80 protein-coding genes and 1 tRNA gene (1 of these 81 running past the window's edge) are annotated in these 115343 nt (G+C 38.5%); 45 read left to right on the forward strand and 36 right to left on the reverse strand.

Going from position 1 to position 115343, the window contains the following annotated elements:
* From ccmA to V5N67_RS00705, 4 genes are all read left to right on the forward strand, one after another.
* Positions 1–544: the 3' portion of a heme ABC exporter ATP-binding protein CcmA gene (gene ccmA / locus V5N67_RS00690; protein ID WP_332059827.1), read on the forward strand. It extends 77 nt beyond the left edge of the window; 544 of the gene's 621 nt are visible here — the last part of the coding sequence; its start codon lies off the left edge, out of view; its stop codon occupies positions 542–544.
* Position 545: 1 nt separating this feature from the next.
* A complete protein-coding gene (ccmB, locus tag V5N67_RS00695; RefSeq protein WP_332059828.1) occupies positions 546–1211 on the forward strand; it encodes a heme exporter protein CcmB in 666 nt (221 codons plus the stop codon).
* A gap of 45 nt (positions 1212–1256) precedes the next feature.
* On the forward strand, positions 1257–2036 hold the full coding sequence (locus V5N67_RS00700; RefSeq protein ID WP_332059830.1) for a heme ABC transporter permease: 780 nt from the start codon (positions 1257–1259) through the stop codon (positions 2034–2036).
* A gap of 212 nt (positions 2037–2248) precedes the next feature.
* On the forward strand, positions 2249–2911 hold the full coding sequence (locus V5N67_RS00705) for a DsbE family thiol:disulfide interchange protein (RefSeq protein WP_332060286.1): 663 nt from the start codon (positions 2249–2251) through the stop codon (positions 2909–2911).
* Positions 2912–3021: 110 nt separating this feature from the next.
* Here the strand turns inward: V5N67_RS00705 and V5N67_RS00710 are convergent, their stop codons facing one another.
* Complete coding sequence (locus V5N67_RS00710) at positions 3022–3555, reverse strand: GcrA family cell cycle regulator (protein ID WP_332059831.1); 534 nt, start codon at positions 3553–3555, stop codon at positions 3022–3024.
* A 459-nt stretch (positions 3556–4014) separates the two neighbouring features.
* On the opposite strand from V5N67_RS00710, the gene V5N67_RS00715 reads away from it, so the two are divergent.
* A complete protein-coding gene (locus V5N67_RS00715) occupies positions 4015–5214 on the forward strand; it encodes an aspartate aminotransferase family protein (RefSeq protein ID WP_332060287.1) in 1200 nt (399 codons plus the stop codon).
* Positions 5215–6134: 920 nt separating this feature from the next.
* Positions 6135–7148 (forward strand): Hsp33 family molecular chaperone, encoded by a 1014-nt coding sequence (locus V5N67_RS00720; protein ID WP_332059832.1) that lies wholly within the window; start codon positions 6135–6137, stop codon positions 7146–7148.
* A 715-nt stretch (positions 7149–7863) separates the two neighbouring features.
* Here the strand turns inward: V5N67_RS00720 and V5N67_RS00725 are convergent.
* Entirely contained in the window at positions 7864–8445 is a 582-nt protein-coding gene (locus tag V5N67_RS00725) for a Smr/MutS family protein (protein WP_332059833.1), read from the reverse strand.
* A gap of 57 nt (positions 8446–8502) precedes the next feature.
* Positions 8503–9195 (reverse strand): Tim44/TimA family putative adaptor protein, encoded by a 693-nt coding sequence (locus V5N67_RS00730; RefSeq protein WP_332060288.1) that lies wholly within the window; start codon positions 9193–9195, stop codon positions 8503–8505.
* Between the two features lie 183 nt (positions 9196–9378).
* On the opposite strand from V5N67_RS00730, the gene V5N67_RS00735 reads away from it, so the two are divergent.
* Positions 9379–9885, forward strand: coding sequence for an FxsA family protein (locus V5N67_RS00735; protein WP_332059835.1), 507 nt, complete (start codon positions 9379–9381; stop codon positions 9883–9885).
* A 141-nt stretch (positions 9886–10026) separates the two neighbouring features.
* Positions 10027–10503: a protein-export chaperone SecB gene (gene secB, locus V5N67_RS00740; protein WP_332059836.1), complete on the forward strand. Its 477-nt coding sequence runs from the start codon at positions 10027–10029 to the stop codon at positions 10501–10503.
* 53 nt (positions 10504–10556) lie between these two features.
* Here the strand turns inward: secB and V5N67_RS00745 are convergent, their stop codons facing one another.
* Positions 10557–12854 (reverse strand): NADP-dependent malic enzyme, encoded by a 2298-nt coding sequence (locus V5N67_RS00745; protein WP_332059838.1) that lies wholly within the window; start codon positions 12852–12854, stop codon positions 10557–10559.
* A gap of 208 nt (positions 12855–13062) precedes the next feature.
* Between V5N67_RS00745 and mutS the strand changes: the two genes are divergently transcribed.
* A complete protein-coding gene (gene mutS, locus V5N67_RS00750; RefSeq protein WP_332059840.1) occupies positions 13063–15807 on the forward strand; it encodes a DNA mismatch repair protein MutS in 2745 nt (914 codons plus the stop codon).
* A 313-nt stretch (positions 15808–16120) separates the two neighbouring features.
* Here mutS and ilvD read toward each other — a convergent pair whose 3' ends face one another.
* From ilvD to V5N67_RS00765, 3 genes are all read right to left on the reverse strand, one after another.
* Positions 16121–17962: a dihydroxy-acid dehydratase gene (ilvD, locus tag V5N67_RS00755; RefSeq protein ID WP_332059841.1), complete on the reverse strand. Its 1842-nt coding sequence runs from the start codon at positions 17960–17962 to the stop codon at positions 16121–16123.
* A gap of 467 nt (positions 17963–18429) precedes the next feature.
* Positions 18430–18505 (reverse strand) — tRNA-Ala (locus V5N67_RS00760).
* A gap of 120 nt (positions 18506–18625) precedes the next feature.
* Complete coding sequence (locus V5N67_RS00765) at positions 18626–19009, reverse strand: TIGR02300 family protein (protein WP_332059842.1); 384 nt, start codon at positions 19007–19009, stop codon at positions 18626–18628.
* A 177-nt stretch (positions 19010–19186) separates the two neighbouring features.
* Here V5N67_RS00765 and aroA point away from each other — a divergent pair, with 177 nt between their 5' ends.
* The 5 genes from aroA to pncB all read left to right on the forward strand — a co-directional run bounded on the left by aroA (position 19187) and on the right by pncB (position 33194).
* Complete coding sequence (gene aroA / locus V5N67_RS00770; RefSeq protein ID WP_332059844.1) at positions 19187–20515, forward strand: 3-phosphoshikimate 1-carboxyvinyltransferase; 1329 nt, start codon at positions 19187–19189, stop codon at positions 20513–20515.
* Entirely contained in the window at positions 20512–21156 is a 645-nt protein-coding gene (cmk, locus tag V5N67_RS00775) for a (d)CMP kinase (protein ID WP_332059846.1), read from the forward strand. The genes aroA and cmk overlap by 4 nt, the downstream gene beginning before the upstream one ends.
* Positions 21157–21291: 135 nt before the next feature.
* A complete protein-coding gene (gene rpsA, locus V5N67_RS00780) occupies positions 21292–22992 on the forward strand; it encodes a 30S ribosomal protein S1 (RefSeq protein ID WP_332059847.1) in 1701 nt (566 codons plus the stop codon).
* A gap of 195 nt (positions 22993–23187) precedes the next feature.
* A complete protein-coding gene (locus tag V5N67_RS00785) occupies positions 23188–31758 on the forward strand; it encodes a glycoside hydrolase family 94 protein (RefSeq protein WP_332059849.1) in 8571 nt (2856 codons plus the stop codon).
* A 131-nt stretch (positions 31759–31889) separates the two neighbouring features.
* Positions 31890–33194, forward strand: a complete 1305-nt coding sequence (gene pncB / locus V5N67_RS00790; RefSeq protein ID WP_332059850.1) for a nicotinate phosphoribosyltransferase — start codon at positions 31890–31892, stop codon at positions 33192–33194.
* A gap of 377 nt (positions 33195–33571) precedes the next feature.
* On the opposite strand, the gene V5N67_RS00795 is transcribed toward pncB, so the two are convergent.
* The 10 genes from V5N67_RS00795 to nth all read right to left on the reverse strand — a co-directional run bounded on the left by V5N67_RS00795 (position 33572) and on the right by nth (position 43266).
* Positions 33572–33958, reverse strand: coding sequence for a YbaN family protein (locus tag V5N67_RS00795; RefSeq protein WP_332059851.1), 387 nt, complete (start codon positions 33956–33958; stop codon positions 33572–33574).
* Between the two features lie 395 nt (positions 33959–34353).
* Positions 34354–35259 carry a metal ABC transporter permease gene (locus V5N67_RS00800; RefSeq protein ID WP_332059853.1) on the reverse strand — a complete coding sequence of 302 codons (906 nt, stop codon included), beginning with the start codon at positions 35257–35259 and terminating at the stop codon, positions 34354–34356.
* Positions 35260–35266: 7 nt separating this feature from the next.
* Positions 35267–36121 carry a metal ABC transporter permease gene (locus tag V5N67_RS00805; RefSeq protein ID WP_332059855.1) on the reverse strand — a complete coding sequence of 285 codons (855 nt, stop codon included), beginning with the start codon at positions 36119–36121 and terminating at the stop codon, positions 35267–35269.
* Positions 36118–36948, reverse strand: a complete 831-nt coding sequence (locus V5N67_RS00810; protein ID WP_332059856.1) for a manganese/iron ABC transporter ATP-binding protein — start codon at positions 36946–36948, stop codon at positions 36118–36120. The genes V5N67_RS00805 and V5N67_RS00810 overlap by 4 nt, the downstream gene beginning before the upstream one ends.
* Entirely contained in the window at positions 36945–37853 is a 909-nt protein-coding gene (locus V5N67_RS00815) for a metal ABC transporter substrate-binding protein (protein ID WP_332059857.1), read from the reverse strand. The genes V5N67_RS00810 and V5N67_RS00815 overlap by 4 nt, the downstream gene beginning before the upstream one ends.
* Before the next feature lie 272 nt (positions 37854–38125).
* Complete coding sequence (gene pheT, locus V5N67_RS00820) at positions 38126–40540, reverse strand: phenylalanine--tRNA ligase subunit beta (RefSeq protein WP_332059858.1); 2415 nt, start codon at positions 40538–40540, stop codon at positions 38126–38128.
* Between the two features lie 31 nt (positions 40541–40571).
* Positions 40572–41657, reverse strand: coding sequence for a phenylalanine--tRNA ligase subunit alpha (pheS, locus tag V5N67_RS00825; RefSeq protein WP_332059859.1), 1086 nt, complete (start codon positions 41655–41657; stop codon positions 40572–40574).
* A 94-nt stretch (positions 41658–41751) separates the two neighbouring features.
* Entirely contained in the window at positions 41752–42153 is a 402-nt protein-coding gene (gene rplT, locus V5N67_RS00830) for a 50S ribosomal protein L20 (RefSeq protein WP_332059860.1), read from the reverse strand.
* 33 nt (positions 42154–42186) lie between these two features.
* Positions 42187–42390 carry a 50S ribosomal protein L35 gene (gene rpmI / locus V5N67_RS00835; RefSeq protein ID WP_332059862.1) on the reverse strand — a complete coding sequence of 68 codons (204 nt, stop codon included), beginning with the start codon at positions 42388–42390 and terminating at the stop codon, positions 42187–42189.
* Between the two features lie 135 nt (positions 42391–42525).
* The gene (nth, locus tag V5N67_RS00840; protein WP_332059863.1) at positions 42526–43266 is read right to left on the reverse strand and encodes an endonuclease III; all 741 of its coding nucleotides are present in this window, start codon (positions 43264–43266) and stop codon (positions 42526–42528) included.
* A gap of 574 nt (positions 43267–43840) precedes the next feature.
* Here nth and V5N67_RS00845 point away from each other — a divergent pair.
* The gene (locus tag V5N67_RS00845; RefSeq protein ID WP_332059864.1) at positions 43841–44092 is read left to right on the forward strand and encodes a BQ00720 family protein; all 252 of its coding nucleotides are present in this window, start codon (positions 43841–43843) and stop codon (positions 44090–44092) included.
* Between the two features lie 498 nt (positions 44093–44590).
* Here the strand turns inward: V5N67_RS00845 and V5N67_RS00850 are convergent, their stop codons facing one another.
* Positions 44591–45178: a transglycosylase SLT domain-containing protein gene (locus V5N67_RS00850; RefSeq protein WP_332059866.1), complete on the reverse strand. Its 588-nt coding sequence runs from the start codon at positions 45176–45178 to the stop codon at positions 44591–44593.
* A 99-nt stretch (positions 45179–45277) separates the two neighbouring features.
* A complete protein-coding gene (locus tag V5N67_RS00855) occupies positions 45278–46456 on the reverse strand; it encodes a DNA recombination protein RmuC (RefSeq protein ID WP_332059868.1) in 1179 nt (392 codons plus the stop codon).
* A 90-nt stretch (positions 46457–46546) separates the two neighbouring features.
* Between V5N67_RS00855 and def the strand changes: the two genes are divergently transcribed.
* The 3 genes from def to truA are packed head-to-tail and all read left to right on the forward strand — an operon-like array spanning position 46547 to position 48751.
* Positions 46547–47077, forward strand: a complete 531-nt coding sequence (gene def / locus V5N67_RS00860; protein ID WP_332059869.1) for a peptide deformylase — start codon at positions 46547–46549, stop codon at positions 47075–47077.
* Positions 47077–48006: a methionyl-tRNA formyltransferase gene (gene fmt, locus V5N67_RS00865; protein ID WP_332059871.1), complete on the forward strand. Its 930-nt coding sequence runs from the start codon at positions 47077–47079 to the stop codon at positions 48004–48006. Before def ends, fmt begins: the two co-directional genes overlap by 1 nt.
* Position 48007: 1 nt before the next feature.
* Positions 48008–48751, forward strand: coding sequence for a tRNA pseudouridine(38-40) synthase TruA (truA, locus tag V5N67_RS00870; protein WP_332059873.1), 744 nt, complete (start codon positions 48008–48010; stop codon positions 48749–48751).
* A gap of 31 nt (positions 48752–48782) precedes the next feature.
* Here the strand turns inward: truA and V5N67_RS00875 are convergent, their stop codons facing one another.
* The gene (locus V5N67_RS00875) at positions 48783–49583 is read right to left on the reverse strand and encodes an LOG family protein (protein ID WP_332059874.1); all 801 of its coding nucleotides are present in this window, start codon (positions 49581–49583) and stop codon (positions 48783–48785) included.
* A gap of 172 nt (positions 49584–49755) precedes the next feature.
* Between V5N67_RS00875 and dapD the strand changes: the two genes are divergently transcribed.
* Positions 49756–50592 (forward strand): 2,3,4,5-tetrahydropyridine-2,6-dicarboxylate N-succinyltransferase, encoded by an 837-nt coding sequence (gene dapD / locus V5N67_RS00880; RefSeq protein ID WP_332060289.1) that lies wholly within the window; start codon positions 49756–49758, stop codon positions 50590–50592.
* 84 nt (positions 50593–50676) lie between these two features.
* Here the strand turns inward: dapD and lepA are convergent, their stop codons facing one another.
* The 5 genes from lepA to dnaK form a co-directional block, all read right to left on the reverse strand.
* On the reverse strand, positions 50677–52482 hold the full coding sequence (gene lepA / locus V5N67_RS00885) for a translation elongation factor 4 (RefSeq protein WP_332059876.1): 1806 nt from the start codon (positions 52480–52482) through the stop codon (positions 50677–50679).
* A 565-nt stretch (positions 52483–53047) separates the two neighbouring features.
* Entirely contained in the window at positions 53048–53944 is an 897-nt protein-coding gene (locus V5N67_RS00890; protein WP_332059877.1) for a DMT family transporter, read from the reverse strand.
* Between the two features lie 34 nt (positions 53945–53978).
* Positions 53979–54884: an acetylglutamate kinase gene (gene argB, locus V5N67_RS00895; RefSeq protein WP_332060290.1), complete on the reverse strand. Its 906-nt coding sequence runs from the start codon at positions 54882–54884 to the stop codon at positions 53979–53981.
* An 824-nt stretch (positions 54885–55708) separates the two neighbouring features.
* Positions 55709–56851 (reverse strand): molecular chaperone DnaJ, encoded by a 1143-nt coding sequence (dnaJ, locus tag V5N67_RS00900; RefSeq protein ID WP_332060291.1) that lies wholly within the window; start codon positions 56849–56851, stop codon positions 55709–55711.
* 158 nt (positions 56852–57009) lie between these two features.
* The gene (dnaK, locus tag V5N67_RS00905; protein ID WP_332059879.1) at positions 57010–58899 is read right to left on the reverse strand and encodes a molecular chaperone DnaK; all 1890 of its coding nucleotides are present in this window, start codon (positions 58897–58899) and stop codon (positions 57010–57012) included.
* A 770-nt stretch (positions 58900–59669) separates the two neighbouring features.
* Between dnaK and V5N67_RS00910 the strand changes: the two genes are divergently transcribed.
* Positions 59670–60146, forward strand: coding sequence for a copper chaperone PCu(A)C (locus V5N67_RS00910; protein WP_332059880.1), 477 nt, complete (start codon positions 59670–59672; stop codon positions 60144–60146).
* Between the two features lie 153 nt (positions 60147–60299).
* Here the strand turns inward: V5N67_RS00910 and lysM are convergent, their stop codons facing one another.
* On the reverse strand, positions 60300–60749 hold the full coding sequence (gene lysM / locus V5N67_RS00915; protein WP_332059882.1) for a peptidoglycan-binding protein LysM: 450 nt from the start codon (positions 60747–60749) through the stop codon (positions 60300–60302).
* 391 nt (positions 60750–61140) lie between these two features.
* Here lysM and V5N67_RS00920 point away from each other — a divergent pair, with 391 nt between their 5' ends.
* The 6 genes from V5N67_RS00920 (at position 61141) to thpR (ending at position 66176) form a co-directional block, all read left to right on the forward strand.
* A complete protein-coding gene (locus V5N67_RS00920) occupies positions 61141–61863 on the forward strand; it encodes a response regulator transcription factor (protein ID WP_332059883.1) in 723 nt (240 codons plus the stop codon).
* Positions 61864–61901: 38 nt separating this feature from the next.
* Positions 61902–63686 (forward strand): sensor histidine kinase, encoded by a 1785-nt coding sequence (locus V5N67_RS00925; RefSeq protein ID WP_332059884.1) that lies wholly within the window; start codon positions 61902–61904, stop codon positions 63684–63686.
* Between the two features lie 23 nt (positions 63687–63709).
* Positions 63710–64174 carry an HPr kinase/phosphatase C-terminal domain-containing protein gene (locus V5N67_RS00930; protein ID WP_332059885.1) on the forward strand — a complete coding sequence of 155 codons (465 nt, stop codon included), beginning with the start codon at positions 63710–63712 and terminating at the stop codon, positions 64172–64174.
* A 128-nt stretch (positions 64175–64302) separates the two neighbouring features.
* On the forward strand, positions 64303–64698 hold the full coding sequence (locus tag V5N67_RS00935) for a PTS sugar transporter subunit IIA (protein WP_332059886.1): 396 nt from the start codon (positions 64303–64305) through the stop codon (positions 64696–64698).
* A 17-nt stretch (positions 64699–64715) separates the two neighbouring features.
* Positions 64716–65015: an HPr family phosphocarrier protein gene (locus V5N67_RS00940; protein ID WP_332059887.1), complete on the forward strand. Its 300-nt coding sequence runs from the start codon at positions 64716–64718 to the stop codon at positions 65013–65015.
* A 621-nt stretch (positions 65016–65636) separates the two neighbouring features.
* Positions 65637–66176 (forward strand): RNA 2',3'-cyclic phosphodiesterase, encoded by a 540-nt coding sequence (gene thpR / locus V5N67_RS00945; protein WP_332059888.1) that lies wholly within the window; start codon positions 65637–65639, stop codon positions 66174–66176.
* Positions 66177–66283: 107 nt separating this feature from the next.
* On the opposite strand, the gene grpE is transcribed toward thpR, so the two are convergent.
* Positions 66284–66964: a nucleotide exchange factor GrpE gene (gene grpE, locus V5N67_RS00950; protein ID WP_332059889.1), complete on the reverse strand. Its 681-nt coding sequence runs from the start codon at positions 66962–66964 to the stop codon at positions 66284–66286.
* 123 nt (positions 66965–67087) lie between these two features.
* The gene (hrcA, locus tag V5N67_RS00955) at positions 67088–68158 is read right to left on the reverse strand and encodes a heat-inducible transcriptional repressor HrcA (protein WP_332060292.1); all 1071 of its coding nucleotides are present in this window, start codon (positions 68156–68158) and stop codon (positions 67088–67090) included.
* 319 nt (positions 68159–68477) lie between these two features.
* On the opposite strand from hrcA, the gene rdgB reads away from it, so the two are divergent.
* Together rdgB and hemW are read left to right on the forward strand one after the other, a co-directional pair.
* Positions 68478–69125, forward strand: coding sequence for an RdgB/HAM1 family non-canonical purine NTP pyrophosphatase (gene rdgB / locus V5N67_RS00960; protein WP_332059891.1), 648 nt, complete (start codon positions 68478–68480; stop codon positions 69123–69125).
* Positions 69122–70321, forward strand: a complete 1200-nt coding sequence (hemW, locus tag V5N67_RS00965) for a radical SAM family heme chaperone HemW (RefSeq protein WP_332059893.1) — start codon at positions 69122–69124, stop codon at positions 70319–70321. Before rdgB ends, hemW begins: the two co-directional genes overlap by 4 nt.
* A 41-nt stretch (positions 70322–70362) precedes the next feature.
* On the opposite strand, the gene dapE is transcribed toward hemW, so the two are convergent.
* The 3 genes from dapE to V5N67_RS00980 form a co-directional block, all read right to left on the reverse strand.
* Positions 70363–71535, reverse strand: coding sequence for a succinyl-diaminopimelate desuccinylase (gene dapE, locus V5N67_RS00970; protein ID WP_332059894.1), 1173 nt, complete (start codon positions 71533–71535; stop codon positions 70363–70365).
* A gap of 195 nt (positions 71536–71730) precedes the next feature.
* Positions 71731–72477 carry a M48 family metallopeptidase gene (locus tag V5N67_RS00975; protein WP_332059895.1) on the reverse strand — a complete coding sequence of 249 codons (747 nt, stop codon included), beginning with the start codon at positions 72475–72477 and terminating at the stop codon, positions 71731–71733.
* A 36-nt stretch (positions 72478–72513) separates the two neighbouring features.
* On the reverse strand, positions 72514–73302 hold the full coding sequence (locus tag V5N67_RS00980) for an alpha/beta hydrolase (RefSeq protein ID WP_332059896.1): 789 nt from the start codon (positions 73300–73302) through the stop codon (positions 72514–72516).
* A 192-nt stretch (positions 73303–73494) separates the two neighbouring features.
* On the opposite strand from V5N67_RS00980, the gene infC reads away from it, so the two are divergent.
* Together infC and V5N67_RS00990 are read left to right on the forward strand one after the other, a co-directional pair.
* Entirely contained in the window at positions 73495–74013 is a 519-nt protein-coding gene (gene infC / locus V5N67_RS00985) for a translation initiation factor IF-3 (RefSeq protein WP_332059898.1), read from the forward strand.
* A gap of 234 nt (positions 74014–74247) precedes the next feature.
* Positions 74248–76014, forward strand: a complete 1767-nt coding sequence (locus V5N67_RS00990; RefSeq protein WP_332059900.1) for an ABC transporter ATP-binding protein — start codon at positions 74248–74250, stop codon at positions 76012–76014.
* 27 nt (positions 76015–76041) lie between these two features.
* Here the strand turns inward: V5N67_RS00990 and V5N67_RS00995 are convergent, their stop codons facing one another.
* Both V5N67_RS00995 and V5N67_RS01000 read right to left on the reverse strand, forming a co-directional pair.
* A complete protein-coding gene (locus V5N67_RS00995; RefSeq protein ID WP_332059901.1) occupies positions 76042–80718 on the reverse strand; it encodes a translocation/assembly module TamB domain-containing protein in 4677 nt (1558 codons plus the stop codon).
* The gene (locus V5N67_RS01000) at positions 80718–82682 is read right to left on the reverse strand and encodes an autotransporter assembly complex protein TamA (protein WP_332059903.1); all 1965 of its coding nucleotides are present in this window, start codon (positions 82680–82682) and stop codon (positions 80718–80720) included. The genes V5N67_RS00995 and V5N67_RS01000 overlap by 1 nt, the downstream gene beginning before the upstream one ends.
* A gap of 403 nt (positions 82683–83085) precedes the next feature.
* On the opposite strand from V5N67_RS01000, the gene V5N67_RS01005 reads away from it, so the two are divergent.
* Positions 83086–84618 (forward strand): YifB family Mg chelatase-like AAA ATPase, encoded by a 1533-nt coding sequence (locus V5N67_RS01005; RefSeq protein ID WP_332059905.1) that lies wholly within the window; start codon positions 83086–83088, stop codon positions 84616–84618.
* 14 nt (positions 84619–84632) lie between these two features.
* Here the strand turns inward: V5N67_RS01005 and V5N67_RS01010 are convergent, their stop codons facing one another.
* Positions 84633–85496: an ABC transporter substrate-binding protein gene (locus V5N67_RS01010; protein WP_332059906.1), complete on the reverse strand. Its 864-nt coding sequence runs from the start codon at positions 85494–85496 to the stop codon at positions 84633–84635.
* An 850-nt stretch (positions 85497–86346) separates the two neighbouring features.
* Here V5N67_RS01010 and gyrB point away from each other — a divergent pair.
* The 14 genes from gyrB to trxA all read left to right on the forward strand — a co-directional run bounded on the left by gyrB (position 86347) and on the right by trxA (position 111124).
* A complete protein-coding gene (gyrB, locus tag V5N67_RS01015) occupies positions 86347–88779 on the forward strand; it encodes a DNA topoisomerase (ATP-hydrolyzing) subunit B (RefSeq protein ID WP_332059907.1) in 2433 nt (810 codons plus the stop codon).
* Between the two features lie 118 nt (positions 88780–88897).
* Complete coding sequence (gene ubiE, locus V5N67_RS01020) at positions 88898–89680, forward strand: bifunctional demethylmenaquinone methyltransferase/2-methoxy-6-polyprenyl-1,4-benzoquinol methylase UbiE (RefSeq protein ID WP_332059909.1); 783 nt, start codon at positions 88898–88900, stop codon at positions 89678–89680.
* Between the two features lie 2 nt (positions 89681–89682).
* The gene (gene ubiB, locus V5N67_RS01025; protein WP_332059910.1) at positions 89683–91269 is read left to right on the forward strand and encodes a 2-polyprenylphenol 6-hydroxylase; all 1587 of its coding nucleotides are present in this window, start codon (positions 89683–89685) and stop codon (positions 91267–91269) included.
* Between the two features lie 69 nt (positions 91270–91338).
* Positions 91339–92745, forward strand: a complete 1407-nt coding sequence (gene coaBC, locus V5N67_RS01030; RefSeq protein ID WP_332059911.1) for a bifunctional phosphopantothenoylcysteine decarboxylase/phosphopantothenate--cysteine ligase CoaBC — start codon at positions 91339–91341, stop codon at positions 92743–92745.
* A gap of 604 nt (positions 92746–93349) precedes the next feature.
* Positions 93350–94069: a sulfate transporter family protein gene (locus tag V5N67_RS01035; RefSeq protein WP_332059912.1), complete on the forward strand. Its 720-nt coding sequence runs from the start codon at positions 93350–93352 to the stop codon at positions 94067–94069.
* A gap of 488 nt (positions 94070–94557) precedes the next feature.
* Complete coding sequence (gene accD / locus V5N67_RS01040; protein ID WP_332059913.1) at positions 94558–95478, forward strand: acetyl-CoA carboxylase, carboxyltransferase subunit beta; 921 nt, start codon at positions 94558–94560, stop codon at positions 95476–95478.
* A gap of 3 nt (positions 95479–95481) precedes the next feature.
* On the forward strand, positions 95482–96801 hold the full coding sequence (locus V5N67_RS01045) for a bifunctional folylpolyglutamate synthase/dihydrofolate synthase (protein ID WP_332059914.1): 1320 nt from the start codon (positions 95482–95484) through the stop codon (positions 96799–96801).
* Positions 96802–96844: 43 nt separating this feature from the next.
* Positions 96845–97843 carry a complex I NDUFA9 subunit family protein gene (locus V5N67_RS01050; RefSeq protein WP_332059915.1) on the forward strand — a complete coding sequence of 333 codons (999 nt, stop codon included), beginning with the start codon at positions 96845–96847 and terminating at the stop codon, positions 97841–97843.
* Positions 97844–98359: 516 nt separating this feature from the next.
* Entirely contained in the window at positions 98360–99757 is a 1398-nt protein-coding gene (gene ahcY, locus V5N67_RS01055; RefSeq protein WP_332059917.1) for an adenosylhomocysteinase, read from the forward strand.
* 39 nt (positions 99758–99796) lie between these two features.
* Entirely contained in the window at positions 99797–102262 is a 2466-nt protein-coding gene (locus V5N67_RS01060) for a sensor histidine kinase (protein WP_332059919.1), read from the forward strand.
* A gap of 52 nt (positions 102263–102314) precedes the next feature.
* A complete protein-coding gene (gene tsaE / locus V5N67_RS01065; RefSeq protein WP_332059920.1) occupies positions 102315–103808 on the forward strand; it encodes a tRNA (adenosine(37)-N6)-threonylcarbamoyltransferase complex ATPase subunit type 1 TsaE in 1494 nt (497 codons plus the stop codon).
* A gap of 266 nt (positions 103809–104074) precedes the next feature.
* A complete protein-coding gene (addB, locus tag V5N67_RS01070) occupies positions 104075–107212 on the forward strand; it encodes a double-strand break repair protein AddB (RefSeq protein ID WP_332059922.1) in 3138 nt (1045 codons plus the stop codon).
* 2 nt (positions 107213–107214) lie between these two features.
* Positions 107215–110691: a double-strand break repair helicase AddA gene (gene addA / locus V5N67_RS01075; protein ID WP_332059924.1), complete on the forward strand. Its 3477-nt coding sequence runs from the start codon at positions 107215–107217 to the stop codon at positions 110689–110691.
* 109 nt (positions 110692–110800) lie between these two features.
* Positions 110801–111124: a thioredoxin gene (gene trxA / locus V5N67_RS01080; RefSeq protein ID WP_332059926.1), complete on the forward strand. Its 324-nt coding sequence runs from the start codon at positions 110801–110803 to the stop codon at positions 111122–111124.
* 120 nt (positions 111125–111244) lie between these two features.
* On the opposite strand, the gene V5N67_RS01085 is transcribed toward trxA, so the two are convergent.
* Together V5N67_RS01085 and V5N67_RS01090 are read right to left on the reverse strand one after the other, a co-directional pair.
* Positions 111245–112807, reverse strand: coding sequence for a peptide chain release factor 3 (locus V5N67_RS01085; protein WP_332059927.1), 1563 nt, complete (start codon positions 112805–112807; stop codon positions 111245–111247).
* Complete coding sequence (locus tag V5N67_RS01090) at positions 112807–114468, reverse strand: lysine--tRNA ligase (RefSeq protein ID WP_332060293.1); 1662 nt, start codon at positions 114466–114468, stop codon at positions 112807–112809. Before V5N67_RS01090 ends, V5N67_RS01085 begins: the two co-directional genes overlap by 1 nt.
* Between the last annotated feature and the right edge of the window lie 875 nt (positions 114469–115343).

The following is a 115343-nucleotide window of genomic DNA, read 5'->3' on the forward strand; positions in this document are numbered from 1 at the left end:
TCCCCAACAACTTATGACAATCACGGGCTCAAATGGTATTGGAAAATCTACCTTACTTCGAATCATTGCTGGCTTTCTTGAAGCTGCTGAAGGTTATGTAATACTGAAAGACCACGAACACACGTACCCCGTGGCAACTGCATGTCATTATTTAGGACACCAAAATGCCATGAAATCTCCCTTATCAGTCATTGATAATCTACAGTTTTGGTCAGCATTTTATGGGCAACATATGCGTCATCCCCATGAAGCCCTTGCAGATATTGGTCTTTCTGATCTTGGACATTTACCCTTTAAAGCTCTATCAACTGGACAAAAAAGACGTGTTGCCATTGCTCGACTTTTGCTATCTTACCGCCCTATTTGGATTTTAGATGAACCGATAGCTGGACTCGATAGTCAAGCTCAAACTATTCTTGCCAATCTTTTCCAGCACCATTTAAACCAAGGTGGCATGATTATCGCTACAACCCACATACCACTCACCACTCCAGAAAACCATGAGATTATTTTAGAAAATTTTCTACCTCTTGAAAGAGAATAAAATGAAAGTGCTATTTTGGCGTGACCTCAGATTAACCTTATCACCACAAGCTTCCTCGTTAACAGGACTTTTATTTTTCATTGCGATTATTGCCATAACCCCCTTCGCCATTGGACCAGACCCAAAAGTCCTCGCACAAATAGGTCCAGGCATGTTGTGGTTTGGAGCACTTCTTGCTGGACTCCTTAATTTAAATAAACTTTTTCAAACCGATCACGATGATGGAAATCTTGATCAATTTATTCTCTCTGGACAAAGACAAAGTCTAACGTTGATTGTATTTACCAAGTGTCTTGCCCATTGGGTAGGAACTATGCTGCCCCTTATTTTTGTTACGCCTATTTTAGCACTGATGCTTCATTTAGATACAGTGACAACTTTTACAACAATACTCACCCTTTTATGCGGAACACCAGCTATCACTTTTATTGGAGCTATTGGAGCAGCATTAGCTACATCATTATTGCACAGCACTCTTCTCATTTTTATCATCATCCTACCATGGGTAATTCCAATCATGATTTTTGGTATTGTGGCTGCTGCAGCTCCAACAAATCCAAATGTCTCTTTTCTTACTGCCTTAGCTTTTCTCGCCGCTTTTTCGCTCATTTTGAGTCTTCTTAGCTCTTTTGTTGCAGCTATAACGCTCAGATATTTATCAGAATAGTAAAAGAAATTTGCTGTACAGCTAAAGTCTACTTATTATAAACATATGAATAAAATATCTCGCACATATAAAATAGAATCACCTCCTGCAAGTTTAACCCGTTTCATGGAAATAAGCGGTATTGTTTTGCCTTGGTTAACCGCTATAATATTGTGTTTTCTTCTCTTAGGACTTGCTCTTATTATGCACTCCCCTGATGACTATCAACAGGGTATGACCGTTAAGATTATGTATCTTCATGTACCATTTGCATGGTTATCTACGTTTTGTTATGTGGTGATGTGCGCTGCCGCACTAGGAACTCTAATTTGGAAACATCCTCTCGCTGATATAGCACTTAAATGTGGTGCGCCTATCGGCACAATTTTCACAGCCTTAGCTCTAATGACAGGGGCACTTTGGGGGCGCCCTACATGGGGAACATGGTGGGTGTGGGATGCACGACTAACATCGGTTTTTATCCTATTTTTTATCTACCTCGCCATTGTTATGCTTGCTCGCGCTTTTGATAACCCAAAAAAATCTGCGCGTGCTACAGCAATTTTGATATTGGTGGGATTCGTGAATATTCCCATTATCAAATTTTCCGTTAACTGGTGGAATACACTCCATCAATCAGCATCACTTTTACGTTCAGGAGGCACAACAATCGACAGTGCTATGTTATGGCCACTCATAACAATGTTATTTTGTTTTACCTTTACATTTATTTTGTTATATTTGATGGCTATGCGAAACGAAATTGTCAATCGTCATATCCAAGCACTTCAAATCAAAGAAGCACGTCGCGCACGACATCAGGATTCTTCATCATGTTCAACCTAAATGGTACCCAGAATGGGTTTTTAGGGAATCTGTCTCAGCAAATTGATTTTTTCCTTGGCACTCTTCGTCATGAGCAAATTGTTATTTTGAGCTACATGCTCTCTGCAATTTCTCTTCTTTGTCTTATTGGGCATATTCTTCGTAAAAGTGCACACCAAAAAAAAATTCTGAAACAGTTGAAAGCAAAAGAGTTGTTTCAAAAAGAAAATACAATGGAAAGCACTCCTCAAACACCGAAAAAACGCGTATCTTTTCCTATCTTTTTCAGCTTTTTTGGACCATTTTTACTTTTTCTCTTGCTCATGATTTTTTTCTTCAGTTTTATGAACAGCAAATATTTCAACAACACTTCTCTTATCCCAAATACACTCACTGAAAAACCCGCTCCCAAAACCAACCTTCCCTTACTTAACAATGAAAGTTATTTAGATTCAGAACAGTTTAAAGGGCGTGTAACATTGATCAATTTTTGGGGTTCTTGGTGCCTACCCTGCCGCGAAGAGCACCATCTTCTTATGAAAATTGCGCAAGATAAACGTTTTGATCTTATTGGAATTAACTACAAGGATAACAAAGAAAATGCCCAACGTTTTCTAAAAAACTTTGGGAACCCTTTCAAATTTATTGGCTTTGATATTTCGGGACGTACAGCTATAAACTGGGGTGTGTATGGACCACCTGAAACCTTTCTTTTGAATAAAGACAGTATCATCATTGCTAAACACGCTGGCCCTTTAACATGGCAAATTTACCAAAAAGAAATCTTACCGAAAATCGAAAAAGCTATAATAACAAACGAAATATCCAACAACACATCATCATACAATAACACCAAGAGACAAAATTTGAATAAAAAGCCCCTTAAGCGAGAATAATTTCTAAGCTCACTAACGACACATATCCTCGTAAAATTCCCCTCTCATAGCGGATATATATTTAAACTTGAAACTTAAATGATGAAGTATAAAAACTACAGCAATAAGTATTACACTCTTATCCGCCGTCTTTCAGATATTGGCTGAAATGCTATTTTTGCATGAAAAGCACAATAAGAACTATTTTCACCAGAATCCGCACCACAAAAATGAAAATCTGGTGACAAAGGATCTCCGACTGGCCATCTACATGTATTTTCGCTTAACTGCAAAAGACTAAGATGGCGAGACATAGGTACAACCACGTCTGATTTTGCAGATGCATCAATTTCTGTTACTTCCTCAGCGACAAATTCCATCTTTAAAGCTGTCGCTCCAACACTGCAAGAGGCAGCATTTGCTGGTAATACCGTCGATGCAGCGCGATGCATCCGTGAAACCGATGGGCTAACACTCGCAGATGCCTTTTGTGCACGCGAAACCACTGGCGCTGTTTTACCACGTCCTGGTAGTTTTAGTCGATGCACTTTACCGATCACTGCATTCCTACTCACTCCACCCAACTGAGCTGCAATCTGACTTGCACTTAAACCTTCACTCCAAAACTTCTTAAGAAGTTCAACGCGTTCACATGTCCAACTCATACCAGCACTCCATTCCAGTCATCTCATCGAGATGCGCTCCATTGCACCTTTCAAATATTTCAACCATATTCTCAAATAAGCTGAATGAAAAATTCTTACACCCTATCCGAGCACAAAAAACTTCACCCAACCTGTGGAATTTATGAACCAAAATACAATTTCGTTTGCCGATTTAAACTACAATATGCACTGACTCAATGACAAGTGCCTTTCCCTTTTAAAAGGTCTATTTAGGATGTTTTCCCCAACTTGCGAATCAATCATAGATAAAACTGTCCTTTTTATTCAAGATTTTTTCATACAAATATACCCTTTCAGAACTTTTATTGACTTTTTGCCAATCAATGCAATCATTTATATCGATAATTTATCGTAATAAAATACCGCTGTACTGTATTGAGAGATGCAGCACAGTTTTATTTGTGGCATCGCAAAGCTCACAACATAAAGGAAATAATGATGAATACCATTGCTACACATCCACTTTACCAGTGTTTTGCTCGGCGTCATTTGCATTTCAAGCAAGGTGACGGTGTATGGCTTATTTCCGATAAAGGAGAACGTTATCTTGACTGTACATCTGGTATTGCCGTCAATGCATTAGGATACGCGCACCCAAAATTGGTTGACACGCTTAAAACACAAGCTGAAAAGCTGTGGCATGTTTCCAATCTTTTTCAATCACCTGAACAAGAAACTCTTGCTGCACGACTTTGTGCAAACAGCTTTGCTGATAAGGTCTTTTTCTGCAACTCTGGTGCCGAAGCACTGGAATGTGCATTTAAAACTGCTCGTCACTATCATCATGCATCTGGTCATCCAACACGCGTTGAAATCATTACTTTTGAAGGAGCATTTCACGGACGCACACTTGCAACGCTTGCTGCTACGGGGCAAAAAGAATATCTTGAAGGCTTTGGACCTAAAGCTGGTGGGTTTATTCAAATCCCTTTTTGTGATGAAATTGCTTTACGTAACGCTATCAATAAAAATACCGCAGCCATCCTTATTGAACCTATTCAAGGAGAAGGAGGAATACGAACGGTATCTTATGAAAATTTAAGGCTTTTACGCAAAATATGTGATGATAATGATCTTTTGTTGATTTTGGATGAAGTCCAAACTGGCATTGGACGGACAGGAAAGTTTTTCGCTTATGAATGGAGCGATATCATACCTGACATTCTTACCCTCGCAAAGGGATTGGGTGGTGGATTTCCATTAGGAGCCTGTCTTGCAACAAATAAAGCTGCAAAAAGTATGACACGAGGAACTCACGGATCAACCTTTGGAGGGAACCTCCTCGGTATGGCTGTAGGTAACAGTGTTCTTGATATCATATTAGAACCAAACTTTCTCCACCATGTTCAGCATATGGGGAATAAGCTAAAAAGTGGACTTTTGACGATTCTAAATACTTACCCCGACATTATCTGTGCAATTCAGGGCATAGGTCTTATGGTAGGGATTCAATGTGTCATCCCCTCTCATGTTGTCATTAACGCGTTGGAAAATGAATATATTCTAAGTGTTGGTGCCAGCAATAACGTAGTGCGTTTATTACCTCCCCTTATCATCACTGAAGAAGAAATAGATGAAAGCTTATATCGTATTGAAAAAGCAATTTCCTATCTTTCACAAACAAACAAACAGCGATAAGTGTAATATCATGATAAATAACTCCTCATCACTTCATTCATTTATCTATTTGCTCGTAAAGCGCGCACTCCTCATTATGCGAAATGCTTCAAAACAAACTTCAAAGCAAAAAATGCATAATACTTTGTTAGAGAAACATTAACAATGATTCTAGGAAAATTATCTACACGCACGCGGTTCATTTGATATAGAATATAGATATGTACCGTTTGGTGAAGATACTACTCATTCATTGCTTCAGAAAAACAGTCCGTCACTGTAAAGTCTCCCAAATATTGCACAAATATTATCACTTTTTGAAGTACATTATTCCACGAGCGTCAAACATCACAAACTATTCAAATGAGCGCGGTATATTCAAAATTTTAGCTATTAACAATCTTACAGATCATATATATTTTTACCAAACTTTAGTATCTATAAAGAACATTGCAAGACACACTGTTAAAAAATAGCAATAATGTCATCCACCCCTTGATCAACGCAGCAAACTTTCCTTAACTTTCATCTGCGCCTTGACTACACTAAAAATCATGAATCACAGACAAAATGCTAATCTAACAGCACGCACACAAAGTAAATATTGCACGCACAAATAATCCCTAAAAAACTGCCGAAGATATCGATTACACCATAATAAACACGTACAATTTCTAAGATAAACGCTTTGTGACCACATCACTCATACCTTAAGCCTTATCAAACCAATGAATCCGTGATAAATACGCCAAATCCAACATCTTCTTCATGCACTGTCTCACTCATCGTAATCAAGAAGTTATAGATTTTGCGTTCAATAAACCGCATTTTAATATAAAAATCCTCTTCATGCCTAAAAAGTAGTTCCTTCATGATGTTTACAAGATGCATTTTTCTCTTCACAATAACCTGCCAAGACAAATAACATAAAAGGCGAAAATATGGGCAACAAGCACGAACAAGCCAAAAATAAAACTTCTCTCCATAACATCTACATGAATGAAGATGATACTGTTGTTCCCTTTCAAGTCGAAGAACTTGATATACGTGGGCGCGCCGTACAACTTGGGGAAACTTTAAATTCCATTCTTACAAAGCATCAATATCCTGAACCTGTCTCTTACCTTTTAGCAGAAGCTTTAGTTTTAACTGTTCTTCTTGGCACTTCCCTAAAACTTAAAGGAAAGTTCATTTTACAAACTCACTCCAATGGACCAGTTAATATGTTGGTTTGCGACTTTTCTCCTCCTTCCAGCCTACGTGGTTACGCTCGTTTTGATGAAGAAAACCTAAAACAAGCAATAGCCAATGGTCAGACATCCTCAGAAACACTTCTTGGCAAAGGAACTTTAGCCTTCACCATCGATCAAGGCACTTATACGCAGCGCTATCAGGGAATTGTTGAATTAGATGGGTCAAATTTACAAGAAGTTTCCCGTGCTTATTTTGACCAATCAGAACAAATCCCAACCGATATTCGTTTAGCAGTTGCTATCTTGATTAACCGCGACCAACAAGGAAAACCGCAAAAAAGTTGGAGAGCAGGAGGTATTTTAATCCAACTTTTACCTCAAACATCACCAGCTCATCATAAAATATGTGAATCCAATAAAAAATTAGCAGAAACCAAAACTCGTGCCCAACTTGAAAATCAATGGCAAGAAGCCAAAGCGCTTACTGCAACCATTGAAAATACAGAACTGACTGACCCCCAAGTTGGCAGCAAGCGACTATTGTTTCGCCTTTTCCATGAACAAGGCGTCAGAGTTTTTACGTCTCTTTCTCTTGTGAATCAATGTTCCTGTTCGCGCAAAAAAATTAAAGAAATACTAGAAGGATTTCCCCCTGAGGAACGTATCCAAATGATTAAAGACGAATATATTTCAGTGACATGTGAATTTTGCTCAACAATTTATCATTTTAAGCCACAAGAACTTTCTCAAGAAAAAACATGATAAATATTTCTCATAACAAAGAAAATGCTATAATATCTCAATTTCATTTTATATACCATTGCATCTCAGCATCAATGGTTCAGCAGTTTGTTTATCTTAATCCCCTTCAACTTGCTCACTCCTTTACACCTATAACGTTCCTGTTAAAATCAGTAACAAATTCCATTGCAATTTATCAGCACAGCTTTCTTTTTAAAAATTTCATCTTCTTTTAAAATATCTCCGCCATATTTGACATATCAGAAATTGACCGCTTACAAATCAAACCAACTCCTTCGAGTTCTTTTTAATGATAGTGATAAGCCTCAATGACAGCACATCCCCCGATTAAAAAAGCGAAGACAAAAAACTATATGATTTTGATAACGCAATTGCCAACACATTACAAAACATGTGATTATGTAACAAATCATCAAATATAAAGCTGCAAACAAGCGTTTAATTACTGAAAAACCAGAACTTACCCAAATTTCCGCGATGCTCTAAGTGCTACTGTACAGATCATGATTGCACACCTGTTCTGTTTTGCAATAACAGAAACTCTTTTATAAAATCGCAACAGTAGAGATCACTGCCCGCAAAAATTGGAAATGATAATGCAAATATTAAAAAAACCATTTGCTTTCACATCTCTTACAAGAAAATAAGATTCACGGAATATTGTTCTTGATGAAACCAATACTCAATCTAAAATAAACCCAGACAGCACCACACCTTACCTTAACACAGAGCGGCGCAGCCGGACATACAATGCACCACCACCCCCATGCTGACGAGCAGCTTGCCCAAATTCATGCACGTAATATCGAAAAGCTGGTGTCGACAACCAATGAGGAACAAAGTGATACAGAACGCCATCACTCCCATGTGATCGCCCTTTTCCTGTAATCACGAGCACATAGCGCAACCCATTTTGCTGCGATAATTTTAGAAAATTTTTTAAGAAAAAGTAAGCCTCCTCCTGCGTATAACCATGAAGATCAAGATGCGCATCAATAGGATAACGGCCTTTGGAAATTTTACGATGTGCGACACGATCGAAGGAATGATCTGCATATGCCCGTGCAACACATCCCTTTTCTTTTTTAACTGTTATTGATCTTTGTTGATTTTCCTGAGAAAATGAAGAAACTTGTGTTACACGTTGGTTCTCATGATCAATATTTGCAACATCTTCTGGAAGAGCAGAGTGAAGCTGATCATGAAGCGGTATTATAGTACGACATACCATTTCCCATAAAAGACGGTCTTTTAAAACTAATGGATCCCCTTTTCGTCCCCGTTTACCCGTAGCCATTTCAATTTTCAATCTCTCATAAATCTTATCTATACGATTTTATAGATGAAAAACATTTTAATTTTCATCTTCTGTTGCAAAAAGCTTCCAGTTGGGATCTGATGATAGACTATTGCGAACAAAAGTCCAAACATCTCTAACTTCTACAATAGTTTCAGGATCACCATCTATACATTCTTCCTGCTCATTGTAAGTTACAGAAATCATTTCACTGACAATACGCACAGTTAAAAACTCTTCCTTTTCTTGCATTGCTGCCGCAACAAATTCTATCTTATTAATTCCAACAAAAGTAAACTGGACTTTTTCACTATTTCTTTCGCGTTGCTCAATAGCGGCGCAAAAACTTTCAAAGACATCTTGAGAAAGCAATTTTTTAAGCTGGTCGCGATCACCTTTGGCAAAAGCTGTGACAATCATTTCATAAGCAACTTGAGCACCCTTGATAAAAAATTGAGGAGAAAAATGAGGATCACTTTGACGAATAGCCCGCAAGCCTTCATTCAGCACACTTCCTTCAGGTGCGATTGCATCAATTTCACTAAAATCGCCCTTTTGCGAATTGACTTGATGAGGGAACGAAGCAACATTATCAGCCGTTTCTGTCTCAACCTTTTTTTTAGAACAATTTGAATAAGGATCAAAGGGAGGCTTTTCAAAACCAATCCGTTTTCCTAAAACATTACGCAGCTGCACAAAAACGACAACCATAATAACAAGAGCTACGACAAGTACGATGTCAAATTCCATGGACACTGTCAATCTCCAAATTTCAGATGATCTGTAATAAACATTGCAGTCAATATCATTTATCCATAAACATGTAAAATAGGGAATCTATCATTTAAATATTTTTTATAGTTCCCAATTTAAGTTCAAAAAGGATAACTCTTAATAATTTTTTGCCTCAAATTTTGAAAAGGGAATTTTCATGTGATCAAATCTTATCCTATAAATCCTCGCTTTTTTGTCATTGTCATTCTCGGCGCTCTCTTAATTGAAATCGCTAGTTTTATCTTTGTTGGCAAAAAAATTGGAATTTTGGCAACTTTGAGTTTGATCATTCTAACGACAATTGTTGGCAGTATTTTATTGCGAATTCAAGGTATTAGCCTTTTTAAAAACATACAGCGTGAACTTATTCAAGGGCGCACATTAGAGAATTATATAATCAATGATGCCTTCATCATCATTGGTGCAATTTTGCTTATTATCCCTGGATTTGTAAGCGATATTTTGGGAATACTACTCCTTATTAAACCAGCCCGTAAAATTATCTGGTATTTGTTTTTATCATTTAATAACAACACCAGCAGCTACTATAAGAACAATGACAGTACCAAAAATAAATTTGAAAAAATAATTGAGCTTAAAGAAGAAGAATATCAAATTCACAGTGTCAAAGAATCACCATGGCGAAAAAATGATGATAATCATTGAAATGCCTAAAAAATCTGTCACGGACATAAAAATAATAAATACAAGGAGAGCGTTTCTTGCAACCGTTTGTAAGGCGTGGTAACCAGCTTAATCTTTAGATATAAAATAGAAATACACACATTATGATGAGAGGTTCGTAGTATGGCTGAAGGTGAAATTAATAACAATGGTGGAGAACCAGTTTTTGCTGTATTGACTCAATATTTAAAAGATTTTTCATTCGAAAATCCAAGTGCCCCTCGCTCGCTGCGTCCACGTGAGAAGGCACCGCAAATCGACATCAATATTAATGTTAACGCCAACCCAATTGGTGATGATAATTATGATGTCGTTTTATCCCTCTCAGTCAAAGCCGATGATGATACTGAAACGTTATTTCATGTAGAATTAATTTATGGTGGTGTTTTCCATATTAAAAATATTTCACAAGAACATGTTATGCCACTTGTTTTCATTGAATGTCCTCGTCTTTTATTTCCATTTGCGCGGCAAATTATATCTGATGCTACTCAAAATGGTGGTTTCCCACCTTTGTGGATTGATCCGATTGATTTTGCAGCTCTGTTTCAAAAACGTATTGCTGAAGAACAAAAAAACAGCCAGACAAAACCATCTTAAAAAAATTTGTTTTTTTATGATCAAAAAGGTCCTGAAATATCAGAGACCTTTTTTTATAATTTTTTTGCATGGTAAGCAGCTAAAGTTGCAATATTGACAACATCCGTATCGTTTCCACTAAACGGCACAATTTGGACAGATCTTTCCAATCCAATCAAAATAGGACCAATAATAGTTGCTTCACCAAGCTCTTGTAACATTTTACTAGCAATGGAAGATGCATGATATCCAGGCATCACCAAAATATTAGCAGGCTCCGTTAATCCCAGAAAGGGATACTGCTGCATCAATTTTGAATTGAGTGCCACATCAGCACTTATTTCTCCATCACATTCAAAGCTAACCTTGCGTTCATGCAAAATATTAATAGCATCCTGAATATGCTGCGTAACCTGTCCTTTTACATAACTAAAAGTAGAAAATGCTACAAATGCTACCCGCGGTTGATATCCTAAATCACAAACAAAAGAAGCTGCCTGTTCTGCTATATCAGCAAGTTCTTCAGCGTTAGGGTTCTCGTAAACAGCTGTATCTGCAATAAACACAGTCCGCCCACGGCAAATGGCCATCGAGATACCAATCAACCGTTCTTTTGGTTTCTCATTAATTACGCGACGTATATCAATCAACGCTGTCTCATAATTGCGCGTCACCCCTGTAACCATTGCATCACCATCCCCTAACGCTACCATACAAGCAGCAAAATAATTGCGATCATTATTGATGCGACGATGACAATCACGCAATAGCCAACCTTGGCGCTGCATCTTTTTATAAAGATAATTTGCATAAACATCGGTACGACAGGAGAGCTTAGCGTTCATAACAGAAATGCCTTCACGCTCAAGATCAATCCCAGCAACAGCAGCAGTCTTCTTAATTTTTTCTTCACAACCAATCAAAACCGCTTGCCCCAGTTTTTGATGAACATAGGACACAGCTGCCCGCATTACCTGTTCTTCTTCACCTTCTGCAAAAACAATTTGTTTTGGTGCTTGACGAACATGGTTATAAACGCCACGCATAATGGAAGAAATGGGATCACGTCTCGCATTTAAATCACGCTCATAAGCCTCTAAATCATCAATGTGCTTTTGTGCAACACCGCTTTCCATTGCTGCTTTTGCCACTGCAATTGAAACGACCGTGAACAAACGCGGATCAAAAGGGACAGGAATGATATAATTTCGACCAAATTTCAATCGCTTTCCACGATAAGCTTCCGCAACGCTCTCAGGCACTTCCTCATGAGCTAAATCTGCCAGAGCTCTTGCTGCAGCAATTTTCATCTCTTCATTAATGACTGTTGCGCGTACATCAAGTGCACCACGAAACATATAAGGAAAACAAAGAACATTATTTATCTGATTTGGATAATCCGAGCGACCTGTCGCTATAATAGCATCATCACGCACTTGCATAACCTCTTCTGGCGTAATTTCTGGATCGGGATTAGCCATAGCAAAAATGATTGGCTGAGGCGCCATCGACTTTACCATCTCAGGGGTAATTGCGCCTTTAGCAGAAACACCAAAAAACATGTCAGCACCTTCCATCGCCTCAGCAAGAGTGCGTTTATCCGTTCGGATAGCATGAGCAGATTTCCACTGATTCATCCCCTCTTCACGACCCTCATAGACAACACCTTTCGTATCACATAATATGATATTTTCAGACCGAAACCCCATTGCCTTAATGAGTTCAATACAAGCAATTCCCGCAGAACCGGCGCCATTACAAACCAACTTTGTATTTTCCATATCACGCCCAGTTAAATACAAGGCATTCAGCACACCCGCAGCTACAATGATTGCCGTACCGTGTTGATCGTCGTGAAAAACAGGAATATTCATTATTTCACGTAAGCGACTTTCGATTATAAAACACTCAGGTGCTTTAATATCCTCAAGATTTATCCCACCAAAAGAAGGTTCTAAATGGCGCACCAGATTGATAAAACTTTCCGTATCATTTGTATCAACTTCCAGATCAATTGAATCAATATCTGCAAAGCGCTTAAAAAGTACTGCTTTGCCTTCCATTACTGGCTTAGATGCCAATGCCCCTAAATTGCCTAAACCCAAAATAGCCGTCCCATTTGATATAACAGCAACAAGATTGCCTTTTGCCGTATAATCATAAACCAGCGCTGGATTTTGAGCAATTGCTTTAACTGGAACAGCAACACCTGGTGAATAAGCAAGTGCTAAATCATGCTGCGTTGCCATAGATTTTGTCGCAACAATTTCAAGCTTTCCAGGTCGACCACGACTATGAAAATCAAGAGCTTCTCGCTCACTGACACTATAAACCGTTTGATAGGCTCTTTGATCCTGTTCATTTTTTTTCATCTTACTTAATTTCTCCAAAAACAGTGCAAATTCCTGTTCGATAATGCGTTAATTATCTGATTTTAAAATTTGATTCATATGCCAGAAATCGCTATGCTCGCTTTAACAGATATGATCATGCGTTTCAATTTAGAGATAATGAAGACAAGCATTGAAGTAAACAAAAAAGGGTATCAAAGCCTCTATTGAAGGGATCAAGCGCGTAAAAATGAATAATAAAACTGAGCATAAAAATGATTTAATTTCACAACCCGCGCCTTTATCTGCCCCGCATCAAGAACGCCTCACACCTATGATGGAGCAATATATAGAAATCAAAGCAGTCAATAGCGATTCCCTTCTTTTTTACCGTATGGGCGATTTCTATGAATTATTTTTTAATGATGCAATTGAAGCTGCTCAGGCTTTAGGAATTACACTCACAACACGCGGCAAACATTTGGGTGAAGATATCCCTATGTGTGGTGTCCCAGTTCATGCTGCGGATGATTATTTGCAAAAGCTGATTTCGTGTGGTTATCGCGTTGCTGTTTGTGAACAAACAGAAAATCCAGCAGAAGCTAAAAAACGCGGATCAAAATCAGTTGTTCGACGCGATGTTGTTCGTCTTGTTACACCTGGAACCATAACAGAAGAAAAGCTTCTTGATCCAACGCGTGCAAATTATCTGATGACACTGACCCGCATTAAAACCAGCGATGGAGAAGAATTTGCCCTTTCTTGGATTGATATCTCAACAGGTATCTTTCGTGTAGCAGAAAGCCGCCATGAAAAACTTTTAGCAGACATTATGCGTGTGGATCCACAAGAAATCATCGTAGCTGACTCCTTGTTCTATGATAAATCTCACAAATCGCTTTTTAATGTTCTCGATCGTATCATTTCACCTCAACCAGCTAGTCTTTTTGATGTAATCACTGCTGAACGCGACATTTGCAGCTATTTTAAACTCTCAACCCTTGAAGGTGTTGCCGATTATTCTCGCCCTGAACTTTCTGCAATCGCTGCTGCTATTCGTTATATCGAAAAAACGCAAATCTCTCACCGCCCTCCTCTCATGCGTCCTGAGCGCCAAAATGAAAGCGCTACCCTTTTTATTGATGCAGCAACTAGACAGAGTCTTGAACTTGTTCGAACCACATCAGGTCAACGTGATGGAAGTTTACTAAAAGCCATTGATCGCACTGTAACAGGAGGGGGATCACGCCTTCTCGTTGATCGCTTAATTGCTCCTCTAACCACGCCTTCAGCTATTGATAAACGCCTAGATTCAATTGCTTTTTTTCTACGCAATACTTCTCTTGCAGAAGCTATACGGCTTATTTTAAAGGGGGGACCAGATATGCCCCGCGCAGTTTCACGCTTAGCTCTTGGTCGAGGAGGACCACGTGATATAGCGACAATTCAGCGTGGTTTTGATATTATTCGTGAACTTAATCAGCTTCTTAATAATGAATTGCCTCCTCAAGAAATAAACGATGTGCAACATATTTTTTCAGATTTACCCACGGCTTTGCATCTTCATTTAGAGCAAGCATTAGCCGATGATCTCCCACTGCTTAAACGCGATGGTGGTTTTATTCGTCCTCATTATCATAAAGAGCTAGATGAAATGCGTACTCTGCGCGATGAATCCCGCCGTATCATTGCTGAACTTCAAGCACAATATGCTAAAGAAACAGATATTAAAACACTCAAGATAAAGCATAATAATATTTTAGGCTATTTCATTGAAGTAACCAATTTACAAGCACCTGCTCTCACCGATACTCCACAAGCAAAAGCGCGTTTTATTCACCGACAAACAATGGCAAACGCTATGCGTTTTACCACAACAGAACTTGCCGAACTTGAAACGCGTATTGCCCATGCAGCCAACCATGCTATGACTCTCGAATTGGAAATTTTCGATACTCTTGTTAATGAAATTACCGAACAGGCTGATTTCATTCGTAAAGCAGCTGAAGCACTTGCTGTTTTAGATGTATCTGTTGCTTTAGCGTGTTTAGCTGAGGAACAAGGATATTGTCGTCCGAAAATTGACCAATCACTTACCTTTCATATCACCGCTGGACGCCATCCTGTTGTAGAGCAAGCACTACGAAAACAAGCTACAGAACCATTTGTTGCGAACAATTGTGACCTTTCTGTGCAGAAAAATCATCAATATGCAGCAATTTGGCTTTTAACAGGTCCCAATATGGGAGGAAAATCAACTTTTTTACGACAAAATGCTCTTATAGCTATTATGGCGCAAATGGGCTCTTTTGTGCCAGCCACTTCAGCGCATATTGGCGTTGTCGATCGCTTATTTAGTCGTGTTGGTGCTTCTGATGATCTTGCACGTGGACGCTCAACCTTTATGATGGAAATGGTCGAAACAGCAACAATTCTTAATCATGCCAGTAGCCATTCTCTTGTTATCCTTGACGAAATCGGACGGGGAACATCAACTTTTGATGGACTTTCAATTGCTTGGGCAGCAGTTGAATATCTTCATGAAGTTAATCACTGTCGTGCCATTCTTGCCACGCACTTTCATGAAATGACTGCACTCACCGAAAAACTTAACCGCCTTCATAATGTAACAATGAAAGTCAAAAATTGGGATGGTGATGTAGTTTTTCTTCATGAGGTTACACAAGGCGCTGCGGATCGATCTTATGGAGTACAAGTTGCGAAACTTGCTGGACTTCCCGCAGCGGTTATTACACGTGCTACAGATGTTCTGCATCAATTAGAACAAGGCGAAATGGCTGGGAAAGGACATAAATTAATTGATGATTTACCGCTATTTTCTCTTAAAGCAACATCTCCCATTAATGAAAAAACAAACAAACGTTGCGTACTCCATGAAGCTTTAAAAAATATTCATCCTGACGAACTCTCTCCTAAAGATGCTTTAGAAGCACTTTATCATCTTAAACAACTTGAAAAAAACAACCCCCTATAAGGTAAATTAAAAAAAACGCTTTTTCTCGATGATTCTTAGTTCACACTGACATGCCTACCATATTGTTATTGCTTTTTACTCAATGTATCTTGATAATGTAGCGTATAGAGAAAAAGATTTGCGCATAATATTTTCCAAGATCAAATTATAAGATCTCATACAAAAAGGGATGAAACCTACAACAACCCTTAAATCTTATGTTCACAATGATTCGCAACCTTCTACGAAGCTAAGAAAACAGTCTGCTTAAAATATAATGCAAAGCACTACAATCTCTAAAAGCTTTATCTCCCACCTAAGATGAACTCTTCATCTATAAAACATTACGAACCGCACCTTTTGCCGCAGAAGTTGTCATAGCTGCATATGCTTTGAGAGCCTTTGAAATTTTACGTTTACGCTCTTCAACTGGTTGCCAAGCTGCTTTTCCTTTTTTTTCCATTTTAGCACGACGTTGTATCATCTCAGCATCATCAACCAACATATGAATGGCACGATTAGGGATATCAATTTCTATTATATCACCCTCTTCTACCAGAGCAATTATCCCTCCCTCAGCAGCCTCTGGTGAAATATGCCCAATAGAAAGCCCTGAAGTCCCTCCTGAAAAGCGACCATCCGTTATAAGTGCACAAACCTTTCCTAATCCCTTGGACTTCAGATAGCTCGTTGGATAAAGCATTTCTTGCATTCCAGGTCCACCGCGCGGACCTTCATAACGGATTAAAACGACATCACCTGATTTAATTTGATCGGTCAAAATCGCAGAAACAGCTGAATCTTGGCTTTCAAAAATCCTTGCTGGACCTTTAAAAGTTAAAATTGATGGATCAACACCTGCTGTTTTTACAATACAACCATCCTTTGCAAGATTCCCATAAAGAACCGCCAATCCTCCATCTTGTGAATAAGCATGCTTAATATCACGGATTACCCCTTTTTCACCATCAAGATCAAGGGTACCATAGCGACAAGACTGACTAAAAGCTGTCTGTGTTGGAACACCACCTGGTGCTGCACGATAGAATTCATGAATTATTGATTCATGAGTTTGTTTCACATCCCAGCGACAAAGAGCTTCTTTCATCGTTTTTGCATGAACCGTATAAACCGATGTATCAATGAGTCTGGCCGCATCCAATTCTCCTAAAAGTCTCATAATGCCACCAGCGCGGTGAACATCTTCCATATGCACATTAGCAATAGCAGGCGCAACCTTGCATAAAACAGGAACTTGACGTGAAAGACGATCAATATCCGTCATGGTAAAGTCTACTTCACCTTCTTGCGCTGCTGCTAAAAGATGCAAAACAGTATTGGTTGATCCCCCCATGGAAATATCAACGGTCATTGCATTTTCAAAAGCCTTGCGCGAAGCAATAGAACGCGGCAAAACCGTCTCATCCCCTTTTTCATAATAACGCTTCACCAATGTAACAATCTGTCGTCCAGCTTCTTCAAAAAGCATCCGACGATCTGCATGTGTTGCTAACATTGATCCATTTCCAGGAAGAGAAAGCCCCAATGCTTCAGTAAGACAATTCATAGAATTCGCAGTAAACATTCCTGAACAAGAACCACATGTAGGACAAGCAGCACGCTCCATTTCAGCAACTTCTTCGTCTGAATTATGTTCTGAAGCCGCAGCAATCATTGCATCAACTAAATCAACATTCAGATCTTGATCTTTCCATTTAATCTTACCCGCTTCCATAGGACCGCCTGAAACAAAAATTGTTGGAATATTCAATCTTAAAGAAGCCATTAACATACCAGGCGTAATTTTATCACAATTGGAAATACACACGAGTGCATCAGCACAATGAGCATTAACCATATATTCAACAGAATCAGCAATGATTTCACGCGAAGGCAAAGAATAAAGCATTCCGTCGTGCCCCATAGCAATTCCATCATCTACAGCAATCGTGTTAAACTCCTTCGCGACACCGCCAGCAGCAGCTATTTCTTGTGCAACAAGTTGCCCAAGATCTTTTAAATGTACGTGCCCTGGTACAAACTGCGTAAAAGAATTCGCAACCGCAATAATGGGCTTACCAAAATCAATGTCTTTCATCCCTGTTGCACGCCAAAGACCACGAGCCCCTGCCATATTGCGTCCATGAGTCGATGTTCTTGAACGGTAAGAAGGCATTATTTTTTCCCCTCAAATAATTCCATTTTTCTGTTGTGCTGCAACACAATCCTAAAAACAAGAACTCTAACACTAGAAATAAAAAATGTCTCTTATTGAGACATTTAAATCACAAAATTTCTAGCTATGTACAAACCCTACTCAACAGCCATTTTTCATAACCCAATAAAACTGTTCAGTAAAATCTTCTTATGTTACTTTAATTATTATGATGTATAAGTTATAAATAGTTTGTTTTCTTTTTTATACATACTACAAAATATCCACTAACTTGCTTTTTCACTTTCATTACAATAAATCCCCATAAATATCGTAAGCCAAATAAAAAGCGCATAGTGAATGAGCGCATTATGGAATCCATCGAAAAATGCAGGGGAAAATTATTATAAACACCAAACCGCTTCTCAATAAGCAGAGAAACTTTTCTTCAAAATTGATGCCCTATATTAGAAAGCATTCTAGTTTTTTGGTGGAGCTAAGCGGGATCGAACCGCTGACCTCTTGCATGCCATGCAAGCGCTCTCCCAGCTGAGCTATAGCCCCACGAAAATAAATCCCCTCTCTCAAAGGATCGTAAAAAATCTCAAAAAAATTTTTTAAAACGAGAGAAACCGAAGATCAAGAAGAATTTATATTAAATGATTAAGAATAACTTCTCACTTTTTAACCATCATCATCACTAGAAACACCACCGCCTCCGAAAATCTCGGTAACGTCATCATCCTCATCATCTTCATCATGGGACAAAAACGTATCATCGTCATCACCAAGATCCACATCACTGTCTCCCAAATCAGGAAGATCATCGTCTTTAGAATCATCAACATCTTCTTCAAGAAGCATAAAAGCAGATTTTTCAAGCGCTGTATCCAATTCCTCAGCATCAACTTCTTCTTCACTACTCGCTTCAGCTGCTGCAACCTCAAAATAAGAACGAGGATAAGAAATCCCTGTATAAGGCGACACAATAGGGTCGCGATTAAGATCATAAAACTTCTTTCCCGTTTCTGGATCAACGCGTTTAGTTCCAAGTTCTTGTTTTGCCATGAACCGTCCCTCTTTAGTTAACTATCATTCCACTAAAAAACGAATTTTATGGTGCTTAATCGAAAGACAATAGCTTTGTCAAAGATAAATATATCATTCCCTATGGATTTCCTCATGACGCCTTTCAAAGCATATGCTAAAGGATGTTTTATTTAATTGGGATTAAATAGAACTTCTATGCAAAAAGCAATACCCATAACTGCCTACCAATCTACCAATCTCTCTGGCAAAATTAAGATACCAGGAGACAAATCAATCTCCCATCGATCTCTTATATTGGGAGGATTAGCAAATGGTGAAACATATATTCATGGACTACTTGAAAGCGATGATGTCCTCAATACAGCTGCAGCTATGCGTGCTATGGGAGCCTGTATTCATAAAAAAAACAACCTCTGGGTCATCCGTGGAACTGGTAATGGCTGTCTTTTGCAAGCACAACAACCTTTAAACTTTGGTAATGCTGGAACAGGTGCCCGACTGATTATGGGAATGGTTGGTCCTTACCATATGAAAACAACCTTTATCGGCGATGCCTCTCTTTCTAAACGCCCAATGGGACGTATTCTTGACCCATTGCGTTTAATAGGTGTTGAAATTGAAGCGACACATGGCGACCGTCTCCCTTTAACGCTTTATGGCCCGAGAATGGCTAACCCGATTCGCTATCGTATTCCAATAGCTTCTGCCCAAGTTAAATCAGCAATACTTCTTGCCGGACTCAATATCGCTGGCACCACAACCGTTATTGAACCGATTCTCACTCGAGATCATACGGAAAAAATGTTAAAAGCGTTTGGTGCTGAGCTTGAGATAGAAATAAATGCAGAAGGCACACGTTTTATTCATCTCAATGGGCAACCACATCTTACTGGACAAACTATTGATATTCCAGGTGACCCTTCTTCTGCAGCTTTTCCACTTATCGCAGCCCTTCTTGTCAAAGATTCTGATATTACCATTGAAAATGTTCTTATAAATAACTCTCGAATCGGTCTTATTGAAACATTGTGGGAAATGGGAGCAAATATTGAATTTTTGAATCAACGCCAAACAGGTGGAGAAGATATTGCCGACCTTCGGGTTCAATCATCAGTGCTAAAAGGTGTAACTGTACCCAAAGAACGCGCTCCATCAATGATTGATGAATATCCCGCCTTAGCAGTAGCAGCAGCCTTTGCTGAAGGCAAAACCACTATGCTAGGAATCGAAGAGTTGCGTGTTAAAGAATCAGATCGACTCTCCGCTGTTGCACAAGGATTAATAATCAATCATATAAAGTGTGAAGAAGGTAAAGATTTTCTCATCGTACATGGGAAAAATTCTGCCAAAGGATTGGGTGGTGGACACGTCATAACGCATCTTGATCACCGAATTGCTATGTGCTTTCTTGTCTTTGGATTAGCATCAGAAAAACCTGTTACCATTGATGATAAACAGATGATTGCCACAAGCTTTCCAGAATTTATCCCTTTTATGCGACAACTCGGGGGAAAAATTTATTGAAACCTTTTATTATTGCAATTGATGGACCAGCAGCCTCAGGTAAAGGGACATTGGCACGCAGACTTGCCACCCATTATCGCCTGCGCTATTTAGATACTGGGCTCACTTATCGTGCTGTTGCTCATACACTTTTACAACAAAAAATTGCTCTCGATAATGAAAAAAGTGCTGTTGCTTATGCTAAAGAACTTGATTTTGATACTCTAAATCCGACTCTTCTTTCTTCTCACGCGCTTGGTGAAGCAGCTTCAAAAATAGCGCTTATACCAGCTGTACGCGAAACTCTTGTTGCAAAACAAAGTAATTTTGCCAAAGTTTTGCCCGGCAGTGTGCTTGATGGTCGCGATATTGGGACTGTCGTCTGCCCCAATGCAGATATTAAGCTTTATATTTTAGCAGATGTTCAAATACGTGCAAAACGTCGCTATCAAGAAATTTTAAAAAAAGGATATCAAGCAGATTATAATGAGATTCTTGCCGATCTTGAACAACGTGATAGTCGCGATATAACCCGCAAACAAAGCCCACTCAAACCAGCAAAAAACGCCCTCTTGCTTGATACATCAGAATTGAGTATAGAAGCAGCATTCATAACTGCATGTACCTTTATTGATCCTGTCATAAAAACCCATGGAGTTTAAATAAAATCGTCAAGGTAATTTCTAGTCTAGCGCTAATTTTTCCTGTATTAAGAAATAAAGATTGGAAATTACTTTATATCAACACTAACCCAGCGCTTATACCTTTTACTATAAAGGTCTGTATCAGGAGTTCTTATGTCACAATACAATCCTACAACAGCGGATTTTGAAACCCTTTTAATGGAATCTTTCCAAACCAATGACCTCAATGAAGGAGCCGTTGTTAAAGGCCGTGTCATTGCAATCGAAAAAGACATGGCTATTATTGATGCTGGTCTTAAAGTTGAAGGGCGTATTCCACTCAAGGAATTTGGAGCTAAAGGAAAAGACGGTTCTTTACAAGTTGGTGATGAGGTTGAAGTTTACATTGAACGCATCGAAAATGCGATGGGTGAAGCCGTGCTATCTCGTGAAAAAGCACGACGTGAAGAAAGTTGGATTCGTTTGGAAGAAAAATTCAACGCTGGCGCACGCGTCAACGGAGTTATTTTTAGCCAAGTAAAAGGTGGCTTTACCGTCGATCTTGATGGTGCTGTTGCCTTCTTGCCTCGCAGCCAAGTTGATATTCGCCCCATCCGTGATGTTTCACCATTAATGCACAATTCACAATCCTTTGAAATTTTGAAAATGGATCGTCGTCGTGGCAATATTGTTGTCTCACGTCGTACTGTATTAGAGGAAAGCCGCGCCGAACAGCGTTCAGAAATTGTTCAAAATCTTGAAGAAAACCAAATCGTTGAAGGTGTCGTTAAAAATATTACCGATTATGGTGCCTTTGTTGACCTTGGTGGAATTGACGGTCTTTTACATGTCACAGATATGGCATGGCGGCGTGTTAATCATCCATCTGAAATTCTTACAATTGGTCAAACTATTAAAGTTCAAATTATTCGCATCAATCAAGATACGCACCGCATCTCACTTGGAATGAAACAGCTCGAAAGTGATCCTTGGGAAAGCATTAGTGCCAGATATCCGATTGGTAAAAAAATTACTGGAGCTGTTACTAATATTACCGACTATGGTGGTTTTGTTGAAATTGAACCAGGAATTGAAGGATTGATTCACGTTTCTGAAATGAGTTGGACAAAGAAAAACGTCCACCCTGGAAAAATTTTGTCTACATCACAAGAAGTGGAAGTAGTTGTCCTTGAAATTGATCCTTCTAAACGCCGTATTTCTCTCGGTTTAAAACAAACATTTGAAAATCCATGGGTAGCTTTTGCTAATAAATTCCCTGTGAATTCGCAAATCGAAGGAGAAGTTAAAAACAAAACAGAATTCGGTCTCTTCATTGGACTTGAAGGCGATGTCGACGGTATGGTTCATCTTTCTGATCTGGATTGGAATCGTCCTGGTGAACAAGTTATCGATACTTATAATAAAGGCGATGTCGTTAAAGCTGTTGTACTTGATGTTGACGTTGAAAAAGAGCGTATTTCCCTTGGAATCAAGCAACTTTCCAGCGATAAAGTTGGAGAAGCAGCTGCTGCTGGCGAGCTCCGCAAAGGCGCTGTCGTGACCTGTGAAGTTACTGGAGTCAACGACAATGACATCGACGTAAAGTTGATTGACCATAATCTTGAAACAACTATCCGCCGCGCGGACTTAGCACGTGATCGTGATGAACAACGCTCAGAACGTTTCTCTATTGGTCAGAGAGTCGATGCTCGTATCACTGCATTCGACAAAAAGACACGGAAACTTTCAGTATCTATCAAAGCCCTAGAAATTGCAGAAGAAAAAGAAGCTGTTGCACAGTATGGTTCTACAGACTCAGGCGCTTCTCTTGGCGATATTCTCGGTGCCGCCTTGAAAAAACAAGAACAAGATTAATGATTAAATAGGTTAAACTAATAAGGTCGCTCGTTTCTCTAGCGACCTTTTTTATTCTTCAATGAAACTGCCGTAAAGATTTTTCGATTATTTGATTAAAAAATTGTAAATACTTCCAAATACAAATCTTATTATTGAGATAAAAATGCCAATAGCCTAAAATAAAAGAAACCACATAAGTGATGGCAATGAAATATGACGGTGCTTAAAATATCTTTCATGAAGTATTTTTTTTCTCACCAAACAGAAAATTATTGTCTCACTGAAACCAATTTTCCTATTCGCTCACCTTATAAATCGCAAGACGAACTCTATAAGTTAGGTCATGATATCGCTTCAGAAAAAGAGGTCTTATTTCCTGCATATGAAGGAGGAAAGAACTTTCACAAGCGTTTGAGCGAAAATGCTAAATTTATTCTCCACGCCTTTCATACTAGCGATATTGCTGCTCGAAATGATGAAACCATTATACCGTCTGCTCAATGGCTTATTGATAATCATTATACTATCGATAAAACCATACAACAGCTACGCCGCAGCTTACCAAAATCCTTTATTAAACAACTTCCCCTTTATCAACAAAAGGTGGAAATGCCACGTATCTTTGCTTTAGCTTGGCTTTATATTGCTCATACAGACAGCAAATTTTCACAAGAAACCCTCACAGCTACGATCAATGGATTTCAAAAAATTTGCGCCCTTAAAATTGGTGAGTTATGGGCACTTCCTTCTGTCATACAGATGCTCTTAATTGAAAATGTTCGTCGCCTTTCATTGTGTATTGAACAAGCGCGGCATATGCGCCATCTCGCTCATAAAGCAGCTGATCAAATTTTTCTTGCCGAAAATGAAACAAAATTACACACTCTTTTTACTCTGTATGAAGCGTTCACCGCTCATTCGACCTTTTCAGCTCACTTATTTTATCGCCTGCGAAGTACATCTTTCGATTCAACAACAGCATTAACTTGGCTTGAAAAGCAATTGCATAACCAAGGCAGCAGCCTAAAAATTGTAACAACCGAAGAACATACCCGTCAAGCAGCAGATGGTGTAACCATGGGCAACGTTGTTCGTTCCCTAAAAACTATTGATGACATTGATTGGACAGTATGGTTTGAAACAGTTAGTTCTGTGGATTCTATTTTACGTGAAAATAGTGATTTCTCCGAAATTGATTCTCATTCACGCAATATCTATCGACAAGTAATTGAAAAGATTGCACGCTTTTCACCTTTTAGTGAGCTAGAAGTTGCACGCAAAGCTATAGAAATGACACATTTTTCCTCTGAAGATGCCCCTCATCATAACATTTCCTCTGTTGGGTGGTATCTCGTCGATGAAGGGCGTTATATATTTGAAAAGGTTTGTAAATATACTCCACCTTTTTTCAAAAAATGGCTACGAACTTACCGTTTCTCAAAGATAGAAATAATTGCAGTTCCCGTCTCGTTTTTGACGCTTGCTCTTTTGCTCACAATCTATACTCTATTACGAACATCTGACATAACACCATGGATAAGCTTTCTTTTTACCGCATTAGCGCTTTTTCCCGCTATGGAAGCTGCTTTTGCCTTCTTCAACACTGTCGTTTCATGGTTTATCCCACCAAGACAGCTTATTGGTTATGAATATAAAAATGGTATTCCCAAACACGCACGTACAATGGTTGTCGTGCCGACATTAATCACATCACGCGATTATATTGATGAACAAGTACGCAATCTTGAAGTACACTACCTTTCCAACCCCAAAGGTGCAATTCATTTTGCACTCATCACGGATTGGAGTGATGCTCCATTAGAAGAAACACAAGAAGATCTTGATCTTTTTCACTATGCGCAAAAAAGTATCGATAAACTAAATCACCGTTATCATCGTGATGACATCCCTCTCTTTTTCCTTTTACATCGTCGACGTCTTTATAATACGAGCGAAAATTGCTGGATGGGATGGGAACGCAAGCGTGGTAAACTTCATGAACTCAATCTGTTATTAAGAGGAGATCAAAACACAAGCTTTTATCCTCCAAGTCCACATCTTCCTATGGATTGCCGTTTTGTTATGACTCTGGATTCAGACACACGTCTAACCCCCGAGAGTGTCACAAAACTCGTTGGCAAGCTTAATCATCCACTCAACCGCCCCATTTTCGATCCACAAAATGGGCGGGTTATAAAAGGCTACAGCATTTTGCAGCCTCGTATTACAGCTTCTCTTACAACGAATAAAAAAACATCAATTTTGCAACGAATCTTTTCTACCAATCGTGGCATTGATCCTTATGTCTTTGCTGTTTCTGATACTTACCAAGATCTTTTAGGAGAAGGGACTTTTGTTGGTAAAGGCCTTTATAATATTGATGCATTTGAACAAGCACTTGATGGAAAAATTAAAGAAAATACAGTTCTTAGTCATGATCTTTTGGAAGGAGGCTATGCACGTGCTGCATTAGTCAATAACGTAGAAGTGATCGAAGATTACCCAACAGCCTATAATGTTGATGTGACCCGTTATCACCGTTGGATTCGCGGCGATTGGCAATTATTGCCTTATCTCTTTTCTCGATCTCAAATAAGTTCCATTACACGTTGGAAAATGCAAGATAACCTGCGTCGTTCTCTCATACCGCTTATGTGGCTGATCGCAACAATCGTGGGATGGTCTTTTTTACCGTTAAAGATAGCAATCATCTGGCAAATATTCTTGCTGCTAAGCCTCTTTATTTCACCAATTTTAGGTATATTACAACTTCTCGTTTCGATCAATGTTGATCATTCTTTGCGCGGACAACTCCAATTAATTTTAAACAAAACTGCCCTTACACTGACGGATATATTTCTTAAGATTACGCTTCTTGCCCATTCAGCTTATTTTATGACTGATGCGATTATCCGCACACTTTATCGCATGAAAATTTCAAAAAAGCACCTCCTTGAATGGAAAACTTCAGCTGCAACAAAATCGATTCCCAACAATTTGGGTTTCTATATCCTTACAATGTGGCCAGCATCACTGATCGGTATTTTTGCAATAACACCACCTCTATTTTCTCATAGCCTTACAAGCTTTATTGCTTTACCCTTTGGGCTAGTATGGTTTTTTTCCCCCTTGATTGCATGGATTATCAGCCAATCTTCAACGCCTCAAGATACTCTTAATATATCTTCACAAGATAGTAAAACACTACGATGTATTGCACGACGGACATGGCTTTATTATGCAACTTTTGTCGATGCGCAAAGCAATTATTTGCCACCTGATAATTTTCAAGAAGATCCCAAACCTCTTATCGCTCAGCGCACATCCCCTACTAATATTGGAGTCTATCTTCTCTCCATCATTGCTGCTCGTGATTTTGGCTGGATTAGTTTTGAAGAAACCATTACACGTATTGAATGCACATTAAACTCTCTTGCAAAAATGGAAAAATTCCGTGGTCACCTTTATAATTGGTATGCAACGGATACACTTAAACCTCTCCTGCCAACTTATGTATCCACAGTTGACTCAGGAAATCTTGCTGGCCACTTAATCACACTCTCTTCAACCTTAAGTGAATGGGCTGAGATACCTCATGTTTTTCTGCAGAGCGATCGAATGGCTTTGCGTGATGTCAGTGCTATTCTTGAAGAAACTGTCAAAGAAATTCCAGATAATCAGCACGTTTTACGTCCCTTACATCAACAAATCAAAGAACATATTACTTATTTTCATTGCACTACCAATGCTTTTCTTAAAGAAAAATCAGATGCTCCTACTCACTGTATTCTCAACCTCTTGCGCATTGCTCATAATATCGTACATTTAATAGATAAACTCGATCAAAAAATTCAAACGACAGAATCTGCGCGTGCACTCTCTTGGGCAAAATGCCTTGTAGAAACCTGTGAAGCACATCATCACGATATAATCAGTAACTATAATACCGAAATACTCTGCAAAAAATTAAAAACTTTAGCTATAAAAACGCGGCAAATAGCCTTTGATATGAAATTTGACTTTCTAGAACAACCTGAGCGGCATCTCTTATCCATTGGATATCGTGTTCAAGAAAATAAACTTGATGAAAGTTGCTATGACCTTCTTGCTTCAGAAGCACGCCTCGCGAGCCTTTTTGCAATCGCAAAAGGAGATATCAAATTTAAACACTGGTTTCATCTTGGACGATTACTCGTTCCAATCGGTTGGAAAAGTGCCCTTCTCTCATGGTCTGGCTCCATGTTCGAATATCTTATGCCATCTCTCATTATGCATGAACCTTTGGGGTCTATACTCGATCAAACTAATCGATTAATCGTTCGTCGTCAAATACAATACGCCCATAAACGGGGATTACCGTGGGGTATCTCAGAAGCTGCATTTAATGTCCGCGATCACCTCATGAATTACCAATACACCAATTTTGGTGTTCCAAACCTTGGACTTCAACGTGGTCTCTCACGCAATGCTGTTATTGCTCCCTATGCCAGCCTTTTAGCTACACAATATGCACCCTCCCAAGCTATAAGCAATTTAAAACGATTGCGTAATCTTGGAGCGTTAGGAACATACGGTTACTATGACTCTATTGATTTCACGCCTTCACGTGTACAAATAGGAAAAAAATACGCCATTGTGCGCAATTATTATGCACATCATCATGGCATGTCTATTCTTGCTATTAACAATGTCATTTTTCAAGGACGGATGCGCGATCGCTTTCACCGTGATCCAGTCATTGAAGCAGCACAATTATTATTACAGGAGAGAGCTCCGCATCAAATTCCTATTATTCATACCAAAAATGTTAATCCTACACGCAATAGCTCTCAAGAATTTGATGATGCCCCTTCACGCATTATCACTAACCCGTTACTCAAACCACGTGCAACTTTGCTCTTATCTAATAGTTGTTACTCTACAATGCTGACAGCCAATGGTTCTGGTTATAGCCGCTGGCACGATTATACAATTACACGCTTTATTCCTGATGCTACCGAAGATCAACAAGGATTTTTATTTTTCATACGTGATACGCATAGTGGACATTGGTGGTCTGCTACTAGTGAGCCAACACGTATTGTTGAAGAAGAAACGATTAGCATTTTTACAGATGAAAAAGCTGAATATACGAAAATAGTTGATGGTATCAAATCAACACTTGAATGCCTTGTTACCGCTGAAAATAATGGCGAAGGTAGACGTATCCAACTTATAAATACAACGAATAAAGATCGCTTCATCGAAGTTACTTCTTATGGTGAACTCGCATTAGCAACAATGGAAGCAGATTGCTCTCATCCTGCTTTTTCACGTATGTTTATAGAAACAGAAATTGCTGAAGGAGGAAGAGCAATTTTTGCTAAAAGGCGCAAACGCTCCCCCTGTGATCCTGAAATTTATGTTGCTCATTTTGTCACCGATACAACTCACATTATTCAAAAAACAGAAGCTGAAACTGATCGTTACCTGTTTATTGGTCGAGGTCGATCCATTCATCATCCTGCTGCATTTGACCAAAATGCTTGCTTCAAGAACAGTCAAGGTTGTGTTCTTGATCCAATCATCTCTATCCGATGTCATATAAAAATTCCAGCACATGAAACAGCAGAACTTATTTTTTGGACCTTTGCTGCCAATGCAAAAGAAACGCTGCATAACCATATTAAACATTATCAACAATCCAATATTTTCCAACAAGAATTGTCACTGGCGTGGACACACTCGCAAGTTTCGTTGTATCAAAGTGGTATCCACCTTAAAGAAGCTATTACTTATCAAAAATACGCAACACCACTTATCTATCCAGATCAAACATGGCGTCTACCTTCTGAAATATTGGCAAAAACTCTTGGTAAGCAATCCGATCTTTGGTCAATGTCTATTTCAGGTGACTATCCTATCTGTCTTCTCAGATTAGATAATGAAGGAGATATAACTGTATTACGCGAATTGCTTAAAGCACATGAATATTGGCGTATGCGCGGTCTAATTGTTGATCTTGTTATTTTAAATGAACAAGCATTCTCCTATATACAAGATACGCAACGCGCTATTGAATGGGTCTGTGAATCTTACCATCACCATATCAACAACATCGATAATAAACACCAACATATTTTTACACTTCGGCGTGACCAAATAAACGAACAAAGTTTTAAAACGCTTCTTGCATCAGCCCGCATCATACTTCATGCTCAAAATGGTTCTTTATCTGAACAGCTCAAACGTATTGATGATAGTGATTTTGATCTGGTAACTCGTAATAGTCGTCAAGGATTTTATTATAAATTAAACGACAAAAGAAAGAAAATAACACCAGCAAAACAAAACCTCTTTGCTTCCGTTGATCCTATCAGTTCACAAAAATCATCCGCTCTCTCTGCTCACGGAGAAGATTTAAAATATTGGAATGGTTATGGCGGTTTTAACCATCATAACTATTATGTGATACGTCTTAACGGACGCACCACCACACCACATCCGTGGATTAACGTTATTGCCAACCACAATTTTGGCTTTCATGTATCTGCTGAAGGTGCACTTTTTACTTGGGTCAATAATAGTCGTGATTACCAATTAACCCCTTGGACCAATGATCCTGTTTCTAACCGCCCAGGGGAAGCACTTTATCTTGTAGATCGCCAGTCTTTAAACTGTTTTTCACCCGTTTCTGCTGTAGAATGTAATGAAAGCGTTGTATATGAAGCTTGTCATGGTTTTGGATTCTCAACCTTCAAATCCACACATTCAGAGATTGCGTTAGAACTCACCCATACACTCGATCAAGAAAAACCTGTTCGCTTTTCCCGTTTGACCCTCAAAAATAAAGGAAAAAAACCATGTAGCTTACGTCTTTACAATTATGTTGAATGGGTCTTGGGAAATGTCCGCACAAAATATGCACCTTTTATTATCCCCCATTATGATTCTAAACGTGGTGCACATTTCATTCAAAATCCCTATCACATCGAAAAGTCTCAACAAGTGACATTTTTATCAGCATCCGAAATGCCAACAAGTACCACCACCGATCGTACTGAATTTATCGGTGCACTAGGAACAATTGTACATCCACAAGCTATCCGTCAAGCTGGTGCCCTTTCAAATACGGTTGAAGCAGGACGTGATCCTTGCTCGGCATTCGCCTATGATATTGACCTGTCACCAGAGCAAACAAAAGAAATAATCTTCTATCTTGGTAGTACTGAAAATATGCAAGAAGCTGAAAAATTGCTAGACCAAGTGCGCACAAGTGATTTTGAAATTTTGTTAGCGCAACAGAAGCAACAATGGAGTAATTTCGTTTCTCCAATTCAAGTAAAAACACCTGATCCTTCCTTTGATATCATGGTCAATCATTGGCTTCCTTATCAAATCTATGCATGCCGCATGATGGCACGTGCAGCTTTTTATCAAGCCAGTGGTGCCTTTGGCTTCCGCGACCAATTGCAAGACAGCTTGTCTTTGTTATTGTTGAAACCACAACTTGCGCGTGAACAATTGTTAAACGCTGCAGCTCACCAATTTCCTGAAGGTGATGTACAGCATTGGTGGTTGCCTGATACCAATGCTGGTGTTCGCACACTCATTTCTGATGATATCGTCTGGCTTGCGTATGGAACAGCTCTTTATGTAAACACTACTGGTGATTATGCATTTCTTGATACTCCAATTGCTTTCATTGAAGGAAATTCTCTGAACACAGGGCAACACGATATTTATTTTCAACCCACAAAATCTTCAAAAACTGCAACACTTTATGAACATTGTGTTTTAGCCTTAGATCTTGCCATCAAACGCTGCGGGCAACATGGTCTTCCCCTCATTTTAGGTGGCGATTGGAATGATGGCATGAATTTGGTAGGGATTGAAGGAAAAGGTGAAAGTACTTGGTTAGGGTGGTTTCTTGGCACTACGTTACAAGCATTCATTCCTCTTGCTAAAAACCGTGGTGATAACAGTCATGTTGAAGCATGGAATACACATCTTAAACGTTTGACCAAAGCTTTAGAAAAAAACAGTTGGGATGGTGCTTGGTATAAACGTGGTTATTTTGATGATGCAACTCCCCTTGGTTCTAAAATAAATGATGAATGCAAAATCGATACGATTGCTCAATCTTGGGCTGTCATTTCTCGAATGGCATCGTCTAAACGCCAAAAACAAGCAATGGCATCAATGCTTGAACATCTATATGATGAAAAAGGTAGACTTATACGTCTTTTCTGGCCACCTTTTGACAAAAGTGCTCTCGAACCTGGTTATATAAAAGGTTATCCTCCAGGGATTCGAGAAAATGGTGGTCAATACACTCATGGTGCTATTTGGAGCATTTTAGCGCTTGCTGAAATGGGTGAAAATGATAAGGCCTATCGTTTATTTTCTATGATCAACCCAATTACCCATGGGCAAAACCCTGAAATTTATCGTGTTGAACCTTATGTAATGGCTGCAGACATCTACACCATTGAACCACGCCTTGGACAAGGTGGTTGGACATGGTATACAGGCTCAGCAGGCTGGTTCTACCGCGCTGCAACACATGCCATTCTTGGGATTCACCGTCAAGCCAATCAATTATTTTTATATCCACATTTGCCTTCCTTCTGGATAGAATATGAAGCAAAAATGAAATTTTTTGATGCTGTTTATACAATCAAAGTCAAGCAGGGACTCCAAAATATGCTCCATGTTGATGGTAAAAAATATGCCAATGTTTATGCAGGAATAAAGTTAAAAAAAATAGGTACACATGAAATTATACGCACTTTCAAATCCTAAAAACAGAAAAGATAGCAAACTTTTTTACTCTTGCTCAAAGGTACAGAGTTGTTATAGTTCCTGCGTTTCCTATGATGTTTACGTTAGTGCGTCATAATCTTAAATTTTACTTAGCTGAAAAAGAAAGAGTCATGAATCATACGGATATTGCTAAACGTGTTTACAACCATACTTGGAAACTTGATCCAATTATTCGTTCACTTCTCGACACGGATTTTTATAAGCTTCTTATGGTACAAATGATTTGGGGACTTTATCCAAATGTCAATGTCACTTTCTCCCTCATAAATCGCACCAAAACAATACGTCTTGCCGATGATATCGATGAAAATGAATTGCGTGCTCAACTTGATCATGCTCGTAGTTTGCGCTTTACGAAAAAAGAAATGATCTGGCTTGCTGGAAACACATTTTATGGACGTAAACAAATTTTCGAACCAGATTTTCTTAATTGGCTTGAAAATTTTCAACTTCCAGAATATGAGCTAACCCGCAAAGATGGACAATATATCCTTCATTTTAGTGGTTTGTGGGCTCACAGCTCCATGTGGGAAATTCCTGCTCTTGCCATTATCAGTGAATTACGTTCACGTGCTGCCATGAAAAACTTAGGCCGTTTTGCACTTGACGTGCTTTATGCTCGTGCTAAAGCAAAAATGTGGAGTAAAGTTGAACATCTTAAAAAATTATCTGATATTAAAATATCCGACTTTGGGACAAGACGTCGTCATTCTTTTTTATGGCAACGCTGGTGTGTAGAAGCATTAAAAGAGGGCATTGGAGATTCTTTGATAGGCACTTCCAATATTCTTCTCGCCATGGATACCGATTTAGAAGCTCTTGGTACAAATGCACATGAATTACCCATGGTTATCGCCGCTCTCACCAATAATGATAACGAATTGCGCAAAGCACCTTATCAAGTCTTGCAAGATTGGAATCGTTATTATGGTGGAAATCTTTTAATTGTTTTACCTGATACCTTTGGTACAGAAGCATTTTTATGCAATGCACCAGATTGGGTAGCTGATTGGACCGGTTTTAGACCTGATAGTGCTCCCCCCATTGAGGGTGGCGAACGCATTATCGAATGGTGGAAAGAAAAAGGAAAAGATCCACGCGAAAAATTATTGATCTTCTCTGATGCACTTGATGTAGATACGATTGAAAAAACTTACCACCACTTCCATGGAAAAGTGCGTATGAGTTTTGGTTGGGGAACAGATCTTACCAATGATTTTGCAGGCTGTGCACCCCAAAAAATTGCGACCCTTGATGCTCTCTCCCTTGTCTGTAAAGTCACTCATGTTAACGGCAGACCAGCCGTAAAACTTTCAGATAATCCTGAAAAAACGATCGGTGATCCGCAAAAAATACAATATTATCTTAAGTTTTTTGGTAATAAAAAACGTGTTTCTCGACCTATAAAAACCTAAATCGTAAACTCGTTTGCACACAATCAAAACAAATAATTATGAAATCAGTAACGGATCGATATCAAGTAGATAAATACTGTCTTCTCGCCCTTAACTCACAGAAATGACATTCCCATATGAAAATAGCTTATCATTGTCAATCAAGGTTGATTTGGACAGTTAATTGAGCTACTCGCATACAAACCTTTATTGATTAAAATTGCTTCACAAGCGCACCATTCTATCCAAAAAACAAACAATTTTATAACTTAACTATTTTTAAAAAATTAATCAGCTAATATATAAATTGTTATCCTAAAACCTCGAGGCAAAAGCTCTCTATTAATAGCTCAAATAAATCAGGAAAAATAAACAAACCATTTAGCTAATAAAATTTTTTATGAAGATGGACGTGTCATAATATAAATAGCAATCAAAAACAAAGTAGCTGCAACCAATAAGGTAAGCCACAAGGCAGGATGTAATATCATCAAAAATGATAAAAAGCCACACGCCATACTAACCACAACAAAAATTTTAACGAATGTTGGGATGGCTCTCTTTTCTTTCCATTTCCTAATAGGCAAACCGAAAATGCGATGATTATTCAGCCAATAGTAAAAACGTGGTGATGAACGAGCAAAGCACCATGAAGCAACTAATAAAAAGGGTACCGTTGGCATAATAGGTAACACCATGCCAATAACACCTAATATAATCATTGCCCAACCTACTATAAAATAACAAATACGCAAAGGGTAAGATGTCTTAAAATATTTTTTCATCTTCTAGTACCGCTTTCCTTTATGAGAAACATCTGTATCCTCTCTACTTTTCATACGCTTCAGGTGCATAAAATCACTTCTTAATATCACTTTTGAGTAAGTATATTTTCAAGTGACCATTCCTTTCAAAGCATAGAACAGCCTACGCAATATGATAATCATTTCGCAAATTTCAAGCAATGAGAACAAATTTTTAGGAAGAAAAATAAAAAGGCTGCAGAACAAATCAACGCAGCCTCTTAATTATGAATGCAGCGTTTAGGGGGGGGAAGGAAATACTGCATTCACTTGCTAGATATTAGGAGGAAAATAATCTAACGTTTTTTGTTTAGTTAAAATCATCACAAGAGACAATACATAAAAATGCATGACTGCCATGCACGAATTTGTGTTACTCAAATTTTTTGAATCGTGTCTTGACGAAAAAATAATGATATAAAAATAGCAATAAAAATAAGTGTTAAAATTAATACGATTGTGGCAGCAGAATCAGAGCCAATAAATAAACTTAAATAAATTCCTAAAAAACCAGAGAAAGCTGCAACAAGTACAGCAATCGCCAACATAGAAAAAAAGCGCTTAGTGATAAGATACGCAATCGCTCCTGGTGCTATCAATAAAGAGATTACCAAAACAATACCAACGGCTTTCAAAGCTGCAACGATAGTAAGAGAAATCATTGTTAAAAGAGTATAGTGAAGCACCGATATTCGTAATCCCATTGCACGACCTTGAATCGAATCAAAAATATACAGCATAAAATCGCGCCATTTCGCTCCTAAAATAAAAGTAACGATAATAGAAATTATCGCCGTCTGCGTAATATCAAGCCAGTTAACACCCAAAAGATTCCCGAAGAGAATATGGTTCAAATCTAGGTTGCTATAAATAGCCGTTGCAAGCACAAGCCCCAAACCAAACATTGACGAAAAAACAACACCCATCACTGTATCTTGTTTGATGCGGCTATTATTCCCTAAAAAACCTGTTACGATAGCACAAATCATACCTGCCACGAACGCACCGCAAGCGATCAAAGTCATAGTAACATTAGCTGAATCTACGTGCTGAAACCAAGCAAATGGTAAAGAAGTTAAAAATGCTATCACCCACGGCGTTGCCATATAACCAACAACTACGCCAGGAAAAACTGCATGGGAAATCGCATCACCTAAAAGCGCCCATCCTTTTAAAATGAGAAAACAAGAAAGCATTGCCATTGGAATAGAAAGAATCATAACAATAACTATGCCTTTAAGCATAAAAGAAAACTGAAAAGGAAGTAGCAAACAATCAATCATGATATTATTACACTTTTTTTGCCGCTTTTATACGTAAGCGGGCAGCAATAAAGCCGTGTTTAGGAGCAAAAATGAAAGCCATAATAAACAAAAATGCCTGAAACAGCACAACAAGACCACCAGTTTGCGCATTCAAAAAATAACTTACATAAACGCCAAATATACTTGTGAATGTCCCAATCACAACTGCAATAAGTAAAATATTTACAAAACGGTCACTTAAAAGGTAAGCTGTCGCTCCTGGCGTTACGACAAGACAAATAACTAAAAAAGCCCCAACTGTCTGCATAGCAGCAACAGTACAAGCAGATAGCAATGTAAAGAAAAGAATTTTTAAGAACTTTACATTTAATCCAATAGCACGCGCATGTGTCTCATCAAATAAAGCAACTAATATATCTTTCCACTTCAAAAACAGCACCAATAAAGAAAAAAATCCAATAAAAGCCAATTGTAAAATATCTGATGCACTTACTGCCAAAATATTCCCTAAAACAATCGTATCAATATTAACAGACATCGGTTTTAATGATTTGAGAAATAATCCAAAAGCAAAAAAGGAGGAAAAAATTAAACCAATAATGGTATCTTCTTTCAGCTTTGTTCGATGGTTAAAAAAGAGCATCGCTGCTGCCGCAAGCCCACCAGAAAAAAAAGCTCCAAGCGAAAAAGGTAACCCCAAAAGGTAAGCTCCCGCTACTCCAGGCACAATCGAATGGGAAAGTGCATCACCAATTAACGACCAACCTTTTAACATCAAAAAAGCAGAAAGAAAGGCACAAACACACCCAACTAGTCCTGAAACCCACATAGCATTAATCATATACTGATAGCTCAACGGTTCAAGCAACCAAGACATCACACAATACTCTCCACTTTTTGAACTTTCTCAAAACCTAACGCTTTTTTGCTTTCTATAAACACATCATTTTTTGTTGTATCTTGAAAATCAAAAATATGATGGTGCAGAGCACCATCAAAAGTTTTTTCGAGATTCTCCTGTGTAAAGACTATTTCTGTTACCCCAGAAGCCAAAACAGTTCCCTTTATTAAGATCGTATGATCACAAAATTCACGAACAGATCCTAAATTGTGGGTAGAAACCAATATCACAGCGCCTTCTTTCCGTAAATCTTGCAACAAGGCAATAATTTTATCTTCTGTTGTAACATCAACCCCTGTAAATGGTTCATCTAATAAAATAGCTTTCGCCTGCTGTGCCAGAGCGCGTGCTAGAAAAACACGCTTCTTCTGACCACCAGAAAGCTCACCAATCTGACGCTTGGCAAATGCCAACATATCGACACGCTCTAATGCAACACGGACAGCTTCATAATCTTCTTCCCGCGCATAGCGAAAGAAATTCATATGACCATATCGCCCCATTAAAACAACATCTTCAACGAGAACAGGAAAATTCCAATCAACATCCTCATTCTGAGGAACATAAGCAATGAGGTTTTGTTTTAAAGCTGCCGCAACTGGCAAATCAAACATGCGAATTTTTCCCTTTGAAGGGCGTACAAATCCCATAATAGCTTTAAATAATGTCGACTTACCTGATCCATTAACGCCAATCAATGCCGTAATAGAACCTGTTGGGCTTTCAAAATTTACTTCACGCAAAGCTGTATGCCCATTACGATAAGTTACTGTTACCCCTTGAGCAAATATTCCAGTTTTAGTCATTGCCCTTTTACTCCGTCTAATAAAGCGCGAGCAATCCGGTCACTTGTAACACGTAACAAATCAATATAGGTTGGAACCTCACCATTTGCTTCACTTAGTGAATCGACGTAAAGAACACCACCATATTTTGCTCCTGTTTCTCTTGCGACTTGCTTGGCAGGTGCTGGAGAAATAGTACTCTCAGAAAAAACTGCATGGATATTGTATTTGCGAACCATGTCAATAACATGCTTAACTTGCTGTGGCGTTCCCTGCTGATCAGCATTAATTGGCCACAGATAAAGTTCTTTCAAATCAAAGTCGCGAGCCAAATAACTAAATGCGCCCTCACTGGTTACAAGCCAGCGTTTATCCTCTGGCAGTGCTTCTAATTCAACTCTAATAGGATCAATCATTGAGCGAATCTTCTGTTTATAAGTTTCAGCATTTTCTTCATAAATAGAAGCATGCTCAGGATCGTATTTTACAAAAGCGTCGCGAATATTATCAACGTAAATCAAAGCAGCGTTCGGGGACATCCATGCATGAGGATTCGGCTTTCCACTGTAAGGCCCCTCACCAATTTTAATCGGCACAATGCCTTCTGAAACAACGACACTCGGAACATCTTTGATATTTTGAAAAAATTTTTCAAACCAAAGTTCTAACTCTAACCCATTCCATAATATAAGATTTGCCCCTTGCGCACGCATAAGATCGCGAGGTGTAGGTTGATACTCGTGAATCTCAGCCCCAGGTTTAGTGATTGATTCAACATCTGCAACATCACCTGCTACATTCCGTGCCATATCAGCAATGACAGTGAAAGTTGTAACAGCCTTAAATTTTCCAGCAGACAAAGCTAAACTGGGTGTAAAAAAAATAACACTCCCCAAAACTATAGTAAAAATCGCTTTTACGTTCATTGATTCTCTCTTTATTGCCAATGATTTGCATTACCATTCAGCTAATAACAGCTATTTTTTATCTTTGCAATAAAGAATTTTCACAAAAAAATAGACTTTTAAACTATTTAACAATATTCCCTTTCACCTTTTTAAAAGCAGATATTTCAAAAGGATATGTTTAATATGAAGACCAACTTCATGTAGCTTTATGAACCTTGAATACATAAAATTAAGGGAGCACTTAAAAGTGCTCCCACTTCATGAGACAATCCAATAGAAGAAAGTAATACTCAACAACGCAAATACGCACCCGTCATCTTAGTAACGTTCTCCACCACTTTCAAAGCAAGCTTTTCTAGATCTTCATCAGTCAAAGTTCGCTCAATAGGTTGAATAATAACTTCAATTGCAACAGATTTTTTATCTTCTCCAAGCGCTAAATCTTCAAAAATATCAAAAATTTGTACTGAATGAATGAGCTTTTTATCTACTGCACTTGCAGCGCGAACAATAAGAGAAGAAGCAACCGTTTTATCAACCACAAACGCAAAATCACGGCGCACCATTTGAAAAGGCAATAGCTTTAAAGGAGAACGGCTTTTCGTTGCCTTTTTTCTGGGTTCTGGAATTCGATCAAGAAAAATTTCAAAACCGCATAAAGAACCACTCACACCCAATTTCTCTAATGTAGCAGGATGAAAAATGCCAAAAAAACCAAGAATAACCTTTGATCCAAGCTTTATAACCCCTGAACGACCAGGATGATACCAATCGGGTGCTCCAGCTTCAATTTGAATCTTATTAACATCCATACCGCATGCTTCTAGAACAGCTAATGCATCCGCTTTAGCATCAAAAACATCAACTGCTGCTGCGTTCCCATTCCAAAAACGTCCTACTCCTTCAAATCGTTCTGTTCCACGGCGAATACCACCAGCAACATGTTGCTGCTTATCAGGTGTATCACCTTCGTAGATGCTGGAAACTTCAAACAAAGCAAGATCTAGAAAACCACGATCAGCATTTCGCTGCGCTGCCACAAGCAAACCTGGCAACAAAGAAGGGCGCATCACTGACATATCAGCAGTAATAGGATTTACTAATTTAAGCTGTGCTTGACCCCCTCCAAAAGCAAGTGCTTGACTTTCAGAAATAAAAGACCACGTTACTGCCTCCCTCATACCACGATGCACTAAAGCTAGACGTGTAACACGTGAACGAATCTGCGAGCATGTTAAAGCTTGATCTCTTCCTTCCACAAACTCTTCTAACGGAATGGGCTTAATTTTATCCAACCCATAAACCCTCATCACTTCTTCCACTAAGTCAGCTTTACCGACAATATCAGGGCGCCACGTTGGCACATTCACTGTAACCACATCTCCTTCTCCTTCAATGTGAAATCCAAGCTTTGTCAAAATAGTAATAACTTGCTCACGCTCTATTTCCAAATATGTCAAACGCTTAATTTCAGAAAACGGAAAAGTGATCTGTTTGATTTTTGGCTGCTGATAACCAACAACCTTTGTCTTTGATACTTCACCACCACAAAGACGTACAGCCAATTCTGTCGCAATTTCGAGCCCTGTTTCCATAAAAGCTGGATCAACACCCCGTTCAAATCGATAACGTGCATCACTGATAAGCCCTAATGCGCGCCCCGTCTGTGCAATACTATGTGCATCCCAAAGCGCTGACTCAATAATAACGCGACGCGTTGTTTCATCACAGCTTGTTCTTTCACCACCCATAATACCAGCAATCGAGACGACGCCTTCTTCATCTGCAATGACACAATCTTTAACGCCCAAATTATAGATTTTTCCGTCAAGCGCTTGAAACTGTTCGCCTTCACGACCACAACGTACAACTAAATTTCCTTTTATTTTATCTGCATCAAAAACATGAAGTGGACGTCCAAGATCAAAACTTATGTAATTTGTCATATCAACCAGCGCATTAATCGGTCTCAAACCAATCGCACTTAAACGCTGCTGCATCCATTGTGGTGATACACCATTTTGAACATTACACACTTCACGCCAAGCAAAGCCTAAACATAATGGTGAACCTTGCGAAAAATCTAGAGAGACATGAATCGATGTTTCAAAAGAAGCTATAAATTGCGGCAAAGACAATTCTTTTAATTGTCCAATTCCAGCAGCTGCAAGATCACGTGCAATACCGCGAACACCTGTGCAATCAGAACGATTAGGTGTCAAACCAATATCAATGATTGGATCATCTAAACCTGCATAAACTGAAAATAAACCTCCTATAGGTGCATCCTCTGGAAGCTCTATAATCCCATCATGTTCATTCGATAACTCAAGCTCCTCTTGTGAACACATCATCCCAAAGCTTTCAACACCGCGGATTTTGCCTACAGATAATGTCACGTCAAGTCCAGGCACATAAGTACCAGGTAACGCAAGAACACCAACAAGCCCAACCCGTGCATTTGGCGCCCCGCAAACAACTTGCATAGATGTACCAGAGCCCGTATCTACCGATAAAATTTGCAATTTATCTGCGTCAGGATGTTTTATTGCCGTTAAAATCTTCGCAATTACAAAACCTTTTAAAAAAGAACGATCATCAACATGTTCAACCTCAAGACCAATAGCTGTTAGCTTATCGCAAATCTCATCCAAAGATGCATCTGTTTCTAAGTGATCTTTCAACCAAGACAATGTAAATTTCATTTTAAAACCTCACATGAAAGCTATGACAAGATCACACATTTTTTAAATTAGAAAAAAAAGCAGGCATATCAAAACAGCGAAAACCATAATGGTCTAACCAACGTAGATCAGCATCAAAAAAAGCCCGCAAATCAGGCATACCGTATTTTAACATGGCAATACGATCAATACCCATTCCCCACGCAAAACCCTGATATTCATCAGGATCTAAGCCAACATTCTTCAAGACATGAGGATGCACCATTCCGCATCCTAAGATTTCTAACCAATCCTGCCCTTCCCCGAACTTTACTTCTGAACCAGAACGGTCACATTGAATATCTACCTCCATAGATGGTTCGGTAAAAGGAAAAAAAGATGGGCGAAAACGCATCTTCACAGAAGGAACTTCAAAAAAAGCTTTACAAAAAGTCTCATGAAGCCACATCATATGTGCAATAGTAGAGGTTTTATCAATCACAAGACCTTCTACTTGATGAAACATTGGAGAATGAGTCGCATCTGAATCCATACGGTAAGTTTTTCCAGGAATGATGATACGTATCGGTGGTTGTTGCTTTTCCATCGTACGAATTTGTACAGGTGATGTATGGGTGCGTAATAATTTCTGCTCTTTCGTTTTATCAACATCAAAAAAGAAGGTATCATGCATTTCGCGAGCTGGATGACCTTCAGGAAAATTTAATGCAGTAAAATTATAATAATCCGTTTCAATATCTGGCCCCTCAGCAATAGAAAAACCCATATTCGTGTAAATAGCTATAATTTCCTCAGTTACCTGTGAAATAGGATGAATACGCCCCCGCTCAACTGGAGAAGAACGAACAGGTAAAGTGATATCAACCGTTTCACGAGCAAGACGTGCATCCATTGCTTGTCTTTTAAGAAAATCACGTCTTTGCGCCCATAGCTCTAAAACGCGACTTTTTAATCCATTAAGAACTGGTCCTACTTGATGACGCTCTTCGGCATTCATCTTTCCTAACGCTTTTAACTTTTCAGAAATGCTGCCTTTTTTACCTAATGCCGCAATACGTACTGCCTCAAGTGCCTGTTCATCACTCGCTGCTTCTAAAGCTAAACAAATTTCTTGTTCCAGACGCTCAATATCGCTCATGTTTTTGCCTATTTTTTGAATAAAAAAAACCCGCACCAGCAATAACCAGTACGGGATCCCGAATAAATGAATGCTTTAACAGAATACGACTGGCTTACTTGACAGCGCCTTCAAAAGCATTAGGCGTTGTATCTTTCAGATATTCCAAAGCTTCCTTTGCAGAAGCCACTAAAGCAGAAAATGCTGCTGATTCATGGATTGCTATGTCTGAAAGAACCTTACGATCAACCTCAATACCAGCTTTTGATAAGCCATCAATAAAGCGCCCATAAGTTAAACCTTCTGCACGAACAGCAGCATTAATTCTTTGAATCCACAAAGCACGAAACGTGCGCTTTCTATTTTTACGATCACGATAAGCATATTGCTTTGAACGATCAACTGCTGCTTTAGCTGCACGAATAGTATTTTTACGTCGGCCGTAAAAACCTTCAGCCTGCTTAAGAACTTTTTTGTGCTTAGCGTGCGCTGTAACACCTCTTTTTACACGTGCCATATGATACTCTCCTAAAAATCAAAAGCGCGAAACTTAAACGCCATTTGGCAAATAACACTGGACGACCTTTTTAGCATCTGACTTACTCAGAACCATTGTTCCACGTGAATCACGAATAAACTTATTGGAACGTTTAATCATCCCATGTCGTTTTCCCGCAGCTGTTGCTTTAACGTTACCTAATGCAGTGATTTTAAACCGCTTTTTAGCGGATGATTTGGTCTTCATTTTGGGCATTTTGCTACTCCACATCTCTAAAATCGATCAAGCTGACCAAAGCTTGAACAAGCACCTGAACAGCCACGGCATGCCCTGCCGGGCGGCTCCAACAATATTTTCATAAGACAGTATACACAAAATAGCAAGATCGTATCAAAAAAAAATCGGAGCTCCATTGCCTTGAACTTCAACCAAAGGCGCTGGAATTGCATTTGTTTTTATTGTTGCTTTACATAAATCAGCAATGATGCATTGCGTACATTGTATTTTACGTGCTTGACAAATATAGCGTCCATGCAAAATGAGCCAGTGATGCGCATAACAAAGATAACGAATTGGTATAATTTTTAGCAACTTTTCTTCAACAATCTCTGGCGTTTTTCCGGGTGCTAAACCAAGACGGTTCCCAAGACGCAAAATATGCGTATCTACTGCCATAGTAGGTTGTCCAAAAGCAACATTCAAAACAACATTAGCAGTTTTACGCCCCACTCCAGGGAGCGCCATAAGCGCTTCACGGTTATCAGGCACATGACCATCATACCGATCTATTAAAAAGTGGCAAAGTGCATAAACATTGCGCGCTTTTGCACGCCAAAGACCAATACTACGAATATGGCGTGCAATTTCTTCTTCTCCTAACGCAATCATTTTTTCTGGTTGATCAGCGAGACGAAATAATTCTTTTGTTGCTTTATTAACGCTAACATCTGTCGCTTGAGCAGAAAGAATAACCGCAATCAAAAGAGTAAAAACATTGGTATAGATAAGATCACTTTTGGGATGAGGACGTTGAACCGAAAAACGGCGAAATATTTCTGCAATTTCGTCTTCTCTGTACAGTGTTTCAGCAGCTTTTCTTACCTGTAACAATTTTATTGTTTTTTGTGTCATTGAACTTTCTCATCTTTTCTCTTGAAGTTATCACTCACACTCGCCACATGAAAAGAATGCAGAAAACGCTTTTTAGAGTTTGATCAAATAGCCGCGTTGAAGAGGATACTCACAATGACATATGTGATGCTTTTCTTCGATCCCCTTCTTTCAGGATTTGAAACAGCAAAGAAAACGTTACAGCATATTGATAAAACTACAGCATATTGATAAAACTAATGAAGTTCATCTGAGCTATAATATTGAGCGTTTACACAGAATTGATAATACAAATCGCATATGTATAACTCTGGCTGCTTCTGGATTTAAAGTCAATAATCTCGGTGTTTTTCTCAACAATACTCAACTGATTATTTATAGCAAAAAACTAGACCGTAAAAATCACCGATATTTATATCACGCGATAGCTGCCGCACTTTGTTTTTACTTAAAGAAATATATATCACAAATGCTGAGTTGAAAAATGGTCTTTTATAAACTAATCTACATACACTAAACGAAAATAAATAAAACAGATTCCAATCACAGCCAGCAATGGTGAGTGAGAAAAATTAAAACGTAAAGGAACAATGAGATGGGAGAACACAAACAAAACTTGTCAGTGCAAAACATGGTTCACTCTGATGCAAGGCAGGTTGCTTATTTAAAAAAAGTTTGTACAGATGATCTCGCTACTAATTTTCCAGATCTTCCACCAATGACCCCAGGGATTACAATATGGGCTCTCTTTGGTGAAACAGGTTATCCGATCATTTTATCTGACGAACGCTCTGTAGCTCTCGCAGGAGCCAATGAACATGAACTACAAATCGTAACTTTGCACTAAACTATCTTACAAAAAATGATTGAGTTGTCCTTAAATCCTGTCAGCTCTGTCCGATAAAGTAAGAGTGATTCTGTTCCTGTCAATAAATTGGAAAAAACAATTCCAGTTTTAAGAAGTTGTAGCTATTTTCAATTTAGGAAATGTGTACGCACACTTTATTTTGAGCTATCTCTATTACGTATCATCAATCTTTTAGAATAGCAGCGTTTATTCTTTTTTTTACACAAAGAGCGCTAAAGAGCGCGATAATAAGTGTTATTTGGTATATTTCAGATTTGTAATTGAGCGCCTTGCCTCCCGATATCATATCCTTCTTTTGACAAAAGTTTTTACACAAAACCCTCTCCATCACGCATTACAAAAGCTTCTGCTGTCTAAACTTACTTAATTTGCGTAATTCGCGGACTTGTATCCACTATTCGCGTTACGAGAAACTTTGCTATCAAATCAATTTCAAGACCAACTCTATTTCCGATTCAGATATTTGTGAAATTTTTTCTAACGCAGCCCACATGCTCTTAATTGCTGTTCATAGTTTTTAGCTATTCTTTCCATACGCCGTGCTGCTTTTATAAGTGCTGCAGTTGCATACCCCCCATTGCGAGCATAAGCACCATGTCCCATATGATAATTTAAATAAAGGCTATATGCATCATCAAACCTGACACCATTACGTTGAACACTTTGGCGATGATACCAAGCAACAAAATCAGCAGCATCTGCAAAATTGTTACGTCGCGCAAACAATCTTCCTGTAGAGCGGAGATACATTGTCCACGTACCATCAATTGCTTGAGAATAACCATACGCTGTCGACCGACGCTTCCATGGAATAAAACCAAGCAATTTTTTGCGCGGAGGACGTGCATTGTGACGAAAACCCGATTCTACATTAATAGTTGCCAGAATAATAGGCATAGGAATCCCGTGATGCATTTCTGCGCTTTTAGCAGCTTTTCTCCAGTTATTAAAAAAACCACCTTTTTGAGCAAAAATAGCGCAAGCATTATTCGTATATATGGGAGGTTTTGTAGCACACCCTCCCAGCAAAAACACAAATACTCCTAAAAACACAAGATGCCGCATATTTTTATTCCTCTTCACTAAGAAATAAAATAAAAATATTAAAAAATCTTCTAATCAACAAAAGATATGATCACATTCTGTTATATTGGAAGCTTTGTTTTAATCTTCATCAACCAACCGCAATGTTTGCGACTCAACAGGAGTTTTTGCTTGCATTTGCATAGAATCACTCTCTTTTAATTCAAAAGCTTCGATACGATTAGCTCGCTTCATAATTTTAGAAGATGATATCAAAATTGCTTCAACATCCTCACCCACTTTGTAAAAATGCTTCTGTAAATCGCGAACACGCGTATCCATTCGTCCAAAATCTTTCATTAATTTTGCCACCTCCGACTGGATCAAATGCGCTTGTTCACGCATTCGTGCGTCTTTCATAATAGTTTGTACAACCTGAACAGATAACATTAATAAAGATGGAGAAACAATAATCACATGTGCTTGATTAGCCTTTTGTACCAATGACTCAAAATCTTCATAAATTGTTGCAAAAATCGATTCCGATGGCACAAAAAGAAAAGCGGTATCATGCGTTTCCCCAGGAATCAAATATTTTTGCGCAATATCACGAATATGCACTTCCATATCAGCACGAAATTGACGTTCTGCCTCCTGACGCTCTTGAGGTGATGGTGCTTTTCGCATCGCATTCCAAGCCTCTAAAGGAAATTTCGCATCAATAACAAGAGAAGGTGATTTATGAGGCATATGAATGAGGCAATCTGGTCGCTTCCCATTTGAAAGAGTCGCTTGAAAAACATAAGAATTTGCTGGCAAAGCATCAGCGACAATTGCTTCCATACGTCCCTGACCAAAAGTGCCGCGTGTCTGTTTATTACTTAAGATTGCCTGCAACTGAACTACTTGCCCCGTAAGTGACTGAATGTTATTTTGTGCAGCATCGATTACCGCTAACCGTTCTTGCAAACGCGTTAAATTTTCATAAGTAGATTTAGTTTGCACCTGTAGAGTTTGTCCCACGTTTGTTGTCATCATATTGAACTGTTCACGAATAGACTGATTTAATTCAGCCTGCTTTTGACCAAAAATTTCTACCATTGCTTGCATACGTCCTTGCATTTCAGTTTGTGTCTTCAACAATGCTTCTATCTGCATTTGCACTTCACAAGCGCGCTTGGCCATTTCACTTTCTAAAAGTACTTTTTTTCTATATGAGCGTATTAACATAAAAAATGCTGAACAAACTAATAAAAGCAGAACCATTAATCTAGAAAAAGATTCACCAAAGAGTAAAAAAGAAAAAAACGAATCAAACATGAAAAACAATATAATGCTCTTATTGTAAAAAAGCGCAAAAATTTATTATTCAATATTGACCCATAACAAACCATTGATTAGTCTATGTTGATGTTAATAAAATCTTTAGTGACTCTACCTGATCCAGTTTTACGAGAAGTGTCCAAACCTGTTGAGCATATTGATTCAACTCTCCAAAAACTTGCTGATGATATGTTGGACACCATGTATGATGCCCAAGGAATTGGTCTTGCCGCCATTCAAGTTGGGATACCATTGCGTATTTTGACCATAGATGTCTCTAGAGATGATGCTCAGAAAAATCCGCTTATTATTATCAATCCAGAAATCTTATGGCTTTCCGATGAGCGCAATATTTGCAAAGAGGGTTGTCTTTCTATCCCTGAATATTACGCAGAAGTTGAACGTCCCAAACGCCTCTGTGTTCGCTATCAAGATCGCCAAGGAAAGCAAATGGAAATTGAAGCTGATCACCTCTTAGCTACTTGCTTACAGCATGAAATTGACCATCTAAATGGCTGTCTTTTTATCGATCATATTTCGAAAATTAAACGCGATATGGCAATACGAAAATTAAAAAAACGAGCAAAAGAAAAAAATATACGGGAAACAATTTTGTAATGGCATTACGTTTAAGTTTTATGGGAACACCAAGTTTTTCTGTACCCATTTTACATGCTTTATTAGATGCTGGTCATGATATTGTAGCTGTTTACAGCCAACCTCCTCGTCCAGCGGGACGCCGTGGTCTTAAGCCAATCCCTTCACCTGTTCAAAATGCAGCAAAAGCAAAATCCATTCCTGTATTCACTCCTCAAACGTTTAAAGCAGCCGAAGAACAAGCTCAATTTGCAGCGCTCTCTGTTGATGTCGCGATCATTGTAGCTTATGGACTGCTCTTACCAAAAGCCATTCTTGAAACACCGCGTTTTGGCTGTTTTAATGTCCATGCCTCATTATTACCGCGGTGGAGAGGTGCTGCACCTATTCAGCGTGCAATTATGGCTGGTGATAAGGAAACAGGAATAATGATCATGAAAATGGATGAAGGTCTTGATACAGGGCCTATTGCTTTATCTCGATCCACCCCTATCACCGACAATATCACAACCCAAGAACTTTCAGATAAGCTTTCGCATATAGGAGCAGAACTCATTGTGGAAGCTTTGTCTGCCCTTGAAAAAGGTCAACTTAAACTCACTCCACAACCATTGGATGGAATAACCTATGCCTCCAAAATTCGAAAAGAAGAAACACAAATTGACTGGACAAAATCAGCAGAATCCATTCATAAGCATATCTGTGCTCTCTCTCCTTCTCCTGGTTGCTGGTGTGAAATGACTATAGGGGGAAAACGGCAACGGATAAAAATTCTTGGAAGCCGTTTAGCAACAGGTCACTCTCTTGAAATTGGTAAGATAGAACCAAATAACTTGATTATCCATTGTGGACAAGGGCGTCTTGAAATAACTCATCTCCAAAGATCTGGTGGAAAGGTTCTCGATAGCGCAACATTTTTGCATGGATCTCACATTTCTGCAGTTTTTTGATATGCCGCGTTTTAAGCTTACCCTTGAATATGATGGTTCAAATTATTCTGGCTGGCAACGTCAAGAGAAACTCCACACTATACAAGGAGCTCTTGAACTAGCTATTTTTCGCTTTAGTGGTCAACAACTGACCATTACAACTGCTGGGAGAACTGATGCAGGTGTACATGCTACAGGACAAGTTGCCCATATCGATTTTGAAAAAAACTGGCACGCTCACACCGTACGTGATGCGCTCAATGCCCATTTACAACAACAAAAAGAAGATATTTCGGTTTTAAGTGTACAAAATGTCTCTGAAACTTTTCATGCACGATTTTGTGCAACAAAACGCCATTATCTTTTTAAAATTCTCAATCGTCGCGCACCACCTGCACTCAATGCCAAACGCGTATGGTGGGTACCAAAACCTCTCAATGCTGACGCCATGCACGAAGCAGCCCAAAAACTTTTAGGACGACATGACTTTACCACTTTTCGCTCAGCGCACTGCCAGGCTGAAAGTCCTATTCGCACCCTTGAACGTCTTGATGTTCAAAGGGAAGGAGAGGAAATTTTTCTATATGCGCAAGCCCGCTCCTTTCTTCACCATCAAATTCGTTCATTTGCAGGAAGCCTTATGGAAATTGGCATTGGGCGCTGGACTGCAAAAGACCTTGAAGCAGCTCTTCATGCCAAAGACCGCACACGCTGTGGTATGGTGGCACCTCCTTCAGGACTCTATTTGACACAAGTTGACTATTAGCTACCTTAAAGAATCACTTCTTCAAAAGTGATTAACAAAGCTCATAAAAAGAACGAATTTCTTCAAAGGCTTCCGTCGCTGTATTAACAAATGTCACAAGATCCACATCAGAAGGAGAAATCATACCTTGTGCAGACAAATAATCAAAATTGATAACATTGCCCCAAAACTCTTTGCCAAACATTAAAATCGGAACTCGTTTCATACGCCCCGTTTGTATTAGAGTAAGCGTTTCAAATAATTCATCTAAAGTTCCAAATCCTCCAGGGAAAATAGCCAATGCCTTTGCTCGCATTAAAAAATGCATTTTGCGCATCCCAAAATACTGAAAATTAAAACACAAATGCGGCGTTACATAAGGATTTGGCTCTTGCTCATGTGGTAAAACAATATTTAACCCTATCGTTGGCGCTCCAACATCAGCAGCACCACGATTTCCTGCCTCCATTATTCCAGGACCTCCCCCTGTAACAACCACAAATTCGCGATATTTAGTCGTAGCAGAATAACGTGAACATAAACGTGCAAACTCGCGAGCTTGATCATAATAATATGACATAGCTTGTAAATTTTTCTTTTGCATTTCATTTTCTGCTGCCCATACTTCTTGGCGAGATTCAGGAATACGTGCTCCACCAAATAAAACAACCGTTGATTGAATATCATATTCCTGCAGTGTTATTTCTACTTTTAAAAACTCAAGACCAATACGCTGTGAACGCAATTCAGGGCGTTCCATAAATTTTTGATCCATATAAGCTAAACAATCAGTTAGTGAACGCACTTGTGATACATCAGATACTTCACTCATTTTTTGGTCTTTCCTCTTCATATGGAGAGATGGTATCCAGCTATTTTTGCTTATTTCATCTTTTCCCACGTATCTGTCTTATATTCTTGTTTAGTCCTTTTATTGACTACATATATGTCTTCGCATAAATTATAAATGATAAATCTTTATGCTTTCAACTTATTTAATGGCACCTTTGGGAAAGATTCATTCCATGCAATTTAAAACGATTATCGAAGAAGCGTTTAACAATCTCGATTCTATTAACACCACAACAAAAGGGGAAATCCGTTCTAGCGTTGAATATGTATTAGATCTTCTGGATAAAGGAGAAGTTCGTGTAGCCGAACGCCAAGAAAATGGGCAATGGCATGTAAACCAATGGTTGAAAAAAGCTGTTCTTTTGTCCTTTCGACTCAATCCTATGCGTATCATTTCTGGTGGAAGCAATGAATCATATTGGTGGGATAAAGTATCTTCAAAATTTTCTGGTTGGCAAGAAGATGATTTTAAAAAAACGAATTTCCGCTCAGTCCCTGGAGCAATTGTACGTCATTCCGCCTATATTGCACCTAACGTCATATTAATGCCATCCTTTGTAAATCTTGGTGCCTATGTTGATGAAGGAACAATGATTGATACATGGGCTACTGTTGGCTCCTGCGCACAAATCGGTAAACATGTTCACCTTTCTGGTGGTGCTGGTATTGGAGGTGTTTTGGAACCACTTCAAGCCAACCCAACAATTATTGAAGATCACTGTTTTATTGGCGCACGTTCTGAAGTTGTTGAAGGGTGTATTGTCCGTGAAGGTGCTGTTTTAAGTATGGGAGTCTTTATTGGGAAATCTACAAAAATTATTGACCGTACAACAGGCGAAATTTTCATAGGTGAAGTTCCCGCCTATTCCGTTGTTGTTCCAGGATCTCTACCTGGAAAACCGTTACAAAATGGAGATGCAGGACCTAACCTTTATTGTGCTGTTATTGTTAAACGCGTTGACAAAAAAACACGAGAAACAACAGCGATTAATGATCTTTTGCGCGATTAAAAAGTACTTTTCAAAAACTTTAAACCCATAAAAAACGTACAAAAGAAATAAATAAAAAGAGAAGAAAACTTCTCTTTTTGTTCATTATTTACTCATTTTAAGAGCTTGAATAAAAGCTGACTGCGGAATTTCTACTTTTCCAAACTGACGCATTCGTTTTTTTCCTTCTTTTTGCTTTTCCAAAAGTTTGCGCTTACGGGTAATATCACCGCCATAACATTTAGCTGTCACATCTTTACGCAAAGCACGAATTGTTTCACGAGCAATAACTCTACCACCAATCGCTGCTTGAATTGGAATTTGAAACATATGTTGAGGAATAAGATCTCTAAGTTTTTCACACATAGAACGTCCGCGCCTTTCTGCTATGCTGCGGTGCACAAGCATCGACAAAGCATCGATCGATTCTCCATTGACCAAAATAGACATTTTAACCAAATCACCTTCAGAATATTCACGCATCTGATAGTCGAAAGAAGCATATCCCTTTGAAATTGATTTTAAACGATCATAAAAATCGAAAACAACTTCATTTAAAGGTAAGTCATACGTCACCATAGCACGCGTCCCAACGTAAGATAAACCAACCTGTTGTCCACGCCGTTCTTGGCAAAGCTCTAAAACTGCTCCAAGATAATTATCAGGCGTCATAATTGTTGCCCGAATCCATGGCTCTTCAATGGAAAAAATCTTAACAAGATCGGGCATATCAGCTGGATTGTGCAATTCCTTAACAGAACCATCATTCATATTCATACGATAAACGACAGAAGGTGCTGTAGCGATTAAATCTAAATTAAATTCACGCTCTAAACGCTCTTGAATAATTTCAAGATGAAGAAGTCCTAAAAAACCACAACGAAAACCAAAACCTAAAGCAGCTGATGTTTCCATCTCAAAAGAAAAACTAGCATCATTTAAGCGTAATTTACCCATGGCTGCACGCAAATCTTCAAAATCGGCTGCATCAACTGGAAAAAGACCACAAAAAACAACTGGTTGAGCAGGTCTAAAACCAGGCAAAATTTCTTCACAAGGGCGGCGTTCTTCAGTAATAGTGTCGCCAACCCGTGTATCAGCAACTTCTTTAATAGAGGCTGTTATAAAACCAATTTCTCCTGGTCCTAACTCATCAACCTGTACCATTTTAGGAGTAAATACCCCAACCCGTTCAACTGGATATTTTGCCCCTGTATCCATCATGCGAATGGTTTGACCTTTTTTTAATACGCCATCAATCACTCGAACCAAAACGATAACACCAAGATAAGCATCATACCAACTATCAACCAGCATTGCCTTTAGGGGTTTGACAACATCACCTATAGGTGGAGGTGGTAATTCCATCACAATTGCTTCTAAAACATCAGCAATACCCAAGCCTGTTTTTGCCGATATTTCCACTGCCTTGGACGTATCAATACCAATAACATCTTCAATTTGTTCTTTAACACGCTCAGGCTCTGCTGCTGGCAAATCAATCTTATTAAGCACAACAACCAACTCATGAGAATTATCAATAGCTTGGTAAACATTTGCTAATGTTTGTGCTTCGACACCTTGGCTCGCATCTACCACCAACAGTGAACCCTCACAAGCTGCTAACGAACGTGAAACTTCATAAGCAAAATCAACATGACCAGGTGTATCAATAAGATTCAAAATATAAGTTTCACCATTCTTTGCTTTATAATGCAAACGTACCGTTTGTGCTTTAATGGTAATTCCACGCTCGCGCTCAATATCCATAGAATCCAGAACTTGGTCTTTCATTTCTCGTGTTTCAAGACCACCAGTCATTTGAATTAAACGATCAGCCAAAGTCGACTTTCCATGGTCGATGTGTGCTACAATGGAAAAATTACGTATATAATTGCGATCTACAGTCATACAGGGCGATTTAGCAAAGAATAACACAAAACGCAAAGACCAATTACATACCTTTGAAAATCTTTAAAACAAGAAAAAAGTGCTCTGTAAAAAACGAACCTTCCTCCTTGAAATCTACTTAACTCAATCGTAATAAAAATCTTCAAAAATATCCAAATGCTTTTTTATTTTCTCATATAAGTTTAGAGTATCATCAACACTCTTTAGCTCACATTAAAAATCTCTCTACAATTTGATCTGTTGATCAAAGCTTGTGTACTATGCTTTCTTTTGCTTGTGGATTACAGTTCACTTTGTAAACTTGGTAAAGAAAACCTAAAAAAATACCCCCCTCTCCTCCCAAAAGCAAAACCTAGAAAGCATTTTGCCTTTTAATATCTTTTTAAAATACAAAATTTTACTTTTCCCGAAAGAGCCATAAAGATGAAAAATTTTGTCCTGCTCTTTCATCTTATTTTATTTTACCGTGTATAAGCTTTTCAAAACCTCAATGAATATCCCTGTTTTAAAAGAATCATCATTCAAATTGCTGCCCTAGAAAAAGAAAGCTCATCGCTTCTTTGAATCATTTTATTTTTTTTCGCCATTGTGAGGGTTGTAATTCAGCAACAACAATTCCGATCAGAATAAACAAACCACCCAATAAAGCTAAAGGAGATAAATGTTCACCGGCCAAACGCCCAACAATGCCAGCCCAGACGGGCTCCCCCGCATAAATAAGTGTTGCACGAGTAGGGGAAATAGATTTTTGTGCCCAATTCATAGCTAATTGAATTACTGCACTCATGAGTGCCAATCCTATACCAACACTCACCCACACCCACGAAAATGCAGGAATGCTTTCTCCTACTAAAGGCATACAAGAAAATGAACAAAAACTCGCAAAAAACAACTGTACAATTGTAATACGATAGCTATTAACTTTACTGGCAAAAAAACCAATAAGAATGATTTCCACAGCAATCGCTAAAGCGCCTAGCAAAGTAAAAATTTCACCCTTTGAAAAATGAATCCCCTTTATCCCTTGCCCTGAAACAAACATAAGCCCAACAAAAGCAAAAATAATACCAATCCAACTGGTTAAACGAGGGGATTTTTTAAAAATAATCCATTGCAATATTGGAACCATCGGCACATAAAGTGCTGTAATAAAAGCTGATTGGCTACTGATAATCGTCTGAAGCCCAGATGCTTGCAAAGCATAACCAAGAAACATTGCAAAACCAACAACAATACCAGCAAAAATCTCATAAACCGTTATACCTTTCAGAGAGCGCCCAAAAATCATCCCACATATAAATGAAGCAACAATAAAACGAAATCCTATAAAAAAGAGAGGACCACTATAGCGTACCGCCGTATGTGTGACTAAAAATGTAATTCCCCACAGTATTGTTGCAGAAAATAGCACCAATTCCTGTTGACTAAATGAAGGGCGTTTTAACTGTTTTATTTCAGCCATAAAAATTCCATCCTTCGACTTATTCTTCTACATTTTAGGAAACGATAAGAGTCCCAACACCGTGTTCGGTAAACAATTCAAGCAAAACAGAATGAGGAGTTTTACCATTCAAGATAACCACCCCTTCTACCCCATTTCGAAGGGCATTAATACATGTTTCTACTTTTGGAATCATACCTCCTGAAATTGTTCCATTCTTGATAAGCTTTTCAGCTTCAGCAATTGTGAGTTCCTTTAAAATCTTACCTTCTCTATCCAATACTCCAGACACATCAGTCAAAAACAAAAGGCGCTTTGCTTCTAAAGCACCAGCAATGGCTCCCGCAAAAATGTCAGCATTAATATTATAAGTTTTGCCATCGCGACCTGGAGCAACAGGAGCAAGAACTGGAATCATTTCAGAACATGCCAAAAGATCCAGTAATCTTCGGTCAACTTCAACAGGTTCACCAACAAACCCTAAATCTAAAACACGCTCAATATGCGAATCAGGATCAATCACAGTTTTATAAGCCTTTTCGGCAAAAACCATATTACCATCCTTGCCGCATAATCCTATTGCCCACTCACCTTCAGCATTTATGAGAGCAACAATTTCTTTGTTTATAGATCCTGCCAACACCATTTCAACGACTTCAACAATTCGTTCATCGGTCACGCGTAAACCATTCTCAAATCGCGATTCAATCCCCATTTTCATTAAAATTTTAGCAATTTGAGGACCACCACCATGAACCACAATAGGGTTAATGCCTGATTGCTTCAACAAAGCAACGTCGCGCGCAAATGCCCGCCCCAAATCAGGATCCCCCATAGCATGACCGCCATACTTTACAACGACAGTTTCGTTTTCATATTTTTGCATATAAGGTAAAGAAGACGATAAAAATGCTGCCTGTTTTTCAAAAATATCTGCAGCAACTTTCCCAACATCATCCATCAAAAGAGCCTCCTCATAATTTTTCACCATCTCTTAATGAAATTTAGGAAAAGTGAAAACAAATTTTAAAATAAATCTTGCTCTCTCCATCTCCTTGAGAATCGTCAAGTTATCTTAACATTACGATCAAAGTAATAATGAAAAGTAATAATGAGATGAATTAAAATCAGCTTTCTTAGTAATGATTGCTACAAAAGAATTGAAAAAAATAGAAATACACACTGTCAATTTCTTATGACCTTATGTATGAAATCTGGCAGAAAAATTTAAAAAAATTTTAAGAAACATCGTATATTAAGGGGTTTATTGTATCTTATAATAAACCTTTTCACAAGAGTGTGAACATATACAACTGTTGATTTCTTAGTGCAAAAACAAAATCACACCAAAAAAATCTGTAATACATACGTTTCATTACTACATTCTTCTAAACTGTACATACTTCTTTGAAGCAACTTGCGAAATTGTTAAAGTGCCCATTATCTTCGTGATAATTAAAATCATCTCACTCACAACAGAAAGATACCCGAAAAAAATCTAAACACCCTTCTGCAGAGTTTATCTCACTACAAGAAGAAAGCTATTCCCTCTGTTTATACAAAAAAATACACACAACCTCTCCCTTGAGAACCGTTCACTCCCTTCAAAAGACGTAATTTTAAAATCACCATTTTATGACATCATCACAGCCTTAGAATTGCGAAACGTCTAGCATTTATCATACCCTTTCACATGCACAGAATCAGACACACCTAATCGGAGAAAAAATTCTGAAATATTTCATCAAAATGGTCCGTTAGGCATGCCTTTCTCACACTTCCTTACTAATTTTGACCAGAAATATTCTCAAAAAATTCCTTCATACGTGAAAAGAAACCGTGCGATTGCGGCGAATTTTCATGATTTGAAAGCTTCTCAAATTCTTGTAACAATTCACGTTGTTCTTTCGTCAGCTTCTGCGGTGTTTCAATAGTGATATGAATATAAAGATCACCTCTTTCTTTTTGGCGCAGCATAGGCATCCCTTTACCTTTAAGGCGGAACTGACACCCATTTTGAGTACCTTCTGGAACCTTAACACGTGCTTTAACGCCATCAAGATCAGAAACCTCAAATTCGCCTCCTAAAGCAGCTGTAATCATTGAAATTGGAACGCGACAATGAAGATCTGCCCCATCTCGCTGAAAAAATTCATGTGGTTTAATAGAAAGAAAAATATAAAGATCACCGTTGGGACCACCGCGAATACCAGCGTCACCCTCTCCAGAAAGACGAATACGTGTACCATCTTCAATACCAGCTGGAATGTTTACACTCAATGAACGGTTTTTTTCTACCCGTTTTTTCCCATGGCATTTAGGACATGGATCCGTAATGGTTTCACCGCGTCCATGGCATACATGACATGTTCGTTCAATAGAAAAAAAGCCTTGCGCAGCACGCACACGACCAGATCCATGGCAAGTCCCACAAGTTTGTGGTTTAGACCCCTTTTTCGCACCTGACCCCTCACAAGTATCACAAGTAACAGAACTGGGAATATTAATTTGTGCAGTTTTTCCTGAAAATGCCTCTTCCAAAGTCACTTCCACATTACAGCTCAGATCTGCACCACGCTCACGGCCATCACTACGCTTACGGTGCCCACCCCCCATAATTTCACCAAAAAAATCCTCAAAAATGTCGGCAAATCCGCCACCAGCGGCAAAACCACCAAATGGATTTGCTCCCTCTCGACCGTTATTTTCAAAGGCAGCATGACCGAAGCGGTCATAAGCAGCCCGCTTTTGAGGATCTTTGAGAACTTCGTAGGCTTCGCCAATTTCTTTAAATTTCCGCTCTGCCTCTTTATCCCCTGCGTTACGATCAGGATGATATTGCATTGCCAACTTACGAAAAGCGGATTTCAGCTTTTTATCATCACATTCACGGGTCACACCAAGAATTTCATAATAGTCAACCTTCATCATGTATTCCTGATAAATCATTTGTCATCTATTTTAAGATAACATTTTCTTTCAATTTATGTCTTTAGTAACAGAGTTGCAACTAATCTCAAACAATAAAGCCCCGCCTTATATTTCAAAGGCCGGGTTTATTGATTCATTAACACATTTTCTTATCACTATTTCTTCTTATCATTAATTTCTTCAAAATCAGCATCGACAACATCATCACTTTCTGTATTTGTCTCAGTGTTGGCTGCTGCTTGCGAAGCTTCATACATAGCCTGTCCGAGCTTCATACTTACCTCTGCTAATTTTTGCATCTTTGCTGTTACCTCTTCAGTATCAGTGCCATCAAGCGCAGACTTCAAATCAGATATTGCGGTTTCAATCTGCCCTTTTTCTTCAGCTGATACTTTATCGCCATATTCAGTCAGTGATTTTTCAGTTGAATGGATGAGAGCTTCCGCTTGATTTCTAACTTCAACACCTTCACGGCGCTTTTTATCTTCAGCTGCATGTTCTTCAGCATCTTTAACCATTTTTTCGATATCAGAATCACTCAAACCACCCGATGCTTGAATACGAATCTGGTGTTCTTTACCAGTTCCTTTATCTTTGGCTGAAACATTCACAATACCGTTCGCATCAATATCAAAAGTAACCTCAATCTGAGGCACACCCCGTGGTGCGGGTGGAATACCAACAAGATCAAATTGCGCCAACAATTTATTATCACTAGCCATTTCGCGTTCACCTTGAAAAACACGAATAGTCACAGCATTTTGATTATCATCTGCCGTTGAAAAAACCTGTGATTTTTTAGTTGGGATAGTTGTATTGCGCTCAATTAAACGCGTGAAGACCCCACCCAACGTTTCAATACCCAAAGACAAAGGCGTTACATCCAAAAGCAATACATCTTTTACATCGCCTTGCAATACGCCCCCTTGAATGGCAGCACCCATCGCCACAACTTCATCAGGATTAACACCTTTGTGTGGGTCTTTGCCAAAAAAGCTTTGCACCACTTCCTGAATCTTGGGCATACGAGTCATACCACCCACTAAAACAACTTCGTCAATCTCACCAGCACTCAATCCAGCATCTTTTAGTGCAGCTTTACAAGGCTCGATAGTACGTTGAACTAAATCGTCAACTAAAGATTCAAATTTTGCCCGAGTTAATTTCATCGTCAAGTGCTTTGGACCAGATTGATCCGCTGTGATAAATGGCAAATTAACTTCTGTTTGTTGTGAAGAAGAAAGTTCAATCTTCGCTTTTTCCGCCGCTTCTTTTAAGCGCTGCAACGCCAGCTTATCATTTTTCAGATCAATTCCTTGTTCCTTTTTGAATTCATCCGCAAAGTAACCAACCAAGCGCATATCAAAATCTTCACCACCTAAAAAAGTATCTCCATTGGTCGATTTAACTTCAAAAACGCCATCTCCGATTTCAAGGACAGAAATATCAAAGGTACCGCCACCAAGATCGTAAACAGCAATAGTTTTCCCGTCTTTTTTATCCAAACCATAAGCTAAAGCAGCAGCTGTTGGCTCATTGATGATCCGCAAAACCTCAAGCCCAGCAATTTTACCAGCATCTTTAGTAGCCTGACGTTGCGCATCATTAAAATAAGCAGGAACTGTAATAACTGCTTGTTCAACCTTTTCACCGAGGTAAGACTCGGCAGTTTCTTTCATCTTTTGCAAAATCATAGCTGAAATTTGCGATGGAGAATATTTTTTACCCGTTTCTTCAACCCACGCATCACCGTTGTCGCCCTTAACAATTTTATAAGGCACAAGTGCTTTATCCTTTTCAACCATGGGATCATCAAATCGGCGACCAATCAAGCGCTTAACTGCAAAAACCGTCCCTTCAGGATTTGTAACCGCTTGTCGTTTAGCAGGCTGACCAACAAGCCGTTCACCCCCATCAGTGAAAGCAACAACAGAAGGTGTCGTACGCGCTCCTTCTGAATTTTCGATGACCTTTGCATTTTTGCCATCCATAACAGCGACACAAGAGTTAGTCGTCCCCAAATCAATACCAATTACTTTTGCCATATTATAATCTCCATTCAGCAAGCTGCCTCAACCTTCATCAAGCATCTTTTTAAAACAGCTCCTTATCACATTCAAAGCCTGCATCTCATTTCAAATTACACAAAAATAATAAATTGAAAGCCACAACAAGCCCCGTTGCTTGGTATATAAGAACAAGCTCTTATCCCTACAAGAGAATAATGAAGAAACATTTCCAAAATAAAGTTTTTCCTTAAAAAGAGTATTATATTTGCTATATTTGCGTGCAAAAATCATCTTCACTGAAAATACAAGTAGGCACAACAATGGGTTCCTTCTTTGATTTTTGCAACATGCAAAATATTAACTGGTAAGAATTGAAAAAATGACAAAAGTAATGATGAACATCTTATCTGACACCCTTTATCCATATATAAATCACTGTATGTAAAAAACTTTTAAAAATATTATTCAAGCGCAATAAATTTATATCACGAATTGCAGTCTTCTTTAAAAAAACCCTCATTAACTGTAATATTATTACGCAATTTATGAACGTGGTACCTCTTGCATCTCAGCTTATAATAAGCTCATCTTGCCTATTACAAAAACAAATCTTTCATGAAAACAAACGTTTCACTATTATCTGAAATGCACGTCATTTTAAACCTTATCTCCTTCCTCCCAAAACAACAAACTCATGCATTCTTACCAAAAATAAGATGAGCAATTTTCTCTATTTATTTTGACGAAAAACTCTGCTAATGCATTCACAAATATTCAAAGGTAATTTTAATAAATGAGGGTGAATAATGGTGATACTTATTACAAGAACAGTTATCAAAAATATCTTAGGAATTCTTATTTTTTCTTTTATAACTTTGCCAGCAATCGCTCATGGATATAAACTGGGTAATTTAGAAATCGTCCACCCTTGGACACGTCCAACACTCACAGGGACAAAATCTGGTGGGGGTTATCTTAGTATCATTAATCATGGCAACACCCCAGATCGTTTAATTTCTGTTTCAACAAATGGAGTACAGACAACAGAACTTCATTCCATGACAGTCGTTAATGATATTATGAAAATGGAAAAAATTCCTAATGGCATCGAAATTCCTGGCAATGGTGAAGTTACACTTAAGCCAGGTGGTGATCATGTTATGTTCATGGGGATTTCACAACCATTCAAACTAGGCGATAAAATCAATGCAAAGCTAACATTTGAAAAAGCTGGTACAATCAACATTTACTTTTATGTAAATACACAAGCTACATATGAGTAATTCCTAATTTACTCATTTAATAAATTTTTCATTAATATTCAACTAGTTTGGCATGTGAGAAGCATAAAAAAATTTTATGCTTCTTACTTTTTATTCAGCGTTGCGGATAGAATATACCTTAAAATAAAGGATTCACCTTACATTTGGTTAAACTTAGTTAAGCTCAGGAATACGCAAAACTTGTCCAGGATAAATTTTATCAGGTGATTTGAGCATCGGCCTATTGGCTTCAAAAATGAATGCGTTCTTATCACCTTGCCCTTTTCCGTAAACTTTTTCAGCAATTTTCCAAAGACTCTCACCAGATTTCACCTCATAAAAACGAGAAACTTTTGTAGATGTAGTGTTCGCAATCTTTAATTGATCGGTATCAACAGAAGAAATCCCCTGCGCGTTACCAACAACTAAAACCGCCTTTTCAAATGTTTCCCTATCTTGAACTTCACCACTCAAAATAGCTTTACCATTTTCAACCCGAACACCTACTTTTTCTGTATTAAGCTGAAAATTATCAAATGCATCTTTGAAATCTTTTTCTTTTGGTTCATGATCCCCAATACCAAGCTTTTCTCCAACTGTTTTAACAAAATTAAATAGTCCCATTATGATCTCCTTTTTTGAAATTTAGACACATTTTGTATTTGTTTATCACCACGTTATTTTCTTTGTTTTTAAAATTTTTTTGCTTTTAAAGCAGATAGGCGGGTTTTCTAAACTTCAACTATCACAAATGAGTCTGTTCATTTATTGGACATAAATAACGGTAAATTTTGATAAAAATGCCTTAATGAAAATTTTATTCTCAAAAGATGGAACTTAATACATGCAAAAGCATTATAAAAATGCAAAGACAAAATAGCTTTTATTATGACGATAAAAGGTTTTTTTACTCTGCTACAATTTGTGTCATATTTGCTTTGCAAAAAAAGTGTGAACTCCCATATAAATAGTGTGGGCGATTTGCTACCACGGCAATAGAAAGGTCTAAGAAGCCATGAAGGATACTCCAACAATCATCCAAACGATTGTACTTGTTGATGATGACCGCAATATTTTAACATCTTTATCTTTTGCGCTTGAGACAGAAGGCTATCGAGTTGAAAGCTACACGGATGGAGCATCTGCACTCAAAGGCTTAACATTGCATCCCCCACATTTAGCTATTTTTGATATTAAAATGCCTCGCATGGATGGTATGGAGCTTTTACGCCGACTTCGTCAAAAATCTGATGTTCCAGTTATTTTTTTAACTTCTAAGGATGATGAAATTGATGAGCTGTTTGGTCTTAAAATGGGAGCAGACGATTTTATTACAAAACCTTTTTCTCAACGTCTTCTCATTGAACGAGTGAAGGCTATCTTACGTCGTTCAAGTACTCGTAATCAGCCACTTACAACAGGAATCTCACCTGCTTCTTCTCTTAAGCGTGGAGATCTTGTTATGGATCAAGAGCGCCATACCTGTACATGGAAAGATAAACCTGTTATCCTAACTGTCACAGAATTTTTGATTCTTCAAACCTTGGCACAACGCCCAGGGGTTGTAAAAAGTCGTGATGCTTTGATGGATGCTGCCTATAGTGATCAAGTATATGTAGATGATCGCACCATTGATAGTCACATTAAGCGTTTGCGTAAAAAATTTAAACAAGTGGATAATGATTTTGCAATGATTGAAACACTTTACGGTGTAGGTTATCGTTTTCACGAAGTTTAAAATATTTTGTCGCAAAAGTTTGAACGGCGATCAAATCAATGACAAAAAATGTTCAATTGGAGACTTTGCAAAAGAAAGCATCAAACAACGCTTCTTTAAAACGGTTTTCTATGCTTGCCCATTTGCGTTCTCGGGTACAACGATTGTACAAACAATTATTTTTTTCTAGTCTTACACGTCGTATTGTCATTTTAAATCTTGCTGCCCTTGGCATTCTTGTTACAAGTATTTTATACCTTAATCAATTTCGTGATGGTTTAATTGAAGCAAAAATCGACAGTTTGTGTATTCAAGGGAAAATTATCGCTGGAGCTATTGCTGCCTCTGCAACTATAGATACAAACTCTATTCTCATTGACCCCCAAAAACTTCTGGAATTACAAGTTGGAGAAAGCATCACACCAGCACCGCAATCAACTGACTCTTGGGATTTTCCTATTAATCCTGAACGCGTCGCCCCACTTTTACGACGTCTTATTACGCCAAAAATAACAAGGGCACGTATATATGATCGTGATGCCACATTGCTTCTTGACTCACGTGTTATTTATTCTAGCGGCGAAGTTTTCAGCTATGACTTACCCTCTATCAAAACTGAACACAATCTATGGAAACGCCTCTATTCATGGTTTTTAAATATTTTTTATGGCAGTGGTATTACCCTTGATAAAAAGCAAGCAAAAAGCAGTACTATTGTCTATCCAGAAGTTTACCGAGCATTGAATGGTTCTCTTGCCACCGCTAGACGGCGAAACAAACAAGGTCAATTAATAGTTTCTGTTGCTGTACCTGTTCAGCGCTATCGTGCAGTGGTGGGTGTTCTTCTTCTCTCAACCACAGGAGCAGACATCGATAACATTGTAAAAGGCGAAAGACTGGTTATTTTTAAAGTTTTTGCCGTTGTTGGTAGTGTACTCTTGGTGCTTTCCCTGTTTTTAGCTCATACGATTGCTTATCCATTAAGCAAACTGTCTGCTTCTGCCAACCGTGTACGCAACGGCAATAATAAACGTGTAGAAATTCCTGACTTTTCTGCACGCGAAGATGAAATTGGTCATCTTTCGGCTTCTATTAGAGATATGACCAATGCCCTTTATACACGAATTGAAGCTATTGAACGCTTCGCCGCCGATGTAAGCCATGAATTAAAAAATCCCCTCACCTCATTGCGCAGCGCTGTTGAAACACTCCCACTAGCTAAAAATAAAGAAGCGCAGACACAATTGTTTGAAATTATCCAACATGATGTGCGTCGTCTTGATCGTTTAATTACCGACATTTCTGATGCATCACGGCTAGATGCAGAGTTTGCTCGTGAAACCGCGCAAATTGTTGATATGGGTCTGCTTTTAGAAACTTTTGTTCATGCTACCCACGAGATACACCGTAATACACAAGCCATTGATATTAGCCTTAATATTGTTCCACGTCCTCATGGCAAAGCTTATCTTGTGTTAGGATATGAACTTCGTTTGGGTCAAGTTATTTCCAATCTCATTGAAAATGCACGCTCCTTTATTCCTAATAATGGTGGGCAGATTCGTATAACTATGAAAAGCACCGCTTCAACTCTCATCTTAACAATTGAAGACAATGGTCCCGGTATTCGCTCAGAAAATATTGAGCATATTTTTGAACGCTTCTATACCGATCGACCAAGCGAAGATTCATTTGGACAAAATTCAGGACTCGGCCTTTTTATTAGTCGACAAATTATCGAAGCACATAATGGGACAATTACAGCTGAAAATATTGTTGACCCCATAACTGAAAATAGTAAAACTGGTGCACGATTTATTATTGTACTTCCCTTTGCCAAATAAGATTCTTATCCAAAGCAAAAAGTATGACAACAAAAAATGAAATACTACATGCAAACTGTCTCCAACTTGGAGGCAAAGGGCTGTTGATTATAGGTCCATCGGGATCAGGAAAATCAGCTCTCACACTTTCCTTACTTGATCGTGCTGGATGGTCAAAACGTGAAGCAAAACTTATCAGTGATGATTATACAATGCTTTGTGTAAAAAATGGAAAACTTCACGGATATACTCCAGAAAATTTACAAGGTGGCATAGAAATTCGCGGTGCTGGTCTTTATACAATAGAATTCGAAAAACAAACAATTATTGACTGCGTTATTCTTCTCGGCTCTGAATATGAACGTTTCTACACAAATCAGACTTTTCAATTTGCGGATTTGCACATTCCTCTTTTAAAGCTTCCCAGCCTTCATGAAGCAGACTGTACAGTCATTTGCCAAGCCATTGAAGCATTCTTTTTTAGAACAATATGGCATAAATCTGTCTAATTTTTTTCAGAAGATAAAAAAATCATTATTTTTTCTCTTTTTTGAAAATTTTTCTTGGAAGTACAGCAAAGCCTTGTAAAATAATACTCTCGCGGTATGGGGTCTTTATTAACAGGAGTTTTTGTAAAATGATTGGACTCGTGCTTGTTACGCACGGCGGATTGGCTATCGAATTTTTACATGCTGTGGAACATGTTATTGGAACACAAGAAAAATTCGCAACAATATGCATATATCCTGATGATGACATTGATCAGCGCCGAAGTGATATTATAGCTGCAATTTCCTCCACAAATACAAATCATGGCGTAATCATATTAACAGATATATTCGGTGGAACACCATCAAATATGGCTGTTTCTGTTACTGAAAAAGGACAGGTTGAAATGATTGCGGGCGTTAATCTTCCCATGCTCATTAAACTAATCTCTATTCGTCAATGCCCTGATATTTCATTATCAGAAGCCTTAAAAATAGCACAAGAAGCGGGGCGCAAATATATTAATGTGCCAAGCATGATTTAGCGGATAATTAAACACTGATGCCCTCTAAAGAAACTCTTCCCAATAATATATTAAGTCGTCATCTCAATATTTGTAATAAACGTGGACTGCATGCACGTGCTTCTGCAAAATTTGTACAAACTGTTGACAATTTTAACGCCATTGTTGAAGTTGAAAAAGATGAAAAAACCGTCGGTGGCTCATCAATTATGGGACTTATGATGTTAGCAGCTTCATCTGGCTGTAACATCACTATCCACGTTTCAGGACCCGAAGCAATTGATGCTCTTGATGCTCTTGAAACACTTATCAAAAATAAATTTGGGGAAGAGAATTAAAGCTCTTCGCCTAAAAAATTATCATCACCTTAATTAAACTCATCATTATTTTAATCAGCTCCCTTTTTTCTTTTATGAATATCAGCATATAATTCCATATAGATGTGAGTGCTTTTAGCATTATAATCATCTCAAATATAAGAATTTATGTCAGTTATATGACAATATTTGTACACACCTCTCTTTAGCCAAATAGCTATCACCATGCTTAACATTTTTAGTTAAATATTTATAAAAGAGAAACATATGATTTTTTAACTAATTATGCTAAAACATCTTGGGTTTATTTTTGACAACCGTGAAGATTATTTTACAATCAAAATTTTAGCAATTTTTTTTATTTTGTATTATATTCGTAAATATTTGTAATGCTGATAATAAAAGTACAAGTAATTTTCTAACCCTATATCTGTGCGATAAATTTTACGTAAATATGGCTCTTGTTAGCATCACAACTATATTTGTAATCAACAAATCTTATAAATTCAATTTATTTACGATAGTCATTTTTTAGCCATTCTTTATCTACATTAATTCTTCTTTAGTAGCATAATAGGAGCTGCTATCAATTTATCTATCGTCATGTTTATGACGGTGTCTTTTAAGCTATAAGGAAGTATCATGCTACGTTTGTTTAGTGCTCTTCAGATTCCTCAAGAAATAACGAAAAAACTTGTATCATTACAGCATGGTTTGCCTCAAGTACAATGGATGAATCCGCAAAATTTTCACATTACTTTGTATTTTTTTGGCGAAGTTGAACGCTGCGTAGCAGATGAAATTATTTGTGCCTTTAACACAATAAAGCTTCCCCCTTTTCAATTACGCACTCATCATTCCAAGGTTTTTGATTCAGAAACTATTCCTGATTCTCTTGTTGTCCGTATTGAACCTTGTGAAACTCTCAATCTTTTGCATGAACAGATACAATGTATTCAAGAACGTTTAAAATTACCTCGTGATCAAAGAAAGTTCACTCCTCACATAACCATTGCACGATTGCTTGATGTTCAACCTGAAGATCTTTCTTCTTATGTATCTTCTAGGTGTGATTTTTCGCTTCCTCTTTTTGATATTGATCATTTTGTTTTATTTTCATCGCCCTCTGTCGATGACAACGTTCCTTATATAGTGCAAGGAAGTTGGGAACTTCAAGCATAAAAGGGCGCTAAAAACACCCTTTAGAACTTCTTTGAAAAATGCCTCAGAAATATGAAACCGCACATAATATTAATAGTTTCATTCTGAGAATATTGTTGCTGATATATTTATGCTGGATCAGGCTCAACGAAAGCTTCTTTTGCTCCACTTTTTGTGACACCAACTATCGCTGGACGTAGGACACGTTCACCGATGATATAGCCTGCTTGAACAACCTGCTGAACGGTATTATCTGGAACATCAGAATTAGGAATTTCAAACATCGCTTGGTGAAAATGGGGATCAAATTTTTGCCCCTCTGGATGAATTTTCTTCACCCCATGACGCTCTAATGCTGCCATCATTGCACGCTCAGTCATTTCAACACCCTCAGCTAATGCTTTCAAACCAGCATCATTTTCCCGTGCACCCTCTGGAATAGCCTCCAAAGCACGATTAAGATTATCAGAAACAGATAACATATCACGTGCAAAATTAGCAATTGAATAAGCTCTCGCATCAGCCACATCACGCGCAGTACGGCGCCGAAGATTTTCCATATCTGCAGCAAGACGTAAAAGTTGGTCTTTTAGTTCTTTATTTTCATCCTGCAAAACATCCAAGGAATTGGTACATTCATCGCCTTCTTTTTTAACATCTGTGCGCTCTTCAACGTCTGCGTGATTTTCTGTTTCATGCATTTTCAAAAATTCATCAGCAGCTTGTTTAAGCGTAGCGTGATCAGCTGGATTTTTCAAATCGCAATTTTCAAATGAAGCGCTAGTAAATTTGTTTTTTTCATTAGACATAAAAATTTCATTCCTTCATAAGACTTGTTATTCTCGATATCGAAACTTTACAGACAAAAATCAAGGGGTATTTACACATCTCAACACAATGAATGTCTATAATAGAATACCCAACCTAATAGTCTAACGCAACAATTGCGACACAAGTTGAGCCGTATAATCAACCATAGGAACGATCCTTGCATAATTAAGCCGTGTCGGCCCAATAATCCCCAAAGCGCCGACGACTCTTTGTTGTGAATCACAATAAGGTGCCACCACTAAGGAAGAACCAGAAAGCGAAAATAACTTATTTTCTGAACCAATAAAGATACGAACGCCCGAACCTTCATCCGTTAAATCGAGCAGTTGTGCCATACTTTCACGCGTTTCCAGATCATCAAACAGATGTCGTAATCGCTCTAAATCTTCTTCTGCTTTTACATTTTCAAGCAAATTGCTTCGCCCACGAACAATAAGATGTATTTTATGATTAGCATCTTCTCCTCCCCAAAGAGCAAGCCCAGTTTCCACAAGATGATGAGACAAATGATCGAGTGCAGCTCGTGTTTCAGAGCATAAACGCGCAATTTCCTCTTTCGCTTCACGCAATGTGCGCCCCTGAATATGTGCATTAAGAAAATTTGTTGCCTCTGTCAATTGTGCATGGGTAACCCCTTCTGGTAAATTAACAATACGATTTTCAACCTCACCTCTTTGAGTCACTAAAACTGCAAGAGCATGCTCTCTATCAAGGCGCACAAATTCAATATGCTTCAATGTTCCTTCATGTTTTGTCGCAAGAACTAGCCCCGCCCCACGTGAAAGATCTGAAAGAACTTGGCTAGCTTGAATGAGAAAATGTTCAACCGATTGTGTATGGCCAGCCTCTTTGACTTGATTTTCAATATTTTCGCGCTCCTGTGTCGGCAAATCACCTGCTTCCATAAATGCATCAACAAAAAATCGTAAGCCTGATTGTGTCGGCATTCGCCCTGCAGAAACATGAGGCGCATAAATCAAACCAAGATGTTCAAGATCACTCATGACATTACGAATCGTTGCAGGTGATAATGTCTGTTGTAAAAGCCGAGAAAGATTTCGTGATCCTACAGGTTCACCATCATTAAGGTAAGCTTCAACAATATGACGAAAAATATCACGCGAACGCTCATCAAGACATTTTAGTTCATCATCAATCGATTTGTGTCTCATCACAATTGTTTCACTACTTTAAAAATACTTGCTTCTTATATAAATCCTGCCAAGGTTTGGTCAAATAGTTTAAAGTGGTGCAAAGGTATATCGCATATTTATCATAAAAAAAATACCATCGTCAAAAAGAAAGATACTTCTCTTGGATTTCTCCCACTGCCCTCTCATCCAATACAGAAAACCTTATTTAAACTAAATATCAGCAAACATACGGAAAAATCATATCTTGTAAAATTTTATAAGACCCATATCATACGATCATTTCAGCTCGTTTTAAATACAGAAAATAGCCACTTCACTTCATTTTGGAGAAATGTATATGAGAAGCATAGCAACTCAAAATCTCGTCATTGCCACACATAACATCGATAAATTGCACGAAATTACTACATTGATCGCTCCTTTTGGTTTAACAACACTTTCAGCAAAGAAGCTCGGTTTGCTCGAACCACAAGAAACAGGAACAACATTTGAAGAAAATGCTTACATAAAAGCTTTTTCAGCTGCAAAAAATACAGGATTTCCTGCCTTATCTGATGACTCTGGCATGGAAGTGGACGCATTAAATGGTGCGCCAGGTGTTTATACAGCTGATTGGGCTCTTCAATCCGATGGTACACGTAATTATTCACAAGCTATGCAAAAAATAGAAAACGAACTTCAAAAAATTGGAGCATATGAAAAAAGCCAACGGAAAAGCCGATTTATATCGGTCATCTGTATTGCATGGCCCGATGGTTACGCAGATTATTTCCGCGGCAGCGTGGAAGGTACATTTATTTGGCCTCCGCGCGGAGATAAAGGTTTTGGCTTTGATCCTATTTTTTTACCAGATGGGTATGAAAATACTTTTGGTGAAATGTCAACGGAGCAAAAACATGGCTGGAAACTCAATGATAAAACACCTCTCTCACATCGCGCGCGCGCTTTCAAGCTTTTTGCAGAAAACCTTTTGGCACTCTCATGAATGAATCTTTTGGTATTTACATTCATTGGCCCTTTTGTACTGCCAAATGCCCCTATTGTGATTTTAATTCACATGTTCGCGTAAATGGGGTGGATCAATCACGTTTTGTAACCGCCTTTGAACGCGAAATAGAAACGCAATACCATAAAATAGGTCCACGTCATATTACGAGTATTTTTATCGGCGGAGGAACACCCTCCCTCATGACGCCTCAGACTGTATATGCCTTATTGCAAGCTATCGCAAAAAAGTGGACAGTCGATAATCAAGTTGAAATCACACTGGAGGCCAATCCATCCAGTGTAGAAGCAGAACGCTTTCGTGGATATCGCGCAGCAGGAGTTAACCGCCTTTCTCTAGGCGTACAAGCACTCAATGACAAAGCACTGCGAAAACTTGGTCGTCTTCATGATGTGAAACAAGCCCTTAACGCTATTACTTTAGCGCGGAAAATCTTTCCACGTTTATCCTTTGATTTAATCTATGCTCGCCCCGAACAAACACTCGAACAATGGAAATATGAACTTTTTCAAGCTATTGATTTGGCAGCAGACCACCTTTCTCTTTATCAATTGACTATAGAGGAAGGCACTGCTTTTAAACGACTTCATGCCGCAGGAAGACTTACCCTTCCCGCATCAGAGCTTGCAGCAGATATGTATCATCTCACCCAAGAAATAACCACTATGTGTGGACTTCCAGCCTATGAGATCTCAAATTATGCAATACCTGGTGCTGAATCAGCGCACAATCTTCTTTACTGGCGTTATCATGAATATGCGGGCTTTGGTCCAGGAGCACATGGACGCTTTATCAAGTACCTACCAAGCGATTCCTCTTCCTTTTCAAAAGCACCTTCATCTCAAATTACAAATCATGAACGTTATGTAACAATAAATGAAAAATATCCCGAACATTGGCTCGAATTAGTCGAAACTACAGGGCATGGCTGCGTCGAAACAGAACAATTGACCAAAGAACAACAAGCAAACGAAATGCTTCTTATGGGCTTGCGCCTTTCAGAAGGTTTGGATCTAACCCGTTATGAAGCTTTAAGCCCCAATGGCTTATCAATGGACAAACTTATCGCTTTACAACAACAAGGATTGGTAAAAATGGTAGGAAACCAGTGCTTAAAAGCCACAACAACAGGACGTATCCTTCTTGACTACATCATCAATCAACTGGCAAATTAAAACACATATGACTTCAACCTGCCATCAAAGTAATCGCTTTTCTACGAAAAAAAATCGACAATAAAACGTTCATAAATAGAAGTGAGGCTTTCCATTGCATCAAGAGCTACACACTCATCTACCATGTGCATAGTCTGCCCTGGTAAACCAAATTCAACCACTGGGCAATAATCCTTAATAAACCGTGCATCAGAAGTCCCACCCGAAGTTGAACACTCTGGTACACTTCCTGTCACACTTTCAATAGCATTTGATAAAGTGTTCACGAGTTTATCATTTTTGGTCACAAAAACACTCCCCAAACTTTGCACCCATTCCAGCTGATAGTAAGGTAAGTGATCATTCTTGTTCTTTGATTGCACCAAAGCAAGACGCTTTTCAATCTCTGTCACAAGCATTTCTTTTGTCCATAGATCATTGTAGCGTATATTAAAACGTATCGTCGCCTGTGCTGGAATAACATTTACCGCAGAATTCCCTGTATCAATGGTTGTTAATTCTAAATTACTGGGTTGAAAATTCTGCGTTCCTTTATCCAAAGGATTTTGTGTCAACGCTTGGATAAGTTTACTTGCTAAAGGTAATGGATTAGCTGCCCGCTCAGGAAAAGCAACATGACCTTGGCGACCTTTGACCGTAATGATACCAGAAATTGATCCTCGACGACCAATCTTGATCACATCACCAACGGTTTTTACGCTCGTTGGTTCTCCTACAAGAGCCGCAGTCCATTTTTCACCTTTTTGTTCTGCCCACTTTAGAAGCTTTACCGTACCGTTAATAGCTGGACCTTCTTCATCGCCAGTGATCAGAAAACTTACTGTTCCTTTAATGGGACGCCTCTCAAGAACCCGAGCCAGTGCTGCAATAAAGCACGCGATCGCACCCTTCATATCAACAGCGCCCCGTCCGTATAATTTCCCTTGATCTATTACACCTTCAAAAGGAGGATGTTTCCAATTTTCTAGCTCTCCTGGTGGTACCACATCAGTATGACCAGCAAACATGAGATGCGAACCCTCTTTCCCCATTTTTGCATAAAGATTTTCAACATCTTGTGTATTTTTATCTGAAAAAACAGGACGCTCAACACTAAATCCCATCTTTTTTAAAAATTGTTCTAAAGTTGATAAGGCGCCTGCTTCATGAGGTGTAACAGAAGGACAACGGATAAGGGCTTGTAATAGCTGAATAGGATTTGTGAGAACACACATAAGTACTTTTCCAATCTGAATTGAGCATTATTTAAGCTGAATTACAAAAAAGATAAAGCAAAACATTGAAGACACTCAGCAAACCAAGTAGGGGAAGACAATCGTGCTGAGGCTTCAATGGCTTCCTGACCATGCAACGAAGCACATATATAACGGAATACAAAACAAGAAGTTCCATCAAATATGTCTTATTTTTCATATCTCCAGCTTATATGAATGAAAATTAACTGCATGCAACCTATAACCATTTTTCTTTAACCAAGCACGACAAGCTTTACTATCGGGACAAAGTCTTTCACAAATATCCCAAAATTTTTTCCCATGATTCATTTCAAGAAGATGGGCTACTTCATGTGCAACGACATATTCTACAATTTCCTTTGGCGCCATAACAAGACGCCAAGAAAAAGAAAGACGCCCATCTGTTGAACAAGATCCCCAGCGACTCTTGGTATCCTTATAACAAATTGACCTTACCTGACATTCTACTTCATTTGCATAATGCTTTACCATCGGCGTTATAACAAGTGCAGCCTGCTTTTTTAAAACATCAGCAATACGCCTTGGCAAATATTCCAATTGACCATAAACAATAATTTTTGGCTCTTGTCCCGCACTACTTGCAACAATTTCGGTCACTCCGCGCCCTTTTTTATGCCGAATGGTATGTGCAATACCCAATAAAGGAATTGTTGAACCTTCTTTGAGATGAGAACTTTCGTGTAAACCTTGTACACGAGCAAGACGTGCCTCAATCCAAGATCGGTGCTTTTCAATGAAACCCTGAACCGAACTGAGACTTGTCTCTGGTGGTGTTGTTACACAAATTCCTTGAATGCCTGCATTAATACGTAATGTAAAACGGCGTGCGAATTTATGTTCCCGCACTCGCAGAGGCACAATGCGATTAGAGAAAATAAAGTGCTGTTCATAAACAGTCATACACTATGTCTTCAACACCAATGAATTTGCCCCTTCTTATTTTGCCTTAACTCGATCAACCAATAATTTCAACGCCGTTTCGATACAATCCAAATCTTGCGGACGCGAAATTGAATGGTCTGCATCACGAACAAGCGTCAATGTTACATCATTTAAAGGTAAATGATTAAGCAAATCCAATGTATGCTGATAGGGTATTTGTTCATCTTCCATTCCGTGCAGAATATGAACTGGACATCCAACATCGATGCACCCTTTCATAACAAAATTTTCTCGTCCATCTTTAATAAATACCTTTGAAACAGGCTTCGGCTCCACGTAACCAATTTTACGAATTGCAGGTACTTCAATATATCCTTTTTCTTCCAAAATTTGCCACTCTACTATACCCAACAATGGCTCTACCACTGTTCGCGTAAAATCAGGAGCAGGTGCAATTAGCATCATACCAGCAAGCATTTTGCTTTTCTTTGCTAGCATCTGAGCAAGCCTTAGAGCAATCCACCCCCCCATAGAAGAGCCAATTAAAATCTGTGGTCCTTCACAATAGGCTTCAATAACCGCTAAACTTTCCTCCACCCAACGTGAAATCGTTCCTTCAAGAAAATTGCCCTCAGACTCTCCATGACCAGAATGATCAAAACGTAAACAAGACAAACCATTTTTTTGAGCAAAAGCGTCAACCATAACCGCCTTACTAGCCAGCATATTAGCTCCATAACCAGTAATCCAAACTAAGCCAGGTGAGGAACTGCCTTTACGGTGACGTACTGCAAGAGCGGTGTCCTTAAATGAAAAAAATTGGCAAGGGAGATCTTGATCCATTATTATTTCCTCCTTAAAATACCCCCACTTATAAAAGAAAAGTTTTTATCCTGCAAATCAAACACAAAAATAATAAATCAAAGGATGAAAAAAGTAAGAATTCTAGTTGTTTTTTTGTACATAATTATATATTAAATTACCTCACAGATGAATCTAAATGAAGGAGCGTAAACCATTCGCAGACCGTTTAAAATGACACATACCCAAAAAGATGGGCCACGTTCAAATCAGGATATTCGGGTTCCCTGCGTTCAACTTATCAATGATGAGGGACAGCATCAAGGGATTGTTTCGATACAAGAAGCACTTGCTATGGCTGCAGAGGTTGGACTTGATTTAGTCGAGATTGTACCAAATGCAGAACCGCCTGTATGTAAAATCGTTGATTTGGGCAAACTGAAGTATCAGAATCAAAAAAAAGCCGCTGAGACACGCAAAAAACAAAAAATCATCGAAGTCAAAGAAATTAAGATGCGTCCGAATGTTGATGTTCATGATTATGAGGTCAAACTTAAGGCTGTTCATCGTTTCATTAATAATGGTGATAAAGTAAAAATCACTTTGCGTTTTCGTGGACGTGAGATGGCGCACCAGGATCTTGGATTAAAGCTCCTTCAGAGAGTTAAAGAAGATACAAGTGGAATCGCAAAAATTGAATCTGAGTTAAAACTTGAAGGCCGTCAGATGATGATGGTGATAGCGCCTAAATAATTTTTCATTAAGATGACATATAGCGCGTAACTGATCAAAAGTGAGCGTGAAAAGGTGATTTTAGAAGCATCACATGTTACTGTTGTGATGCTTTTTAAAATTAGCGGCTAGCATGTAGCCAACCTCTCCATAAAAGAGTACTTTTTTATCAAAAAGGCTCAATGTCTTTAACAAAGAGTCTCCCATTCTTATATAAATTCTTATATAAATAACGATAAAATATAGAAGCGCTTCATGGTCAAAAAACAAATTTCCTCTTTTGATAGACATCTTATCATTCGTCTTTTACGAGAAAATTTTCGCAAACATGCACGATGGTACGGTGCAGCTATTTTTTCAATGATCATCATTTCCTGCATGACTGCAGCCAGCGCATGGATTATACGTGACGTTGTCAATTATATTATTGATGCGCAGAATTTTAATATGGTTATTTTGACTTCTAGCATCATTGCTTTCATTTTTATTCTCAAAGGGATTTCAACTTTTGCCCAAACTTATTTTCTAAGCAAAGCTGGAAATAGTATCGTTGCTGAACAACAGCGCAAAATTTATGCACGCCTTATGGAACAGGGAGTCTCCTTTTATCAAAATAATACATCATCCGATCTTCTTGTCCGTGTAACTCACAATGCCACAGCAGCCCGTAATATCATTGATACTATTATCACAACTTTTGTACGTGATTTGCTCTCAGTAAGCGGTTTATTGCTTGTTATGTTCATTCAAAATTTTGCATTAATTGTTATTACCTTAATAGTAGGTCCATTGGCTTTTTTAGGGGTGAGAATAACTTTAAAACATGTTCGCCGTCTTATGGAAAAAGAACTTCTTTCGCTCGGTGAAATCATCAAAATTGTGCAAGAAAGTACTATTGGCATTCGGGTTATAAAGGCTTTTTCATTAGAAGAGTTAATGAAAAAGCGTATGAACAAAGCCGTTTGTGATGTTGAAAAACAAGCAAACAATATTGCAACACTTGAAGCCATTACACATCCAATGATGGAAACACTGGCTGGTATTGCCATTGCAGGGATTATCTGCTTTTCTGGTTATCTTGCAAAACAACGTGCAGGCGTCCAAGGTGAATTGATGTCTTTCATTGTCGCGCTACTTCTCGCTTATGATCCTGCGAAAAGACTAGCAAATGTGCGTGTAAAAATTGAATCTGGTTTAGTTAATATCCGCACGATGTATGAAATACTTGACCATCCTCTTACGGTTACAGAGCATGAAGAAGCTAAAGATCTGGACAAAACGCAAGGAGCTATTTGTTTCGAAAATGTTTCTTTCGCATATATGGATGATCAAATGGTGCTGAAAAACATCAATCTAGAAATAGAACCAAAAAAAACGACCGCATTAGTGGGACCTTCAGGTTCAGGAAAGTCAACTTTTATCAATCTTATTATGCGTCTTTATGATCCCACACAGGGACGTATATTAATCAATGGGCAAGACATTCGATACATCACATTTCGCTCCCTTCGAAATCTTATGACCTATGTAGGACAAGATACTTTTCTTTTTCAAGGAACTGTCAAATATAATATCGGACTTGGAAAAGAAGGTGCCAGTGACGATGATATCATTAAAGCAGCAAAAACAGCCAATGCCCATGACTTTATTATGGATTTGCCAAATGGTTATGATACACAAATAGGTGATAATGGTAATAATCTTTCAGGTGGGCAAAAACAACGACTTGCCATTGCCAGAGCAATGCTTCACGATAGCGAAATCTTAATTCTTGATGAAGCAACAAGCGCGTTGGACTCACACACCGAAGCACAAGTTAGTGAAGCTCTTCACCACCTCACCAAAGGGCGCACGACAATTATAATTGCCCACCGCCTTTCAACAATTGCTCATGCTGATAAAATTGTTGTCATAAAAAATGGGAAACTCATTGAACAAGGAACCCAAAAAGAACTGCTGGAAAAAGAAAATGGTTTTTACAAAAAGCTCCATAATATCCAATTTAAAAAGCAAAAATTTTAAGCAATTAAATTTAAAAAAGCTCTCCCCTTAATAGTCTTTTTCATAGAATAAACCAACACTCGAATTCTTTTCATTTCCTATAGCGCCTTTAGCTTTAAGGTGACGTGAAATGTCTAAATTAATTGTTCCCTTCGTCGTTCCATCAGACTCCGCTTCAAAACCCAAATAAATGTTATTGTGTATATAGCGTCCAATACGTAGACCTGTATTACCCTTTTCATTAACGATAACATCAAGATCATCAAGACCAATTTTAGTCCGTAAAGTGTTCAACAAAGATGTATTAGAAGCTCCTGCAAGATCAGCTGCAGCTGCTGCAAGCTGAGCAATCTGAAATGGTGATAACTCGCTAAGGGAACGGTTAAAAATCAAACGCGCCAAAACCTCATCCTGTGGCAAACTAGGTTGTGAAGAAAAATGAACATCAAGATTATCAATCGTTCCACTTACAGTTACAGTAACGCGAATATCGCCACTATTATTATTTGTCACAAAATAAACAGTGGGATTAAGATTACCGCTAAAACTCGCTTGTCCCTGATCGAAATCAAGACGCTGTGAAAGAATATCAAAACGTCCACGAATCATCTGAAATTCACCAACTGGATGCACGTCAGATACTGGACCCGTCAAGTTAATGCGTCCTCCTAACTCAGTATCTAGACCTCGCCCACGTACAAAAAACTGATTATGTGCAGTAATACGCATATTTAATTGCACAATAGATGAAGATTTTTGAGAAACACTGCGATTTTTATTAAAACTCTTCACATCAGCACGTTCAAGCGTTTTTTGAATCGATTTGGTTAAATTCCTATTTTTAATATCAAGAAATTTTGCATTTCGAAAATGATCGGGAACAAGAATTTCAGCTTTTTCAACTGTAACATCACCACCAATAACAAGCTCACCAAGAAAATGACCCGTCACTGTCATCTTGCCTGACAACGTTGCAAGGATCATAGAACCATCGTTATAATTGGCATGATCGAGATGAACAACCAAATCTGCCTGTAAATCATTCGTGATACGACCCGAAGCAGAAAGAGATCCCTCACCGCTCGAAGAAGCAGAAGCCTTCTCTATAAGAACATGGTCACCATTTAGTTTGCCTATAAGCGTTATATTGTTTAATCCTAAATTTGTTTGTGAATCAAAAAAACTACCATCAACTATAGAAAAATGTCCACTTAGCTGTGGATGCAATAATGTGCCATTTAGAGTCGTTTCAATTTCTGCGATGCCCGTTACATACGCACCACGCTTCGCTAACAATAAATCAACAAAATCAAGAGGCATTCTTCCTTTAATATTCAGCTTAGCCTCTGAGCCATTGAGAGAAAAAGGTCCATTTACGGAAAGATTTAGTCCTTTGTCTCCTGTTGCCATCATATTCTCAATATGAAATGTCGATTGTTTATAAGAACCAAGTGCATTCATATTTACCAACATGCTTCCCTTAGGAGTCATAATAGTCATGTCCTGACTAGAAAACTCAAAACGAGCAGATGGATCCTTCACTGTTCCACTAATATCAACCTTGCCTACCACTCTTCCGCCAAGCGCTTGCCCTTCAATAAAGCCATCAGCCAAACGCGCAGATAAATTTTGCAAATTAACATGTATATCAAGTTTGTTTTTGTCTAAAGATACATTCCCCTGTGCTTGTGCTTGTATTCCCTCACCTGTTAAATCTGCATTTAAAGTAAGGATTTGGTTTACCGTTTTCCCCGTAACAGAGAGCGCCAAAGGCATTATTTTTTTATCTTTAAGAGCAACGGTTGTTAAACCCTCACCTTTTATATCATAGGTCATATCAGGTTTTTTCAAATTACCACGAATCATAACCTGTCCTGTTAAAATACCTGCAGCTCCAAGACCAGGTTTCCATAAATTGGCTAAAGCGGCAGGAAAAGCATTCATTGTCAGATGCAGATTAAGGGTATCATAAAAATTACCCGTAAGCACAACTTTGCCTCCATTAACTGAGAACCCTAATTCGCTTACCACCATCCCATTTTTATCAAAAATAATCGTAGCTGGTTTAGGCAATGTCACGTGGAAATTGGATTGTTTTACATCCATGGCTTCAACCTGCACTTCTCGTTTTACGCCTTCTGGAAGTCCCACCGTAATCACACGACCAGAAAGCTGTGTGTTTATATTATTATGCAACATTGCCTGAACAGTAAAAACCGTTTGTTCATTCTTACAACTAGCATGAGCATTTAAATGATTGACCATCACCAAAGGTGTTTGGATATGTTCAGCATTGATCAAACCTTCAAACTGTATCATACCAAAAGGATCAAATATGTCGGCTTCTACCGCTAATTTTTGAACTCTATTCTTTGCAAAACTCAAATGATCAATATGCGCCTTCAAATTGGCTTTTTGCATGCCATTTTGTTCATCAAAAACAAAATCTCCTTTTACTTTTCCACTACCTTCCTGCAAAAATAATGCAGAAAGTACTGAAATATCATCAGCATCAATATGCAAAGCACCTTTTATAAAACCTCCCAATGTTTGGGAAAAATCACCAATTATCTTCGCACTTCCCCCTATAATATTGATATCCTGAAGCTTTCGAACCTGACCAGAATTTTTAAAAGAAGCAGATACATACAATGGTTTTTGAGCAAAAGTTCCCTCGCCTTTTACAGAGCCTGTTAAAGAAGAAGAAATCGGCGATGTATTATCCAAATGTGTATGAATAACAAATGTTGTATTCTGAAGTTCCTTTCCCATCAACAATGCTTCAGCAATATGAGCATGCGTACTAAACGTTATAAGGTTATTGCGTCCTCTCGCAGCACTTTGGATTGTAAATGCGCCGCTCATTCTTGGATCCAATATGGCAAGATCAGATATTTGAGCAGTTAAATTCATCTTAGCACTTTCACTTGAAAAATGCCCATCAGCCTTTACATTTGCATATTGATTTCTCAAATCCAAACGACGCAAAACCAAACCCGTCATATTTCGAGCAATACCACCTGAAAGAATGAGATTTCCCTTGAATAAACGATCAAAAGGTTTCATACCTATTTTTATATTGTCAGCAATCCCTGATAACTTAATATCAAAAACACCACTCATTAAACCAATAGTTCCTCTGGCTTTAATATCTGCGCGACCAGAAAATGGTCGCTTACTCAATAAGTTTAAAGGTGCTAATGTTTGTGCCTTTAAACCAAGGTCACCTTTTAAAACAAAGTGATTTACTTTTCCTTTTAACCAAGCAGAAAAACCCTGAGCTGTGACACTAAAATCATGAATCAAAACTGGTTTTTTAGAAACAATATCTGTATCTAAATGCACATGAATCGTTTGGCTTAAACCTTCTGCTAATGTCTCTTTAGTTTTTGTGATCCCTTGAAGCGTTCCATTAACCTGAATACCGACATGACGCGAAGCTACATTATCAAGATTTTCGCTCACTCCCCCCATATCAAAAATAGCATCGCGAATATAAACATTTTCATTACCCAAATTATGTATAACAAGCTGTCCCTTCCAAGACTGCTGCCCTTTACGACCATAATCAATGGTTAAAGCAAGATTATCCATACGCGTTGGATCTTCTAAATTATCTTCGTGCTTTGGTACTTCTAGCACTGGTAAATGAGAAAACTCTTTGTCCTTATCAAGGGTAAGCTTGCCATCAACAAAAAGCCTGCGTAAAAATCTGTCTGCTGTTATTTCAGCATTGGCAACAAAATTGATCGCTTTACCTTGAATAGCCATATGATCAAGATGCACCACACCTTCTCTTGTCATTCTCGCATCTGCTTTCAACATCACATCAGATTCAAAGAAGTTGCGGTATTGAGGAGGCATAAAAAGACCAAGTGTGCCTACAAAATTTGTAGAAAGACTGTGTCCTTCTGAAATACTTGCAAGAGTAACATTGCCATCCAAAATAAGATCATCATCAGCCTTTAAATAAAGCTTGACAACCAAATCATCGAAAGTACCATCACCTTTAATGGAGAGATTTAATGCAGGGCGTTTTTCAATATTAAGAATATTAGCCACAATACCGTTTTGCGGTTCATTAGCAGAAATATCAATTTTGGCTGTGCGGTTGCTATTAGATATCTTTGCCAAAACGGAAAAAGAACCTAGCTCATCTAAACGGTGAGCCATTATATCAGCATCAAGATCATCTTTAGTTAAAGTTAAATGTCCTTTTAAAGACACATCAGCAGAAAAACCAAAAAAGTTCTGTTCAAACATTACATGCTTAGCCATAAGCGTATTAATAGAAACTGCTATAGGCAATTTAGGTAAAGAAAATTCTCCCGCTTCAATGGAAGAAACAAGTGAAGAGCCTTGCGATTTGCGTAAAAACGTAATTTGTTCAGCAAAAAGCTGGTTAATCTCCACACGCCCCCTCAGTAATGCTAAACGGTTCCAATCTATTTTAGCATTGGTAATTTTAAGCCAAACACCTTTTTTATCGCTGACAGTAATAGCACCAATTGATATTTGAGAAGATATTGCTCCTTGCATATTATGCAAACGGATTTGACGATTAGGTGTTGAAAGTCTATGTTCAATAAAAGAGACGAACCATGAACTACTATACGCTGTCGCTTTGCTCAGATGTGAAGTATCTTTCTGTACAAAAAAAATAACACCCACCAGAAGAAGAAAAAGCAAAAATAAAAAGATCCATAAACGCACTATTTTTTTCATTAAAACGCTTGTCCTATTCCCACATAAAAACCAATGCGAGGATCACCTTTCTCTCGCTGAAGGGGAAAAGCTAAGTCAACACGTAAAGGACCAAGACCTGTCATGTAGCGACCTCCAATACCAGCGCCCCATTTAATGTTTTTAGAAAAATCAAATCGTGCTTTCTCCCCTATGAGACCTCCATCAATAAAACTGACAAACCCTATCTTATCATTTAAAGAAAAACGTAATTCTGCTGAACCCTCGACAAGTGCCCGCCCGCCAATAATAGCATTATTTTCGGTTTTAATGCCAATATTACGATAGGCGTAACCACGAACAGATCCACCTCCACCAGCAAAGAAGAGTGTATCCGAAGGTACTTGTTCTGTAACACTCCCAATAATTGTACCAAACTTTGCCCGCGTTGCAAAAATAAAACGTTCTTTTTCATCCAATACCCAATAAGAACGACCTTCCACAGTCATTTTTGCCACAAAATTGCCAAAACGCATTTCGTAAAAAGGTTCAAGAAGTGCTTCACCATATAAACCTTTTGTCGCATCAAACTTATTATCACGACTATCGTAAATTAAACCACTTGGTAACCCAATTGTCATGAAATTACGACTTCCAAAATAGATATCGTCTGAATAACCACGAGAAACTTCTAAAGCAATCTGCCCCGATAGATCGCCACTAAAGATATGTGTAACACCCCATTTTCCACTAATAGCTTTTGTGGTGTAATTGTCTAAGACACATTGCTGCACTTTTAGCTCTGCTCTAAAATCTGTATCAGGGGTGAGCACACCAGGCTTTATAAATGTACCTCCGAAAAGATAATCAAAATTTTTAAGATTATATGATTGCTTCTTATTACTGCCAACACCGCTTATCTTTGTCTCGATTTTAAGGCTTTCTGCATGGCCAAAAAGATTGTTATGCATCCAGTAAGTATCAAAACCTGCACCATCTAATGTTGAATAACTTCCACCAACACCGAAACGTCGTAGTTTACGTTCTTCCAGAACAAGCATAAGTGGCAAACTACCATCAGGGTTAATCGCATCAGCTTCATGTATATTCATAGCACGAAAAACACCAAGTCGTGTAAGTCGCTCATTCGTCTTAGCAAGTTCATCAGAATCATATTTCTGACCTAGCTTCAACCCTGCCATCCATGCAATATAAGCTGAATCTATACGTGGCTTTTTACTTACATTATGTATTCTTAAAGGTCCATAATATGCTTCTTGTCCAAGATCAACTGTAATCTGTGCATCAATAAGACGTGCAGCATGATCAGCAACTATCTCACGATTAATAATCTTAGCTTTAGCATAACCTTGTCGACGCCATCCCTCAATCGCCCACCTTTCTGCTTTAAGAATGACGTCAGAGTGTGCCACAGCCCCAACTTTATAACCTAACTCTTCAATTGAAGGCATTTTATTGGTTTTATATTTCGTGAATGGAGCAACTTTATTGATGTGCGCAGCACTAAAGATGTATTGTGGACCAGCATCAACCATAATAACAATGTTAGATTTTGCTGGCAATTGAGTTACAGGACTCAAATCAGCAACTTCTAAACCATTAATCTTAATACTAATAACACCACCATAACGTCCATCAGCATAAAGAGCAGAAAGAATTGCACGATAATCCGAACGGGCTTTAGCCAATAGACCAGAAGAACTAGATAATGCTTTACTTTGATCAGCAAAAAGAGAAGATACAGCCTTAACTATTTTAACACCTTCTGGTGGCGCACCTTGTGGTGCAACAACCTCAATTTTATAAATTTTCTCTGTACTGTTGACGCTATCTGGAGAGACACTTGCCTTCCTTTGACCAAAAAGAGGAATGCCGAAAAGCTCAAATGCTGCAAGCGACTGCGAAAAAGCAAAGACAAAGCATAGACCTATAAATATACTACGCATGGTTCCTGATTTTAAGAAAATTCTTGCCTGATATATCATCAAATCAGATACCTTAGTACACTTTTTACACTGCTTTATTTATCAATAATACAAAACAAGAAATATAAATACACCTGCTCAGAATATTCCACGCATTTGATGATATCAAACGACATTCTTTACTTAAACATTTCTTTTTCTATTTACAAAACCCTAAGCTCCTGTGTGACACAAATAACCCTTTTTCCTTAGCATATTCTTTTAGCTCATTATAAATATTTTGTTTAGCCGCACATTATCATGTTATCATAGTTAAATTTACGCAAATCACCATTTTTGGTGGCATTGCAAAAATCTACATAGGTATATAGGTCTCTTCACCTCAAAAGCTATATAAACGCTTCTTGATTTTTATGTACAGATATGATTGTCTCTTTACAATCAAAGGGGGGAAAATAAGCTGATGATCGCGCATGTTACAACTGTTGCTTTTCGCGGTCTAGAAGCGGTACCAGTCGACGTTCAGGTTATGATTTCCTCTGGAAAAATAGGAATGGCTATTGTTGGATTAGCCGATAAAGCGATCGCAGAGAGCCGTGAACGTGTGCAAGCAGCAATTCATGCCTGTGGGCTTTCTATGCCAAATAAGCGGATTACCGTTAATCTTGCGCCAGCTGATTTACCTAAAGAGGGATCGCATTATGATTTGCCAATTGCAGTGGGCTTAATGATTACTATGGGACTTCTGCCTCCTGAAGTAGCGCAAGACTACATCATTTTAGGTGAATTATCACTGGATGGATCTATTGCAGCAGTCAATGGTGTTTTACCAGCTGCAATAACAGCTTTATCACTCGATAAAGGACTTATTTGTCCATCTCAATGCGGATCTGAAGCAGCGTGGGCAAATGCAGAGACGAATATTCTCGCGCCTGAAACTCTTCTTACTATGGTTAATCATTTTAGAGGAACCCAAATTCAACAACGCCCGCAACCACGCGAATATAAAATCCAAACTGATCTTCCAGATCTTTCTGAAATTAAAGGACAAAAAACTGCCAAACGTGCATTAGAAGTTTGCGCAGCTGGGCGGCATAATCTTTTATTTGTAGGTCCTCCTGGTGCAGGCAAATCTATGTTAGCACAACGTTTACCTTCCATTTTGCCGCCTCTTGATAGCCGTGAACTTTTAGATGTTTCTCTGATTGCTTCTATCACGGGAGAAACAGTACATAATAATATTTCACTCCACTGTCCCTTTCGTGCTCCGCATCATTCTGCTTCCATGGCAGCAATGATCGGTGGTGGTCTTAAAGGACGACCAGGAGAAGTTTCACTTGCACATAACGGCGTTTTATTTCTTGATGAATTGCCTGAATTTTCTCCACAGGTTCTTGATTCTCTTCGTCAACCCCTAGAAAGCGGAGAATGTGTTATTGCCCGCGCTAATCATCACATAAGCTATCCTGCCCGTATCCAACTCATTGCTGCAATGAACCCTTGTCGATGTGGTATGGCAGGTGAAAAAGGTCATGTTTGTGCTAAAGGAATGCGCTGTCAAATCGACTATCAGTCCCGCATTTCTGGTCCTCTCCTTGATCGCATTGATTTACGGATTGATGTTCCAGCTTTAACAGCTATGGATCTTATGCAACCAGAACAATCAGAAAAAAGTTGCGATGTTGCAAAACGCGTCGCACAGTGTCGTGCCATTCAAATTAAACGTTTTACCGCATTGGGTCTTGACCATATTCGCACCAATGGCGATTGCCCTGCTAAAATCATTGAACAAATTGCTATTCCTGATAAAAATGCTGCCACACTCTTACGGGACGTAAGTGAAAAGATGCATCTTTCTGCACGTGCTTATCATCGCATTCTTAAAGTCGCGCGTACTATTGCCGATCTTGAAGAAGCAGATCACCTTTCACGCCATCATCTTGCCGAAGCGATTTCCTATCGGCTGGGAAATGAAAGGCTAACAGCACTTACCTAGGATTAAAGCATTCATCAATAAAAACTGACTGGAAAGTAGCGCAGATAAAGTTCTGCAAGTTTGCCATCATCTTCTAAAGATTTCAGAGCATAATTGAACATATGAACCAATTTTGCATTCTTTTTTGCAACAGCAATGCGCATTCCTTTTCCTAATAACTGTGGAGCCATATACACCCCCCCAACAAAATGACAGCAATCAGATGATTTTGGATCATTTAACCATAAAGACAAAGCAAACCCATCATCAAAAATAAGATCAATTGTATGATCTTGTAGCGCTTTGTAAAGCTCTTCCCTATTCTTAAACCCCTGCCATTTGGCTTCAGGAAAATAACTATGAAATAACTTTTCGTGCGCACTCTTGAGTAAAAATCCGCTGTTTAAATGTATAAGTTTTTCGCTTATTGGCTCATCCAGATTCACAAATTGAGAAGCAACAAACCGAGCAGGAAAACGCAAATAAGTCCGAGTAAACACAAGATCTTGCTGTGTTTTGATTGTTTCTTTTAAGCCAGCGATAACCACTTCTGCGTCACCATTTTTGACATGATCCACTAGCTCTTCCCAAGGAATAACTTCTACCTCACAAAATTTTTCAAGATTTAATTTTGAGCAAATAGCGCGTAACAAATCGATATTATAACCTGTAAGATGTCCTGTTTTATCAAGAAAATTAAAAGGGGGAAAATCAAAAGTTGTTACAAAACGCAAACGAATTATATCTGTTGTATCAGGTTGCACAAAACGCTCATGCGCACCAAAAAAAGAGGGTAACTTTCCAACCGTTTCTGCTGATGCGAAGGACGAAAAGAAAATCCCCCATGCTATAAATAAAATTCCAATAAAAGCACTTAATACGTCTATAGATTTACTCATTACCAAAATCTTTTTTCCCTCGATTTTTTATAACTAAAATGTCATTTTTCCCACTCCACTGTATTTAATGCACTTTACTCAAATGTCTGCCACGTTAAGAAATTAACATGTATCGTTGTTCTTTAAAGTTGTTAAAAATTTAACAATGTTCATATATTTTCAAAATACATTGGTGTTATCAGAATTTGTGCATAAACCTTTCCAAAAAACGCAAAAAAACTGTTTGGAAGAAAAAAAATTTTTAGCACAAACATAAAATTTTACTCTAAAAAAACATCTTCTGATTTTGCTGGAGTGTACAAGCTATACACACTTCAAGCATTATTATACAACTTCATCAAACCCTTTCATGTGCCAACAACAAATGACGTAAAAATACATTACCAATTTGTAGGATTATGCAAGAGCTAAGCAAAAACAAACAGTATATTTTTTCAAATCGATCATTGTATATCGGATAAAACTAAAGTGTTCATAAAAGCACAAAAATTGGCTTCATTAACTTTCCACATACTTTTATCAATCATCAAAAAAACAATAACATCTTACTCTTCGCATCATTGTAATGCTCAAATAACTACCCTTTTCCCCTCAAACCTTAATCATAAGAGGAAATTTCATCAAACCCATTTTAAGTGTTTTTCTATATTAAAAACGTAATATAACACAGCACAACATCATTTATGTGTGCAAAAAGCATTCTATCTATTATGTACTGACAGATGTTGAATATGAATCTGATATACGGTAAATGTGTAATGTGGTTATTCCATAAATAACTGGCCAAAACATTAAGCTTTAAAAAAAGCTAATGAAATATCGCAAATTGAACACAGAAATGGATTAACTTATGAGTGATGAAGTAACTTCACCGATTTACGATAATGACTATGATGCCGCTTCCATTAAAGTTCTCAAAGGTCTCGATGCCGTACGTAAACGCCCTGGCATGTATATCGGCGACACAGATGATGGCTCAGGCCTGCATCACATGGTTTACGAAGTTGTAGACAATGCTATTGATGAAGCCTTAGCGGGTCATGCCACTCTTGTAAACGTTACACTTCATGCTGATGGCTCCTGTTCCGTCCGCGATAATGGACGTGGCATCCCTACCGATATTCATCCAACAGAAGGTGTTTCAGCAGCTGAGGTTATCATGACCCAACTTCATGCTGGCGGAAAATTTGATCAAAACTCTTATAAAGTTTCAGGAGGACTACACGGTGTTGGAGTTTCTGTTGTTAACGCACTGTCAGTTTGGTTGCAGCTGCGAATCAAACGCAATGGTAAAATCCATGAAATATCATTCACGCATGGTGTTGCCGATTCTCCACTAAAAATTATCGGTGATTGCGATGCGGAAAGCGGAACAGAAATCAGATTTTTACCAAGTTCTGAAACTTTCACTATGGTTAAATTTGACTTTGAAACTTTAGAGCGTCGTCTACGGGAATTGGCATTTTTGAACTCTGGTGTGCATATTCTTCTTGTTGATCAACGTCATGCTGATGTTCAGTCAGTTGAATTGCACTATGAGGGTGGCTTGATTGAATTTGTCAAATATATTGACCAATCAAAAAAAGCGCTACTCGATCACCCTATTTACATTACAAATGAAAAGGATGGAATGAGCGTTGATGTTGCTCTATGGTGGAACGATTCCTATCACGAAAAAGTGTTGTGCTTTACTAATAATATCCCTCAGCGTGATGGTGGAACTCATTTGGTAGGTTTTCGCAGCGCTCTTACACGCCAAATTAATGGCTACGCCGAATCTTCAGGTATTGCAAAAAAAGAAAAAGTAAATCTCACTGGTGATGATTGCCGTGAAGGACTCACAGCTATTCTTTCAGTTAAAGTTCCCGATCCTAAATTTTCTTCACAAACAAAAGATAAACTGGTTTCCTCTGAAGTACGACCTATTGTTGAAAATTTGGTGAATGAAGGTCTCTCCGCGTGGCTAGAAGAACATCCTAGTGAAGCAAAAATTCTTACAACGAAAGTGATAGAAGCTGCAGCAGCGCGCGAAGCAGCGCGCAAAGCACGTGAACTCACACGACGCAAAGGAGCCCTTGACATCACGTCTCTTCCAGGCAAACTCTCTGATTGTCAGGAACGTGATCCAGCAAAATCAGAAATTTTTATCGTTGAAGGAGATTCGGCTGGTGGCTCAGCAAAAAGTGGACGCTCACGTCAAAACCAAGCAATTTTGCCTTTACGTGGCAAAATTCTTAATGTTGAACGAGCACGTTTTGATCGAATGCTCTCATCGGATATGATTGGAACGCTTATCACTGCTCTTGGAACTTCTATTGGTAAGGATGAATTTTCGCCAGATAAATTACGTTATCATAAAATCATCATTATGACCGATGCAGATGTTGATGGTGCGCACATCCGTACTCTTCTGCTTACTTTCTTTTTTAGGCAAATGCCTGAATTGATTGAGCGTGGACATCTTTATATTGCCCAACCACCCCTCTACAAAGTAACACGCGGAAAGTCTTTTCAATATATCAAAAATGAAACAGCATTCGAAGAATTTTTGATGGATACTGGGCTAGAAGAAACAACATTAGAATTATCGACAGGAGAAGTTTGTGCAGGTGCTGATTTACGTCAACTCGCTGAAGATGCCCGTGTATTACGCCAACTTTTAAATGGTCTTCATACCCGTTATAATCGCAATATTGTTGAACAAGCAGCAATTGTTGGCGCTTTTAATCTTGAAGCTTTTGCCACACCTGAAAAAGCTCAAAAAACAGCTAATGATGTGGCACATCGTCTTGATTTAATTGCCGATGATATGGAACGTGGTTGGACAGGTCAATATACATCAGATGGGAGTTTATCTTTCGAACGCATTTTACGCGGAGTTAAAGATGTTATCACACTCGATGCAGGACTTATAAACTCAGCTGATGCACGTCAAATTGATCATGTCTCCAAAAATCTCATAGAAATATATAATCATTCTCCCCTTCTTCATCGCAAAGATAAATCAGAACGCATTTTTGGACCTATGAGCTTACTAGAAAGCATTTTTACAAATGGTAAAAAAGGCATCACTCTACAACGTTATAAAGGCCTTGGGGAAATGAATGCTGAACAGCTTTGGGAAACAACTCTTAATCCTGATGCGCGCGCTCTTTTACAAGTTAAAATTAATGATGCAACCGATGCAGATTCACTCTTTTCCCGTTTAATGGGTGATGAAGTTGAACCTCGACGGGCTTTTATTCAAGACAATGCCTTAAGCGTTGCTAATCTTGACATCTAAAGGTACTCTTTTGTTTTTGGCTGTATAAATGTCACGGTTTTATAGTTGCTTTATTCGTATTTGAGCATGTCTTCTATATTTCATTTACGATAAAAGAAAAATAAGAAAGGTCACGCATATGACAGCTGAAACAGAGCGCGTAGGAGTCAAAGGTGGTATGGAACATTCTTTTGGCTTTACGAAAATTGATGAAGCACAAAAACAGTCCATGGTAGACGATGTGTTTCACTCTGTTGCTGAAAATTATGACAAGATGAATGATATCTTATCGCTTGGGTTACATCGTGCGTGGAAAAATTTCATGGTTGCATGGCTTTCTCCCTCAGCACTTTCCAATTGGAAGGCGCTTGATGTAGCTGGTGGCACTGGTGACATTGCCTTTCGTATTCTTAATGCTTCACGCCGACAAGCCCATGTTACAGTACTTGATATTAATGGATCAATGCTCAGCATCGGTAAAGAACGCGCACAAAAAAATGGTCTAGCTCCCTTGATGGACTTTGTAGAAGCTAATGCAGAATATTTGCCTTTTGAAGATCAAAGTTTCGATGCTTACACAATCGCCTTTGGAATTCGCAATGTACCTCATATTGACCAAGCCCTCAGAGAAGCTTTTCGTGTTTTAAAACCAGGTGGACGTTTTTTATGTTTAGAATTTTCAAATGTTGAGATGCCTTTGCTTGACAAAATTTATGACCTTTGGTCTTTCAATGTCATTCCCAAACTTGGCCAACTTATTGCAAATGATGGTGATGCTTATCGTTATTTGGTTGAATCTATTCGTAAATTTCCCAAACAAGATGATTTTGCCCATATGATCAATAATGCAGGTTTTTCACGGGTATCGTACCGTAATCTCACAGGTGCAATTGCAGCACTGCATTCAGGCTGGAAGATTTGAAAATGGTGCAAATTTCTACTTACTTTCAAGTGATGCGTGCGGGATGGGTTTTAGCACGTGAAGGTGTTTTGAGCGCTCTTCCCAGTGACGATCTTCGAGGATTTTCAGCATTTTGTCATCGTATAGCAAGAATGTTAGCGCGGCGCAAAACGAAAAAGAAGCGACGATCTGAAAATATTTCAGATGCCATCAATAAGCTTGGCCCCTCTTACATAAAACTTGGTCAATTCCTTGCTACAAGACCCGATATTGTCGGACGTGATATCGTGAAGGACTTGGTACAGCTACAAGATCGTGTTCAGACATTTTCCTGCACTGCTGCTATTGCCCAAATTGAAAGTTCACTTGGTCGTTCTATCGATGATTTATTCGTAAATTTCTATCCTCCTATTGCCGCCGCTTCTATTGCTCAAGTTCATCCCGCTGAATACTATGATGGAGCAGGTCATAAAAAAAAATGCGCTGTTAAAGTCATTCGTCCCAATATCAGAAATCGTTTTGCTAAAGATCTTAAAAGCTTCTACCTCATTGCTCACCTCCAAGAGCGCTATGTCCCTGCCTCTCGACGTCTTCGTCCTGTTTGTGTCGTTGACACTTTAGCACAAACTACACGTCTTGAAATGGATTTACGGTTAGAGGCAGCTGCTATATCAGAAATGGCTGAAAATATTCAAAATGATACAGGATTTCGAGTGCCAAAAATTGATTGGGAGCGAACAGGCCGCAATGTTCTCACAATGGAATGGATCGATGGTATAAGAATATCTGAAATCTCTGCACTTCAAAAAGCTGGCTTTGATTTGCAAATACTCGCAATTACACTTGTTCAATCTTTCCTTCGTCATACGTTGCGTGATGGTTTTTTTCATGCCGATATGCATCCTGGTAATTTATTCGTGGATCCAAATGGCTGTATTGTTGCTGTCGATTTAGGAATTACAGGACGACTTGGTAAAAAAGAAAAGCATTTCCTCGCCGAAATTCTTTACGGTTTTATTACCCGTGATTACCATAGAGTAGCACGCGCTCATTTTGAAGCAGGATACGTACCTTCGCACCACAATATTGAGAGCTTTGCTCAAGCCAATCGCGCCATTGGTGAACCGATTCACGGACAATCCGCACAAAGTATTTCTATGGCTAAGTTACTCACACTCTTGTTTGAAGTCACCGAGTTATTTGATATGCAAACGCGTCCTGAACTTTTATTATTACAAAAAACTATGGTTGTCGTGGAAGGTGTTGCACGCACATTGGACCCAAATTTTAATATGTGGAAAGCTTCTGAACCGGTTGTGAAAGAATGGATTAGTAAAAATCTAGGACCTGTAGGACTTGCAAAAGATTTTAGTGAAGGAGCGCAAGCACTCCTTTCGTTAGCACGTAAAACACCGCAAATGATACAAAACTTTCAACGTATAGAAGAAGACTTTAACCAAATGATAGAAGGAGGATTTAATCTTTCTCCCACCACCCTCAAACAACTTGCTGTCGAACAAAGTCGTGCCAATCGTTATAGCCGTTATAGCCTATTTATCATCGCACTTTGCTGTATTATATCGACTTGTTTATTTTTTTATCCTTTCTAATCTATCCAATACGCTAAAAAACATCTATAATGATATCATTGCAATCACTTCGTTTTTTGGATATATTTTATGGCCAATATTACCATACGTAACCTATTACCTGAAGCTAAGGAATCTTTGCGAATACGCGCTGCAAAAAATGGTGTTTCTATGGAAGAAGAAGCCCGTCGCCTTCTAAGCAATCCTGTAGCTCCAGCCATATGCTCATCTCAAGCAAGTGCTATTGAGGCGCAATCATTGCGATCGAAATCTATCCTTCTTGTTATTGGTGGTAGTATTGCAGCCTATAAATCACTTGATCTAATTCGCCGTTTGCAAGAGCGTGGAGCACACTTAAATATTATTATGACAAAAGCAGCGCAAAAATTCATTACCCCTTTAGCAGCTGAGGCTCTGAGCGGTAATACTGTGTATAATGATTTATTTTCACGTGAAGAAGAACATGATATTGGTCATATTCGGCTAGCACATAATGCTGATTTGATTATTATAGCACCAGCCACAGCAAATCGTATTGCAAAAATAGCTCATGGTATAGGAGATGATCTAGCCAATTGTGTACTTTTAGCAGCACGCTGTCCACTTTTGATTGCACCAGCTATGAATCCAGCTATGTGGGCACATCCAGCAACTGTTCGCAATGTCGCACAACTGCGCACAGATGGTGCACACATAGTCGGACCAGAAATCGGCAAAATGGCTGAGCGCGATGAAGCAGGTTGTGGACGCATGAGTGAACCTTTAACTATTGTAGCTGCAGCAGAAACTCTTTTGAATGTACAAGAAAAAACACTTTTTGGTCGTCATTTCATTGTAACTTCTGGTCCCACCCATGAACCAATTGATCCTGTGCGCTATCTTGCTAATCGCTCTTCAGGAAAACAAGGTCACGCCATTGCAACAGCTCTCGCGCATTTAGGTGCTAACGTAACACTTATTTGTGGACCAGTGAATCTTGCTGATCCACAAGGCGTAAAAACCATTCATGTTGAAACAGCGTATCAAATGCTACAAGCCGTTCAAGAAGCATTGCCTGCCGATGGAGCTATTTTTGCTGCTGCTGTTTGCGACTGGCGCAGCAAAACACAATCTTTGCAGAAGATTAAAAAAAGTGTCAACAAAACATCACCATCCTTGCACATAGTAGAAAATCCTGACATCTTAGCAACGATTGGACATGCCCCAAATCGTCCTCCACTCGTGGTTGGTTTTGCTGCTGAAACCTGTGACATCATTGCCAATGCGCAAAAAAAATGTATTGAAAAAGGCGCTAACTTTATCCTTGCCAATGATATTTCTCTTCATGCTGATGGTACAAGCGTTATGGGTGCCGATACAAATCAAGTTTGTCTCGTTAGCAAAGAAAATATCGAACAATGGCCATACATGAGTAAACAACAAGTTGCTCAAAAATTAGCAGATGTCATTATATCGTTTTTCTACTCTCATACTTCTACCCATTCAAATGAGCAATAAATCTATTTTACTCAATACGCAAAAGTATCTGCATCCATCAAACAATCGAACCCAATGCTAATAATCACACAAAGAAAACCTAAAATATACTCTCCTCAAAGCATTAACTGTATATAGCTATACAAACACTGCAAATATAACCACTTCCCGTATCAACAACAGCTACACCCCACTTAACTAAACAAATTGAAATAATATTTTTCTGCTAAACAGCTTTTACTTAAATCTTTTTTACATATAAAAAACAAATAAAATACATTCTACGCAAGAATATTTAAAATCGTTGCTAAAGCAGAAGCTTCTTAAAAACTTCTCCGCTTTAATTAAAGATTGAAGCTCCTATTAACCCAGCATAATTTTAACTCACTAATCTCAATGATTTCTCCTGTTGACAACTCATCTTACCCATTTCATCAATTTCACAAAAAAAAATTACTCTAAATTTCATGATACATAAAAATAAAAAATCCATCTTATTCGCAAAAAATAATACCATTATCTCTTTTTAATCAAAATAATTGAGATCTAACTTTATTATTCAAAAAATAAATATATATAATATATTTTCTAGCTCATCCCTTGTTTTCTTTCTTTTTTCTTATTTATGATTTTCATTGCTGCCTATCACGCTTTACAGCATCTTTTCACTCCACAATATCGAACTATGATGATAAAAGTACTGGGACTTACTTTCATTATTCTCGTCATCATATGGCTATGCCTACACCAACTTTTTATATCTTATTTTGGATTTTGGATTGCTTATTTTTTTCCCAAATTATCAAATTGGACAGGATGGTTAGGATTTAGCATACTTATCATTTTCCATTTTAGTTTTGCTTTATTCATAGCTTTTTTGATTGCTCCCATTACAGCTATAATTGGCGGTTTTTTCATTGATTCTGCTGCTGAAATTATTGAAAAGGAAGCTTACCCTCACGAACCTCTTGGATACGCTATACCATTTGGACGCTCACTCATTTTCTCTTTAAAATTTATGGCTTTAAGCCTTATCGGAAATGGAATCGCTTTTATTTTGTTTTTCGTGCCAGGTATCAATTTAATTGCTTTTTATAGTATTAATGGCTACTTGCTCGGCCGCGAATACTTCCTGCTTGTTGTCTATCGTTTTCGATCCAAACAAGAAGCTCATACTTTTTTAAATGCTCACTCTACTAAGGTTTTTGGCGCAGGATTATTGATAGCGTTTTTTCTTTCAATTCCTATTCTTAATTTAACAACGCCGCTTTTCGCAGCTGCCTTTATGACACACTTATACAAAATGCTTGCTCCCAAAGCTATCACATGCATTACAAAAAAATAGTACACTCATCATCCACTTAAAAATCAAAAAATCCTTGCTCTGATGCTGGCATTTCGCTAACATAACGTAGGTTGTATCCATTGTTTTTTGAACCATTGTAGCTTTAATTTATGTATGCTTAAGGTAGGGGGAGGGATTTTGCTTCAGGCGCATACTGTTTACGTTAATGATTTACTCAATGTTGATTTTCCATAAAAATAAATGAAGAGTTTTTTATAAGCACAAAGAGTAAAATTTTATCTCATAATCAAAAAGCAAAAAATGTAAATTATTAAAATCATTGACAAAATTGCAGTAATACTCTTATTCGAAATTATTGTTGTGACATTGGAAAAATAAAAAATTAAAGGATAATGGGGTGAGAGCTGTACATACAATGATAAAACTATTAAATAGACCCGTTTAATTAGCCAAAAAAACAAGCATTTGGTTTTATATTTTCTCAAATTGTACGAAAATTGTATAACATTTAAAGAGAGGTTACAAAGATGAACTGGATTACAAGTTATGTTCGTCCTAAAATCAACTCTATACTGAGACGCCGTGAAATTCCAGACAATCTGTGGATCAAAGACCCCACCAGCGGTGAAATGGTATTCCATAAAGATTTAGAAGCTAATCAATATGTGATTCCCTCTTCGGGACATCACATGCGCATCAGCGCTAAAAATCGTCTCATGCATTTTTTTGATGATGGAGTTTATACACCTCTTGAAAATCCAAAGGTTGTAACAGATCCTCTAAAATTTCGCGATGAAAAACGCTACATTGACCGATTAAAAGATTATCGTTCCAAACTTGGTGTTGATGATAATATCTTAAGTGCACGAGGTACCATTGAAGGCTTACCGATTATCGCAACCGTTCAAGACTTCGCTTTTATGGGAGGGTCACTCGGTATGGCTTCGGGAGAAGCTATCGTCAAAGCTTTTGATACTGCCATTGCCGACAAATGTCCTTTGGTTCTTTTTTCCGCTTCTGGTGGAGCACGTATGCAAGAAGGAACACTATCATTGATGCAAATGCCCCGTACAACCGTAGCAATTGAAATGATGAAAGAAGCAAAACTTCCCTATATTGTCGTTCTTACAAACCCAACTACAGGTGGTGTTACTGCTTCTTACGCCATGCTTGGTGATATTCACATTGCCGAACCTGGTGCTATGATTGGTTTTGCAGGACCGCGTGTAATTCAGCAAACCATACGCGAAACCTTACCAGAGGGTTTTCAAAGTAGTGAATACCTTCTCAAACATGGTATGATTGATATGGTTGTGTCGCGTTTAGAAATGAAAACTACCATTGCACGGCTTTTACGGCTAATGATGAAATGTCCTGCTACTGTTAATCCTTCCAATCCATCTTCAACAAGTTCTCAGGTATCATTTTCTAAAACAGAAGCTGCTTAAACTATGGAACAAAGCCAAGTGCAAAGGATGGTAAATGATGTACTGAAAAGTTATCCTAAGAAATTTGATCTTTCTTTAGAGCGTATTCTTCGCCTTTTAGAGAGTCTTGGTAATCCGCATTTAAAGCTTGCACCTATTATTCATATTGCTGGGACAAATGGCAAAGGATCTGCTTCAGCTATTTGTCGTGCTCTTTTGGAAAGTGCAGGCTACCGCGTTCATGTATACAGCTCACCTCATCTGGTCAACTGGAATGAGCGCTGTCGATTAAGTCAAACAGGAAGTGGTCAGCTTGTCACAGAAAGCCGATTAGCTGAAACACTTCATCAAGTTATCAAAGCGAATCGTCAAGAGCCGATTACTGTTTTTGAAATTTTCACAGCAGCCGCCTTTACGCTGTTTAACACACACCCAGCCGATGTTGTGATTCTAGAAGTTGGGTTAGGAGGACGTTTTGATTCTACAAATGTCATTCCAAAACCAGCAGTATCCCTTATCATGCCCATTGATTATGATCATGAGATCTTTCTTGGAAACACAATCGCACAAATTGCTTTCCAAAAAGGAGGCATTATAAAACCAGAAGTTCCAGTGGTTATTGGTAAACAAGATCATAATGAAACTGTTTCCACTTTAACTGCCCTTGCTGATACAAATAAAGCACCTTACTCCTTATTTGGTCAAGATTATCAAAGTTATACAGAGCATGGACGTATGGTATTTCAAAATAGTCAAGGTTTAATGGATCTTCCACTTCCTAACCTTATTGGAGCGCACCAAATTGCCAATGCTGGAGCTTCTCTTGAAGCAATTTATCAAGCAGGCTTTCGACTTTCAGAACAAGCAATAAGTCATGCTCTGCAAAATATTTATTGGCCAGCACGAATGCAACATCTTACCCATGGACATTTGGTTGATCAACTATCCCCTGATATTGATTTATGGTTAGATGGTGGTCATAATTCTGCTGCTGGAAAAGTTGTTGCAGCAGAGCTTGCCCAATGGAAAAAAAAGTCAAACCGCCCTATTATTATGGTCGTTGGCATGCTCAATACGAAAGATGCTGTTGGTTATTTTCGTCCTCTAGCTAATATTGTAGATAAAGTATACGCGATCTCGCTGATCGACAACGACGCAAGTATTTGTTCAACAACTTTAGCTAAATCAGCCCAGAAAGCAGGACTTCTTGCTAGCCCGCAAGCTAGCCTACAAAATGCTTTACGTACAATTAACTCAGAGCATCCAAAAGCGACTGTTCTTATCGGTGGCTCTCTTTATCTTGCAGGCGATATTTTACGTGACAATAAAACACCACCATGCTAAAAATTAGTTATTTATAGAGCTTTAGAAGACAGATCTTTTTATTATGCAACTTGATTGTAAACTTTATCAATATCCTAAGCTTATTACCGTTTTCGGCGGTTCTGGTTTTGTAGGACGGCATATTGTTGAAACTTTAACCAAACGAGGTTACCGTGTTCGTATCGCTGTCCGTTGTCCGCAAAAAGCTTATTATATGCTACAAGTAGGAGAAGTGGGACAAACCCAAATGCTCCAGACTGATATCAAGCACCGCGCCTCTGTTGCACGTGCATTGCTTGGGGCAGATGGAGCAGTATTTCTTCCTGGTAGCTTAACACAAGCAAATCAATCAAACTTTAAAAATACACAAATTGATGGTACACAAAATGTTGCCGAATTAACAGCTCAAGCTGATATTCCACTCATCTATATGTCAACACTTGTAGCCAATCAAAACGCTTCATTTCTTTATGCGCACGTCAAATATTTGTGTGAGCAAATCGTTCATAGCACGCATCCCCAAGCAGTCATTATGCGTCCATCAGTTATCTTTGGACCAGAAGATTGTTTCTTTAACACCTTAGCAAATTTTTCATGTTTTTTACCAATTATGCCTCTTTTTGGAGGTGGACAAAGTAAATTGCAGCCCGTCTATGTTGGTGATATTGCCGAATTTGTTGTGCGCGCTTTAGAAGAGCATGTCATTTTTGGAAAAAGCTATGATCTTGGTGGTCCCCAGATTATCACATTTTCAAATGTCCTTAAAAATATATTGAAAATCATTCACCGCAAAAAAACAACTCTTTCCATGCCTCTTTCTGTTGGACTCTTTCTTGGGAGTTTCTTGGGAACTATTGGGAAACTTCCTCTCATACCAACACTAGTCACAAACAATCAAATACGCTTCCTGCAAGTGGATAACATTGTCTCTCAAGAAGCTATAAAGCACGGATATACTTTAGAAGGAGTAGGAATTATCCCCAAAGCAATGGCTGCTATCTTACCGAATTATCTTTGGCGGTTCCGTCCACAGGGTCAATTCTCCAAAAATTTACCAGCATAGTGCATATTTCTTATTCTCCTTCAATCCAGCGCGTGTTTTTGTAACTGAATTAGTTCATGCTTTACCAAAGAAAGAATAGCTATATTGACGAAAATTATATATTTCATTCTTTTTCCAAAAAGCATGATCTCATAACAATTTTCCTTGCCATACTGCCCTCCTTCAAAATTAAATAATTTAAGCATCTTCCAGCAGTGTGGTTACACGCTCATTGACTATTTTTGAACAAAACAATATTTCTGCAATGTCCTAGCAAATTTGTTACGTTTTTCACCAAACATTTCCTCTTTTATTGAGAAACGAAAATTGATAAACTTATTTACTCAATAAATTTTCATGGATTCCTTTCTGTACTGCCCATAGCATTATTATTTAATATATAAATCACATAAATTTCGTAGAGATTTAAAAAAATTTTGTACATAAATTTCACATAAATAAGTCTTTCTATCCGCTTGCATTTTTTTTCAATTTCTCCTACCGTCTTAAAAAAAATTGATTTTAAAGGAATGAAAAATGGCAGCTCAAGATTATGTTGTAAAAGATATCGCGCTTGCTGCCTATGGTCGTAAAGAACTTGATATCGCTGAAACGGAAATGCCTGGTTTGATGGCTTGCCGTAAAGAATTTTCTCCCCATCAACCTCTACGTGGAGCACGCATTTCTGGCTCGTTGCATATGACCATTCAAACAGCTGTTTTGATTGAAACTTTGAAAGCAATTGGTGCTGACGTGCGATGGAGTTCTAGCAATATTTTTTCTACACAAGATCATGCAGCAGCAGCTATTGCAGCGACAGGTACCGCTGTTTTCGCATTCAAGGGCGAAACACTTGAAGAATATTGGACTTATATAGACGCAATTTTCCAATGGCCTGATGGCAATCCTTCCAACCTTATCTTGGATGATGGAGCTGATGCTACAAACTATATTTTAACAGGATGTCGTGCAGAAGAGAATAAAGATATTCTGTCTCATCCCAAAACAGAAGAAGAAGGATTTTTTTTCAAACAAATTCAAAAGCGTATGGATGCTACACCAGGATTTTTTACACGCCAGTGCGCAGCAATTAAAGGCATAAGCGAAGAAACTACGACAGGAGTAAATCGTCTTTATCAATTACAAAAGGAAGGATTTCTGCCTTTTCCTGCCATTAATGTCAATGATAGCGTTACTAAATCAAAATTTGATAATAAATATGGTTGTAGAGAATCATTAATAGACGGTATCCGACGCGGAACAGATGTGATGATAGCTGGAAAAACAGCTATTGTCTGTGGTTATGGTGATGTGGGTAAAGGCTCAGCAGCATCCCTTTCAGGTGCTGGAGCTCGTGTTAAAGTAACAGAAATCGACCCAATTTGTGCCCTTCAAGCAGCTATGGATGGCTACGAAGTGGTTACTTTGGATGATGCAGCTTCTAGCGCTGATATTATCATAACGACAACCGGCAATAAAGATGTTGTCCGCTTAGATCATATGCAGCAAGTGAAAGATATGTGTATTCTTGGAAATATTGGTCATTTTGATAATGAAATCCAAGTGTCAGCTCTTAGAAATCTGCCATGGACAAATATTAAACCGCAAGTAGATATGATTACCTTTCCCGATGGGAAACGTGTAATTTTGTTATCCGAGGGACGTTTACTAAATCTCGGTAATGCTACAGGTCATCCCTCTTTTGTTATGTCTGCTTCATTTACTAATCAAGTTTTAGCGCAAATTGAGCTTTTCACTCATGCAGATAACTACAAAAATGAAGTGACTGTTTTACCCAAACATCTTGATGAAAAAGTTGCACGTCTTCATCTTGATCGTTTAGGAGTAAAATTAAGTGTTTTATCGGAAGAACAAGCTGCCTATATTGGAGTCACACCACAAGGACCCTATAAACCAAATCATTACCGTTACTAAAACGTTTCCCTAAGCGAAAAGAAAAAAGGAAAACGCGCCGTGCTCAGCTTTGGTGACTATGCCCCCAAAGAAAAAGCTCAAAAAATGATCCGAATCTGTATCAATATTTTTTGCCTTCTTCTTCTTTTCTCTCCAACAGGTACTATTGCTCAATCATTGTCAATGCATTTGCTGCCCCCTTTCACATTTCCAGATGGTCCATGGCTTATTCTAGCACTGTGCGGAGGAATCTCTTGTGCTTCACTTCTCACGTGCATGATCGTTATTATAAGCGCAAAAAAAACTTCATGGAAGCTTTTGAAAACAACTCAAGCAGATTTTTCTGAAAAACTTAAATATTATGAACGACTCTTGGAAGAAACAGAGCAATGTCTTCTTATTTGGGAAAATCCAACATCTTTACCACGTATAGTTGGCAACATTCCCGCATTGCAGAAAACAGGCATTAGTCAGCAAAATTTTCAACGTTTTGAACTCTGGCTTGAAGAAACGTCTCTACGAGAACTTGATTATGCGTTGATTCAATTGCGTTTTCACTGTCATCCTTTTGAACTTTCTATCACTACCGCAAATAATACGCTGTTACAAGCCACAGGTATAATCGCAGGAACGGTCGCCATTGTACGTTTTCAAAACATCTCAACACAGCAGAGCGAAAATGCTCGTTTACAGAAGGATATCGAGCGAACTCTTACAGAATTAAGAATGCAGCGCAATCTTCTTGATCGGATTCAAGAACCAGTATGGATACGAAATTGTGAAGGGAAAGTTTATTTTGTCAACCGTGCCTTTAGAGAAATGACAGGCTTTCGAGAAGGATGCAATGAAGTCAATGATCTTTTCAATGAAGCAACACAACACAAAATAGACGAGGAAGAAACAATTTTTCAAGAACATGTTCATACGGTAATTGATGGAGAACGACACCATTTTTATCTCACACGTATTACAACAGTAGAAGGGATGGCAGCCTTTGCCCGTGATGATAGTGCATATGAAAATCTTGCCAATGAAATGAGACGTGTTCTTCAAAGTCATTGTGAAACACTTGACCAAATTTCAACAGCTGTAGCAGTTTTTGATACAAACCAAAAATTAAAATTCTGCAACCATGCTTTTAAAATCTTATGGCCATTGGAAAGTTCTTTTCTAGAAAGTGAACCAAGCCATACATTGCTTCTTGAACGTTTGCGTGAAAAAGGACTTATTGGCGAACATCCTGACTGGCGCGCGTGGAAAGAAGAACTTTTTAAAGCTTACCAACAAACAGAATCGAATCAACAAATTTGGAATCTTCCAGATGGGCGTACGGTACGTGTTATTTCTAGTCCTCATCCACAAGGAGGCGTCACTTGGCTTTACGAAAATCTCACAGAAAAAGTTGATCTTGAACGACGTTATAATACATTAATTAAAATACAAGGCGAAACACTTGATAAGCTTTCAGAAGGCGTGGTAGTTTTTGGTACCGATGGACGTCTTCGTTTATCGAATCCAGCCTTATCGAAATTGTGGTCTCTACCCTATAATTTATTGGTAGAAGGTACTCATATTGCACAATTACAAAGTCATTGTGCCCCCCTAACTGTCGGGAAAGAATGGGATCAGTTTACCAAATTCATTACTGGTTTTGCTGAAAAACGTGATACATACTCAGGTCGTATGGATCTCAAAAATGGAATAATCATTGATTACACATTGGTGCCACTCCCCAATGGAGAGACAATGCTCACTTTCGTAAATGTCACTGATACTGTCTATGTCGCGCGTGCTCTTCAAGAAAAAAATGAAGCCTTAGAAAGTGCTGATCGTTTGCGCAATGAATTTGTTCAACATGTTTCCTATGAATTGCGTACACCTCTCACTAATATTATTGGATTTTCCGATATTTTACGTGATCAAATTTTTGGCTCTATCAATGAACGCCAACATGAATATCTTAGACATATTCATTCAGAGTCAGGTGCGCTTTTGAATATCGTTAATGATATTCTTGACCTTGCCACCCTTGATGCAGGCATCATGGAGTTGGACATAAAACCCGTTAACATTGCTGACGCTATGGTGCAAGCAATAGCACGTGTGGAAGAGCGTCTTAACGGACGTCATATTACACTTTTACAACAAATTTCTCCTTCCTTAAATTTTATTTTTGCTGATGCAACACGTTTGCATCAAATCTTTGTTAATGTTCTCAGTAATGCCATTAATTTCGCAACAGAAGCAAGCACGATTGAATTTTGTGCTGATGAACAAGATGAGAACATCGTCTTCAGTGTCCACAATAAGGGATCTGATATTCCAAAAGATATCCTTGACCGAATTTTCAAACGTTTTTCTTCTCATCCACATCATAGTGGACGTGCAGGAGCAGGTCTTGGTCTTTCCCTTGTCAAAAGCTTTGTTGAACTCCATGGTGGGCATGTTGAAATTCTTACTGGAGCAGGGCAAGGAACAACGGTTAAATGTTTTTTTCCAGTTTCCAAAAAAGATAAAATTTTTTAATCTCGTTCTTTATATTTACAAACTTTTCCTCATCTCTTTCGTGGAAACCTTAATGAATTTTAGTTTTTTTCTTGAAAATGAAGAAGCAACAAAGCTTTTTGCGCAAGATTTAGCTCTTGCTTTAAGACTTGGCGATCTTGTGACACTCCAAGGCGATCTTGGAACAGGGAAATCAACCATCGCACGTGCACTCATCCGTACACTTGCCAACGACAATACACTGGATGTTCCAAGCCCCACTTTTACTCTTGCTCAAAACTATCAACTTCCACAATTTGAAATTATTCATGCTGACCTTTATCGCCTTTCTATGGTAGAAGAAATCGACGAGTTAGGACTTCATGAAGCACGTGAACAAAGCATTTTACTCGTTGAATGGCCAGAAAAAAGTGCAGGTCTTTTGGGATCGGTTACCTTTGCACTCACTTTGCAATATGAAGGAGATGGACGTCGTGTGACTCTTACTTCAGCAGAACATTCTGTTGAACGTTTACAGCGATCCTTTGCAATTCGTACATTTTTAACAACCCATGGACGCGGTCACGTTCATCGTAATTTTTTGGCTGGTGATGCTTCAGCGCGCACCTATGAACTTTTAAATGATGGGCATCATCAAGAAGTTCTTATGGATGCGCAAATCATGCAAATGGCACAAAACACAGATCACTCCTACGCAGCAATAACCCATCTTGCAAAAGATATTCGTCAATTTGTAGGAATTAACCAGATCATTTTAGACAATGGATTTTCTGCCCCGCATATTTTTGTCGAAGATCTTGACAAGGGTCTTTTGATTTTAGAATATCTAGGGTGTGAAGGACTTTTAGACCAAACTGGTAATCCTCTAGAAGAACGTTATATCGCTTGTAGCCAATTGCTGGCTGCCTTCCATCAAAAAATGTGGCCTTCAGAGAAGCAATTTACAACATTTTTTCTTCAAATTCCACCCTATGATTGCCAAACTATGCAAGCAGAACTCTCCTTATTGCTGGACTGGTATCTCCCTTTTCAAATGAAAAAAACCTTGGATCAACAACAACGTGAGGCTTTTTTTGCTTGCTGGCAACCCTATCTCGATAGTCTCACCCAAGGAGAAAAAACCTTTGTGATGCGTGATTATCATTCGCCCAATATTCTTTGGCGTGCGCATAAGGAAGGAACTGCTCGCATTGGTCTGATTGATTTTCAAGATGGATTAAAAGGTCCAACAGCTTATGACCTCGTCTCCTTAGCACAAGATGCACGCCTGTTTATTTCATCAACACTTGAAGCAAAAATTCTTGATGCTTATTGCAATGCACGTCATCAAGCATCACGGACTTTTGATGAGGATGAATTACGTAAGCTTTTCGCATTTGCAGGTACCCAACGGATTTCGACAATTTTAGGGATTTTTGTACGTCTCCACCAGCGAGATGGCAAATCTTCTTATCTTAAACACCTACCCCATCTACGAGAGTATCTTGCCCGTAACCTTTCACACCCAATTCTTGCGCCTTTACAAAGCTTTTATCAAGAATTAGGCCTCCTTTCAAAAACACAGTAGATATCTTGCTATGAATTTTTTAAACCACTTTAACCAAAGCCATCCGCTTTCCCTGTGAAACAATTGGATATGTGTATTTTATTTTTTTCCAAATTTTTGATAATCATTAACTGACATTATCCGCTAGATCATAGCTTAACACCAGTCAAAAATTCCGCACAAACACAGTTTTGTAGTTTTCCCTCTATGAAAACTGTATACTGTAGAAAAAATGCAAATAATCAATAATATGGAAAATGACTTCCGTACCTTCTAAACGAGATCACATGACTCATAAACCGCGTGTCTTTTCTATTTCTTCAGGAAATGCTTTTTTACCGAATTTTGTCGATGCACTGCTCTCTAATACTCTTATTGATAATTTTGCATCAAACGGAGATACTCAAACTGCTCTTGCTGACACCATCATCTACGTTCCGACACGCCGTGCTGCTCGTGCTTTACGTGCAGCCTTTGTTGAAAGAAGCGACACACGATCAACCCTCTTACCAACCATTCGCCCCTTAAGAGATGTAGACGAAGATAGCTTCCTCTTCTCTGAAAATCATACCAGTACTCTGAATCCCCCTATTGAAGAAAGTGAACGACTCCTACTTTTAGCACGCCTTATTCGTCCTTGGCGCGAAAATTTGCCCGCCCATTTGCGCACCATGTTTGGTACAGAAGATGTACTTATTCCTGCTCATACTGCTGATGCAATTTGGCTTGCGCAAGACTTAGCGCATTTGATGGATGAAGTTGAAACAGAATCAGCAGATTGGTCAAAGCTTAAAGAAATTGTACCTGATATGGTAGCTGAATGGTGGCAAATAACACTTAATTTTCTTACTATTATCACACAGAGCTGGCCACAAATTTTACAAGAAAGACAACAAAGCGACCCAGCTGTATGGCGCAATCAAATACTCAAAATGCATGCGGAAACTCTACACCGCACACAACCCAATAAACCTATTATTGCAGCTGGTGCAACAGGTTCCATCCCTGCAGTCGCACATCTTTTAAAAGTCATCTCCTGTCTGCCCAAAGGAGCTGTTGTTCTTCCAGGTCTTGATCTTCATATGGACGAAGAACAATGGGACGCATTAGGCACAATCCATAAAGAAAAAACAACTTTTGATTTTTTCGATCACGCAGCTAACACTTTTAGCCACCCCCAATATCACTTTAAAAAGCTTTTATCTCTCATGAAATGTCAACGCATTCATGTTCGCGAAATTGGCAAACAAAGCGTGATGAAGGAAAAACGCACAGCTCTTTTGTCAGAAGCATTTCGACCAGCCTCTACAACAGATCGCTGGGCACAAATTTTACGAGACGATTATGAAAGCCTTTGTGCAGATTGGTCACTCATTGAAGCCATTAATGAACGTGAAGAAGCTCTTGCCATTTCTGTTGCTTTACGCAATGCCATTGAAGACCCTACAAAAACTGCAGCTCTTATTACAAATGACCGTAATTTAGCGCGCCGTGTCGCAGCTGAATTACAGCGATTTGGAATCGAAGCAAATGATTCAGGGGGAATACCGCTCGCACAAACACTGCCTTCCACTTTGTTACGGCTTATTTTAGAGAATCTGTTTCAACCTGATGACCCAATTGCTTTTCTTTCTCTTCTCAAGCATCCGCTCACAACACTTGGACAAAATCGTCACCGCTTACGTGAAATGGCAGAAAATTTTGAACTGCTTATTCTTCGAGGAAGTACTGGTCGTATTAATCTTTGTGAATGTGATCAATTTTTTGAAAAATGGATGAAAACGCATTCTCATGATGTCTCTGACAATGATTCTTTTGACCAACAAAAAAGTGAAGAAGCGCGTCTGCTTTGTCATCTTTTAGTCAAGGCTGTTGAACCCTTAACATCTCTCATGAAACAGCAAAAAGAATGCACCATAAATGAAGCTGCAATAGCAACTGTTGAGGTTTTTGAAAATTTTGGGTATGATGAAAACAATTCCCTCGTAAATCTTTACCAAAACGAAGCAGGGCAAGCCCTATCAGTCTTTTTGCGTGAACTTGTATGTGATCAATCAGGATTAAAATTTCGTCTTTGCGAATGGCCTGCCATGTTCTCTGCTCTTATCGCACCCCGTTCCGTAACGCCTCCCCCTGGAGGACATCCACGCTTATTCATTTGGGGTGCTTTGGAATCACGTCTGCAAACAGTTGATACCATGGTCATTGGCGGACTTAATGAAGGATCATGGCCGATAACAACCCGCAATGATGCTTTTTTATCGCGACCGATGAAAATGATGTTAACTCTTGAACCGCCAGAACAGCGCATTGGTCTTTCTGCACATGACTTTCAATGGGCTATGGGAATGGACAAAGTGGTGATGAGCCGAGCTAAACGGGTTAATCATGCTCCCTCTATTCCTTCACGTTGGCTACAACGTCTAGAAACGGTTATAGGAAAACAGGTTTGGAAGCAAATCTGTGCACGAGGTGAAATATTGCTTCATTGGGCAAAAACACTTGACAATACAAACATTATTGCTTGTGCAGCACGCCCTTGCCCTGTACCACCTCTTAATATGCGTCCACGCCATTTTTCAGTTACCGAAATAGCAACGTTGCGGTATGACCCTTATGCTATTTATGCAAAAAAAATCTTACGTCTCAAACCGCTTAAAGCACTCATCCATGACCCTTGTGCTGCTGAACGCGGAACACTTTATCACGCTATTCTTGCTACTTTTTGTACACAAATAAAGGATCCCAATGCTGTAAACGCACTAGATGAACTCCTGAAGATTGGGCGCCAAGAATTCGATAAATTAAATTTAACTCCTGATATTGAAACAATCTGGTGGACTATTTTTGAAAATTTTTCTCCATTTTTCATTCAATGGGAAAGAAATCTTGGGTCTCGGGAGCGATATGCCGAAGTAGCATCTCAAAAAATTCCCATAGACACAACAGGCGTAACACTTTCAGGACGTGCAGATCGTATTGATGTTTTGCCAAACAAAACGGTTGAGATTTTTGATTTTAAAACTGGAACTCCCCCTTCATCAGAACAAGTTCGCAACTTACTATTTCCGCAATTGGCATTAGAAACAGCTTTGTTAATGCAAGGGGCCTTTACAGATTTTCAAAATTTTACCCCATCAAGTTTACTTTACATCCCTCTCAACAAAAAAGGTCAAATCAAGCCCCAGTCAATTTTTTCAAACAAAAAAGAAAAAAATAAGCAAAACACAGAGCAAGATCCAAAAGACGTAATCAACCTTGGCAAAAAAGCATGGAAACATCTTATTGCATTAATGGACTATTACAAAAATCCACAACAAGGCTATCTTTCACATGCAGTGCCCTTTAAAACAACATATGAAAGCGATTATGACCATCTGGCGCGATTATGGGAATGGTCAAGTGATTCTCACGAGGCAGATTAATCATGAATCTTTTTTCTATTCCTGAAGCAGCCCTTAATGCACAAGCAAAAGCAACGCATCCGAAAACAAACGTATGGGTTTCTGCAAATGCAGGATCTGGAAAAACGCACGTTTTAAGCGAGCGCGTCATCCGTTTGCTTTTAAACGGCACCCCTCCAGCACGTATTTTATGCCTTACTTATACAAACGCAGCCGCTGCAGTTATGCAATCGCGAGTTTTTAATACACTTTCTGGTTGGAATGAACTTGATGATGCGCAACTCAAAACAGTCCTCTCGCGTCTTGAAAATAAACCTGTCAGCGCGCAAAAATTAATTTCTGCACGCCAACTTTTTGCTCGTGCTCTCGAAACACCTGGGGGCTTAAAAATCCAAACTATTCATGCATTTTGCGAATCTTTATTGCATCAATTTATGTTAGAAGCCAATATTGCTGGGCATTTCGAACTTCTTGATGATATTAATCGAAAAAAATTGTTACAAGAAGCGCGCCGCAAACTTTTAGCGCACAAAGATGCACAATCAGCTCTGAAACAGTTACTTCAAATTATTAGTGAAAACACTTTTGATAAATTGCTGGATGAAGCAGCCCAAAAGCAACATAAACTGTCTCATTTTTTAACTTTTATTCTCTCTGAAAATGGAGAAAAACAGCTGCGTGCACTTTTTGATTTAACGCCTAATGAAACAAATCAACTGCTACTGAAAAAAATTCAACAGACCGCTTTACTGTCCTCTCATACTCTCCAATATCTTCAAATTTATGGCAATAAAAACGCCCAAAAGATGCTCGATAAATTTTCTCAATTAGCCATTGCTTCTGATGAAACAAACATTATCAATATTATTTCAAATATTTACTTTACAACCGAAGGTAAACCCCGCATCCTTTCACGTTTATCTTCTAAAAAGTCAGATAAAATTTGGCCTTTTATTCAAAAAGAAATTGAAGATAAACAAAACCAACTTTCTATTCTTTTAGACAAATATCAATGTGTCAAAGTCGTTACATTTAATATTGCTGCTTTTCAGCTTTGTGCCATTTATCTTAAAATTTATGCAAATTTAAAAAAGACTAATGGGTTATTAGATTTTGATGACCTCATTGAACGTACACTCCATTTGTTGCAGCGTAAAGGTGCAAGTCAATGGGTCCAATATAAACTTGATCGTGGTCTTGACCATATTCTGCTTGATGAGGCACAAGATACCAACCCTGAGCAATGGCAAATTATTCAACTTTTAACCGAAGAATTTTTCACAGGTCACAGTCAACGAACAAATATACGCACTCTTTTTGCTGTTGGAGATGAAAAGCAATCCATTTATTCTTTTCAGGGTGCTGTCCCAGAAAATTTTGCTGCTAATGGACGCATCATTCAAAAAAAAGCGCAACAAGCAGAACAAAAATTTGAAAAAATACAACTGAATTATTCTTTTCGCTCTACAGCTGATGTGCTTAAAAGTGTTGACCTTGTCTTTGAGACACCAGAAAATTATAAAGGTCTTTCAGCAGACAATATAAAAACAGTGCATGAGGCTATTCGTGTTCATAGCCCTGGTGATGTTATTTTATGGGATGCCATTTCCAAAGAAACAAATGAACTGCCTGATGATTGGCATGCAACTGTTGATCATTTAGACACACCTGAAGTGCGTTTGGCAGAAAAAATTGCTGAAACTATTGCAAACTGGTTACATAAAGGGGAAATGCTTCCAGCAAAAGGGCGCTTACTGCGTGCCAGTGACATCATGGTTTTAGTTCGTAATCGTGGTCAATTTGTTTCTGCACTTTCCCGTGCACTTAAACTGCGTAGCATTCCCGTAGCTGGTGCTGACCGTTTACAGCTTACCAAACATATTAGTGTACGTGATTTAATGGCGCTTGCGCGTTTTGTTTTGCAACCACAAGATGACCTTTCTCTTGCCTGTGTTTTAAAAAGTCCACTTTTTGCACTTACCGAAGATGAACTTTACCAACTTGCAGCACAACGTACAGGCTCACTTTGGCAAAGTCTTTCTCTGCATGCACAGTCGCAAAAATCTTTTAAAAATGCCTTTGAAAGTCTAAGCAATTATCGCACTTTAGTGGATAAAATACCTGTTTTTGAATTCTATAGCCATATTCTTAATAATGATAAAGGACGACAAAAAATTCTGGCTCGCTTAGGATCTGAAGCAAATGACGTGCTTGATGCTTTCATGGATTACACGCTTGCTATTCAAAAAACTGGCTTACCAGGGTTGCAAGCTTTTTTGGAAATATTAAGCACAAGCGAACCAGAAATTAAACGTGAGTTTGATCAAAACCACGAAGAAGTCCGTATCATGACTGTTCATGCTGCTAAAGGGCTGGAAGCTGCTGTCGTTTTTCTAGTCGATACTGGTAGTGCAATCTGGCATTCTCAGCATGCACCCCACTTGCTTAAAGTTCCCATGTGCAATGCACAAATAAACGATCAACAAGGTTTTATCTGGCATCCCAATGCAGAATTTAAAACAAAACTTTCTGAAAAAGCACTTTCGCATTTAAAAGAGCGTGCTGAAGAAGAGTATAGACGTCTTCTTTATGTAGGAATGACCCGTGCTGAAGACCGGCTGTTTGTTTGCGGATACAGCAGTACGAAAACTCCTACTCAGACATGGTTGCAATTGGTAAAGAAAGCTCTCAAACCACACGCAGTTCCTATAGAAGGTCCTGCCAAAGATATTGCAGCTTTGCGCTATTGTATCACACCTTCTCCTTCTTCACCAATAAACCAAGAAATGTCTTGTGCAGAAAGCCAAACACTTCCACCTTTACCCGATTTTTTTGACTATAAAGTACCAACACAACCAGCCTTACCAAAACCGTTAAAGCCCTCTATTGCTAGTCTTTCTATTGAATCTGATATTGAGCTTTTTTCTAATCCAAAGCAGCTTAATATTTCACCTGTTTTAGGAGAAACAAATACCAACAGAGCTTTTTCTATCGAATATGGTAACCTTATTCACCGATTGTTGCAATATTTGCCCAATTGCGCCCCCCAAAAACGCCGAAATTACGCCCAACACTATCTTAACACCAAAGCCTCTCACTGGCATGAAGCTCAACGAGAAGATGCACTTCGTCATGTTTGGAAAATTTTAGACAATTCGTCTCTCAAACCCCTTTTTTCTGATCTTTCACGTGCTGAAGTCTCCTTGATGGGTATTATAAAAATTCGTGGGAAAGAACAAGCAATTTCCGGACAAATCGACCGTCTATACATCACGCAAAATAACATTATCTTTGCTGATTTTAAAACTGGAACACCACCCGAAAACGAATCAGCTATTGCACCACGCTATTTGTTACAAATGGCTCTTTATCGCAAATTGTTGCAAGCTATTCATCCCGATAAAAACATTCAAGCTCTTCTTATTTATAGCAAAGAAGCAAAAATTTTTAACCTTACCCCTGAAAAACTCGATGCGCTTCTTGAAGAAATTGCCTTGTAAACCAATAAAACTCTTTCCCTTAAAGCTCTCTATCATTTATTATTTGCAATAATCACTTGATATGAGTTGCTATCGTATCGATATAGAAATAAAGATGAAGGATAAATTAATGACATGTATAAAAATTGATAAGAGCAATTTTGAAAGTGAAGTGCTCGCTTCTTCCACCCCTGTTGTAGTTGATTTTTGGGCTGAATGGTGTGGCCCCTGCAAAATGATTGCTCCGATTTTAGATGAAATTTCAACAGAAATGCAAAACCAAGTCAAAATTGCCAAAGTAAATATTGATGAAAATCCCGAACTGGCTACTCAATATGGAGTGCGCTCAATTCCTACCTTATTAATGTTCAAAAATGGAAATGTCTCATCAAATATGGTTGGTGCAGCCTCTAAAGGACGCGTTTCCGAATGGATTAAAGATGGTCTTCGTTAAATTCACTCATGGTGATTTTTTTTATAAAGGAGAGAGGTTTCCTCTCCCTTTTGTTTGACTTTTTTAAGAATAATCTTGTTTTTGCAGAAAAGACATCTTGTCTGTTTATTCAGAACGTATTTAATAATCTTTAAAAGCTGTAAATTTTATTTTTGGTGCCCGCTCTGCTTCATAATTCAATGAAAAATGATTTTCTGCTAAAAAAACTGGATCACCCTCTAGATCATGAGCAATAGCAGATCGATGATTGGTGAGAAATTTTTGCAACTCATCTTTACTTTCTGCAGAAATCCAACGACATATACTAAAGCGCGCTGTTTCAAAGCTTACTGGTAAACAATATTCCATCTTCAGTCGCTCCATTAAAACATCAATTTGCAAAGCACCAATAACACCAATGAGAGCAGGCGATCCATCATCAGGAATAAATAATTGTACGACTCCTTCTTCAGCCATTTGTTGTAAAGCTTCTTTAAGTTTTTTTGCTTTCATCGGATCACCCAAACAAACACGACGCAAAATTTCTGGCGCAAAGCTAGGCATGCCTTTAAAGAAAATATCTTCTCCCTCTGTCAGTACATCACCAATACGCAAAGTTCCATGATTGGGAATACCGACTATATCACCAGCATAAGCTTGATCAGCAATTTGACGTGAACGAGCAAAGAAAAATTGCGGTGTTGAAAGTGTCATCGGCTTACCCGTTCTCACCAATTTTGTCTTCATGCCACGTTCAAGTGTCCCCGAACATACTCGAAAGAATGCAATCCGATCGCGATGATTGGGATCCATATTGGCTTGAATTTTAAAAATAAATCCTGTCATTTTAGGTTCAGTAGCTATGACATTGCGTTGATCTGCCACTTGATCGCGGGGACTGGGACCAAAATCAACTAGTGCATTAATCAAATCACGAACACCAAAGTTTCGCAAAGCCGAACCAAAATAAACTGGTGTCATATGTCCTTCACGGAAAGTTTGAAGATCAAAATTTTTGCAAGCATTGCGAGCAAGATTTACTCCTTCAATAAAAGATGCTCGTCGACTTTGGGGAAGTAAATTTGCAACCTCATCAGGTCCAGAAACTGCCTGTTGAATTACTTCATCGTCTTTTTGACGAAAACGATCATGGTGAATATCAAAAGTTCCCATAAAGTCCTTGCCAGCACCAATAGGCCATGTAATTGGTGCGGTATCAAGCGCGAGTTTTTCTTCAATTTCATCTAAAATTTCTAAAGGATCACACGCTTCACGATCCATTTTATTCACGAAAGTGACAATAGGGATATCCCGCATCCGGCACACTTCAAACAATTTCAGTGTTCTGGGTTCAATTCCGCGTGCACCGTCCAGTACCATGATCGCACTATCAACAGCCGTGAGAGTACGATATGTATCGTCTGCAAAATCCTCATGCCCTGGAGTATCTAACAGATTAAAGATATGATTTTCATATTCAAACGTCATCACTGATGTGACAACAGAAATACCACGATCACGCTCAATATGCATCCAATCAGAGCGGGTTTGAATACGGTCTTTTTTCGCCTTTACCTCACCAGCAAGCTGAATGGCACCACCAAACAATAAGAGTTTTTCTGTTAGTGTTGTTTTTCCTGCATCAGGGTGAGCAATAATAGCAAATGTGCGACGCCGCTTTACTTCTTGCGCTCTTTTTTCCATTATTCCTCCACAGATCGCGCAAGTGCTTCAGCAATAAGTATACGCATTTCATTAATCCCATACAGCGCAATAAATGACCCCAATCGTGGTCCTCGTTCTTGCCCTAAAAGAACTTCATACAACATTTGAAAAAAGACATTTGAAACACCTGGTCCCCCTTCAGGACTCTTTTTGCTATGATCTTGATAACGTTCTTTTAAGCGCGCAACATCAAGAAGTGCATTTTGAAGAGTGTTTCCATCAGCAGTTTCAGGTAAACTGGCTAATTTCGTATCGATATTCATCAATGTTGTGCGCTCACACTCATCAGGGATTCGAAATTTTTTGTTTGGCTTAACAAAAACATCAAAATATTTAATGGCAAATTTCACCAACTGATCAAGCTCTGGATGCGTTTGTGCATTTACACCTTCAGCATAGCGAGAAATAAAGCCCCAAAGAACTTGTTCATTTTCAGCATTTGAAGCACTTACCAAATTCAATAGCATGGCAAAAGATACTGGCAAATCAACCTGTGGAGGGCAACCATTATGGATATGCCATACAGGGTTGTTAAGCCGCTCTTGCCATTTCTGACGATTATATGCAGAAAGGTGCGTATAATATTCATCAACGACTTTTGGAATAACATCAAAATAAAGCCGTTTTGCTGTTTTTGGCTTTGAAAACATGTAAAGCCCTAAACTCTCTGTTGGTGCATAAGTTAACCACTCATCAATGGTTAAGCCATTTCCCTTGGACTTGGAAATTTTTTGCCCCTTATCGTCCAAAAAAAGCTCATAATTAAATCCTTCTGGTGGATTTCCACCAAGTACTTTGCAAATTTTAGAAGAAAGATTTGTGGAATCGATGAGATCTTTACCTGCCATTTCATAATCGACCCCTATCGCTTTCCAGCGCATTGCCCAATCCACCTTCCATTGACATTTGACTTTTCCTCCTGTCACTTCCGTCTCAATGGTTTCTCCTGTTTCAGGCTCAACATAAGTGACGGTACCTTTTTCAGCACTATAAGCAATAATTGGTACCTGTAATACTTTCCCAGAAAAAGGAGAAATAGGTAAAAAAGGTGAATAGCTAGCCCGCCGTTCTTCACCCAATGTTGGCAAGATAATTGCCATCACTTTATCATAACAAGCGAGTATTTTCATAAGTGCTTCATCAAAACGACCAGAACTATAATAATCAGTGGCGCTTGCAAATTCATAATCAAAACCAAAACGATCAAGAAAAGCACACAAACGTGCGTTATTTGCTGTTCCAAAGGAAGGATAACCATCCCCAAAAGGATCTGGTACGCGGCTAAGCGGTTGACCAAGATAACTTTCCATTTTTTCGCGATCAGGCACATTATCAGGAACTTTACGCAAACCATCCATATCATCAGAAAAACAAAGAAGTTTTGTTTTTACCTTGTTTTCAGTTAAAATATGGAACGCATGACGCACCATAGTTGTACGAGCAACTTCCCCAAAAGTTCCAATATGCGGCAAACCAGAAGGTCCATAGCCTGTTTCAAATATTATACTCTCTGGATAACCTGTTTTTTCGTATCGTTTGATAATCTTACGCGCTTCTTCAAATGGCCAAATTTTTGACTGAATAGCCGCATCTCTTACTTCAGGCGTAAGGCTAAGAGTACCACACTGATCACGCATCATCATCTTTATCCTACAAAATTAAATTTTTTTTGATTCTTGAATTTATTCGTCAATAATAGCAAGAAAAAAGCTTCATAACTCTTATTATATTCCTGTCATGATACAACATCTATCTGAGCTTTACCGACAACTTTTCCTATTTTTATAGGAACAAAAACTATGAAATATCATGAATTATAATTTATTTATTTTAGTGATTGGTGCTTTAATTGCCGTTTTTATAGATTTCCTTCATTATGCCTATCAACAAAAGGAAAGCTTCTTTATAGGTTTAAACAGAAATCATGTCTTTCGCTATGAACACCATAAATGTTACTCTCTGTATATTTTACCGAATGCATCATTACGAATATGCGCAATTTTCTTGCGTTTTTTTTAATAAACCAACAGCGTTCTTTTGATTGTAAGCACTCTGATTATCCTTAAAAATTATGAACTTATCAGAATAAAGCGACTTTTCACTTTCAATGTTTTATTAAAATAAATCAATAATCACTTATAATTTTTATGTTTAGATAAAAACAAAAAGTACATATTAAATGCACTCTACATAAAACGACGTTAATTTATCTATTAAGCAGTCCGTTTGATGATTCAATGTCGAAGATTTTATCTTTTAGTTTTTTATAAATATCGCACAACCTCACACCTATAAAAAACGGCTTTTACCCTTTTCGCGACTATAATTTTTCCCTGAGCAAAAATGATAAAATATACTTATTAATTAAAACAGAAATCTTAAAACCAGTAGTGATTATGATCACTTTCTTAGAGCAATTTTTAACAAAAGAGCACAAATAAAGATATTTTTTTACAAAGTGCAAGCAAAAGAAATTTGTGCGTTATCTATCTGAACGATTTGTGTTGTACAATAA

This window comes from Bartonella rhinolophi, assembly GCF_036576165.1.
Classification (GTDB): Bacteria; Pseudomonadota; Alphaproteobacteria; order Rhizobiales; family Rhizobiaceae; genus Bartonella.

Bases quoted from the DNA above. Each gene is read 5' to 3' on its own strand.
- ccmB (WP_332059828.1), top strand. From the start codon at position 546: ATGAAAGTGCTATTTTGGCGTGACCTCAGATTAACCTTATCACCACAA.
- V5N67_RS00700 (WP_332059830.1), top strand. From the start codon at position 1,257: ATGAATAAAATATCTCGCACATATAAAATAGAATCACCTCCTGCAAGT.
- V5N67_RS00705 (WP_332060286.1), top strand. From the start codon at position 2,249: ATGGAAAGCACTCCTCAAACACCGAAAAAACGCGTATCTTTTCCTATC.
- V5N67_RS00710 (WP_332059831.1), bottom strand. From the start codon at position 3,555: ATGAGTTGGACATGTGAACGCGTTGAACTTCTTAAGAAGTTTTGGAGT.
- V5N67_RS00715 (WP_332060287.1), top strand. From the start codon at position 4,015: ATGAATACCATTGCTACACATCCACTTTACCAGTGTTTTGCTCGGCGT.
- V5N67_RS00720 (WP_332059832.1), top strand. From the start codon at position 6,135: ATGGGCAACAAGCACGAACAAGCCAAAAATAAAACTTCTCTCCATAAC.
- V5N67_RS00725 (WP_332059833.1), bottom strand. From the start codon at position 8,445: ATGGCTACGGGTAAACGGGGACGAAAAGGGGATCCATTAGTTTTAAAA.
- V5N67_RS00730 (WP_332060288.1), bottom strand. From the start codon at position 9,195: ATGGAATTTGACATCGTACTTGTCGTAGCTCTTGTTATTATGGTTGTC.
- secB (WP_332059836.1), top strand. From the start codon at position 10,027: ATGGCTGAAGGTGAAATTAATAACAATGGTGGAGAACCAGTTTTTGCT.
- V5N67_RS00745 (WP_332059838.1), bottom strand. From the start codon at position 12,854: ATGAAAAAAAATGAACAGGATCAAAGAGCCTATCAAACGGTTTATAGT.
- mutS (WP_332059840.1), top strand. From the start codon at position 13,063: ATGAATAATAAAACTGAGCATAAAAATGATTTAATTTCACAACCCGCG.
- ilvD (WP_332059841.1), bottom strand. From the start codon at position 17,962: ATGCCTTCTTACCGTTCAAGAACATCGACTCATGGACGCAATATGGCA.
- V5N67_RS00765 (WP_332059842.1), bottom strand. From the start codon at position 19,009: ATGGCAAAACAAGAACTTGGAACTAAACGCGTTGATCCAGAAACGGGA.
- aroA (WP_332059844.1), top strand. From the start codon at position 19,187: ATGCAAAAAGCAATACCCATAACTGCCTACCAATCTACCAATCTCTCT.
- rpsA (WP_332059847.1), top strand. From the start codon at position 21,292: ATGTCACAATACAATCCTACAACAGCGGATTTTGAAACCCTTTTAATG.
- V5N67_RS00785 (WP_332059849.1), top strand. From the start codon at position 23,188: ATGACGGTGCTTAAAATATCTTTCATGAAGTATTTTTTTTCTCACCAA.
- pncB (WP_332059850.1), top strand. From the start codon at position 31,890: ATGAATCATACGGATATTGCTAAACGTGTTTACAACCATACTTGGAAA.
- V5N67_RS00795 (WP_332059851.1), bottom strand. From the start codon at position 33,958: ATGAAAAAATATTTTAAGACATCTTACCCTTTGCGTATTTGTTATTTT.
- V5N67_RS00800 (WP_332059853.1), bottom strand. From the start codon at position 35,259: ATGATTGATTGTTTGCTACTTCCTTTTCAGTTTTCTTTTATGCTTAAA.
- V5N67_RS00810 (WP_332059856.1), bottom strand. From the start codon at position 36,948: ATGACTAAAACTGGAATATTTGCTCAAGGGGTAACAGTAACTTATCGT.
- V5N67_RS00815 (WP_332059857.1), bottom strand. From the start codon at position 37,853: ATGAACGTAAAAGCGATTTTTACTATAGTTTTGGGGAGTGTTATTTTT.
- pheT (WP_332059858.1), bottom strand. From the start codon at position 40,540: ATGAAATTTACATTGTCTTGGTTGAAAGATCACTTAGAAACAGATGCA.
- pheS (WP_332059859.1), bottom strand. From the start codon at position 41,657: ATGAGCGATATTGAGCGTCTGGAACAAGAAATTTGTTTAGCTTTAGAA.
- rplT (WP_332059860.1), bottom strand. From the start codon at position 42,153: ATGGCACGTGTAAAAAGAGGTGTTACAGCGCACGCTAAGCACAAAAAA.
- rpmI (WP_332059862.1), bottom strand. From the start codon at position 42,390: ATGCCCAAAATGAAGACCAAATCATCCGCTAAAAAGCGGTTTAAAATC.
- nth (WP_332059863.1), bottom strand. From the start codon at position 43,266: ATGACACAAAAAACAATAAAATTGTTACAGGTAAGAAAAGCTGCTGAA.
- V5N67_RS00845 (WP_332059864.1), top strand. From the start codon at position 43,841: ATGGGAGAACACAAACAAAACTTGTCAGTGCAAAACATGGTTCACTCT.
- V5N67_RS00850 (WP_332059866.1), bottom strand. From the start codon at position 45,178: ATGCGGCATCTTGTGTTTTTAGGAGTATTTGTGTTTTTGCTGGGAGGG.
- V5N67_RS00855 (WP_332059868.1), bottom strand. From the start codon at position 46,456: ATGTTTGATTCGTTTTTTTCTTTTTTACTCTTTGGTGAATCTTTTTCT.
- def (WP_332059869.1), top strand. From the start codon at position 46,547: ATGTTAATAAAATCTTTAGTGACTCTACCTGATCCAGTTTTACGAGAA.
- fmt (WP_332059871.1), top strand. From the start codon at position 47,077: ATGGCATTACGTTTAAGTTTTATGGGAACACCAAGTTTTTCTGTACCC.
- truA (WP_332059873.1), top strand. From the start codon at position 48,008: ATGCCGCGTTTTAAGCTTACCCTTGAATATGATGGTTCAAATTATTCT.
- V5N67_RS00875 (WP_332059874.1), bottom strand. From the start codon at position 49,583: ATGAAGAGGAAAGACCAAAAAATGAGTGAAGTATCTGATGTATCACAA.
- dapD (WP_332060289.1), top strand. From the start codon at position 49,756: ATGCAATTTAAAACGATTATCGAAGAAGCGTTTAACAATCTCGATTCT.
- lepA (WP_332059876.1), bottom strand. From the start codon at position 52,482: ATGACTGTAGATCGCAATTATATACGTAATTTTTCCATTGTAGCACAC.
- V5N67_RS00890 (WP_332059877.1), bottom strand. From the start codon at position 53,944: ATGGCTGAAATAAAACAGTTAAAACGCCCTTCATTTAGTCAACAGGAA.
- argB (WP_332060290.1), bottom strand. From the start codon at position 54,884: ATGGATGATGTTGGGAAAGTTGCTGCAGATATTTTTGAAAAACAGGCA.
- dnaJ (WP_332060291.1), bottom strand. From the start codon at position 56,851: ATGAAGGTTGACTATTATGAAATTCTTGGTGTGACCCGTGAATGTGAT.
- dnaK (WP_332059879.1), bottom strand. From the start codon at position 58,899: ATGGCAAAAGTAATTGGTATTGATTTGGGGACGACTAACTCTTGTGTC.
- V5N67_RS00910 (WP_332059880.1), top strand. From the start codon at position 59,670: ATGGTGATACTTATTACAAGAACAGTTATCAAAAATATCTTAGGAATT.
- lysM (WP_332059882.1), bottom strand. From the start codon at position 60,749: ATGGGACTATTTAATTTTGTTAAAACAGTTGGAGAAAAGCTTGGTATT.
- V5N67_RS00920 (WP_332059883.1), top strand. From the start codon at position 61,141: ATGAAGGATACTCCAACAATCATCCAAACGATTGTACTTGTTGATGAT.
- V5N67_RS00925 (WP_332059884.1), top strand. From the start codon at position 61,902: ATGACAAAAAATGTTCAATTGGAGACTTTGCAAAAGAAAGCATCAAAC.
- V5N67_RS00930 (WP_332059885.1), top strand. From the start codon at position 63,710: ATGACAACAAAAAATGAAATACTACATGCAAACTGTCTCCAACTTGGA.
- V5N67_RS00935 (WP_332059886.1), top strand. From the start codon at position 64,303: ATGATTGGACTCGTGCTTGTTACGCACGGCGGATTGGCTATCGAATTT.
- V5N67_RS00940 (WP_332059887.1), top strand. From the start codon at position 64,716: ATGCCCTCTAAAGAAACTCTTCCCAATAATATATTAAGTCGTCATCTC.
- thpR (WP_332059888.1), top strand. From the start codon at position 65,637: ATGCTACGTTTGTTTAGTGCTCTTCAGATTCCTCAAGAAATAACGAAA.
- grpE (WP_332059889.1), bottom strand. From the start codon at position 66,964: ATGTCTAATGAAAAAAACAAATTTACTAGCGCTTCATTTGAAAATTGC.
- hrcA (WP_332060292.1), bottom strand. From the start codon at position 68,158: ATGAGACACAAATCGATTGATGATGAACTAAAATGTCTTGATGAGCGT.
- rdgB (WP_332059891.1), top strand. From the start codon at position 68,478: ATGAGAAGCATAGCAACTCAAAATCTCGTCATTGCCACACATAACATC.
- hemW (WP_332059893.1), top strand. From the start codon at position 69,122: ATGAATGAATCTTTTGGTATTTACATTCATTGGCCCTTTTGTACTGCC.
- dapE (WP_332059894.1), bottom strand. From the start codon at position 71,535: ATGTGTGTTCTCACAAATCCTATTCAGCTATTACAAGCCCTTATCCGT.
- V5N67_RS00975 (WP_332059895.1), bottom strand. From the start codon at position 72,477: ATGACTGTTTATGAACAGCACTTTATTTTCTCTAATCGCATTGTGCCT.
- V5N67_RS00980 (WP_332059896.1), bottom strand. From the start codon at position 73,302: ATGGATCAAGATCTCCCTTGCCAATTTTTTTCATTTAAGGACACCGCT.
- infC (WP_332059898.1), top strand. From the start codon at position 73,495: ATGACACATACCCAAAAAGATGGGCCACGTTCAAATCAGGATATTCGG.
- V5N67_RS00990 (WP_332059900.1), top strand. From the start codon at position 74,248: ATGGTCAAAAAACAAATTTCCTCTTTTGATAGACATCTTATCATTCGT.
- V5N67_RS00995 (WP_332059901.1), bottom strand. From the start codon at position 80,718: ATGAAAAAAATAGTGCGTTTATGGATCTTTTTATTTTTGCTTTTTCTT.
- V5N67_RS01000 (WP_332059903.1), bottom strand. From the start codon at position 82,682: ATGATATATCAGGCAAGAATTTTCTTAAAATCAGGAACCATGCGTAGT.
- V5N67_RS01005 (WP_332059905.1), top strand. From the start codon at position 83,086: ATGATCGCGCATGTTACAACTGTTGCTTTTCGCGGTCTAGAAGCGGTA.
- V5N67_RS01010 (WP_332059906.1), bottom strand. From the start codon at position 85,496: ATGAGTAAATCTATAGACGTATTAAGTGCTTTTATTGGAATTTTATTT.
- gyrB (WP_332059907.1), top strand. From the start codon at position 86,347: ATGAGTGATGAAGTAACTTCACCGATTTACGATAATGACTATGATGCC.
- ubiE (WP_332059909.1), top strand. From the start codon at position 88,898: ATGACAGCTGAAACAGAGCGCGTAGGAGTCAAAGGTGGTATGGAACAT.
- ubiB (WP_332059910.1), top strand. From the start codon at position 89,683: ATGGTGCAAATTTCTACTTACTTTCAAGTGATGCGTGCGGGATGGGTT.
- coaBC (WP_332059911.1), top strand. From the start codon at position 91,339: ATGGCCAATATTACCATACGTAACCTATTACCTGAAGCTAAGGAATCT.
- V5N67_RS01035 (WP_332059912.1), top strand. From the start codon at position 93,350: ATGATTTTCATTGCTGCCTATCACGCTTTACAGCATCTTTTCACTCCA.
- accD (WP_332059913.1), top strand. From the start codon at position 94,558: ATGAACTGGATTACAAGTTATGTTCGTCCTAAAATCAACTCTATACTG.
- V5N67_RS01045 (WP_332059914.1), top strand. From the start codon at position 95,482: ATGGAACAAAGCCAAGTGCAAAGGATGGTAAATGATGTACTGAAAAGT.
- V5N67_RS01050 (WP_332059915.1), top strand. From the start codon at position 96,845: ATGCAACTTGATTGTAAACTTTATCAATATCCTAAGCTTATTACCGTT.
- ahcY (WP_332059917.1), top strand. From the start codon at position 98,360: ATGGCAGCTCAAGATTATGTTGTAAAAGATATCGCGCTTGCTGCCTAT.
- tsaE (WP_332059920.1), top strand. From the start codon at position 102,315: ATGAATTTTAGTTTTTTTCTTGAAAATGAAGAAGCAACAAAGCTTTTT.
- addB (WP_332059922.1), top strand. From the start codon at position 104,075: ATGACTCATAAACCGCGTGTCTTTTCTATTTCTTCAGGAAATGCTTTT.
- addA (WP_332059924.1), top strand. From the start codon at position 107,215: ATGAATCTTTTTTCTATTCCTGAAGCAGCCCTTAATGCACAAGCAAAA.
- trxA (WP_332059926.1), top strand. From the start codon at position 110,801: ATGACATGTATAAAAATTGATAAGAGCAATTTTGAAAGTGAAGTGCTC.
- V5N67_RS01085 (WP_332059927.1), bottom strand. From the start codon at position 112,807: ATGGAAAAAAGAGCGCAAGAAGTAAAGCGGCGTCGCACATTTGCTATT.
- V5N67_RS01090 (WP_332060293.1), bottom strand. From the start codon at position 114,468: ATGATGCGTGATCAGTGTGGTACTCTTAGCCTTACGCCTGAAGTAAGA.